The 115,343-nt window shown below is 72.1% G+C and carries 92 protein-coding genes (2 of these 92 running past the window's edge); 56 read left to right on the plus strand and 36 right to left on the minus strand.

Going from position 1 to position 115,343, the window contains the following annotated elements; all coding sequences use genetic code 11:
• Positions 1-69, minus strand: the 5' portion of a protein-coding gene (locus tag ACIOD2_RS03455; RefSeq protein ID WP_400533785.1) for a hypothetical protein. Its footprint begins 351 nt before the window's first position; 69 of the gene's 420 nt are visible here — the first part of the coding sequence; the start codon lies at positions 67-69; its stop codon lies beyond the left edge, outside the window.
• Positions 70-225: 156 nt separating this feature from the next.
• Between ACIOD2_RS03455 and dinB the strand changes: the two genes are divergently transcribed.
• A complete protein-coding gene (gene dinB, locus ACIOD2_RS03460) occupies positions 226-1,416 on the plus strand; it encodes a DNA polymerase IV (RefSeq protein WP_400533788.1) in 1,191 nt (396 codons plus the stop codon).
• A 31-nt stretch (positions 1,417-1,447) separates the two neighbouring features.
• On the opposite strand, the gene ACIOD2_RS03465 is transcribed toward dinB, so the two are convergent.
• Positions 1,448-2,347, minus strand: coding sequence for a class I SAM-dependent methyltransferase (locus ACIOD2_RS03465; RefSeq protein ID WP_400533791.1), 900 nt, complete (start codon positions 2,345-2,347; stop codon positions 1,448-1,450).
• 217 nt (positions 2,348-2,564) lie between these two features.
• Between ACIOD2_RS03465 and ACIOD2_RS03470 the strand changes: the two genes are divergently transcribed.
• Together ACIOD2_RS03470 and ACIOD2_RS03475 are read left to right on the plus strand one after the other, a co-directional pair.
• Positions 2,565-2,975, plus strand: a complete 411-nt coding sequence (locus ACIOD2_RS03470; RefSeq protein WP_400533793.1) for an Lsr2 family protein — start codon at positions 2,565-2,567, stop codon at positions 2,973-2,975.
• 1,230 nt (positions 2,976-4,205) lie between these two features.
• Positions 4,206-5,501 carry an MFS transporter gene (locus ACIOD2_RS03475; protein WP_400533796.1) on the plus strand — a complete coding sequence of 432 codons (1,296 nt, stop codon included), beginning with the start codon at positions 4,206-4,208 and terminating at the stop codon, positions 5,499-5,501.
• 40 nt (positions 5,502-5,541) lie between these two features.
• Here ACIOD2_RS03475 and ACIOD2_RS03480 read toward each other — a convergent pair whose 3' ends face one another.
• The 6 genes from ACIOD2_RS03480 to sucC form a co-directional block, all read right to left on the minus strand.
• Positions 5,542-6,699 carry an NAD-dependent formate dehydrogenase gene (locus ACIOD2_RS03480; protein ID WP_400533799.1) on the minus strand — a complete coding sequence of 386 codons (1,158 nt, stop codon included), beginning with the start codon at positions 6,697-6,699 and terminating at the stop codon, positions 5,542-5,544.
• 117 nt (positions 6,700-6,816) lie between these two features.
• On the minus strand, positions 6,817-7,749 hold the full coding sequence (locus tag ACIOD2_RS03485) for a LysR family transcriptional regulator (protein ID WP_400533802.1): 933 nt from the start codon (positions 7,747-7,749) through the stop codon (positions 6,817-6,819).
• 4 nt (positions 7,750-7,753) lie between these two features.
• On the minus strand, positions 7,754-9,109 hold the full coding sequence (locus tag ACIOD2_RS03490; RefSeq protein WP_400533805.1) for a LysR family transcriptional regulator: 1,356 nt from the start codon (positions 9,107-9,109) through the stop codon (positions 7,754-7,756).
• The gene (locus ACIOD2_RS03495; protein WP_400533808.1) at positions 9,109-9,534 is read right to left on the minus strand and encodes a beta-class carbonic anhydrase; all 426 of its coding nucleotides are present in this window, start codon (positions 9,532-9,534) and stop codon (positions 9,109-9,111) included. Before ACIOD2_RS03495 ends, ACIOD2_RS03490 begins: the two co-directional genes overlap by 1 nt.
• Positions 9,534-10,415 (minus strand): succinate--CoA ligase subunit alpha, encoded by an 882-nt coding sequence (gene sucD, locus ACIOD2_RS03500; protein ID WP_400533810.1) that lies wholly within the window; start codon positions 10,413-10,415, stop codon positions 9,534-9,536. Before sucD ends, ACIOD2_RS03495 begins: the two co-directional genes overlap by 1 nt.
• Positions 10,416-10,418: 3 nt before the next feature.
• Positions 10,419-11,564, minus strand: coding sequence for an ADP-forming succinate--CoA ligase subunit beta (sucC, locus tag ACIOD2_RS03505; protein WP_400533813.1), 1,146 nt, complete (start codon positions 11,562-11,564; stop codon positions 10,419-10,421).
• A 261-nt stretch (positions 11,565-11,825) separates the two neighbouring features.
• Here sucC and ACIOD2_RS03510 point away from each other — a divergent pair, with 261 nt between their 5' ends.
• The 4 genes from ACIOD2_RS03510 (at position 11,826) to ACIOD2_RS03525 (ending at position 18,406) form a co-directional block, all read left to right on the plus strand.
• The gene (locus ACIOD2_RS03510) at positions 11,826-13,556 is read left to right on the plus strand and encodes a thiamine pyrophosphate-binding protein (RefSeq protein ID WP_400533816.1); all 1,731 of its coding nucleotides are present in this window, start codon (positions 11,826-11,828) and stop codon (positions 13,554-13,556) included.
• Positions 13,557-13,567: 11 nt separating this feature from the next.
• On the plus strand, positions 13,568-14,797 hold the full coding sequence (frc, locus tag ACIOD2_RS03515) for a formyl-CoA transferase (RefSeq protein WP_400533819.1): 1,230 nt from the start codon (positions 13,568-13,570) through the stop codon (positions 14,795-14,797).
• Complete coding sequence (locus ACIOD2_RS03520; RefSeq protein ID WP_400533822.1) at positions 14,798-16,924, plus strand: acetate--CoA ligase family protein; 2,127 nt, start codon at positions 14,798-14,800, stop codon at positions 16,922-16,924.
• A gap of 102 nt (positions 16,925-17,026) precedes the next feature.
• Positions 17,027-18,406 (plus strand): OFA family MFS transporter, encoded by a 1,380-nt coding sequence (locus tag ACIOD2_RS03525; RefSeq protein ID WP_400533825.1) that lies wholly within the window; start codon positions 17,027-17,029, stop codon positions 18,404-18,406.
• Positions 18,407-18,438: 32 nt separating this feature from the next.
• On the opposite strand, the gene ACIOD2_RS03530 is transcribed toward ACIOD2_RS03525, so the two are convergent.
• On the minus strand, positions 18,439-19,176 hold the full coding sequence (locus tag ACIOD2_RS03530; protein WP_400533828.1) for a GntR family transcriptional regulator: 738 nt from the start codon (positions 19,174-19,176) through the stop codon (positions 18,439-18,441).
• A 260-nt stretch (positions 19,177-19,436) separates the two neighbouring features.
• Between ACIOD2_RS03530 and ACIOD2_RS03535 the strand changes: the two genes are divergently transcribed.
• From ACIOD2_RS03535 to ACIOD2_RS03600, 14 genes are all read left to right on the plus strand, one after another.
• Entirely contained in the window at positions 19,437-20,426 is a 990-nt protein-coding gene (locus tag ACIOD2_RS03535) for a 2-dehydropantoate 2-reductase (protein WP_400533831.1), read from the plus strand.
• On the plus strand, positions 20,423-20,941 hold the full coding sequence (locus ACIOD2_RS03540; RefSeq protein ID WP_400533833.1) for an NAD(P)H-dependent oxidoreductase subunit E: 519 nt from the start codon (positions 20,423-20,425) through the stop codon (positions 20,939-20,941). Before ACIOD2_RS03535 ends, ACIOD2_RS03540 begins: the two co-directional genes overlap by 4 nt.
• Before the next feature lie 108 nt (positions 20,942-21,049).
• A complete protein-coding gene (locus ACIOD2_RS03545) occupies positions 21,050-21,868 on the plus strand; it encodes a hydroxypyruvate isomerase family protein (protein ID WP_400533836.1) in 819 nt (272 codons plus the stop codon).
• Complete coding sequence (locus tag ACIOD2_RS03550; protein WP_400533839.1) at positions 21,865-22,752, plus strand: 2-hydroxy-3-oxopropionate reductase; 888 nt, start codon at positions 21,865-21,867, stop codon at positions 22,750-22,752. The genes ACIOD2_RS03545 and ACIOD2_RS03550 overlap by 4 nt, the downstream gene beginning before the upstream one ends.
• Position 22,753: 1 nt before the next feature.
• Positions 22,754-24,445, plus strand: a complete 1,692-nt coding sequence (gcl, locus tag ACIOD2_RS03555; RefSeq protein WP_400533842.1) for a glyoxylate carboligase — start codon at positions 22,754-22,756, stop codon at positions 24,443-24,445.
• A gap of 205 nt (positions 24,446-24,650) precedes the next feature.
• Positions 24,651-25,520, plus strand: a complete 870-nt coding sequence (locus ACIOD2_RS03560) for an FAD binding domain-containing protein (RefSeq protein WP_400533845.1) — start codon at positions 24,651-24,653, stop codon at positions 25,518-25,520.
• Positions 25,511-25,981, plus strand: a complete 471-nt coding sequence (locus ACIOD2_RS03565) for a (2Fe-2S)-binding protein (RefSeq protein WP_323327814.1) — start codon at positions 25,511-25,513, stop codon at positions 25,979-25,981. Before ACIOD2_RS03560 ends, ACIOD2_RS03565 begins: the two co-directional genes overlap by 10 nt.
• Positions 25,978-28,281, plus strand: a complete 2,304-nt coding sequence (pucD, locus tag ACIOD2_RS03570) for a xanthine dehydrogenase subunit D (protein WP_400533848.1) — start codon at positions 25,978-25,980, stop codon at positions 28,279-28,281. The genes ACIOD2_RS03565 and pucD overlap by 4 nt, the downstream gene beginning before the upstream one ends.
• A gap of 1 nt (position 28,282) precedes the next feature.
• Entirely contained in the window at positions 28,283-28,765 is a 483-nt protein-coding gene (locus ACIOD2_RS03575; RefSeq protein ID WP_400533851.1) for a nucleoside deaminase, read from the plus strand.
• A 125-nt stretch (positions 28,766-28,890) separates the two neighbouring features.
• Positions 28,891-30,342, plus strand: coding sequence for an NCS2 family permease (locus ACIOD2_RS03580; RefSeq protein WP_400533853.1), 1,452 nt, complete (start codon positions 28,891-28,893; stop codon positions 30,340-30,342).
• Between the two features lie 9 nt (positions 30,343-30,351).
• Complete coding sequence (locus ACIOD2_RS03585) at positions 30,352-30,729, plus strand: gamma-glutamylcyclotransferase (RefSeq protein ID WP_400533856.1); 378 nt, start codon at positions 30,352-30,354, stop codon at positions 30,727-30,729.
• Complete coding sequence (locus ACIOD2_RS03590; protein WP_400533859.1) at positions 30,726-31,826, plus strand: glycerate kinase; 1,101 nt, start codon at positions 30,726-30,728, stop codon at positions 31,824-31,826. The genes ACIOD2_RS03585 and ACIOD2_RS03590 overlap by 4 nt, the downstream gene beginning before the upstream one ends.
• Before the next feature lie 35 nt (positions 31,827-31,861).
• On the plus strand, positions 31,862-32,560 hold the full coding sequence (locus ACIOD2_RS03595) for a TetR/AcrR family transcriptional regulator (protein WP_400533861.1): 699 nt from the start codon (positions 31,862-31,864) through the stop codon (positions 32,558-32,560).
• Between the two features lie 278 nt (positions 32,561-32,838).
• Positions 32,839-35,061 carry a glycoside hydrolase family 15 protein gene (locus ACIOD2_RS03600; RefSeq protein ID WP_400533864.1) on the plus strand — a complete coding sequence of 741 codons (2,223 nt, stop codon included), beginning with the start codon at positions 32,839-32,841 and terminating at the stop codon, positions 35,059-35,061.
• On the opposite strand, the gene ACIOD2_RS03605 is transcribed toward ACIOD2_RS03600, so the two are convergent.
• From ACIOD2_RS03605 to ACIOD2_RS03625, 5 genes are all read right to left on the minus strand, one after another.
• Entirely contained in the window at positions 35,049-35,918 is an 870-nt protein-coding gene (locus ACIOD2_RS03605; protein ID WP_400533867.1) for a hypothetical protein, read from the minus strand. The genes ACIOD2_RS03600 and ACIOD2_RS03605 overlap by 13 nt on opposite strands.
• A complete protein-coding gene (locus ACIOD2_RS03610; protein ID WP_400533869.1) occupies positions 35,915-37,240 on the minus strand; it encodes a hypothetical protein in 1,326 nt (441 codons plus the stop codon). Before ACIOD2_RS03610 ends, ACIOD2_RS03605 begins: the two co-directional genes overlap by 4 nt.
• A complete protein-coding gene (locus ACIOD2_RS03615; RefSeq protein WP_400533871.1) occupies positions 37,233-37,538 on the minus strand; it encodes a DUF6403 family protein in 306 nt (101 codons plus the stop codon). The genes ACIOD2_RS03610 and ACIOD2_RS03615 overlap by 8 nt, the downstream gene beginning before the upstream one ends.
• Positions 37,539-37,926: 388 nt before the next feature.
• Complete coding sequence (locus ACIOD2_RS03620; protein WP_400533874.1) at positions 37,927-38,796, minus strand: hypothetical protein; 870 nt, start codon at positions 38,794-38,796, stop codon at positions 37,927-37,929.
• Complete coding sequence (locus ACIOD2_RS03625; RefSeq protein ID WP_400533877.1) at positions 38,793-39,794, minus strand: SPFH domain-containing protein; 1,002 nt, start codon at positions 39,792-39,794, stop codon at positions 38,793-38,795. The genes ACIOD2_RS03620 and ACIOD2_RS03625 overlap by 4 nt, the downstream gene beginning before the upstream one ends.
• 84 nt (positions 39,795-39,878) lie before the next feature.
• Here ACIOD2_RS03625 and ACIOD2_RS03630 point away from each other — a divergent pair, with 84 nt between their 5' ends.
• Both ACIOD2_RS03630 and ACIOD2_RS03635 read left to right on the plus strand, forming a co-directional pair.
• Entirely contained in the window at positions 39,879-40,556 is a 678-nt protein-coding gene (locus tag ACIOD2_RS03630; RefSeq protein WP_400533879.1) for an NUDIX hydrolase, read from the plus strand.
• A 28-nt stretch (positions 40,557-40,584) separates the two neighbouring features.
• A complete protein-coding gene (locus ACIOD2_RS03635) occupies positions 40,585-41,370 on the plus strand; it encodes a class I SAM-dependent methyltransferase (protein ID WP_400533882.1) in 786 nt (261 codons plus the stop codon).
• Between the two features lie 121 nt (positions 41,371-41,491).
• Here ACIOD2_RS03635 and ACIOD2_RS03640 read toward each other — a convergent pair whose 3' ends face one another.
• Complete coding sequence (locus ACIOD2_RS03640) at positions 41,492-42,637, minus strand: FAD-dependent monooxygenase (RefSeq protein ID WP_400533885.1); 1,146 nt, start codon at positions 42,635-42,637, stop codon at positions 41,492-41,494.
• Positions 42,638-42,727: 90 nt separating this feature from the next.
• On the opposite strand from ACIOD2_RS03640, the gene ACIOD2_RS03645 reads away from it, so the two are divergent.
• On the plus strand, positions 42,728-43,417 hold the full coding sequence (locus tag ACIOD2_RS03645) for a TetR family transcriptional regulator (RefSeq protein ID WP_400533888.1): 690 nt from the start codon (positions 42,728-42,730) through the stop codon (positions 43,415-43,417).
• Positions 43,418-44,026: 609 nt separating this feature from the next.
• Here ACIOD2_RS03645 and ACIOD2_RS03650 read toward each other — a convergent pair.
• From ACIOD2_RS03650 to ACIOD2_RS03680, 7 genes are all read right to left on the minus strand, one after another.
• Complete coding sequence (locus ACIOD2_RS03650) at positions 44,027-44,638, minus strand: hypothetical protein (protein ID WP_400533891.1); 612 nt, start codon at positions 44,636-44,638, stop codon at positions 44,027-44,029.
• Between the two features lie 60 nt (positions 44,639-44,698).
• Entirely contained in the window at positions 44,699-47,497 is a 2,799-nt protein-coding gene (locus tag ACIOD2_RS03655) for a glycoside hydrolase family 2 TIM barrel-domain containing protein (RefSeq protein ID WP_400533894.1), read from the minus strand.
• A gap of 9 nt (positions 47,498-47,506) precedes the next feature.
• Entirely contained in the window at positions 47,507-48,334 is an 828-nt protein-coding gene (locus ACIOD2_RS03660; RefSeq protein ID WP_400533897.1) for a carbohydrate ABC transporter permease, read from the minus strand.
• Entirely contained in the window at positions 48,331-49,269 is a 939-nt protein-coding gene (locus tag ACIOD2_RS03665; protein WP_400533900.1) for a carbohydrate ABC transporter permease, read from the minus strand. The genes ACIOD2_RS03660 and ACIOD2_RS03665 overlap by 4 nt, the downstream gene beginning before the upstream one ends.
• Positions 49,269-50,546, minus strand: coding sequence for an ABC transporter substrate-binding protein (locus ACIOD2_RS03670; RefSeq protein ID WP_400533903.1), 1,278 nt, complete (start codon positions 50,544-50,546; stop codon positions 49,269-49,271). Before ACIOD2_RS03670 ends, ACIOD2_RS03665 begins: the two co-directional genes overlap by 1 nt.
• Positions 50,547-50,635: 89 nt before the next feature.
• Positions 50,636-51,634 (minus strand): LacI family DNA-binding transcriptional regulator, encoded by a 999-nt coding sequence (locus ACIOD2_RS03675; RefSeq protein WP_400533905.1) that lies wholly within the window; start codon positions 51,632-51,634, stop codon positions 50,636-50,638.
• 102 nt (positions 51,635-51,736) lie between these two features.
• On the minus strand, positions 51,737-53,128 hold the full coding sequence (locus ACIOD2_RS03680; protein WP_400533908.1) for an amino acid permease: 1,392 nt from the start codon (positions 53,126-53,128) through the stop codon (positions 51,737-51,739).
• Between the two features lie 169 nt (positions 53,129-53,297).
• Here ACIOD2_RS03680 and ACIOD2_RS03685 point away from each other — a divergent pair, with 169 nt between their 5' ends.
• Positions 53,298-54,200, plus strand: a complete 903-nt coding sequence (locus tag ACIOD2_RS03685; protein WP_400533910.1) for a glutaminase — start codon at positions 53,298-53,300, stop codon at positions 54,198-54,200.
• On the opposite strand, the gene ACIOD2_RS03690 is transcribed toward ACIOD2_RS03685, so the two are convergent.
• Entirely contained in the window at positions 54,197-54,814 is a 618-nt protein-coding gene (locus tag ACIOD2_RS03690) for a transcriptional regulator (RefSeq protein ID WP_400533913.1), read from the minus strand. The two genes, ACIOD2_RS03685 and ACIOD2_RS03690, sit on opposite strands and share 4 nt — an antisense overlap.
• Positions 54,811-55,920 carry a pyridoxal-phosphate dependent enzyme gene (locus ACIOD2_RS03695; RefSeq protein WP_400533916.1) on the minus strand — a complete coding sequence of 370 codons (1,110 nt, stop codon included), beginning with the start codon at positions 55,918-55,920 and terminating at the stop codon, positions 54,811-54,813. Before ACIOD2_RS03695 ends, ACIOD2_RS03690 begins: the two co-directional genes overlap by 4 nt.
• A 790-nt stretch (positions 55,921-56,710) precedes the next feature.
• Here ACIOD2_RS03695 and ACIOD2_RS03700 point away from each other — a divergent pair.
• From ACIOD2_RS03700 to ACIOD2_RS03730, 7 genes are all read left to right on the plus strand, one after another.
• Entirely contained in the window at positions 56,711-63,526 is a 6,816-nt protein-coding gene (locus ACIOD2_RS03700; RefSeq protein ID WP_400533919.1) for an SDR family NAD(P)-dependent oxidoreductase, read from the plus strand.
• Between the two features lie 5 nt (positions 63,527-63,531).
• Positions 63,532-67,809 (plus strand): beta-ketoacyl synthase N-terminal-like domain-containing protein, encoded by a 4,278-nt coding sequence (locus tag ACIOD2_RS03705; RefSeq protein WP_400533921.1) that lies wholly within the window; start codon positions 63,532-63,534, stop codon positions 67,807-67,809.
• A complete protein-coding gene (locus ACIOD2_RS03710; protein WP_400533924.1) occupies positions 67,806-68,111 on the plus strand; it encodes an acyl carrier protein in 306 nt (101 codons plus the stop codon). The genes ACIOD2_RS03705 and ACIOD2_RS03710 overlap by 4 nt, the downstream gene beginning before the upstream one ends.
• Positions 68,108-68,914, plus strand: coding sequence for an alpha/beta fold hydrolase (locus ACIOD2_RS03715; protein WP_400533927.1), 807 nt, complete (start codon positions 68,108-68,110; stop codon positions 68,912-68,914). Before ACIOD2_RS03710 ends, ACIOD2_RS03715 begins: the two co-directional genes overlap by 4 nt.
• The gene (locus ACIOD2_RS03720; protein ID WP_400533930.1) at positions 68,914-70,077 is read left to right on the plus strand and encodes a glycosyltransferase; all 1,164 of its coding nucleotides are present in this window, start codon (positions 68,914-68,916) and stop codon (positions 70,075-70,077) included. The genes ACIOD2_RS03715 and ACIOD2_RS03720 overlap by 1 nt, the downstream gene beginning before the upstream one ends.
• Positions 70,078-70,123: 46 nt before the next feature.
• Complete coding sequence (locus ACIOD2_RS03725) at positions 70,124-70,579, plus strand: GNAT family N-acetyltransferase (protein ID WP_400533933.1); 456 nt, start codon at positions 70,124-70,126, stop codon at positions 70,577-70,579.
• A gap of 398 nt (positions 70,580-70,977) precedes the next feature.
• Positions 70,978-73,014, plus strand: a complete 2,037-nt coding sequence (locus tag ACIOD2_RS03730) for a DHA2 family efflux MFS transporter permease subunit (protein ID WP_400533935.1) — start codon at positions 70,978-70,980, stop codon at positions 73,012-73,014.
• A gap of 167 nt (positions 73,015-73,181) precedes the next feature.
• Here the strand turns inward: ACIOD2_RS03730 and ACIOD2_RS03735 are convergent, their stop codons facing one another.
• Positions 73,182-74,021, minus strand: coding sequence for a PHP domain-containing protein (locus tag ACIOD2_RS03735; protein ID WP_400533937.1), 840 nt, complete (start codon positions 74,019-74,021; stop codon positions 73,182-73,184).
• Positions 74,022-74,062: 41 nt separating this feature from the next.
• On the opposite strand from ACIOD2_RS03735, the gene ligD reads away from it, so the two are divergent.
• Together ligD and ACIOD2_RS03745 are read left to right on the plus strand one after the other, a co-directional pair.
• Positions 74,063-75,004, plus strand: a complete 942-nt coding sequence (ligD, locus tag ACIOD2_RS03740) for a non-homologous end-joining DNA ligase (RefSeq protein ID WP_400533939.1) — start codon at positions 74,063-74,065, stop codon at positions 75,002-75,004.
• A gap of 34 nt (positions 75,005-75,038) precedes the next feature.
• Positions 75,039-75,458, plus strand: coding sequence for a hypothetical protein (locus ACIOD2_RS03745; RefSeq protein WP_400533942.1), 420 nt, complete (start codon positions 75,039-75,041; stop codon positions 75,456-75,458).
• Here the strand turns inward: ACIOD2_RS03745 and ACIOD2_RS03750 are convergent.
• Positions 75,389-76,585 carry a thiolase family protein gene (locus tag ACIOD2_RS03750; protein ID WP_400533945.1) on the minus strand — a complete coding sequence of 399 codons (1,197 nt, stop codon included), beginning with the start codon at positions 76,583-76,585 and terminating at the stop codon, positions 75,389-75,391. The two genes, ACIOD2_RS03745 and ACIOD2_RS03750, sit on opposite strands and share 70 nt — an antisense overlap.
• Before the next feature lie 133 nt (positions 76,586-76,718).
• On the opposite strand from ACIOD2_RS03750, the gene ACIOD2_RS03755 reads away from it, so the two are divergent.
• From ACIOD2_RS03755 to ACIOD2_RS03765, 3 genes are all read left to right on the plus strand, one after another.
• Positions 76,719-77,153, plus strand: coding sequence for a helix-turn-helix domain-containing protein (locus tag ACIOD2_RS03755; RefSeq protein WP_326949498.1), 435 nt, complete (start codon positions 76,719-76,721; stop codon positions 77,151-77,153).
• A 330-nt stretch (positions 77,154-77,483) separates the two neighbouring features.
• The gene (locus tag ACIOD2_RS03760) at positions 77,484-81,086 is read left to right on the plus strand and encodes a discoidin domain-containing protein (protein ID WP_400533948.1); all 3,603 of its coding nucleotides are present in this window, start codon (positions 77,484-77,486) and stop codon (positions 81,084-81,086) included.
• A gap of 83 nt (positions 81,087-81,169) precedes the next feature.
• Positions 81,170-81,931, plus strand: a complete 762-nt coding sequence (locus tag ACIOD2_RS03765; protein WP_400533951.1) for an SDR family oxidoreductase — start codon at positions 81,170-81,172, stop codon at positions 81,929-81,931.
• Here ACIOD2_RS03765 and ACIOD2_RS03770 read toward each other — a convergent pair.
• A complete protein-coding gene (locus tag ACIOD2_RS03770; RefSeq protein WP_400533954.1) occupies positions 81,928-83,361 on the minus strand; it encodes a carotenoid oxygenase family protein in 1,434 nt (477 codons plus the stop codon). The genes ACIOD2_RS03765 and ACIOD2_RS03770 overlap by 4 nt on opposite strands.
• Positions 83,362-83,384: 23 nt before the next feature.
• Entirely contained in the window at positions 83,385-83,981 is a 597-nt protein-coding gene (locus tag ACIOD2_RS03775) for a TetR/AcrR family transcriptional regulator (protein WP_400533957.1), read from the minus strand.
• Between the two features lie 111 nt (positions 83,982-84,092).
• Here ACIOD2_RS03775 and ACIOD2_RS03780 point away from each other — a divergent pair, with 111 nt between their 5' ends.
• The 6 genes from ACIOD2_RS03780 to ACIOD2_RS03805 all read left to right on the plus strand — a co-directional run bounded on the left by ACIOD2_RS03780 (position 84,093) and on the right by ACIOD2_RS03805 (position 90,604).
• Entirely contained in the window at positions 84,093-85,298 is a 1,206-nt protein-coding gene (locus ACIOD2_RS03780; protein ID WP_400533960.1) for a lipase family protein, read from the plus strand.
• 111 nt (positions 85,299-85,409) lie between these two features.
• On the plus strand, positions 85,410-87,761 hold the full coding sequence (locus tag ACIOD2_RS03785) for a glycosyl hydrolase family 95 catalytic domain-containing protein (protein ID WP_400533963.1): 2,352 nt from the start codon (positions 85,410-85,412) through the stop codon (positions 87,759-87,761).
• Positions 87,762-87,832: 71 nt separating this feature from the next.
• Complete coding sequence (locus ACIOD2_RS03790) at positions 87,833-88,201, plus strand: DoxX family protein (protein WP_400533966.1); 369 nt, start codon at positions 87,833-87,835, stop codon at positions 88,199-88,201.
• Positions 88,202-88,220: 19 nt separating this feature from the next.
• A complete protein-coding gene (locus ACIOD2_RS03795; RefSeq protein WP_400533969.1) occupies positions 88,221-88,976 on the plus strand; it encodes an alpha/beta fold hydrolase in 756 nt (251 codons plus the stop codon).
• Between the two features lie 45 nt (positions 88,977-89,021).
• A complete protein-coding gene (locus tag ACIOD2_RS03800) occupies positions 89,022-89,903 on the plus strand; it encodes a LysR family transcriptional regulator (protein ID WP_400533972.1) in 882 nt (293 codons plus the stop codon).
• Positions 89,903-90,604, plus strand: a complete 702-nt coding sequence (locus ACIOD2_RS03805; RefSeq protein WP_400533975.1) for an HAD family hydrolase — start codon at positions 89,903-89,905, stop codon at positions 90,602-90,604. The genes ACIOD2_RS03800 and ACIOD2_RS03805 overlap by 1 nt, the downstream gene beginning before the upstream one ends.
• Before the next feature lie 23 nt (positions 90,605-90,627).
• On the opposite strand, the gene ACIOD2_RS03810 is transcribed toward ACIOD2_RS03805, so the two are convergent.
• The 4 genes from ACIOD2_RS03810 to ACIOD2_RS03825 form a co-directional block, all read right to left on the minus strand.
• Positions 90,628-90,807, minus strand: coding sequence for a hypothetical protein (locus ACIOD2_RS03810; RefSeq protein ID WP_400533978.1), 180 nt, complete (start codon positions 90,805-90,807; stop codon positions 90,628-90,630).
• Positions 90,808-90,894: 87 nt separating this feature from the next.
• The gene (locus tag ACIOD2_RS03815; RefSeq protein WP_400533981.1) at positions 90,895-91,752 is read right to left on the minus strand and encodes an NAD-dependent epimerase/dehydratase family protein; all 858 of its coding nucleotides are present in this window, start codon (positions 91,750-91,752) and stop codon (positions 90,895-90,897) included.
• Between the two features lie 116 nt (positions 91,753-91,868).
• Positions 91,869-92,708, minus strand: coding sequence for a phytanoyl-CoA dioxygenase family protein (locus ACIOD2_RS03820; protein WP_400533984.1), 840 nt, complete (start codon positions 92,706-92,708; stop codon positions 91,869-91,871).
• A 72-nt stretch (positions 92,709-92,780) separates the two neighbouring features.
• Entirely contained in the window at positions 92,781-93,539 is a 759-nt protein-coding gene (locus ACIOD2_RS03825) for a thioesterase II family protein (protein ID WP_400533986.1), read from the minus strand.
• A 107-nt stretch (positions 93,540-93,646) separates the two neighbouring features.
• On the opposite strand from ACIOD2_RS03825, the gene ACIOD2_RS03830 reads away from it, so the two are divergent.
• A complete protein-coding gene (locus ACIOD2_RS03830; RefSeq protein ID WP_400533989.1) occupies positions 93,647-94,105 on the plus strand; it encodes a GNAT family N-acetyltransferase in 459 nt (152 codons plus the stop codon).
• Here the strand turns inward: ACIOD2_RS03830 and ACIOD2_RS03835 are convergent.
• On the minus strand, positions 94,090-95,265 hold the full coding sequence (locus ACIOD2_RS03835; RefSeq protein ID WP_400533991.1) for a CaiB/BaiF CoA transferase family protein: 1,176 nt from the start codon (positions 95,263-95,265) through the stop codon (positions 94,090-94,092). The two genes, ACIOD2_RS03830 and ACIOD2_RS03835, sit on opposite strands and share 16 nt — an antisense overlap.
• 104 nt (positions 95,266-95,369) lie before the next feature.
• Between ACIOD2_RS03835 and ACIOD2_RS03840 the strand changes: the two genes are divergently transcribed.
• The 6 genes from ACIOD2_RS03840 (at position 95,370) to ACIOD2_RS03865 (ending at position 107,750) form a co-directional block, all read left to right on the plus strand.
• Positions 95,370-96,578: a cytochrome P450 gene (locus ACIOD2_RS03840; RefSeq protein ID WP_400533993.1), complete on the plus strand. Its 1,209-nt coding sequence runs from the start codon at positions 95,370-95,372 to the stop codon at positions 96,576-96,578.
• 167 nt (positions 96,579-96,745) lie between these two features.
• Positions 96,746-97,507 (plus strand): DeoR/GlpR family DNA-binding transcription regulator, encoded by a 762-nt coding sequence (locus ACIOD2_RS03845; protein WP_400533996.1) that lies wholly within the window; start codon positions 96,746-96,748, stop codon positions 97,505-97,507.
• A gap of 116 nt (positions 97,508-97,623) precedes the next feature.
• Positions 97,624-100,446: an ATP-binding protein gene (locus ACIOD2_RS03850; protein ID WP_400533998.1), complete on the plus strand. Its 2,823-nt coding sequence runs from the start codon at positions 97,624-97,626 to the stop codon at positions 100,444-100,446.
• 170 nt (positions 100,447-100,616) lie between these two features.
• Positions 100,617-103,772: an AAA family ATPase gene (locus ACIOD2_RS03855; protein WP_400534000.1), complete on the plus strand. Its 3,156-nt coding sequence runs from the start codon at positions 100,617-100,619 to the stop codon at positions 103,770-103,772.
• 4 nt (positions 103,773-103,776) lie between these two features.
• A complete protein-coding gene (locus ACIOD2_RS03860; protein ID WP_400534002.1) occupies positions 103,777-106,575 on the plus strand; it encodes an AAA family ATPase in 2,799 nt (932 codons plus the stop codon).
• 497 nt (positions 106,576-107,072) lie between these two features.
• Positions 107,073-107,750, plus strand: a complete 678-nt coding sequence (locus ACIOD2_RS03865) for a PAS domain-containing protein (RefSeq protein WP_400534005.1) — start codon at positions 107,073-107,075, stop codon at positions 107,748-107,750.
• A gap of 11 nt (positions 107,751-107,761) precedes the next feature.
• On the opposite strand, the gene ACIOD2_RS03870 is transcribed toward ACIOD2_RS03865, so the two are convergent.
• Positions 107,762-108,742 carry a hypothetical protein gene (locus ACIOD2_RS03870; protein WP_400534008.1) on the minus strand — a complete coding sequence of 327 codons (981 nt, stop codon included), beginning with the start codon at positions 108,740-108,742 and terminating at the stop codon, positions 107,762-107,764.
• Positions 108,743-108,952: 210 nt separating this feature from the next.
• On the opposite strand from ACIOD2_RS03870, the gene ACIOD2_RS03875 reads away from it, so the two are divergent.
• On the plus strand, positions 108,953-109,990 hold the full coding sequence (locus ACIOD2_RS03875; RefSeq protein WP_400534011.1) for a LacI family DNA-binding transcriptional regulator: 1,038 nt from the start codon (positions 108,953-108,955) through the stop codon (positions 109,988-109,990).
• Here ACIOD2_RS03875 and ACIOD2_RS03880 read toward each other — a convergent pair.
• Together ACIOD2_RS03880 and ACIOD2_RS03885 are read right to left on the minus strand one after the other, a co-directional pair.
• The gene (locus tag ACIOD2_RS03880) at positions 109,971-110,231 is read right to left on the minus strand and encodes a hypothetical protein (protein WP_400534014.1); all 261 of its coding nucleotides are present in this window, start codon (positions 110,229-110,231) and stop codon (positions 109,971-109,973) included. The genes ACIOD2_RS03875 and ACIOD2_RS03880 overlap by 20 nt on opposite strands.
• Before the next feature lie 233 nt (positions 110,232-110,464).
• Positions 110,465-111,292, minus strand: coding sequence for an SDR family oxidoreductase (locus ACIOD2_RS03885; RefSeq protein WP_400534017.1), 828 nt, complete (start codon positions 111,290-111,292; stop codon positions 110,465-110,467).
• An 81-nt stretch (positions 111,293-111,373) separates the two neighbouring features.
• On the opposite strand from ACIOD2_RS03885, the gene ACIOD2_RS03890 reads away from it, so the two are divergent.
• The 5 genes from ACIOD2_RS03890 to ACIOD2_RS03910 form a co-directional block, all read left to right on the plus strand.
• Complete coding sequence (locus ACIOD2_RS03890; RefSeq protein ID WP_400534019.1) at positions 111,374-112,192, plus strand: helix-turn-helix domain-containing protein; 819 nt, start codon at positions 111,374-111,376, stop codon at positions 112,190-112,192.
• 296 nt (positions 112,193-112,488) lie between these two features.
• Positions 112,489-113,811 carry a M20/M25/M40 family metallo-hydrolase gene (locus tag ACIOD2_RS03895; RefSeq protein ID WP_400534022.1) on the plus strand — a complete coding sequence of 441 codons (1,323 nt, stop codon included), beginning with the start codon at positions 112,489-112,491 and terminating at the stop codon, positions 113,809-113,811.
• Positions 113,811-114,704 carry an alpha/beta fold hydrolase gene (locus ACIOD2_RS03900; RefSeq protein ID WP_400534025.1) on the plus strand — a complete coding sequence of 298 codons (894 nt, stop codon included), beginning with the start codon at positions 113,811-113,813 and terminating at the stop codon, positions 114,702-114,704. Before ACIOD2_RS03895 ends, ACIOD2_RS03900 begins: the two co-directional genes overlap by 1 nt.
• Positions 114,705-114,735: 31 nt before the next feature.
• Positions 114,736-115,323 (plus strand): ArsR/SmtB family transcription factor, encoded by a 588-nt coding sequence (locus tag ACIOD2_RS03905; protein ID WP_400534028.1) that lies wholly within the window; start codon positions 114,736-114,738, stop codon positions 115,321-115,323.
• A gap of 1 nt (position 115,324) precedes the next feature.
• On the plus strand, positions 115,325-115,343 hold the start of the coding sequence (locus ACIOD2_RS03910; RefSeq protein WP_400534031.1) for an SRPBCC domain-containing protein. It continues 728 nt past the right edge of the window; 19 of the gene's 747 nt are visible here — the first part of the coding sequence; it begins with the start codon at positions 115,325-115,327; the stop codon falls past the right edge of the window.

The raw sequence follows: 115,343 nt of genomic DNA on the forward strand, positions 1-115,343 counted from the left end.
GGCGGGCCGGTCTTCCGGGCTCGGGCCCGCCCATGCGTGGTGATCGCCGCATCGGCACTTCTCGGACATTGCGCCCCCAGTGGTCGGGTGGATCGATGGTTTCGAGTGTGGGCGCGGTCACGGACGGCCGACAACCGGTAAAACGCTCAGTTTCGGCCAGCGGCACACCGGTGGCGCCGGGCGGGCGAGCGGATTTCGGCCCGCGGATATGCGAACATATGTTCTATGACCGACGAGGGCCCCATCCTCCACGCCGACCTCGACTCCTTCTACGCGTCGGTCGAACAGCGCGACGACCCGGGCCTGAAGGGGCGGCCCGTGATCGTGGGCGGCGGGGTCGTGCTGGCCGCGAGTTACGAGGCCAAGGCCTACGGCGTGCGCACCGCGATGGGCGGGGCGCAGGCCCGGCGGCTGTGCCCGCACGCGGTCGTCGTGCGCCCGCGGATGTCGGCCTACTCGGCCGCGAGCAAGGCGGTGTTCGAGGTCTTCCGGGACACCACCCCGCTGGTGGAGGGCATTTCCATCGACGAGGCGTTCCTCGACGTCGGCGGGCTGGCGAAGATCGCCGGGCGGCCGAGCGTCATCGCCGAACGGCTGCGCCGGGCGGTCGCCGAGCGGGCCGGGCTGCCGATCACCGTCGGCGTCGCGCGGACGAAGTTCCTCGCGAAGGTCGCCAGCGGGGTGGCGAAGCCGGACGGCCTGCTCGTCGTCCCGCACGACGCGGAACTGGAGTTCCTGCACCCGCTCCCGGTGCGGGCGCTGTGGGGCGTCGGCAAGGTGACCGAGGAGAAGCTGCGGGCGCGCGGTATCACGACGGTCGGCCAGCTGGCCGCGTCCGAGCCGGTGGACCTCGCCGGGATGCTGGGCCGCGGCGCCGGGCGGCACCTCTACGAACTGGCGCACAGCCGGGACCCGCGGCTCGTCGAGACCGGCGTCCGGCGCCGGTCGATCGGCGCCCAGCGCGCGCTCGGCCGCGGCCGGCGGACCCCGGCCGAGCTGGACGTCGTGCTGGTGGCGCTGATCGACCGGATCGCCCGGCGCCTGCGCGGGGCGCACCGCATCTGCCGCACGGTCACCCTCCGCCTCCGCTTCGCCGACTTCACCCGCGTGACGCGCTCGTGCACCCTGAACGAGCCGACCGAGGGCACGGGCGCGATCCTCGCGGCGGCGCGGGAACTCCTGGAAGCCGCGCTCCCGCTCATCTTCGACCGCGGGCTCACGCTGCTGGGCGCGTCGCTGTCCAACCTGACCGGCGACGACCACGTCCAGCTGGCGCTGCCGTTCGAACGCCAGCGCGCGACCCAGCTCGACACGGCGCTGGACTCCGTGCGGGACCGCTTCGGGAAGGCGGCGGTCACCCGCGCGGTCCTGCTGGGCCGTCCGGACGACATGGAGATGCCCCTGCTGCCGGATTGACCGGAAGATCGTCGCCGCGACGGGAAATTGTTCAGCTTTCGTGGCCCGGTTTTCCGGCCGGGTGCGGAATGCGCGCGTGGGTCAGGTGGGAAAGCCGGCTCGGCTTCAGCGCGTCGTCGCGGTTCCAGCCGCCCGGGCCGCCGACGTCCTGCTGACCGGCTTGTTCGACCACTTCGAATCCGGTGTCCCGCAGGAGTGCCGCCATGGCGGCGGGGGAGAGGAACGTGTGCCACGGCTCACCCTCTTCGGCGGCCATCGGCGCGACGGCCTCGGCGTAACCGTTTCCGGCGTCGTCGCGCAGTTCCGGGGGCAGCAGGTGATCCGCCACGATTTCCGAGCCGGGGGCGAAACCGGCGAGATCCGTCAACGTGGCGAGAATCGCCTCCCGCGTCAGGTACATGGTGACGCCGAGCCAGCTGACGAACACGGGCCGGTGCGGGTCGAGTCCACTCTGGACGAGCCGGTCCCGGAGCCGGTCGGTTTCGAAGTCGACGGCGACGAAGGTCACCGACGCCGGCGCGGTGATCCCGGCGGCTTCCAGGAGTTCCCGTTTGGCCGTCTGGGTGGCCGGCCGGTCGACTTCGAACACCCGGAACCGGCCGGGCGGTGTGCGATAGGCGAACGAATCGAGTCCGGCGCCGAGAATCAGATACTGGTCTATACCGGAATTGGCACGCAAGAGGCGCTCTTCGGTGAACCGGCTGCGGCAGACGGCCTCGGCCCGGGCCCCGGCGAGAACCGGGTGGGTACCGTGGAGCCGGTGATATGCCAGCAGTTCTTCGGCGCGGGCGCCGAGCAACGGCGCGGCCAGCGGGTCCGAGAAGATCGGGGGAGCGGCGTCGACCAGCAAATGTGCCGCCCGTGCGGCGGCCGCTGTGAACGCCGTGCGGCTGACGCCGGGCGCATTACCGGGAAAATCGGGTGAGGTCATCCCACAACGGTACCGATCTGATTTCGAGCATATCACGAATACAAAAACTTTACAAGATCACGCGCATTCCGACTCGGTTGCGGTCAGGCTGTAGGGGGCGGCCCCGTCGCCCGGGCGGCCATTGTGGACGCTTCACGGGTGTCGCGCGTGCCGGACGTGATTCGACAGGTTAGGGTCTGTCCGACCGTGTTCTGGAGAAGATGAGGAACGACGAACCATGGCGCAACGGGTGCACGTCGAGATGGTGGACGACCTCGACGGGAGCGAGGCGAACCAGACCGTCCCCTTCGCCCTCGACGGGGTGAGCTTCGAGATCGACCTCTCCGAGGAAAACGCTTCGGCACTGCGGGACGAGCTCGCCCGCTACGTCGGTGCCGCGCGGCGCATCGGCGGCCGCAAGGTCCGGCTCGCGACCGGGCAGTCGCTGACGGGCTCGTCGAGCTCGGGCACCGACCGCGAGCGCAACCGGCAGATCCGCGAATGGGCGCAGGCCAACGGCTACGAGGTCGCCGAGCGAGGCCGGCTGTCCAGCGAGATCATCGCCGGTTTCGAGGCCGACCAGGCCGCGGAGGCCGAGCCGGCGGAGGTCAAGCCGGCCCGCAAGCGCACGGCCCGCAAGAAGTCCTGACGAAGAACAGCCTGCCGCGCAACGGGTCCCGGTCCCCGGGGAGGGGGAACCGGTCACCCGGAGCGCGCCCGTGCCGTCGGCGGCTCGACGGGCCGGGGTTGCACGCCGGCCTTTCCGGTTGCGCCACTCGGCGGATCCCTTTGCCTGGTTGACAAGCCACCTAAGTGCAACTTGCAGTTTCCTGGCCGGCCAGCTGGGCCGGTCGGACGATCGCCTTGCTTGACAAGACGTGCGAGCGACTCGACTCGCGAGTTCTGTCGCACGGCGATCGCGTTGTCCGGTTGGCGACCTCGTGACAGCACCTTGCTGTGTGTCCCGGTTGGCTGCTGCGCCACTCGGCGGATCGCTTTGCCTGAATGGCAAGCCCCTTGAGTGCAACTTGCAATTGCTCGGCCAGCCGGCTGCGCCACACTGCCGAGCGACTCCTTTGCCGGGTAAGCCGTGCGACTCGCGCTGTGTCTCGACCCGCCAGTTGTGTCGCACAGCCGATCGCTGGCGCGTAACAGTACCTTGCCGTGCACGCGGCCCGCTCCCGATCGCCTCGCCTGATTGGTATGGCGCGCGGTTACATCCCGGGCCATTGTTCGATTGCCGGACTCGGTCGCCAGATCGCCTTGTCCGGTAGCGATGCCGTGTATGGGCAACTGGTTGTGCGTCCGGGCTTCCTGGGCGGCTCGCCTTGTCCGGTCGGCAAGTCACGCAAGTTCTCCCGGCTGTGGTTGGTGCGATGTCGCCATGGTGCCGAGCTGAACCGTTGGCCGGTAACCATGTTCGGCCGGCAGTCCGCACGAGCCCGTCGCTTCGGGTCCCTCTGGGTGACCACATCGGACCCCGGAACCGGCCAGGTCGGTCCGGCCTGGGGCGATCGCCGGAAAACGGACACTTCCCGGCTTGCCGAAAGGCTTGTCGGAGGGGGTCTCCGCTGGCCAGACTGTCAGTGCTCCGCGCGGCCGGTACCGCGCCGGAGCACTGGCCCGGTGGCCGCCTCCTCCCTCGATGGCCACCGGGCCGCCTTCCCCGGCCCGCCCCGATCCGTGCGCCGTGACGAACCCGGCGCCGGCATCCGAAGCCGCTGCGCTTTCCGTGGCGCCCTCGCCGATCCGCGCCTCGATCCGCCGGGCCGCCACCCCGTGAATCCTGCCTGTGGACATCCAGGCCACCTGAGCGCACACTCGGACTACTCCATACTGCATACAATCTCCAGCGAACAGCGAAGGGGAGGCGGTCGTGATGCCCGAGGTCCGTGAGCTCCGGGACGTCTACGGACGGCGGTACCGGGTCGGGGAGACCGACCTCGAGCTGCTCGGCCGGCCGCGCGCCCGGATCACCTGGCTCGCCGCGGCCGCCATGCTCGCCGCCGGCGTGCAGCAGTACGGCTTCGGCGCGATCGTGCCCGCGCTGAGCCGGGCGCACGGGTGGACGTTCGGCGGGATCGTCCTGTCCTTCGCCCTCTGGGCGATCTGCCAGGCAGGTACCGCGTTCCCGGCGGCGTGGCTGCGCGAACGCGGTGTGCTGCCCGCCCCCGCCGCGATGGCGCTCGGCGCCGTGCTCTGCGCCGCCGGCCTGGTCACCCTCGGCCACGCGAGCACCCTGCTCACCGTCTACCTCGGCTACTCCGTGCTCGGCGGGCTCGGCACCGGTCTCGTCTACGCCACCTGCGTCGGCGCAGTGCTGGCCTGGTTCCCGGACCGCTCCGGGCCCAGCGCCGGGGTCGTCAGCGGCGCCTTCGCCTGGGGCAGCGTGCCGTTCGTCGTGCTGGCCGCGCTGCTCCCGGACGCGCGGGCGGCGCTGCTCGACGGGACCGCCGCCGTGGTGCTCGCCGTGATCGCCGGAAGCGGCGCCCTGCTGCGCTACCCGCCGCGGCACTGGTGGCCCGCGACGCCGGAGCCGCGCGCCTGGGCGCTGGACAAGACGCACAACCGGCGCCGGGCGATCCGGCACTACCGGCCCGCCGAACTGTTCCGGTGCGGTACGACCCTGGCGCTCTACCTCGTCGTCGTGCTCGCCGCCGCCGTGCTGCTCTTCGATCTCGCGTACCTGGCGACCTACGTGGCCGGGCGCAGCGGGCCGGGGCTCGCCGCCGCCGCGCTGGCCCTGCTCGCCGCGGCCACCGGGAGCGGCCGGGTCCTCATCGGACGGCTCGCCGGCCGGCTCGGCCGCCGCCGGATCCTGCGGCTGGCGCTGCTCGCCGGCGGGATCGCGCAGTTCGTCCTGTACTACTCGGGTGAGCACCGGCACGCCGTCGGCCTGCTGCTGGGTGTCGCGCTGGCCGGGCTCGGCAACGGCTGCTGCTACACGCTGCTGATCGACCTGGTGCGCGAGTACTTCGGGGAAGAGTCGGCCCTGCAGAACTTCGGCGTGCTCTACAGCGCCAAGGCCGTCGGAGCGGTCGTCGGGGTCGGGCTCGCCGCGTTCGGCTTGGTGGGCGCCTTCGCCGCGGCCGGGATCCTGAGCCTCGCCGGGGCCGTGGCCACCGGGTGGCTCAGCCAGCCCGGCCGGCCGAAGTCGTTGCTGCCCACGGCGTAGCGGCCGGTGGGCGGGACGCCTCCCGCCCACCGGAACCCGCTCAGCGCGTCGAGTAGGAGTGCGCGCCGGTGCCGGCGAGCTTGCCGCCGTCGACGATCAGGTACTCGTCGCGGATCGGCGACCCGCCGAAGTAGTCCTCCAGGATCTCGCGCGTCCCGGCCGCGTACCGCGCCTGCGCCGAGAGCGACGACCCGGAGATGTGCGGCGTCATGCCCTGGTAGGGCATCGTCCGCCACGGGTGGTCGGCCGGCGCGGGCTGCGGGTACCAGACGTCGCCCGCGTACCCGGCCAGCTGCCCGCTCTCGAGCGCGCGGACCACGGCGTCACGGTCGGCGATCTTCGCCCGCGCGGTGTTGATCAGGTACGCGCCACGCTTCATCGACGCGATCAGCTCGTCCCCGAACAGTCCCTCGGTCTCCGGGTGCAGCGGCGCGTTGATCGTCACGACGTCGCAGTGCGGCATCATGTCCGCGGCACTCTCGTGGAAGGTCAGGTTCAGCTCCCGCTCCACCTCGGCCGGCAGCCGGTGCCGGTCGGTGTAGTGCAGGTGGACGTCGAACGGGGCCAGCCGCCGCAGCACGGCGGTGCCGATCCGCCCGGCCGCGACCGTGCCGATGTGCATGCCCTCGACGTCGTAGGAGCGCGCGACGCAGTCGGCGATGTTCCAGCCGCCGTCCAGCACGACCTGGTGCGACGGCAGGTAGTTGCGCACCTGCGAGAGGATCATCATCACGACGTGCTCGGCCACGCTGATGCTGTTGCAGTAGGTGACCTCGGCGACCGTGACACCGTGGGCGATGGCCGCGTCGAGGTCGACGTGGTCCGAGCCGATCCCGGCGGTGACGGCCAGTTTCAGCTTCGGCGCCCGCGCGATCCGCTCGGCGGTGAGGTAGGCGGGCCAGAACGGCTGGGAGATCACGATCTCGGCGTCGGCGAGCTCGCGGTCGAACTCCGAGTCGTCGCCGTCCTTGTCGGAGGTGACGACGAGCGTGTGTCCCTGTGCCTCCAGGAACTTCCGCAGCCCGAGCTCACCGGAGACGCTGCCGAGGAGCTGTCCCGGCGTGAAGTCCACAGCCTGCGGGGTGGGCAGCGTCTGGCCGCCGGGGTAGCCGTCCAGGTGCGGCAGGCCGTCACGCGGGTAGGTCTTCGGGTAGCCGTCCACCGGGTCGTCGTAGAGCACGCACAGCACCTTTGCCACAGCGTCACACTCCAGGTTTGTCGCGAGGTTTTTGTTGCGGGGTAAGTACTTTCACCGTCCTCCGCGCGCGCGAGGCGGTCAACGTGAAGGTTTCTATCCCGGGATAGGCACCGGCTATCAGGCCTGTTCGGCGAGGTGCCGGTGCAACAACGCGTCGAGCGTGCCGCGGACGTCGACGCCGCGGACGACTTCCAGCAGCGCGCGGGCGAGGATCGGCTCGGGCGAACCCGCCGTCACCACCAGGCCGATCCGGTGCGACCGCGACGGCGTTTCCAGCGGCACCACGCGCATGCCCGGCGGCACGCCGAACAGGTGCAGCCAGGCGTGGGAGATGACGCTGGACCAGTGGTGCGTGGCGACGTGGGAGTAGAGCGCGGAAACGGTGTCCGTCTCGATCGCCGGCACGACGGTGGCACCGGCCTCGGCGAACAGCGCGTCGAGCACCCGGCGGTTGCGCATGTGCGGCATGAGCAGGCACAGCGGCAGCGTGGCGACCTCGGCCCAGCGCACCAGGCGGCGCCCGGCCAGCACGCCGTCGGACGGGGTCAGCAGCAGGTACCGCTCCTCGTAGAGCGGGACGCACCGCAGCCCGTGCGGGGTCTCGTCGTCCACATAGGTCAGTCCCGCGTCGAGCTCGAACGCGGACAGCCGGCGCGCGATTTCGTCGGAGGACAACGACTCCAGCGTGACGCGGGCGTGCGGGTGCCGTTCGCAGAAGGGCGCCGTGAGCATCGACATCGCGGTGAGCGCGGTGGGGATGGCGCCGACGCGCAGCACTCCCGAGAGGCTGTCGCGCATCGTCGAGAGGTCTTCGTTGAGCGCGTCGCGCTCGGCGAGGATCCGCTGCGCCCACAGCAGGACGCGCTCACCTTCGGGCGTCAGCCCGGCGTACCGCGCGCCGCGCTGGACGACCTGCGTGCCGAGCTCGCGTTCGAGCTTCCGGATCCCGGCCGAGAGCGACGGCTGGGACACGTGGCACGCTTCGGCGGCCCGGGCGAAGTGCTTTTCGCGGGCCAGCGCGACGAGGTATTCGAGCTGGCGCAGGAGCATGGCTTCAGCCTAGGTGAGCGAGCACCGCGGTGACGGCTCCCGACGGATGCGCCCGGTGGATCGCGGCGAGCTGCCAGCGCGGGGAAGCGGCGAACCGCCGCACGGTGACCTCGGGAAACCGCGCCGCGGCGGACGCCGGCAGCACACAGGCGGCCAGCCCGGCCCGCACCAGCGAGGCCGCGGCGGTGAGGTCGTCGGCCTCCAGGCTGACCCGCCGGCCGGCGAACGCGCGGTCGACGACCTCCCGGATCGCCCACCCGGCCGGGAAGTCGACGAGCGAGAGCCCGGAGAGGTCACCGGGTGCGGAACGGGAGCCGCCGGGCGCGGTGGCGAGGACGAGCTCTTCGCACGCCAGGGGAGTGGTGACCAGGCCGCCGGAGTCCGGCACCGGCGCGAAGCCCGAGCCGGTCCCGGTGTGAGGATCCGGGGCTTCGCCGGCCGGGCTGGGATGGCCGCCGGAGTCCGGCGGCGGCGTGGAGCTGACCCGACCCGACCTGGTCTCGGTGCGGGGATCCCCGGCCGGGCTGGGATGGCCGTCGGAGTCCGGCAGCGGCGTGGATCCGAGCCGAGCCGAGCTGGTCTCGGTGCGGGGATCCCCGGCCGGGCTGGGATGGCCGTCGGAGTCCGGCGGCGGCGTGGATCCGAGCCGAGCCGAGCTGGTCTCGGTGCGGGGATCCCCGGCCGGGCTGGGATTGCCGCCGGAGTCCGGCGGCGGCGCGGAGCCGAGCCGAGCCGAGCTGGTCTCGGTGCGGGGATCCCCGGCCGGGCTGGGATTGCCGCCGGAACCCGGCGGCGGCGCGGAGCCGAGCCGAGCCGAGCTGGTCTCGGTGCGGGGATCCCCGGCCGGGCCGGGATTGCCGCCGGAACTCGGCGATCCCGGCCCGGCGCCGGCCGTATCCCGAGGATCGGCCAAGCCGGACCCGGTGTCGGCGAACACCCCCACTGCGATGTCCACAGTGGACTCCGCCAGCGCGTCCCCGAGGCTGTCCGGGGTCAGCTGGCGGACCTCGACGACCAGGCCCGGATGCGCGTCCCGCACCGCGGTGAGCACCCGGTGCAGGTCGAGCAGCAGTCCCGGGACCAGGCCCAGCCGGACCCGGCCGTGCACCGGCGAGATCGCCGCCCGTGCCCGTTCGACCGCTTCGAGGGCCGCCCGCGCGGCGGGCACGAAGGCCTCGCCGGCGGGCGTCAGCGCCACGCGGTGCGTGGTGCGGTGGAACAGCGGCGTGCCGAGGTCGCGTTCCAGAGCCCGGACGACGGTGGAGACCGTCGACTGGACGGTGTGCAGCCGCTGCGCGGCCGCGGTGAAACCGCCTTCCTCGGCGACGGCCACCACGGCCGCGAGCTGGCGCAGGTCCATCACGTCACCTCGTCCAGCGCGCCGGTCCGCTCGTCGAGGACGAACCCGCGCACCGCGCCGGTGTGCGGCAGGAACGGGCTGGCCCGCAGCCTCGCGATGCACTGCCGGACGTCCTGGACCGGGTCGGTGAACGTCTCCGCGGCCCAGCCGGGCCGGATCCCGGTGCGCTCCTCCAGCCGCCGCGCGAACTCGGTGTCGGTGAACGTGCGCATCCCGCAGTCGAGGTGGTGCAGCAGCACGATCTCGCGGGTGCCGAGCAGGTGCTGGCTGACGGTCAGGGAGCGGATCGCGTCGTCGGTGACGGCGCCGCCGGCGTTGCGGATGACGTGCGCGTCCCCTTCCTGGAGCCCGAGCAGGCGGTAGACGTTCATCCGCGCGTCCATGCACGCGAGCACCGCCAGTCCGAGCCGCGGTTTCGCCGGCATCAGCCGAGCAGCTCACGGGCGAGCGCCGCGGTTTCGCTCGGCGTGCGCCCGACCCGGATCCCGGCCGCTTCCAGGGCCGTCTTCTTCGCCTCGGCCGTGCCGGACGAGCCGGAGACGATCGCGCCCGCGTGCCCCATGGTTTTGCCCTCCGGCGCGGTGAACCCGGCGACGTAGCCGACGACCGGCTTCGACACGTTGGCGCGCACGAACTCCGCGGCCCGCTCCTCGGCGTCGCCGCCGATCTCGCCGATCAGCACGATCAGGTCGGTGTCCGGGTCCTTTTCGAACGCCTCGACGGCGTCGATGTGCGTGGTCCCGATGATCGGGTCGCCGCCGATCCCGACGCACGTGGAGAACCCGATGTCGCGCAGCTCGTGCATGAGCTGGTAGGTCAGCGTGCCGGACTTGGAGACGAGGCCGATCCGCCCCGGCCCGGTGATGTCGGCCGGGATGATCCCGGCGTTCGACTTGCCGGGCGAGATGACGCCCGGGCAGTTCGGCCCGATGATCCGCGTCCGCCCGCCCGCGGCGACGGCGTGCGCCCACAGCCGCGCGGTGTCGTGCACCGGGACGCCCTCGGTGATCACCACCACGAGCCCGATCCCGGCGTCGACGGCCTCGACCACGGCGTCCTCGACGAACGGCGGCGGCACGAACAGCACGCAGACGTCGGCGCCGGTCCCGGCCATCGAGTCGGCGACGCTGCCGAAGACCGGCAGCGTCGAAGCGCCGATCTCCACGTGCTGCCCGGCTTTGCGCGGGTTCACCCCGCCGACGACGTTCGTCCCGGCGGCCAGCATCCGCCGCGTGTGCTTCGCGCCTTCGGTGCCGGTGATGCCCGAGACGACGATGCGGCTGTTCTTGTCCAGGAAGATGGCCACGGTTCAGACCTCCGCGATCGCGAGCTTCGCCGCTTCGCGGGCGGCGTCGTCCATGGTGGCCACCACGGTGACCAGCGGGTGGGCGGCTTGTTCGAGGATCCGCCTGCCCTCGGCCACGTTGTTGCCGTCGAGCCGCACGACCAGCGGTTTCGTGGCCCGGTCGCCGAGGACCTCCAGCGAGCGCACGATCCCGGTCGCCACCGCGTCGCAGGCGGTGATGCCGCCGAAGACGTTGACGAACACGCTGCGCACCTGGGGATCGCCGAGGATCACGCTCAGTCCGGCGACCATCACCTCGGCCGAGGCGCCGCCGCCGATGTCGAGGAAGTTCGCCGGGCCGCGCGCGCCGGCCTCGGCGGCGGCCGCCGCGACGACGTCCAATGTGGACATGACGAGCCCGGCGCCGTTGCCGATCACGCCGATGTCACCGTCGAGCTTGACGTAGTTGAGGCCTTTTTCCCGGGCCGCCCGCTCGAGCGGGTCGCCGTCGTGGGGGTCGTCGAACGACGCCGAGCGGCGGAAGTCCGCGTTGTCGTCGAGGGTAATCTTGCCGTCGAGGGCGACGATCCCGGTCGCCGTGCGAGCCAGGGGATTGACCTCGACCAGCGTGGCGTCCTCGGCGACGAAGACGTCCCACAGCTTCCGGACGACTTCCGCGGCTTCGTCCCTTACCTCGGGCGGAAAGGCCGCGGCGACGGCGACGGCGTCCACTCCGTGCAGGGGGTTCACCGGAACCCGTAGCAGCGCCTCGGGTTTCGTCGCGGCCACTTCTTCGATCTCCATGCCGCCTTCGGTCGACGCCATGGCCAGGAACGTGCGGCCGGCGCGGTCGAGCAGGAACGAGACGTAGTACTCCTCGGCGATCTCGCTCGCCTCGGTGACGAGCACCCGGTGCACGGTGTGCCCCTTGATGTCCATGCCGAGGATGTCGTCGGCGGCCTGCTCGGCGTCGTCGGCCGTGCGCACGACGCGGACCCCACCCGCCTTGCCGCGGCCGCCGGTCTTCACCTGGGCCTTGACCACCACCGGCCCGCCGAGCGACACGGCGGCGGCACGGGCGGCGGCGGGATCGGCGGCGACGCGGCCGCGGGGGACCGGCACGCCGTGTTTCTCGAAGAGATCTCGGGCTTCGTGTTCGAAGAGGTCCATGCGGGGGCGTCCTTTCCGCGGCGCTGCAGGGCAAGGAGGTCCGCCGTGTCCGGGCAGGCGATCGCGCCCCTGGGGGCTGGGGAAAAACCCTGCGGATGGGCCTGGACACGGGCTGCTAGAAGGGTGACTATATGCCTACCCCATACGGTATGCAATCTACAGTCTGCCGCGAAGAGGCCGCTGACCTCGACGGACAGGGGAGCGGCGACGAGCGACAGCCCGGGCCAGAGAGACCCGGCGTGGACCAGAGGAGTCGAGCGAATGACAACCACAGGCACCACCGCGGGGGGCAGCACCCAGGCGACGAACGGCGCCGAACCGGCGCCGGCGGAGATCTCGGGCGGGCACCTGGTGGCCAAGGCCCTCAAGGCCGAAGGCGTCGACACCATCTTCACGCTCTGCGGCGGCCACATCATCGATATCTACGACGGCTGCGTCGACGAGGGCATCAAGGTCATCGACGTCCGGCACGAGCAGGTCGCCGCCCACGCGGCCGACGGCTACGCGCGGATCACCGGCAAGCCCGGCTGCGCGGTCGTCACCGCCGGTCCCGGCACGACCGACGCGGTCACCGGTGTCGCCAACGCCCTGCGCGCGGAGAGCCCGATGCTGCTCATCGGCGGCCAGGGCGCGCTCACCCAGCACAAGATGGGGTCCCTGCAGGACCTCCCGCACGTGGACATGATGACGCCGATCACCAAGTTCGCCGCGACCGTGCCGCACACCGCCCGCGTCGCCGACCTGGTGTCGATGGCGTTCCGCGAGGCCTACGCCGGTGCGCCCGGGCCGTCGTTCCTGGAGATCCCGCGCGACGTCCTCGACGCGCGGGTCCCGCTGTCCCAGGCGCGCATCCCGGAATCCGGCCGCTACCGTGCGTCCACGCGCAACGCGGGCGACCCCGCCGACATCGAGAAGCTCGCGGACCTGCTGGTACACGCCAAGAAGCCGGCGATCCTGCTCGGCAGCCAGGTCTGGACGACCCGCGCGACCGAACCGGCCGTGGACCTCGTGCGCACGCTGAACATCCCGGCGTACATGAACGGCGCCGGCCGCGGCACGCTGCCGCCGGGCGACCCGCACCACTTCCAGCTCTCTCGGCGGTACGCCTTCGACAACGCGGACGTCATCGTCATCGTCGGCACCCCGTTCGACTTCCGGATGGGGTACGGCAAGCGGCTGTCGCCGGACGCCACCGTCGTCCAGATCGACCTGGACTACCGGACCGTCGGGAAGAACCGGGACATCGACCTCGGCATCGTCGGCGACGCCGGCCAGGTGCTGGCCGCGGTCGCCGAGGCCGCGTCGGGCCGCAACGACAACGGCTCGGTCGGGCGCAAGGTCTGGCTCGAAGAGCTGCAGGCCGTGGAGGAGAAGGCGAAGCAGAAGCGGTTGCCGCTGCAGCACTCCGACGCGACGCCGATCCACCCGTACCGGCTGGTGCACGAGATCAACGAGTTCCTCACCGAGGACTCGATCTACATCGGCGACGGCGGCGACATCGTCACCTTCTCCGGCCAGGTCGTCCAGCCCAAGTCGCCCGGCCACTGGATGGACCCCGGTCCACTCGGGACACTCGGCGTCGGCATCCCGTTCGTGCTGGCCGCCAAGCACGCCCGGCCCGACAAGGAGGTCGTCGCCCTCTTCGGCGACGGCGCGTTCAGCCTCACCGGCTGGGACTTCGAGACGCTCGTGCGGTTCGACCTGCCGTTCGTCGGGATCGTCGGCAACAACTCGTCGATGAACCAGATCCGCTACGGCCAGGCCGCGAAGTACGGCCTCCCGCGCGAGCGCGTCGGCAACACGCTCGGCGACGTCCGCTACGACGAGTTCGCCCGGATGCTCGGCGGGTACGGCGAGGAGGTCCGCGACCCGGCCGACATCGCGCCGGCGCTGCAGCGGGCCCGCGAGTCGGGCAAGCCGTCGCTGATCAACGTCTGGGTCGACCCGGACGTGTACGCCCCCGGAACCATGAACCAGACCATGTACAAGTGAGCGGAGACAAGATGGGTAAGGCACTGGAGGGCGTCCGTGTCCTCGACATGACGCACGTGCAGTCCGGTCCGTCGTCCACGCAGCTGCTCGCCTGGCTCGGCGCGGACGTGATCAAGCTGGAGACCCCCGGCCGGGGCGACATCACGCGCGGGCAGCTGCGTGATCTGCCCGGAGTGGACAGTCTCTACTTCACGATGCTGAACGCCAACAAGCGCAGCATCACCCTCAACATGAAGAGCGACGAGGGCAAGGAAGTCTTCGAAAGGCTCGTGTCCGGAGTGGACGTCCTGGTCGAGAACTTCGGCCCGGGTGTCGTCGACCGGTTCGGCTACCCGTGGGAGAAGCTGGCCGCGCTCAACCCGCGGCTGATCTACGCCTCCATCAAGGGGTTCGGCCCCGGCCGCTACGCCGACTTCAAGGCCTACGAGGTGATCGCGCAGGCGATGGGCGGCGCGATGAGCACCACCGGCTTCGAGGACGGCCCGCCGACCGCGACCGGCGCGCAGATCGGCGACTCCGGCACCGGCATCCACCTGGTGGCCGCCATCCTCGCCGCGCTGTACCAGCGCACGGGCACCGGCCGCGGCCAGCGCGTCCAGGTCGCCATGCAGGACGCCGTGCTCAACCTGTGCCGGGTCAAGCTGCGCGACCAGCAGCGGCTGGCGCACGGGCCGCTCGGCGAGTACCCGAACGACCACTTCGGCGAGGAGGTGCCGCGCTCGGGCAACGCGTCCGGCGGCGGCCAGCCGGGCTGGGCGGTGAAGTGCGCGCCGGGCGGCCCGAACGACTACATCTACGTCATCATCCAGCCGGTCGGCTGGGCCCCGCTCACGAAGCTGCTCGGCAAACCCGAGCTGGCCGACGACCCGGCCTGGTCCACCCCGGAGGTCCGGCTGTCCAAACTGGACAAGGTGTTCGCGCTGGTCGAGGAGTGGACCGAGACGCACACCAAGTGGGAGGTGATGGAGGCGCTCAACGCCTACAGCATCCCCTGCGGCCCCATCCTGTCGACGCAGGAGCTGATCGAGGACGAGACCCTCGCCGCGCTCGGCTCGGTCGTCGAGGTCGCGCACCCGGAGCGCGGCAGCTTCAAGACCGTCGGCTGCCCGCTCAAGCTGTCCGACTCGCCCGTCGAGATCGAACGCTCGCCGCTGCTGAGCGAGCACACCGACGAGGTGCTCGGCGAGCTGGGCTACGGCGAAGCCGAGCTGGAGAAGCTCCGTTCGGCCGGGGTGATCTGAGTGGCGGATCACGCGGCGGTCGAGAAGATCCTCGCCCAGGCGGCGGCCGAAGGCCGGTCTTCACTGACCGCGCCCGAGGGACGTGCGGTGTGCGAGGCGTACGGCATCCCGACGCCGGCCGAGCGGCTCGCGGCCACGGCCGAGGAAGCCGTGACCCAGGCCCTGGAGATCGGGCTGCCGGTGGTGCTCAAGATCGTCTCGCCGGACATCCTGCACAAGACCGAGGCCGGCGGGGTGCTCGTCGGGCTCACCGATCCCGAGGCGGTGTCGGCGGGCTTCACGAAGATCGTCGAAAACGCCAAGGCGTACAACGCCGACGCCGAGATCCTCGGCGTCCAGGTGCAGCGGATGCTCACCGAGGGCCAGGAGGTGATCATCGGGTCGGTCACCGACCCGACGTTCGGCAAGATCGTCGCGTTCGGCCTCGGCGGCGTGCTCGTCGAAGTCCTCAAGGACGTCACGTTCCGGCTCGCGCCGACGAGCACCGAGGAAGCGCTCTCCATGCTCGACGGCATCCAGGCCGCGGAGATCCTGCGCGGCGTCCGCGGCGCCGAACCGGTCGACCGGGACGCGCTGGCCGGGGTGATCCACGGGCTCGGGGAGCTGGTCACCGACTTCCCGCAGCTGTCCGAAGTGGACCTCAACCCGGTGCTCGCGACGCCGTCCGGCGCCACCGCCGTCGACGTCCGGATCCTGATCGACCCGGACGCGGCGAAGGAGCCGGTGCGGTTCACCCAGGAGGAGATCCTCGCGTCGATGACGCGGATCATGAGGCCGTCGTCGATCGCGGTGATCGGGGCGTCCGCCGAGGCCGGGAAGATCGGCAACTCGGTGATGAAGAACCTGGTCAACGGCGGGTACGCGGGGGAGATCCACCCGATCAACCCCAAGGCCGCCGAGATCCTCGACCGCAAGGCCTACGCGAGCATCACCGACGTCCCGGGCGACGTCGACGTCGCGGTCTTCGCCATCCCGGCGAAGTTCGTCCCCGCGGCACTGGAGGAGGCGGGCGCGAAGGGCGTCGCCGGCGCGATCCTCATCCCGTCCGGCTTCGGCGAGACCGGCAACATCGCGCTGCAGGACGAGGTCGTCGCGATCGCGCGCAAGCACGGCGTGCGCGTCCTCGGGCCGAACATCTACGGCTACTACTACACGCCGGTGAACCTGTCGGCGACCTTCTGCACGCCCTACGACGTCAAAGGAGGCGTGGCGCTCTCGTCGCAGAGCGGCGGCATCGGGATGGCGATCCTCGGGTTCAGCCGCTCGGCGAAGATGGGCGTGTCCTCGATCGTCGGCGTAGGGAACAAGGCCGACATCGACGAGGACGACCTGCTCACCTTCTTCGAGCAGGACGAGCACACCGAGCTCATCGCCATGCACCTCGAAGACCTCAAGGACGGCCGGACGTTCGCGGAGACGGCGAAACGGGTGTCCCGGCGCAAGCCGATCGTCGTGCTCAAGGCGGGCCGGACGTCGCAGGGTGCCAAGGCGGCGAGCTCCCACACCGGCGCGCTGGCCGGGAACGACAAGGTGTACGACGACATCCTGCGCCAGAGCGGCGTGATCCGGGCGCCCGGGCTGAACGACATGCTCGAGTACGCCAGGGGCATCCCGCTGCTGCCGACGCCGAAGGGCGAGAACGTCGTCATCATCACCGGCGCCGGCGGGTCGGGTGTGCTGCTCTCGGACGCCTGCGTCGACAACGGCCTGAGCCTGATGGAGATCCCGCCCGATCTCGACACGGCGTTCCGCAAGTTCATCCCGCCGTTCGGCGCGGCGGGCAACCCGGTGGACATCACCGGCGGCGAGCCGCCCTCGACCTACCGCAACACGATCGCGCTGGGCCTCGAGGACGACCGCATCCACGCCCTGATCCTGGGCTACTGGCACACCATCGTCACCCCGCCCATGGTGTTCGCCGAGCTGGTTTCCGAGGTCGTCGCCGAGTACCGCGCGAAGGGCATCCACAAGCCCGTCGTCGCGTCGCTCTCGGGTGACGTCGAGGTCGAGGAAGCCAGCGACTACCTCTACCAGCACGGGGTCGTGGCCTACCCGTACACGACCGAGAAACCAGTCGCGGTGCTCGGCGCGAAGTACCGCTGGGCGCGGGCGGCCGGACTGCTTTGAAGTACCTCCACAGGGGCTGTTCCACCGACGAGGAAAGGACGAAGATCCACCGCACGACGGCAACAGAGGGACACGAGTCAACGGTGACGAAAGAGAACTCTTATGACCGCAGCGACGTACCAGGAGATCGTTGACGAGAACGGACGGGTATATCGGGTAGGCGAAACGCCGCAGGACATCATGGGGCGTTCGCGAAGCTGGATGGTGTGGCTGCCCTGGATCGCCATGATGGCGGTCAGTGTCTTCGAATACGGCTGGGGCGCCGTCGAAGGCACGCTGGAAGAGAAGTACGGCTGGTCGCTCAGCGACGCGTTCTGGCTGGCCAGCATCTGGGCCGTGTTCCAGGCCGGGGTCGCGTTCCCGGCGGGCCGGCTGCGCGAGAAGAACATCATGTCGGCGAAGACGGCCATGCTGGCCGGGGCGGTGTGCAGCGGCATCGGCTACTTCACCATCTCGCACAGCGGCAACCTGGCCGTGGCCTTCATCGGGTACGCCGTGCTCGGCGGGACCGGGGCCGGGCTGGTGTACGCGACCTGCATCAACATGGTCGGCAAGTGGTACCCCGAGAAACGGGGTGCGAGGACGGGCTTCGTCAACGGCGGGTTCGCCTACGGCGCCGTCCCGTTCATCTACGTGTTCGCCGCGTTCCTGACACCGACGAACTACACGGTGATCCTCGACATCATCGGCGTCTACATGCTGCTGGTCGTCGGGGTCTGCGGGTTCCTGTTCAAGGACCCGCCGAAGAGCTGGTGGCCGAAGGAGGTCGACCCGAAGAACTGGGCCGCGAACCGGCGGACCAAGAGCGGCGGGTTGGCCAAGAACCCGCCCGCGGTGAAGCAGTTCTCCCCGATGGAGGCGATCCGGACCGGCATGCTCCCGCTGATGTGGGTGTGCCTGGTGATCATCGGCGGCGTTTCGCTGTTCGGCATCAACTTCCAGGTGCCCTTCGCCAAGGAAAGCGGTTTCGGGGCGTTCGTCGCGGCGTCGTCGGCCGGCGTGCTGTCGATCGTCAACGGCACCGGGCGCGCGGTCGTCGGCTGGGTCTCGGACCGGATCGGCCGCCGGCAGACGCTCACCATCGTGCTCGTGATCGCGGGTGGCGCGCAGTTCGGCGTGATGTACGCCGGCAACACGCACAACCTGTTCCTGTTCATGGTGTTCGCGTTCCTGACCGGGTTCGGCGGCGGCGCGTTCTACCCGCTGTTCGCGGCGCTCGTGCCGGACTACTTCGGCGAGAACAACAACGCGTCGAACTACGGCCTGGTCTACAGCGCGAAACTGATCGGTGGCGTCGGCGGTGGTGGCCTCGCCGCGGGGGTCATCAGCGCGTGGGGCTACACCGGCGCGTACATCCTCGCCGGGTGCATCGCGCTGCTTTCCGCGGTGCTGACGCTGTTCCTGCGCCAGCCCGGCCGGCCACGCAACCAGCTCGCCGAAACCGAGCTGGTTGCGCGACCTTCCGCCGCTACCGGCGGCTGATCCGGGTATCTCGCGCCCCGGCCCTGGGGAAATCAGTGCCGGGGCGCGTCCGGACGTTCGTGGTAGGCCTGGCGGGTCTTTTCGGTGTGCCGGCTCATGATCTGCTCGGCGGCGTCGGCGTCCTGGTCGGAGATGGCGTGGATCAGCTCGTCGTGCTCGTTCCACGCGTCGTGGCCGCGGGGTCGGGCGATCGGCGTGTAGTACCAGCGCACCCGCCGGTCGACCAGGCCGATCAGCTCCGCCAGGACGGCGTTGCCGGACAGCTGCGTGATGAACGCGTGCAGGGCGGCGTTCGCGGCGACGAGCCCTTCGGTGTCTTCGTCGGCGAGCGCCTTGACGCCGGTGTTCTGCAGTTCCCACAGGCGTTTGACGTCGGCCGCGGTGGCCCGGCCGGCGGCGAGCTTCGCGGAGTGCGTCTCCAGCACGCTGCGGACGCTCAGCAGCTGGTCGGCCTCCTCGTCGGTGGGCAGGTGCACGAACGCGCCCTGCGCGGGCCGGAGGTCGACCCAGCCCTCGCTCTGCAGGCGCTGCAGGGCTTCGCGGACCGGCTGGCGGCTGACGCCCAGGTACTCGGCCAGGTCGGCCTCGACGAGGTGCTGCCCGGGTTCGAGGGTGCGGTTGATGATCAGCTCGGCGAGGGCCTCGTAGACGACCTGGCGCAGCGGCGCCGGCCGCTCGACGCGCTTGCCGGCGGTCGAGCTGAGCGAGCCCTTGGCCGTGCGCCGGCCGGTCGGGCCACGGTCGGGGAGCGGGGAAGCGGGCTGGCTCACGGGACACCTCGAGACGGAGTGGAGCGCGACTGTCGAGCTTCAGGATACAGGTTTTGGTATGCAAAATCCCGGCGGCTCACCCTCGTGTGGGCGGTTGCTCCCGATGCGGATCAACGACTACCAGGCGAAATGGCCCTGAGTGTCGGATTTATCACTCCTCGCTGCGCCGCCTGGGTGGCGTCGCCGGGGGGCGCTGGTCTCGAGTGTGGATTCAGGATACTGTATGCAATCACGTGCTCGACCGAAGTGAGAGGCACATCATGAAGGTGGCTGTTCTCGGGGCCGGGGCGATCGGCGCCTACGTCGGGGCCGCGCTGCACCGCGGCGGGACCGAGGTGCACCTGGTCGCCCGCCGGGCCCACCTGAGCGCGATGCGCGAGCACGGCGTCCGCGTGCTGAGCCCGCGTGGCGACTTCACCGCGCACCCGCACGTCACGGACGACCCCGCCGAGATCGGCGAGGTCGATTTCGTGTTCCTCGGCCTGAAAGCCAACTCCTACGCCACGTCCGGCCCGCTCCTCGCGCCGCTGCTGGGCCCGGAGACGGCGGTCGTCGCCGCTCAGAACGGCATCCCGTGGTGGTACTTCCACGGCCTGGCCGGACATCCGCTGGAGGGCCGCCGCGTCGAGACGGTCGATCCCGGCGGCGCGGTGACCGCCGTGCTGGCGCTGCGCCGTGCGATCGGCTGCGTCGTCTACTGCTCGACGGTGATCGAGGAGCCCGGCGTGATCCGGCACCTGGAAGGAACCCGGTTCTCCCTCGGCGAGCCGGACGGCCGGATTTCCGCGCGCTGCGAGGACTTGAGCGCGGCGATGGTCGCCGGTGGACTGAAAGCGCCGGTGGAACCCGAGCTGCGCAACGACATCTGGGTCAAGCTGATGGGCAACGTCGCCTTCAACCCGCTCTCGGCCCTGACCCGGGCGACGATGGCGCAGATGTGCGAGCACGACGACACCCGCGCGCTCGTCGCCACGATGATGACCGAGGCCCTCGCCATCGCCCGCGCGGCGGGCAGCGACCCGCAGGTCTCGGTCGAGAAGCGCATCGACGGCGCCTGGCGCGTGGGCCACCACAAGACGTCGATGCTGCAGGACCTCGAAGCCGGCAAGCCCCTGGAGATCGACGCGATCATCGGCGCGGTCGTCGAGCTGGCGGAGCTGACCGGCGTCGCGGCCCCCGCACTGCGCCACGTCCACGCCGCCATCGGCCTGCTCGACCGCACGGTGAACACCCCGGTCCCGGTCGGATGACGCTCGAGTTCCCCGACGTCCGGCAGGCGCGCGAGGAACGCGAGGTGATCGGCCGGTTCGCCGGGCGTGACCACCTGCTGCCCGTCCTGCACGCGGTCCACGACCGGATCGGCTGGATCAGCCCGGACGCGCTGGGCCTCATCGCCTCGACGCTGGGCGTGCCGCCGGCCGAGGTGGCGGAGCTCGCCCGCTCGCATCCGCGGTTCTCGCTGGAGGAGCGTCCGGGACGGCAGCTGCGCGTGTGCACCGGCGAGGCCTGCCGGGACGCCGGGGCGGACACCGTGTGCGACGTCCTCACCGAGCACGTCGGCGCCGCGGGGAAGGCGGTCGCCGGGGTCATGTGGCTGCGCGGCCCGTGCCTCGGCGCCTGCGACCGAGCCCCCGCGGCGCTGGCGTTCCAGGCCGGCGACCCGGCCGTGGCCGAACTGCTCGCCCCGGCGACCGGCGCGTCGGCGGTGCTGAGCACCCGGCGCCCGCTGGCTCCCGGATCCGGTGTGGACGGTCTCCAGGCGTAACGCGCGCCGCGATCGAGGGTGGATGGCCACCCGTTGACCTCAGCGCAGGTCGCGGGCTATTCTCGATATGCGAAAGAAAGATTCCGGATAGCGAAATTTGAGGTCGCGATGCCTGAAGAGGCTCACACCCTGCCGTACGTCGCCAACCTGTCGATCCTGTTCAAGGAGGTACCGCTGCTCGAGCGGGCGGGGGCGGCGCGCGCGGCGGGCTTCACCGACGTCGAGTACTGGTGGCCGTTCGACGTGGCGGTCCCGGCGCGCGACGACGTCGACGCCTTCGTCGCCTCCCTCGAGCACGCCGGGGTGGCGCTGCGCGGGCTGAACTTCTACGCCGGGGACATGGCGGCGGGGGAGCGGGGCCTGGTCTCGTGGATCGGCCGCGAGGCCGAGTTCGCCGACAGCCTCGTCGTCGCGCTCGGCATCGCCGAACGCACCGGCTGCCGCAGCTTCAACGCGCTCTACGGCAACCGGCTCGACGGCGAGGAACCCGCCAAGCAGGACGACCTGGCGCTGGTCAACCTCGCGAACGCGGCCGAAGCCGCGGCGAAGATCGGCGCGCAGCTGGTCCTGGAACCGCTCTCCGGCGCGGACCGCTACCCGCTCAAGACCGCCGCGGACGCCGTGGCCGTGCTCGACGACCTCGGGCGCGGCAACGTGCGATTGCTGGCCGACCTGTACCACCTGGCAGTCAACGGCGACGACCTGGACGCCCTGGCGACGACGCACCTTTCCCGGATCGGGCACGTGCAGATCGCCGACGCGCCCGGGCGCCACCAGCCCGGCACCGGGACCGTCGACCTCGACGGGCATCTCGCGAAGCTGCAAAAGGCGGGCTACGACGGGTTCGTCGGGATCGAGTACGTCCCGGAACCCGACACCCTCACCTCGCTGGACTGGCTGCCGATCACCCGAAGGGGACGAGCATGAAACTGGGATTCATCGGACTGGGCGTGATGGGCGCGCCGATGGCCGCGCACCTGGTCGCGGCCGGGCACGACGTCAGCGGCTTCGACGTCCACACCGCGGCCGGCGAGAAGCTGCAGGCCGCCGGTGGGCGCGCCGCCGCCGACGTGGCCGACGCCGTGGCCGGGGCGGAGGTCGTGATCACGATGCTGCCCAACCACCCGCAGGTGGAGGCGGTCGCGCTCGGCGAGGGCGGGGTCCTCGCCAATGCCGCGCCCGGCACGCTGCTGATCGACATGAGCACCATCCGGCCCGAGACGTCGATCGAGGTCGCGAACCTCGCACGGGACAAGAAGATCCGAGTCCTCGACGCGCCGGTGTCCGGTGGGCAGGCCGGCGCCGAACAGGCCGCGCTGTCCATCATGGTCGGTGGCTCAGAAGAAGACTTCGAAGCAGCGAAACCGCTGTTCGAGGTGCTCGGCAAGACCATCGTGCACGTCGGCCCGCACGGCGCCGGCCAGGTCGTGAAGGCCGCCAACCAGCTCGTGGTGGGCGGGATCTACGGCCTCGTCGCCGAGGCGATCGTGCTGCTGGAAGCGTCCGGAGTGGACGCCGCGACGGGTCTCGACGTGCTCGCCGGCGGCCTGGCCGGCAGCCGGATCCTCGAGCTCAAGCGCCGGTCCATGGTGGACCGCCAGTTCGCGCCCGGGTTCCGGATCGACCTGCACCACAAGGACATGGGGATCGCGCTGGCCGCCGCGCGGCAGGCCGACGTCGCGCTCCCGCTGACGGGCCTGGTCGCCCAGCTCGTCGCCGCCGGCCGTGCCATGGGGTACGGCTCCTTGGACCACTCGGCCTTGCTGAAGGTCGCCGAACAGTTGTCGGGCCGCGTCCCGGCGGAGGTGTGACATGCCCCGGATCCCCGTCATGCAGGCGGTCGTCGACGTCCTGGAGAGCGAAGGCGTCGACACCGTCTTCGGCTGCCCCGGCGCCGCGATCCTCCCGCTGTATAACGCCCTGCAAGGCCGCGCGATCGAGCACCTGATCGTCCGCCACGAAGAAGGCGCGACGCACATGGCCGACGGCTGGGCCAGGACGAACGGCAACGTCGGCGTCGCGATCGGCACGTCCGGCCCGGCCGGCACGAACATGATCACCGGTCTCTACACCGCGCAGGCGGACTCGATCCCGATCATCTGCATCACCGGGCAGGCCGCGTCGGACAAGCTGCACACCGAGGCGTTCCAGGCGGTCGACATCGTCGAGATCGCCAAGCCGGTGACGAAGTGGGCGGTGCAGGTCAAGGAAGCCGCGCAGCTGCCGTGGATCTTCCGCGAGGCGTTCCGCATCGCCCGCTCGGGCCGCCCGGGCCCGGTGCTCATCGACCTGCCGATCGACGTCCAGAAGCAGGAGATCGAGTGGGACTCCTCGATCGACTCGGCGCTGCCGGTCCCGACCATCAGCCCGGCGCCCGCGCGCGTCGAGCGGGCCCTCGACCTGCTGCTGGCGGCCGAGCGCCCGCTGATCCTGGCCGGCGGCGGGGTCGTGCTCGGTGAGGCGAGCGAGCAGCTGCGGGCCGCGGCCGAGCGGCTCGACGTCCCGGTGCAGGTGACGCTCATGGGCAAGGGGAGCTTCCCCGAGGACCACGAGCTGTTCGCCGGGATGGCCGGCATCCAGACGTCGCAGCGGTACGCCAACGCCGCCTTCCTCGAGGCCGACCTGGTCCTGGCGCTGGGCGCCCGGTTCGGCGACCGGCACACCGGCGAGCTGTCGGTCTACCGCGGGGACCGGAAGTTCATCCACGTCGACATCGAGCCGACCCAGCTGGGCAAGGTGTTCGGCCCGGACCTCGGGATCGTCTCGGACACCGGCGAGTTCCTCGACGCGCTCTTGAAGGCGCTGGACCACCGCTCGCCGGAGCCGAGGCGCGAATGGGTCGGGCGGATCGCGGAGCTGAAGGAAGCGCTTCCCCGGCGCGAGGACTTCGACACCCTGCCGATCAAGGCGCCCCGGGTGTTCAAGGAGATCAACGAAACCTTCGGCGAGGACACGTACTTCGTCACCGCAATCGGGCTCTACCAGATCTGGTCGGGCCAGTTCCAGAAGGCGCACAAGCCCCGCCACTACCAGGTCTGCGGCCAGGCCGGCCCGCTCGGCTGGGAGATCCCGGCCGCGATCGGCGTCAAGAAGGCGCGGCCGGAGGCCGAGGTCGTCGGCGTGGTCGGTGACTACTCGTTCCAGTTCCTGGTCGAGGAGCTGGCCGTCGCCGCGCAGTACGACGTCGGGTTCGTCCTGATCATGCTCAACAACGAGTACCTCGGCCTGATCCGCCAGGCCGAGACCGGGTACGACATGAACTTCGAGGTCGACATCCACTACGACGCGATCGGCACGGACAACGTGAAGATCATGGAGGCCTACGGCTGCTCGGGCACCCGCGTGCACGAGCCCGGCGAGATCCGGACGTCGCTGGAGTGGGCGCGCAAGGAGGCCGAGCGGACCAGCCGCCCGGTCCTGGTGGAGATCATGATCGAACGCGAGGGCAACGCCGCGATGGGCGCCGCCCTCGACTCGGTCCGCGAGTTCGAACCGGCGGGCTGAGCAGGCAAGACACCCGCGTGACCCCGGCCGCCGTGCGAGGACCCCGACCTCGCACGGCGGCTTTTCCGCGTCCGCGCGAAGGCGCTTGTCGGAAAGTACAAACGCGGGCCCGAAATTCACCCCTCTTTCAGGGGTTTTGCCGTGGTCCCGGCCACAGCCGAGCGTGTGTACTTCTTCACGAAGCACCCCCGAAAGGACGTCCACAGTGGAATTCCTCCGACCCGCCTCGCTGGCCGACGCGCTCGCCGCGAAGGCCGCGAACCCCGGCGCGGTCCCCCTCGCCGGCGGTACGGACGTGATGGTCGAGATCAACTTCGACCACCGCCGTCCCGAAGCGCTGCTCGACCTCGGCCGCGTGGCCGAGCTGCACGAGCACGGCACCGACGGCGGCCGGATCCGGATCGGGGCCGCCGTGCCCTACACCCGGATCATCACCGAACTGGGCGCGAAGCTGCCCGGCCTCGCGATGGCTTCGCGGACCGTCGGGTCCCCGCAGATCCGCAACCGCGGTTCCGTGGGCGGCAATCTGGGCGCGGCTTCGCCGGCGGGCGACTCGCACCCGGCGTTGCTCGCGGCCGACGCGGAGGTCGAAATCGCGTCGGTGCGCGGTACCCGGATCGTCGCGGCGAAGGACTTCTACGTAGGGGTCAAGAAGAACGTCCTGGAGCCGGACGAGCTCATCACGGGCGTGCTGCTGGCCCCGGCCACCGGGCCCCAGCAGTTCAGCAAGATCGGCACCCGCAACGCGATGGTCATCGCGGTCGCCGCCTTCGGGCTGGCGCTGCACCCCGCCGAAAAGCGGGTCGGCACCGGTGTCGGCTCGGCCGCGCCGACACCCCGGCGGGCCCTCGAAGCCGAGGAGTTCCTGGCCGGCGAGCTGGACTGGGACGCTCCGAAGGCCCTCAACGACTCCGTCAAACGCCGCTTCGGCGACCTGGTCGCGTCGGCCGCCGCGCCGATCGACGACGTCCGGGGGAGCGCCGCCTACCGCCGGCACGCGCTGAGCGTGATGGCCCGGCGGACGCTGACCTGGGCCTGGGGCGAATACTGCGAAGGGAGCGCGAAGTGCGCGTGAACGTCACCGTCAACGGCGAACCCCGCCGGGCGGACAACGTCTGGGAAGGCGAAAGCCTGCTCTACGTGCTGCGCGAGCGGCTCGGCCTGCCGGGCTCGAAGAACGCCTGCGAGCAGGGCGAATGCGGCTCGTGCACGGTCTACGTCGACGGCGTCCCCGCCTGCGCCTGCCTGGTCGCGGCCGGGCAGGCCGAGGGCCGCGACGTCGTCACGGTCGAAGGGCTCGCCGAGGGCGACGCGCTCGACCCGGTCCAGGAGTCCTTTGTGGAGCAGGGTGCCGTCCAGTGCGGCTTCTGCACCCCGGGCCTCCTGGTCGCCGCGCACGACCTGATCGAGCGCGTCCCGGACCCCAGCGACGTCGAGATCCGCGAGGCGCTGGCCGGGAACCTCTGCCGCTGCACCGGGTACGAGAAGATCCTGGACGCCGTCCGCGACGCCGCCGCGAAGAAGGCGCTGCGATGAGCGCCCCGGCCCGCTCCCCGCAGGAGCTGCACGACACGATCGCCGGCGGCATCGGCGAAAGCCCGCTGCGCCCGGACGGCACGCTCAAGGTCCGCGGCGAGTTCGCCTACTCCTCGGACCTGTGGCACGAGGACATGCTGTGGGGCGCCACCCTGCGCAGCCCGCACCCGCACGCCCGGATCGTCCGCCTCGACGTCTCCCGCGCGCTGGCCCAGCCGGGCGTGCACGCGGTGCTCACGCACGAGGACGTCCCCGGTGAGAACGTCTACGGCCTCAAGTACCAGGACACCCCGGCCCTGGCCGGTGACCTGGTCCGGTTCCAGGGTGAGCCGGTGGCGATCCTCGCCGCGGACCACCCGGAGATCGCGCGGCAGGCGCTCAAGGAGATCGTCGTCGAGTACGACGTCCTCGAGCCCATCACCGACCCCGAGCGCGCCGCCCACGACGACACGCTCCCGAAGCTGCACCCCGGCGGGAACCTGGTCCGCCACCAGCGGATCGTCAAGGGCGACCCGGCCGCCACCGCCGACGTCGTGGTGTCCGGCGTCTACGAGATCGGCATGCAGGACCAGGCGTTCCTCGGCCCGGAGTCGGGCCTCGCGGTGCCGGCCGAGGACGGCGGTGTCGACCTCTACCTCGCCACCCAGTGGCTGCACGTCGACCAGCGCCAGACGGCCAAGGCCCTCGGCCTGCCCCTGGAGAAGGTCCGGTTGACGCTGTCCGGGGTCGGCGGCGCGTTCGGCGGCCGCGAGGACCTGTCGATGCAGATCCACTCGTGCATGCTCGCGCTGCGCACCGGGCGCCCGGTGAAGATGAGCTACAACCGCCTGGAGTCGTTCTTCGGGCACGTCCACCGCCACCCCGCGAAGATGTACTACGAGCACGGCGCCACTCGCGAGGGGAAGCTCGTCTACGTCAAGGCGAAGATGTACTTCGACGGCGGCGCGTACGCGTCCAAGACCCCGGTCGTGGTCGGCAACGGCACCACGCTGAGCGTCGGCCCGTACGACGTGCCGAACGCGCACGTCGAGGGCTGGGGCGTCTACACCAACAACCCGACCTGCGGCGCGATGCGCGGGCTCGGCGCGGTGCAGCCGACCTACGCCTACGAGTCCCAAATGGACAAACTCGCCGCCGCGCTCGGCCTGGACCCGGCGGAACTGCGGATCCGCAACGCGCTGAGCGAAGGGTCCACTGTGGTCACCGGCCAGGTGGTCGACTTCCCGGCGCCGGTGGCCGAGCTGGTGCAGCGCCTACGGGACCTCCCGCTGCCGCCGGAGCCCACGGGCGAGCGCGACATCCGCGACCTGCCCGGCGGCGCGTCCAACACCACCCACGGCGAAGGTGTCGTCCGGGGCGTCGGCTACGGCGTCACGATCAAGAACATCTCCTACGCCGAGGGCCTCGACGACTACTCGACCGCCCGCGTCCGCCTGGAGGTGATCGGCGGCGAGCCGGTGGCCATGGTGCACACCGCGGCCGCCGAGGTCGGGCAGGGCCTGGTGACGCTGCAGCAGCAGATCGCCCGCACCGAACTGGGCCTGACGCGCGTGAGCGTGCACCCGGCCGACACGAGCGTCGGCGACGCGGGCTCCAGCTCGGCGTCACGCCAGACCTACGTCACCGGCGGCGCGGTCCGCAACGCCTGCCGCGCGGTCGCCGACGCGGTGTACGGCCTGGCCGCGCTGCGCCTCGGCCGCCCGGCCGACGGCCTGACCCTGGCCGGCGGCAAGATCGTCGCCGCCGACGGCGAGGTCCTCACCGACCTCGCCGACCTGCTCGGCGACACCGCCGTCGAGGAGACCCGCGAGTTCCACCACCGCAAGACCTACCCGCTCGACCCGGAGACCGGCCAGGGTGACGCCCACGTGCAGTACGGCTTCTCCGCCCACCGCGCGGTCGTCGACGTCGACCTGGACCTCGGCCTGGTCAAGGTGGTGCAGCTCGACTGCGCCCAGGACGTCGGCAAGGCGATGAACCCCGACGCCGTGATCGCCCAGATCCAGGGCGGCTCGGCCCAGGGACTCGGGCTCGCCGTGATGGAGGAGATCCAGGTCGTCGACGGGAAGGTGCGCAACCCGTCCTTCACCGACTACCTGATCCCGACCATCCTCGACATGCCGCCGATGCGCGTCGACGTCCTCGAACGCCCCGACCCGCACGCGCCCTACGGCGTCCGCGGCGTCGGCGAACCGCCCACGATCTCCGCCACCCCGGCGATCGCCAACGCCATCCGCGCGGCCACCGGCCTCGAGCTGCCGCGCGTCCCCATCCGCCCCGAACACATCACTGGAGTCTGAGATGACCACGTCGATTTCCGCCGAGACCGAATGGCTCGGCGAGGCCATCCGCATCGCGGAGACCAACGTCGCGAACGGCGGCGGCCCCTTCGGCGCGCTGATCGTGAAGGACGGCGAGATCGTCTCCACCGGCGTCAACCGCGTCACCGCGAACCTCGACCCGACCGCGCACGCCGAAGTCGTCGCCATCCGCGAGGCCTGCCAGGCGCTGGGCGTCTTCAAGCTGGACGGCTGCGTGCTCGTCTCGAGCTGCGAGCCGTGCCCGATGTGCCTGTCCTCGGCGCTGTGGGCGCGCGTCGACAAGGTCCTCTTCGCCGCCGACCGCGACGACGCGGCCAAGGCCGGCTTCGACGACCGCGTGTTCTACGAGCTCTTCGACCGTCCCCGCGACACCTGGACGGTTCCCGTCACGCGACTGTCCGCAAAGGACGGTTTCGCGCCGTTCGCGGCCTGGCTCGACAAGAGCGACCGCACCGACTACTGAACCCGCCGCTTACTGACCCACAAGGCCAGCTGACCGGAGCATTCCCCAACAGATCGTCCCGCTCGCCCAGGCACGGTGTTGTGCCTTGGCCTGGCCGAGCACACCCACCGGCAAGGGCAGGACGCATGACTCAGGTAGAAACCCAGGACCCCGTACGCGACGAAGTACCCGAACCCCCGGGCCGCAGGACGCTGCTCGACCGGCTCTTCGAGATCCGGGCCCGGCAGAGCACGATCGGCCGCGAAGTCCGCGGCGGTCTCACGACGTTCGTCGCGATGGCGTACATCGTGCTGCTCAACCCGCTCATCCTCGGCGCCGCCACCGACATCACCGGCGCCCGCCTCTCGGCCTCGCAGGTCACGACGGCGACCGCGCTGGCCGCCGCGGTGATGACCATCCTCATGGGACTGGTCGGCAACGCGCCGCTCGCGCTGGCCGCCGGCCTCGGCATCAACGGCATCGTCGCGTTCCAGATGGCACCGACGATGACCTGGCCGCAGGCGTTCGGGCTGGTCGTGCTCGAAGGCGTGTGCATCGTGCTGATGGCCGTCAGCGGCGTTCGCGAGCGGATCATGAACGCCATCCCGCGGCCGCTCAAGACCGCGATCACCGTCGGCATCGGGCTCTACATCGCGCTGGTCGGCCTGGTCAGCGCCGGATTCGTCACCCGGGTGCCGGACGCGGCGGAAACGACGGTCCCGGTGCGCCTCGGCGCGAGCGGGCACCTGCACGGCTGGCCGATCGTCGTGTTCTGCTTCGGCCTGCTGCTGATGATCGTGCTGATGGCCCGCAAGGTCCCGGGCGCGGTGCTGATCAGCATCGGCGTGGCGACGGTGTTCGCCGTCGTGCTGCACGAGGGGTTCGGGGTCGGCGGCTGGGGCCTCACCTCCCCGGCCCTGCCCGACCACGTCGTCGCCGCGCCGGACTTCGGGCTCTTCGGCCACATCGACCTGTTCGGCGGGTTCGCCTCGGCGGGGGCGCTCGCGGCCACGGTGTTCCTGTTCACGCTCGTGCTGTCCGGGTTCTTCGACGCGATGGGCACGATCACCAGCGTCTCCGACGAGGCCGGGCTGTCGAAGAACGGCAAGGTCCCGCGGATGGGCCGGATCCTGCTGGTCGACGGCGCGGGCGCGATCGCCGGCGGCGTCACCGGTTCGTCGCCGAACACGGTCTTCCTGGAGTCCGCGGCCGGCGTCGGGGAGGGCGCCCGGACCGGCCTCGCGAGTGTCGTCACCGGACTGCTCTTCGCCGGGACCCTGCTGTTCACGCCGCTGGCGGGGGTCGTCCCGGCCCAGGCCGCGGCGCCCGCGCTGGTCGTCATCGGCGGCATGATGGTCGCCCAGTGCCGCAACATCCCCTGGCACGACCCGGACTACACGATCCCGGTGTTCCTGACCGCCGCCCTGATCCCGTTCACCTACTCGATCACCAACGGCGTCGGCGCGGGCCTGATCGCGTTCGTGCTGATCAAGATCGGCCGCGGCAAGTGGCGCGAAGCCGGCTGGCTGCTTTCGCTGCTGGCGCTGGTGTTCGCGGTGTACTTCGCCGTCGACGGCGTCGAAGCCCTCTTCCGTTAGGAGTTCCCGGTGGCCTTGATGTTCTTCAACGGTGGCGCCATGCGTGGCGAGCCCCTGCACCACCTGCTCGAAGGCTCGCCCTTCGTGACGAGCGCGAGGACCGCGCCGAAGTACCGGTTCTACGCCGTCGGCGAGCAGTGCCCGGCGCTGTACCCGGTGTCGCACGGCGGCGCGGAGGTGACCGGCGAGGTGTACGACGTCTCGCTGGACGCGTTGCGGGACAAGGTCCTCCCGTCCGAACCGCACGAGCTGGAGCTGGGCGTGGTGGAGCTGGCCGACGGCAGCTCGGCGTTCGCGATGCTGCTGCGGCGGCCCTACACCTCGCACGTCGCCCTGCGGGACATCACCGAGATCGGCGACTGGCGCGCCTACAAGGCGAGCGCGTGAGGGTGCTCGTCGCGCCGGACAAGTTCAAGGGGTCGCTGACCGCGGCCGAGGTGGCGTCGGCGGTGGCCCAGGGCCTCGCCGACGTCCACCCCGGACTCGCGGTGCAGTGCCTCCCGGTGGCCGACGGCGGTGACGGCACGGTCGACGCGGCCGTCGCCGCCGGGTTCCGCCGGGTGCGGGTGCCGGCACGCGGGCCGACCGGATGGCCGCTGACCGCGTGTTACGCGGTCCGCGGCGACACCGCCGTCGTCGAGCTGGCCGAGGCGTCCGGGCTGCACCGGCTGCCCGGCGCGCCGGCGCCGCTCGACGCCACCAGCGCGGGCACCGGCGACGCCATCGCGGCCGCCCTGCACGCGGGCTGCCGCCGGATCGTGCTCGGCGTGGGCGGCAGCGCCTGCACCGACGGCGGCGCCGGGATGCTCGCGGTGCTGGGCGCCCGGCTCTTGGACGGCGCGGGCCGTGAGCTGCCGCCCGGCGGCGCGGCCCTGGCCCGGCTCGCCGCCCTCGACCTGTCCGATCTGGACCCGCGGCTGTCCGAAGTGGACATCGAGCTGGCGAGTGACGTCGACAACCCGCTGTACGGCCTGAATGGTGCCGCGTTCGTCTACGGCCCCCAGAAAGGGGCTACGGCCGACGACGTCGAAGTGCTCGACGAGGCGTTGCGGCACTGGGCGTCGTTTGCCGGACCCGAGTTCGCCGAACGGCCGGGCGCGGGCGCGGCCGGGGGAGTGGGCTTCGCCGCGATGGCGGTGCTCGGCGCCCGGATGCGGCCCGGCATCGCGCTCCTGCTGGAACTGCTCGGCTTCGACGACGCACTGAGCGGGGTCTCGCTGGTCGTCACCGGCGAGGGGTCACTGGACCGGCAGACGCTGTCGGGCAAGGCCCCGGCGGGCGTCGCCCGTGCGGCGGCGGACAAGGGCATTCCGTGCGCCGCCGTCGCGGGCCGCTCCCAGCTGTCCGCCGAGGAGCTCGCGGGCGCGGGCATTTCGGCCGCGTACGCGCTGACGGACCTCGAACCCGACCCGGCGCGCTGCATGGCCGACGCGGCGCCGCTCCTGCGCCGCCTCGCGCACCGGGTCGCGGTCGACCTGCTCTGAACACTTGTTATCCGGATTTTGTTATCATCGTAACCATGGTGGCGAAGACGGCTGCGGACACCCGCGAGCGGATCCTCGAGGCAGCGGCGGCTCTGCTGGTCGCGGAGGGCCGCGACGGCCTGTCGACCCGCGCGGTGAGCGCCGCGGCGGGCGTCCAGCCCCCGGCGCTGTACCGGCTGTTCGGCGACAAGGACGGGCTTCTCGACGCGGTCGCCGCGTACGGCTTCGACGAGTACCTGACGAGCAAGCGCGAGCTGGGCTCGACCGGCGACGCGGTCGAGGACCTGCGGCGCGGCTGGGACCTCCACATCGAGTTCGGCTTGTCCCGCCCGGAGTTCTACGTCCTGATGTACGGCGACGCCCGCCCGGGCCGCACCTCTCCGGCAGCGCGCGAGGCGGAGGCGATGCTGCACGGCATCGTCGCGCGCGTCGCGGAAGCGGGACGTCTGCGGGTGAGTGTCGAACGTGCGGCGAAGCTGGTCCACGCGACCGGCATGGGTGTGGTGCTGACCCAGATCGCGACGCTTCCCGAAGAGCGCGACGCCGAGCTGTCGGTGACGGCCCGGGAGACGGTCCTGGCCCGGATCCTGACCGAGACGACAGCGCCGTCGGGCGCCGACGACCTCCCGGGCCGGGCCATCGCCCTGCGAGCCGGCCTGGCCGGGGCGACGGCGCTGACCGGCGCCGAGCGGGTGCTGATGGCGGAGTGGCTGGACCGCATCGCCGACGCCTGACGGCCGCTGAATCATCGTGTCGTCCTCCCAATCACACGTGTCGACCCTCCAGACACGCGTGTCGGCGCTCTGATCACGAGTAATCCGGCGAACCTCGTGATGGGAACGCCGACACGCGTGATTGGGAAGCCGACACGCGTGATTGAGGGGACGACACGGCGTTCGGATGGCTTGGGCTGGATCGGTTCAGAACGATCGGACATTGCCTGTCATCCCCCCCGTGCCCCAATATGTTGCGGCCCGCAACATATTGACGACAACGACGTCGGAGGGTCCCGATGAACAGGTGGAAAGCCGTCCTGGCCTGCGCCGGAGCGAGTCTGCTGCTCGCTGGCGCGGTGCCCGGAACGGCGCTGGCGAGCGGCACGGCGACCGACTGCTGCGGCGGTGGTGCGTCCTGGGCCACGGGGAACAAGTCCGCCCTCGGCACCTCGACGACGACGGCGAGCCCGGTGTGGTTCACCGTGGCGAACGGCGTCACGTCGGAGGTGTTCTACCCGCGTGCCGACGTGCCGAACATGCAGGACCGCCAGTTCGTCGTCACCGACGGCGCCACCTTCGTCGACCTGGAACGCGACGCCACGAACCACGTCGTCACGATGCCCGACGAGAAGGCGCTGCAGTACACCGTCACCAACACCGCCAAGAGCGGCAAGTACCGGATCACCACCGACTACGTCACCGACCCGGCCCGCGCCACACTCGTCACGAACACCCGGTTCCAGTCCCTCGACGGCGGCAGCTACCGGCTCTACCTCCTGGCCAACCCGTCGATGGCCGGCGGCGGCGCCAACGACAACGCCTGGTGGGACGGCAGCGGCCTGATGGCGAGCGGCACCGAGACGCTCTTCGGCGGCGCGGCCACCACCGTCGTCTCGGCCATGCGCGTCTCGACCGGTTTCACCGCGCACGACAACGGTTACAGCGGTGCGGGCAGCGACTGCCTGACCGACCTGCGCGCCGACAGGACCCTGAACAACCAGTTCGACAACGTCTCCGGCACCGGCAACGTCGTCCAATGTGGACAGATTCCCGTCGGCACGGACACCACGTTCACCGTCGCCCTCGGCTACGGCGACACCGCGGCCGCCGCGTCTTCGGCGGCCAGCGGGTCGCTGAGCAGCGGGTTCAGCGCGTTGTCAACGTCCTACCGCAGCGGCTGGAATTCCTATGTGGGCGGTCTGAAACCCGCTCCCGCCAGCGTTTCCGGGGACACCCAACGGCGTCGCGCCTACTACGTCGCGGCCATGGCGCTCAAATCCGCCGAGGACAAACAGCATCCGGGCGCGAGCGTCGCCGGCCTGGCGACCCCGTGGGGTGACTACACCAACGGCGACCAGCTCAACGACGGTTACCACCGCGTCTGGGGCCGCGACCTCTACCAGCAGGCGACCGGCCTGCTCGCCGCCGGTGACAGCGCGCAGGCCAAGCGGATGGCCCAGTTCCTCTGGAACTCCCAGTGGATCGGCAGCCCGACCGCCGGTGACGGCGTGACGTACCCGGCGGGCTCGTTCCCGCGCTACAGCCCGGTTTTCGGCGTCGCCGGGGCCAGCGCCCAGCAACTCGGCTGCTGCGAACAGCTCGACCAGGACGCCGACGCGATCCTGCTGGCCTGGCTGACCGGCGTCACCGACGCCTCGACCTACGCCAAGGTCAAGACGACGGCCAACCACATCGTCGCGACCGGCCCGGACACCACCGAGCGGTGGGAGGAGCAGTACGGCAAGTCGCCGTCCTCGATCGCCGCCGAGATCGCCGGGCTCGTCGCCGCGGGCGCGATCGCGCGGGCCAACGGCGACACCGCGAGCGCGACGTCGTGGGAGTCCACAGCGGACTCGTGGCGCAACTCCCTGGCGGGCTGGACGGTCACGACGTCCGGCTACTGGGGCGGCCACACCTACTACGAACGCCTCGACCGCAGCGGCAACCCGAACGACACCGGCACGATCTGCTTCGACGAGGGCTGCTTCTACGAGCACGACGTCACCGACTTCGGGTTCCTCGACCTGGTCCGGCTCGGCATCCGCCCGGCCGGTGACGCCACCATCGCGAACTCGGTCGCCCCGACGGCGGCCGCGTCCGACGGCAACTCGACCGTGCAGGTGACCTTGCCCAACGGCGACATCTACTTCCACCGCTACGCCCACGACAACTACGGCGAGAGCACGGCGAACTGCACGGGCTGGCCCGCGGGCGGCGCGCAGCGGTTCGGGCGGCTGTGGCCGGTGCTTTCGGGGGAGCGCGGCCAGTACGAGCTGGCCAACGGACGCTCGGCGGCGGTCTACCTCAAGTCGATGGCGGACTCGGCCAACGACGGTTATTTCGTCCCCGAGCAGGTCTGGGACCGTGCGGACGCCGGCTGCTTCGGCCTCGGCCGCCCGACCGGCAGCGCGGGCCCGCTGATGTGGGCCGAAGGCCAGTACCTCCGGCTCGCGCAGAGCATGGACGCGGGCCACAACCTCGACACACCGTCGATCGTGAAGGCCCGCTACGGTACCTGAGTGCCCAGCTTCCGGGCCCGGGTCAGCAGTTTCTCGACCCGGTCCCGCAGCTCGGGCGTCTCCCGGCCGAGGTCAGGCAGCAGGTTCGCGTAGTCCGACACGAGACTCCGGTAGCCCCGGGTGAACTTGTTCGCGCCCTTCTGGCGCGCGTACCGCTTGTCCAGGTCGATGATCTCCTGGGCCAGCACCGCGGCGGCCGCCGACAGCTCGGTCCGCTCGTCGGCTTCGGCGTCCCGGCGTTCGCGCCGCGCCGCCGACGTCCGCCCGGCCCGGCGGGCGGCGAGGTAGAGCGCCAACGATCCCAGGACCACCGCCGCCACCGAGGCGGAGGCGACCAGGTAGCGCGGCAGCGACGGGCTGACCGTGCGGCCACCGTCGGGGATCGCGCCGCTCTTCACCAGCAGGTCGTAGTTGACGACCATCACCTTCAGCGCGTCCACCGGCTGCCCGGTGAAGCCGTCGATGCCGTTGCCGATCATCGACTCCGCGACGACGGCCTTGCCGAAGTTCTCGTCCTCGCTCCCGGGCAGCCGCGAGCAGCCGTACTTCTCGTAGTCGTCGCCGTCGCGGCTGAGCATCACGGCGAGGGTGCCGTCGGCCGCGCTGCCCAGGCTGTCGCAGGCGTCGCTCAGGTCCGTGCCCGGCTGGAGGAACGCGACGGCGAGGCGCCGGTTGCCGATCACGCGTTCCGCGGCCGGCTGGTCGAGGGTGACGCCGGGCGCGACGTACACCGACGCCGACCGCAGCTGGCGGGCGACCGGACCGTCGAACACCCCCGCGGACCACACCGCCCAGCCCGCCAGCACGAGGCAGCCGAGCACGGCGATCCCGAACGCGGAACGGAAAAAGCGCTTCACGCGAGCCTCCCCTGCAGGTACTCGGCGGGCCGGTAGTCCGGGCGGCCCAGCAACCCGGCCGTGGTGTCCAAATCGGACTCGGCCGCGTCGAGCAGGCCGTGCACGTGCTTGTCCGGCAGCTTCTTGCCGAAGGCCTCCCGGGCCGCCGTGAGCTGGGTGATCCCGCGGGTCAGCGACGCGGACGACGCGCCGTCGGTGAGCCCCGAGATCTCGACGGCGAGCGCGGTCAGCCCGGCCAGGCGCGCCGGCACACCGGCTCCGGAGGGACGGCCCGGCCGCACCATCCGGCGGGCCGAGAGGGCGAGGAACCCGACCGCGCAGGCGGCGAACAGCCACGGCAGCGCGGGCAGCGCGACCCGCAGCGGGTCGAACGGGGTGTAGGGCAGCGGGCGGTCGAACAACCCGGCGTAGCGGATGGCCGTGACCCGGTCGAGCCAGGCGCCGAGCACGTTGTGCTGCGGGTAGGCGTACGTGCTGAGGCGGTCGCCGAACTGGCCGTAGAAGCTCGCGGTCGCGACGTCGGCGAACGCGGCCGCCGACGGCCCGTCGTACTCGACCCACTGGCCGTACAGCACGACGATCGGACGGCCGGGGAACTCCTTCGCGAGCGCCGGTCCGAAGTGGACAAGCGGCTGACCGGCCGGCTGCTGCGGCAGGGCGACGTACAGCGGCTGTGCCCCGGGGAACGCGGCCGTCGTCGCGGGCGGGTCCTTGAGGTTCGCGCCCGGGGCGATGTACCGGCCGCCGGCGCGGAGTGCCGCGGTGACGTCGGCGAGCTCGCCGGCCGTCGGGTCGCGCCGGGCGAGGGCGGGCTGGTCCGGCGCGTCCGGCTGGTGGTTCAGGTGGGCGGCGAGCGTGGTCAGCGACTCCGTGACGTCACCGGTGGCGAACTCGCGCAGCCACTCGGACGCGCGGTCGGGCGAGGCCTGCAACGCCCCGCCGGTGACCTCGGTGCCGATGACCTGGACGGTCGCGTCCTCGACGTCCTTCACGCGGGTGCGCGCGTCCTCCGGCAGCCCGGGTGGCGCCACGATCACGCGGACCCCGGCGCTGCCGGCCGCGGCCTTCACCGCCTGGTCGTCCCAGGTCGCGATCGCGCCCGGCAGCCGGACGACGGGGGAGTCCTTGACCATCGCCGTCAGCTGCTCGGCCGACGGGACAGTCGCCCCGCTCAGCTCCCCGGCCGAACCCTCGGGGATCGGGTCCTTCGCCGCGGGCGCCTGCCCGTAACTGACGTCGGTGCTCTGCTGCTGCACCAGGAGGAACGTGACGAGCACGGCGCCGGCGACGGCGAGCAGGATCCAGCGAATCCGGTCAGCCACGGGCGGCCGCCTGCCAGAGCGCGTCGGCCCGCGCGGCGTGGTCGCGGGCGGTCTCGGCGGCCCGCGGCCCGCCGTGCGCGGCGGCGATGCTCTCGGCCTGGGCCAGCAGCTGCTCGGCTTCGGGCAGGGGAGCGGTGGCGGCGTCCCGGCTCACGGCGGCGCTGTCGATCGCCGCCCGCGCGGCCGACCACGCGGTCCGCGTACGCAGCTCCCGCTCCCGCCACCGCGGCACGGCGACCACCCCGAACCCGGCGGCGGCGATCACCACCACGCCGAGCACCCACACGAGCCACGTCATCCCGGTCACCTTCGATCCTCCGCGAGGAGATCATTCTGGCGGCCGCACCCCGCGAATGTGACAACGTTGCCGCATCGTGTCCCAGAAGATCACCGGACCAAGTGGACGAACGCCGCAGACCGGCACGCCCCCTCGGCGTGCCGGGCCCGGGTTGCTGCCATCGGACCGAGTGGACAGTCGTCGCGGACTGCTCGGGTCCGGCACGCCCCCTCGACGTGCCGGCCTCGGCCGCTGCCTTCGGACCGAGCGGCTGGTCCGGCACGCCCCCTCGGTGTGCCGGGCCTGACCGCCGTCACCGGTCCGAGTGGTCTGTCCTCACGTCCGGAACGAACGTCGCGGACTGCTCAGGTCCGGCACGCCCCCTCGGCGCGCCGGGCCCCGACCGCCGTCACCGGACCAAGTGGACGGTCTTCGCCGCCGGCACGAACGTCGCCGACTGGCCACGAGTGAGGGTGACGCTGTCCGACTCGAGTCCGTCGCCGAACGCGACCAGGCGGTCCGACTCCACCTCCACCGTCAGCGGCGCCGACGTCAGCTCGCCTTCGGTGTGCGCCGTCCCGGTCCACGGGGATGGCCACGCCTCCCGCACGAACCAGACCAGCCGGGTCTCGCCGGGCGCGGGCAGGCGCAGCGGGCTGCGGCGTTCCTGCCACACCGAGCCGCACCAGCCGGTCGCGCCCGTGCCCGTCCCGACCAGGATCCCCGACGACGCCTGCCGTTCCGGCGGCCCGCCACCGACCCCCAGCCGGTAGCGGGCCGTCTGGTGCCCGGCGTGCCCGAGGTAGATCTCGTTGAGCGCCAGCAGCCGCTGGCCGTCGTCCGAGGTCAGCTCGGCCATCGTCCGGTGTTCGACGTTCCCCGTGGCCCGCACCAGGTCCGCCACCGCGGCGGCCGGGTGGCGCACCAGCACCCCGGGTGCGCCCGGCGTGATCCCGACGACCGGCTGGCCGTCGAGGTACTTGGCGACGTTGGCGATCAGCCCGTCCTGCCCGACGACCACGACCACGTCCTCGGGCGTGAACAGGAACCGCGAGAGGTCGGCGCGTTCGACCTCGCCGCGGCGCCAGTCGAGCGGGATCGCCGCCGACGCCGTCGCCAGAGCCGCGCGCACGGCCGCGTCCGCCTCGGTGACTTCGGCCAGGTCACGGCCCCGCGTGCGCAGGAAGAACTCCGCCTGGCCGCGGGTGCCTTGCCGGGCGAGCAGCTCGTCCAGCTCGGTGCGCCGGTGCACCAGCACGACGCGCGGGGCGAGGCTCACGACCGCACGCCCAGCTTGGTCAGCAGCGGCGTGAGCAGGTCCGGCGTGAGCACCAGGCTGTCGATCCGCGGCAGGTTCCCGGCCAGCTCCTTGAGCGCCAGCCCGGTGAGCACGCCTTCCGGCAGATCGCGGTACGCCGCCAGCCGGGCCGCCTCGCCGGCCGCTTCGGCCTCGCCGAGAGCGCGAGTCCCGTCGGCCTTGACCTGCGTCAGACGTTCTTCCCGCGACGCCTGCGCCTCGGTGTCGATCCGGTTCGCCGCCGCGGCTTCTTCGGCCTGACGCCGGGCGTTGGCCCCGCGCTGCGCGAGCAACTGCTCCTCGCGGCGGGCCAGCTCGATCTTGCTCTGCAGCTCGTTTTCGCTGATCGCCCGCTCGCGTTCGACGGCCAGCGCGCGCCGCTCGAACGTCGCCCGGTCGGCCTCCTGCTGCACCTTCTCCCGCGCGGTCGTCTGCAGCGCCTTCTCGACCTCCGGCTCGGCGCGGATCGAGACGACGCGGACGTCGAGGACCGCCGAGCCGGTCTGGGAGAGGCGCGTGTCCTCGACGGCGAGCCCGGCCCGGATGCGGTCGCGGACCGCGCCGACGCCGTCGACGAGCGCGGTGGCCAGGGGAGTGCGGGTGAGCACCTCGACCGCGTACTGCTGGACGTTCTCGGTGAGCAGCCCGCTGATCTGGGCGAGCGGGTCGCTTCTCCAGCGCCCGGTGTCGGGGTCGATGGAGAAGTCGATCCGCTGCGCGGCCAGCGCCGGGTCCTCGATCCGGAAGGTCAGCGCGAGCTGGACGGTGACGTCCTGGAAGTCGGCCGTGCGGGCGTGGAACAGCAGCGGCAGCTCGCGGTCGTCGACCGGGACCTCCGAGACGACCGCGGTCAGCGGCCGGTACCAGAAGGACAGCCCGAGACCGTCGTGCGCGAGCTTGCCGCGGCGGTAGTGGCGGATGTGCACGGTGGGTGCGCCGCGCAGGTGCCGGAAGCCGAACCGGCGGTTGATGTCGGCCATGAGGTCCTCCTCTTATCGTCGAAGTGACGATATGACGCGAGAGGTCTAATCGTCAAGCTGACGATTAGCCGGTAGGGTAGTGGCATGGGTCACCCGCCGTTCGCCGTCACCGCCGACCTCGTCGTGCTCACCCTGACCGGGGAGGAGCTGTGCGCGCTCGTGGTCCGCAGGGGAGTGGAGCCGTTCCTCGGCGGCTGGGCGCTGCCCGGCGGCTTCGTCCGCGCCGACGAGGACCTCGAGGACGCCGCCCGCCGCGAACTGGCGGAGGAAACCGGTTTGCCGCCGGGCACCGTCCACATCGAACAGCTCGCCGGCTACGGCGCGCCGGACCGCGACCCGCGGATGCGCGTGGTGACGGTGGCCTACCTGGCGCTGGCCCCGGACCTCCCGGTGCCGCGAGCGGGCACCGACGCGGCGGAGGCGCGGTGGGCCCCGGTGCGTTCCCTGGCGGCCGAGCGGCTGGCGTTCGACCACGACCGGATCCTCGCGGACGGCATCGAGCGCGCCCGCGCGAAACTCGAGTACTCGCCGCTGGCGACGGCGTTCTGCCCGCCGGAGTTCACCGTCGCGGAGCTGCGGCGGGTGTACGAGCTGGTCTGGGACACGCGGCTCGACCCCCGCAACTTCCATCGCAAGGTGACCGGCGCCGACGGGCTGCTGGAGCCGACCGGCCGGACGACCACGCGCGACGGCGGCCGCCCGGCACAGCTGTACCGGCGGGGCGAGGCGGCGCTGCTGTACCCGCCGATGCTCCGCTCGTGAAGTTCAGCTCCGGCGTTAACTTGGTGAGGTGAGCGATGACGCCTGGGCCGGTCTGGCCGACAAGTTCGCCGACGAGGCCTACGCCACGGTGAAGGGCCACGTGCGCACCCACGTGCTGCACCAGCAGCTGCTCGAACACCTCCCGGCGCCGCCGGCGACGGTGCTCGACGTCGGCGGCGGCGCGGGTCACCAGTCGTTTCCGCTGGCCGAAGCGGGCTACGACGTGACGCTGCTCGATCCTTCACCCGCGATGCTGGACAAGGCGCGGCAACGCCTCGAACGGCTGCCCGCCGACGTTCAGCGGCGGGTGACGCTGCTGCGCGCCGACGGAGAGGCCGCCGGCGAGGCGGTCGGCGGCCGGCGCTTCGCCGCCGTGCTGTGCCACGGTGTCCTCGGCTACCTCGACGACCCCGGTCCGCTGCTCGACCAGCTGGCCGGGTGCGCCGAGCCCGGCGGCGTGGTCTCGATCATGACGGCCAACGGCCACGCGATGGCGGTCCGCCCGGCCATGGAACAGCGGTGGGCCGACGCCCTGGCGTCGTTCGACGCGACTGGCGAGATCGGGGTGCTGGGCGTGCCGGGCCGGGCCGACACGGTGGAGGAGCTCAGCGAGTCCCTGCGGAACCGGGGCGTCGAGCCGGTGAACTGGTACGGGGTCTGGCTGTTCGTCGACTGGCTCGAGTTCGGCGGGACGAAGCTGAACCTCGGCGACGCGGACCAGGTGGCGGCGGTGGAACTCGAGGCGAGCCGCCGGGACCCGTACCGCGGGCTGAGCCGCGTGTTTCACCTGGTGGGGCTCAGGGAATCGAGCTGACGACGCCGGCCGGACCCTGCACCTAGCGGCCTCTCCCCGCAGGCCGCCGCCACCGACTCCTCACCGCGCGCACGACCGGATTCGCCGCGGGATCCGCACCTCGCTTCGGGCGAGCGTGGCCCTAGGCGGCGCGCGCGGGCACCAGCCGCCGGGCCGCCGACACCAGCGGCAGCAGGCGCGTGCCCAGGTTGCGCGCCACCAGGCCTCGGCGCGTGGCCGGGATCAGCATGGCCGCGGCCGTCGAGACGTTGCGCTGCTTGGGTTCCACCAGCTTCCGGTGCGTGGCCTCGTATCGCCGGAACGCCGCCGCCGGGTCCTCCGGAGTCCGGGCCAGCTCGTTCGCCAGGGTGTAGCCACCCGCCATCGCCAAGGTCGAGCCGTCGCCGAAGAGGGAGACGCACGACGCCGCGTCGCCCGCCAGGACGATCCGGCCGGTCGCCCAGCTGTCCATCCGGACGCGGCTCACCGAGTCGAAGTAGAGGTCGTCCGCCGCGCGCGCCTGCTCCAGCAGCTCGGGGACCCGCCAGCCCGCGCCGGCGTACGCCTCGGTGAGCATTTCCTTGTGCCGTGCGGTGTCCCGGTAGTCGAACCCCGGCTCCTCGGCGCCGCGGAACATGAACGCGGCGATCCCGTGGCCGCGCGACGGGTGGACGGCGACCGCCCGGCCCGGCGAGTTGTACATGACCATCTCGGTGCGGTCGGCCGGCGGCTCGGCCAGCGGCATCGTCGCGATGTAGACGCCCATGTGCTCGACGAACGCGTGCTCCGGCCCGAACGCCAGCCGCCGCACGCCCGAATGCAGGCCGTCGGAGCCGATCACCAGATCGAAGCGCCGCGGGGCCCCTCGCTCGAAGGTGACGTCGACGCCGCCGTCGTCCTGGTGCAGCTCGGTGATCGAGTCGTGGAAGACGAACTCGGCGCGGTCGGCGGCGGCCTCGTACAGGATCGCCGCGAGATCCGTGCGCGACAGCTCGACGTCTTCGCTGCTGCCCAGCGCGTTCGTGGCCACGCGGCCGGTGCGGCGGCCCGCGTCGTCGACGAACTTCAGCGCCGTGACGTCGGTGCTCGCCTCGCGCAGCTTCGCGGTGATGCCCATTTCGGCCGCGACGTGCGCCGCGGGGCCGCGGACGTCGACCGGGCTGCCGCTCGAACGCAGGCCTCGGGCGCGTTCGACGACGGTCGGCCGGTAGCCCGCGCGGGCCAGCCAGTAGGCCAGCGTCGGCCCGGCGACGCCCGCGCCGGAGATCAGTACGGTCTGCTCGTTCATGGTGTACCCCCTGGATGAAGTTCCTGACCATCGGTCAGTCGTGACGGTACGCCACTGTCCAGCGGTCAGGCAAGCGGCTAGGCTCGGCGCATGACGGAGGCCGACACCCGCGCCCGGATCCTGCGCGCCGCGCTCGAGGAGTTCTCGGAGCGCGGCTACCACGCGACGTCGGTGCGTGAGCTGGCCGAACGCGTCGGGGTGACCAAGACCGCGGTGCTCTACCACTTCCCGGGCAAGGCCGACATCGTGACGGCGCTGGCCGAGCCGCTGCTCGCAGACCTCGAGGCGACGATGGAGAAGGCTGCGGCCGCCCCTGACCCGCGCGCCGCGGCGATCTCCGGTCTGCTCGACGTCTGGCTGGGGCACCGATACCTGCTGCGGATGAACCTGCGCGACCTGGGCCTGACGGCGTCGAAAGTGGTGTTCGAGCGGTTCCGCGACGGCATGCTGAAGGCGAACGTGCTGGTCGCGGGCCCGGACGCCGACCTGGCCGGCCAGGTCCGCGCGGCCCAGGCGATCGCGATGCTCAGCGACCCGGTGGTCCTGTTCGCCGACGCGCCCCTGGACGAGCTGAGAGCCGCGGTCCTGGACGGTGTGGCCCGCCTGTTCGGCACGCCGTCGCCGTCACGCGGCCGCCGCGGCCGGCCGAGTGTGATGAGCCCGGAGACGATCGAGGCCGCGCAACGCCTGTACGACGCGGGCCACTCGGCGGCCGACATCGCCACAGCACTGGGCGTCTCCCGTGCGACGATCTACCGCCACCTGCCGGACGCGGAGTAATGAGACGGCCGGGAGTGGGTTTTTGAGACAGCGCCAGGGCGCTGGGGTGCGATGTGGGCTTGGCCGGCGATGCGGCCGGAGACCGAGCCAGCGGTGCAATCCCTGCTCGAGCGCGCGGGCCAGACCTGCAGGTGGCTCTGGTCGGCTGCCGCCGTCGGCTCACCTGCCGGTGGCCGACGTCGCGACCTCGCGGAGCATGACCACCGGCGGGGCGCTCTGGATTCTGGGCGTGACACGCCAGTAAGCGGCCGCGGTCGATTCGGCCAGTGGCGGCCGACATCGCAGCCGCGTCGAGGGTCAATGCCGCCGAAGCGATGGAGGTGACTTGCCCTTGAGTGGCGGTCGCCGCCGATTCGATAACCCGCGGCCCGACATCGCAGCCGCGCCGAGAGTCACCGCCGCCGAAGCGATGGAGGTGACTTGCCCTTGAGTGGCGACCGCCGCCGACTCGACAACCGGCAGCCTGACATCGCGGCTGCGCCGAGAGTTTCCGCGACCGCCGCCGGAGCGATGGGCGTGACTTGCCCCTTGGGCTGCGGCCGCCGCCGACTCGCTACCCGCGGCCGACATCGTGTCCGCGAGGCGGAGTAATGAGACGACTTATGAGACTTATTGAGACTCAGGCTCCGCGGCAACCTCAATCGCCGGCAACGCGGAGAGCTGCTCAGGCGTCATCCGCTCGGCCGCGGTGAAGACCGTCTGCTGGTGCTCCTTGATCCGCTCGTCGACCAGGCGGCTCAGCTCGAAGGCCAGGCGCCCGGTCTGGCGGACCGTCACGTCGTCGACCAGCGGGCGCACGGCCGAGGTGATCACGATGCCCGCGGCCTGACCGGATTCGGTTTGTGAGACGCCGACCGAATAGTCCTCGCGCGGGTTGACCGGGCCGTCGATCGAGAAGTCGCGGATCCGGCCGAGCAGCTCGTGCCACTCGGCGATCTCGCCCGGCACCTCGGTGGCCTTGACGTCCTCCACGGTCAGGCCCATGCCGCGGTCACCGGTGCGGAAGCAGCGCGCGTAGGAGTTCAGCGCGGACACCCACAGCGATTCGATCAGCACGGCGTCGAGCCGCGCCGGGGGCCGTTCCAGCTCGGCCACCAGCCGTTCGCAGCACTTCAGGGTGAACTGGAGGTCGTCGAAGATCGCGACGAGGTCGGCCAGGCCCAGCGCACCGGGGGTCGCCAGCAGCCGGGCGCTCGAAGGGGCGGTCGTGGGCTGGGTCATCCGGGACGCTCCTGTCGGTCTGAGCCTCCACCACACCGCATCCGGAGCGCCCCGGCGGTCTCAATTTGCGACACCGAACCGCAGGGTGAACTCCGTCTTCTGCGCCACCAGCCGGTACCGCGGCAGCACCCCCGGCCCGCAGGACGCCGAGCCGAGGCCGTGCTGGGCGACGTCCAGGGTCAGGTGGACCAGGTCGCTCGCGTGCAGGTCCGGCGTGTGCCGGGCGGCTTCCAGGTCGGCCGACGTCCAGCGGCGGGCCGTGAAGTCGAACGCCGGGTCGCCGTCGACGCGGATGCCGGTGCCTTCCGCGTCGGTCAGGCGCAGCCAGCGGGCGTCCGCGCGGTTGCCGTTCTCCTGCGGGAAGACGTACGGCGTCTGCAGCCCGTCGACACTGCGGGAGAACCGCCCGATCCGCGCCGCCTGGCGGCTGTCCGGGTACGCCTCACCGGGGCCGGCGCCGAACCACTCGGCCGTGCCGAGCGCCCCCGGGACCGCCATCGCCAGGCCGAGCCGGGGGAGGGTGCCCTCCAGGCCGTCGGGCGTGATCTCGACGCGCAGCTGCAACCCGTCCCCGAGAGCCGTCCACGTGTAGTCCGTGAGCAGCCCGGACGCCAAAGCCGGCGGCGCGACCCGGGTGCGGACGACCAGTTCGTCGCCATCGGCGTCGACGGTGATCACCCGGTGCTGCAGCCGGTGCAGCCCCGCTTCGCGCCACTGAGCGGCCGACTCGGCGCGGTCGTTGTCCGTGGTCGCCCGCCAGACGTCCAGCCGCGGCCCCTGCACCGGGTGGCCGCCGAGTGAGGTCAGGCGGCCGGTCACCGGGTCGAACTCGCCGATGCCGAGCAGCAGGCGGCCGGCGGTGCGGAACACCGGGCCGCGCCGCGCCGGACGCTCGGCCACCCGCGCGGGCGACACCGGCAGCTGACCCCAGCCGACGACGTGCCCGGCTGGTGCCCAGGACGAAGGCGACGTCAGCGACGCCGAAACCGTCAGCCACGACTCGCCTCCGGTCGCGGGCAACCGCGGGAACGGCACCGAAGAACTCTGTCCGGATTGGACGGTCGGGACGTCAAGAACGCCGTCCGCGACGGCGATCCCCTCGTCCTCCAAGACCCAGGTGAACGTCAGGTGCGCGGTGCTCACGACGTCGTAGTGGTTCGACACCCGGATCCCGTCGGCACCGGCCTCGATCCGGACCGGCTCGATGATCTTGGCGTACTCCAGGAGCCCCGGTGACGGCGTCCGGTCCGGGAAGACGAGCCCGTCGATGACGAAGTTGCCGTCGTGGATCGGCTCACCGAAGTCGCCGCCGTAGGCGAAGTGGTCCCCGGCGGCCAGCCCGTGGTCGAGCCACTCCCAGACGAACCCGCCCTGGCAGTTCGGGTACCGCTCGAACAGCTCCCGGTACTCCAGCAGCCCGCCCGGGCCGTTGCCCATCGCGTGCCCGTACTCGCAGAGCAGGAACGGCAGGTCACGCCGCCGCTCGTTCGGATCGGAGCGAAGCCCGATCGACTCGACCTCGGCGTGGGAGGCGTACATCCGGCTGTGGACGTCCACATAGGAGCACTCGTGGTCACCCTCGTAGTGCACCGGCCGGGTCGGGTCGCGGTGGCGCGTCCACTCGGCCATCCGCTCGAGGTTGGGCCCGGTGTGGCTCTCGTTGCCCAGCGACCAGAGGATCACGCTCGGCCGGTTCTTGTCCCGCTCGACCGTGCGCCGCATCCGGTCGAGGTAGGCGTCGGCCCACATCGGCTCGGCGCTCGGGTTGCCCCGCCACTCCAGCGGCCCGAAACCGTGGGTCTCCAGGTCGCACTCGTCGATCACCCACAGGCCGTACTCGTCGCACAGCTCGAGGAACGCCGGGTCCGGCGGGTAGTGGCTGGTGCGGACGGCGTTCACGTTGTGCCGCTTCATGAGCAGGACGTCGGCCAGCGCGACGTCACGAGGCACGGCCCGGCCGGTCCGCGGGTGGTGCTCGTGCCGGTTCACCCCGCGCAGCAGCAGCCGCCGTCCGTTGACCTTGAGCTGACCGCCGTCGATGGTGACGGTCCGGAAGCCGATCCGCACCGGCACCCGTTCGGCCACAGTGGACAGCTCACCGGCGTACAGCCGCGGTGACTCCGCGCTCCACGGTTCGACCGGCAGCTCCAGCGGTACCCCGGCCGGGTGACCCGACACCCCCAACTCGGGGATGCTCAGCACCGCGCCGGGCACGGTCTCGACGCGGACCGTGCCCAGGCCGGTCTGGTGGTCGTAGTCCGCGCGGAGCCAGTAGTCCTCGATCCCGCCCTCCGGCCGCGCGAGCAGGGTGACGTCGCGGAAGATCCCGGACAGCCACCACATGTCCTGGTCCTCGAGGTAGCTGCCCGCCGACCACTGGTGCACGCGCACGGTCAGGACGTTGTCCCGCGGCCGCAGCAGCGGACCGACCTCGAACTCCGAGGGCAGGCGGCTGCCCTTGGTGACGCCGAGTTCGACATCGTTGAGCCAGATCCGCGCGCACGAGTCGATCCCGTCGAAGCGCAGCACCGCGGGCCCGGCGGGCCACGCCGCGGGCAGGTCGAAGTGCCGCCGGTGGTCGCCGGCCGGGTTGTCCGACGGCACGTGCGGCGGGTCGACCGGGAACGGGTAGTGCACGTTCGTGTAGGCGGGTTGGCCGTACCCGTGCAGCTGCCACATCGAGGGCACCGGCAGCTCGTCCCACGCCGAGTCGTCGAAGTCGTCGCTTTCGAAACCGATAGTGGAAGAGAGCCGGAACCGCCAGGTGCCGCTCAGCGAGAGCGACGCGGCGTCGGAGGCGAAGGCCGCGCGCGGGGGCAGCGAACCGTAACCGGGGCCCGGGTCTTCGACGTACGACATGGAGTCCTTTCAGCCCTTCAGGGCGCCGGCGGCGATGTTGCGGATGAAGTGGCGGGCGCCGAACAGGAACACGATGATCAGCGGCACGATCGCCACGAGCGTGCCCGCCATGACGACGCTGTAGTCCTTGACGTACAGGCTGTTCAGCTGCGAGAGCGCGACCTGCAGCGTCACGTGGTTCGAGTCGATCAGCACGACCAGCGGCCAGAGGTAGTCGTTCCAGGCGTTGACGAAGGTGAAGATCCCGAGGAACGCCAGCGCCGGGCGCAGCACCGGCAGCGCGACCGTCAGGTACGTCCGGAAGAAGCCGCAGCCGTCGATCCGCGCCGCTTCCAGCAGCTCGTCCGCGATGGCGGTCTGCGCGTACTGCCGCATCCAGAAGATGCCGAACGCGTTGGCCGCGGCGGGCACGATCAGCGCCTTGAGGTCACCGACCCAGCCCAGGTGCGCCATGATCGTGAACTGCGGGATCGCCGAAAGCTGCGTCGGCACCACGAACGTCGCCAGCACGATGCCGAACAGCAGCGAGCTGCCGGGGAAGCGGTACTTGGCGAAGGTGAACGCGGCGAGGGAGTCGAAGAACAGCACCAGCAGCGTCGTCACGATCGCGACGACCAGGGTGTTGAGCAGCGAGCCGAAGAAGTCGATCTTCGCGAAGACCTGGCCGACGTTGTGGAAGAACTCGCCGCCGAACGCCCAGGTCGGCGGGGACGAGTAGATGTCGGCGGTGGTGTTGGAGGCCATCACCACGAGCCAGTAGTAGGGGAACAGCGTGATGAGCGCGCCCAGCGTGAGGGCGGTGTAGGTGACGATCCGGCCGGCGCGCGTGGTGGTCATCGGCCCGCCTTGAGGAAGCCGGGGCGCTGGATCAGCCGCCAGTTGAGGATCGCGAACAGCACGACCACCACGAAGATGCCCCACGCGATCGCCGCGCCGTACCCGAAGTCGTTGTTCACGAAGGCGTTGTTGTAGAAGTAGAGCACCATGGTCATGCCCGCCTCGTCCGGTCCGCCGCGGTTGCCGAGCAGGATCTGCGACTCGGTGAAGATCTGCAGCCCGCTGATCGCCGACATCACCATGGAGAACAGCAGCACCGGGCGCAGCAACGGCAAGGTGATCCGGAAGAACGTCCGGACCGGCCCGGCGCCGTCGACCTTCGCGGCTTCGTAGACGTCGGACGGGAGGGCCTGCAGCCCGGCCAGGAAGATGATCGCGTTGTACCCCACCCACCGCCAGACGATCATGATCGAGATCGCGACACGGATCGCCCACGGATCGGTCAGCCACGGCACCGGGTTGATGCCGACCAGGCCGAGGAACCAGTTGAGGATGCCGAACTCGCTGCTGAAGATCGAGCCGAAGACCAGCGACATCGCCACGATCGACGTGACGTTCGGCAGGAAGTAGGCGACCCGGAACACCCCCTTGAACCGGATCGAGGAGTGCAGCCCGACGGCGATGAGCAGGGCCAGCGCGGTCATCGGGATGGTCGACATCACCCAGATGACCAGGGTGTTGCCGATCGAGTCCCAGAACGTCGGGTCGCTGACCAGGAACTCGAAGTTGCCGAGTCCTACGAAGGTCATCGGCCCGACGCCGTCCCAGCGTTGCAGCGCCAGGAACAGCGAGTACAGCACCGGGTAGAGCCCGAACACGGCGAACAGCACGAAGAACGGCGCCACGGCCAGGTACTGCGGCAGGTAGCGCCAGCGTTTCCGGCGCGTCGGAACCGGTGTCAGGACCGGTGTGGCGGGCCGGGTGAGCGTCGCCATCAGAGCACCCCCTGCCGGGTCAGCAGCCGTTCGACGGTCCGGCGGGCGTCGTCCCACGCCTGCCCGGGATCCTTTCCGGCCAGTTCGACGTTGGTCAGCTCGTCGGTATACGTGTCGCTGATCGCGATGTCCCACGGGCTGAAGTAGGCGGGCTTCACCTCGCGCGCGGCCTTGCCCAGCACGGACATCGTGGCCTGGCCGCCGAAGAACGGTTCCGGCGCCAGCAGGCGCGGGTCGTCGAAGGCGGCCGGGCTGGTCGGGAACAGCCCGGCTTCGAGGTAGGAACGCGGCTGGTTCTCCGGGGAGAGCAGCCAGCGGACGACCTCGTACGCGCGGTCCGGGCGGGGGCAGTACTTCGTGATCGCCAGGAACGAGCCGCCCTGGTTGCCCGCGCCGCCCGGGCTGCGGCAGACGCGCCACTTCCCGGCCGTGTCCGGCGCGGACTTCTTGAGCTCGCCGACGATCCAGGACGCGTTGACGAAGCTCAGCTCCTTGCCGGAGTTCCACGCGGCGTGCCGCTCGACCGAGCTGCCGGGGTCCTGCGAACCGGCGTACCCCGCGGTGAGCCCGAAGCGGAACGCCGTCAGCGCGCGGTCCCAGGCGCGGCGCACCTGGGGCGCGTCGCCCAGGTAGGTGTTGCCCGGCTTGAAGTACTTCACCGGCTCCTGCGCCATCGAGTACGTGTAGACGGTCTTCGTGTCGGTGATCAGGTGCCGGCCGGGCAGTTTCTCCTGCAGCCGGCGGCCGAAGTCGAAGTAGGCGTCCCAGGTGGGCACCGCGGCGGCGACGTCGTCCGGTTCACTGGGGAAGCCGGCCTGGGCGAACAGGTCGTGCCGGTAGTAGAGCGCGGCCGGGCCGATGTCGATCGGGAAGCCGAGCTGGAACCCGTCGGGCGCCGTCCCGGCCTGCCACTTCCACGGCAGGTACTGGTCCTTGACGGTGTCCGCACCGAAGTTCCGCAGGTCGGCGAAGCGATCGCTGTCGGCGAAGTAGGTCGCGATGTCGTCGCCGAGCATCGTGATGTCCGGCAGGTACGCCTCACCCGAGAGCGCGGCCAGCAGCCGCTGCTTGAGCTGGCCGCTGACCTGGGACGGGTAGAGCTCGCCGAACCGCCCCTGGGCGTCGGCGACGACCTGGTCGGCGAGCCCGCCGCTGGTGTACCAGAGCGTGAGCTTGCCGGGGTTGGCGGTGGTCGGGCTCGTGCAGGAAGCGGCGGACCCGAGCGCCGCCACGCCCAGCCCCGCCGCCGTCAGGAAGCTACGTCGAGTCAGCGTCATCGAGGACCCTTCGGCTGCCCGTGAACGCTCCCGTGAACGTTCACGAATTGCCCGGAAGTGTGCGTCCGGTGGATCTCGCTGTCAAGAGATCAGGCGGATTCGCGCAGGTGAAGGGCGGCGCGGACGACCAGCCGGCCGGGTTCGGCCGCCCCGGTCGCCAGCCGCGCGGCCTCCTCGACGGCCAGTGTGCCGAGCGAGCGCGTGTCGAGCGCGACGCTGGAGAGCTCCGGCTCGACCAGGGTGCCGAGCGCGAGCCCGTCGAAGCCGATGACGGCGAGGTCGGCGGGCACCCGCAGGCCGAACCGGCGGGCCTCGCGCAGGGCGCCGATGGCGATGACGTCGTTGAAGGCGAAGACGGCGGTGACCTCGGGGTGCGCGGCCAGCAGGCCGGCCAGGGCGGCACCACCGCCGTCGACGGTCTGGGCGGCCCGGGTGATCCAGCCGGGCTCCACGGCGAGCCCGTGCTCGGCGACCGCCCGGAGGAACCACTGCTGCCGGACGCTGGGCTCGGGCCGGCGGTCGTGGTCGAGCATGCCGATCCGCCGGTGCCCGCGTGAGACGAGGTGGGCGATCGCCTCCCGGACGCCCTCTTCGCCGTCGATGCCGATCCCGCTGAACCGGGGTGTGCGTGGCTCGCGGCCGACGAGGACGACCGGGATGCCCGGGGTGAGCCGGTCGAGGTCCTCTTCGGACCGGCTGAAGTAGCCGACGACCGCGTCGACCTGGGCGCCGATCACCTGCAGCGTCGCGAGCTCCTGCTCGAGGTCGTCGGCGGTGTCGTAGACGACGACGTGCCAGCCGCGGGAGCGGGCCGCCTCCAGTGCGCCGGAGGCGACCTCGGTGAAGAACGGGTTGAGCAGGTCGGGCACCACCAGGCCGACGGTCGTGGTGTCCTGCCGGACCAGGCCGCGGGCGAAGCGGCTCGGGCGGTAGCCGAGCTCACGGGCGGCGTCGAGGACCCGTTGCTTGGTGGAGCCGTCGATCTCGGCCTTGTCGTTGAGCGCGCGCGAGACGGTCTGCCGCGAGACGCCGGCCGAGCGCGCGACGTCGTGGATCGTCACCCGCCGGGGTTCCGTGCTCGAAGACACCGCGCACCTCCTGTTCGGAGGTCCGAGTATGCCCGCCGGAACGCGTGAAGGCCTCCTCGAGGCTCGGGGTTGCCGTCGAGGAGGCCTTCACTCACCCGGCCGCTATTCGGCCGGGACGCGTTCGCGGCGCTTCGAGATGACCCGCCAGCCCACCGCGAGGACGATCGCCAGCACCGGGATCGAGTAGAACGCGATCTTCTCGGCGCCGTCGGAGAAGCCCATCAGCACCACCACCAGGGCCAGGAACGCGAGTGTCGCCCAGCCGCTGTAGGGCGCCCACGGCATCCGGTACGACGGCCGTTCCACCTCGCCGCGCATCGCTGCCTGGCGCAGCCGCATCTGGCAGAAGATCAGCGTGGCCCAGGTCGTGATCACGCCCAGGGACGCGATCGCGATGGCGATGTCGAACGCCTCCTTCGGCACCAGGTAGTTCAGCACCACGCCGAGCAGGTAGGCGATCGAGGTGAACATGATGCCGCCGTAGGGCACGTGCCGGCTGTTCATCCGGCCGACGAACGCCGGCGCCTCGCCCTTGTCGGCCAGCGAGCGCAGGATGCGGCCGGTGGAGTAGAGCCCGGAGTTGACGCTCGAGAGCGCCGCGGTCAGCACGACGGCGTTCATCACGTCGCCGATGCCCGGGATGCCGAGGCGGCTGAACACCGTGACGAACGGGCTCTCGTCGCCGTTGTAGAACGGCCAGGGCAGCAGCATCGCCAGCATCAGCACGGAACCGACGTAGAAGACGCCGATCCGCCAGACGACGCTGTTGATGGCCTTCGGCAGGATCTTGCGGGCGTCCTTGGTCTCGCCGGCGGCGATGCCGACGACCTCGATGGCCGAGTAGGCGAAGATGACCGCCTGCAGCGTCATCAGCGCGACGCCGATGCCGGCCGGGAAGAATCCACTGTGGTCGGTCAGGTTGTGCACGCCGGCCGGGGTGCCGCCGATGTCGGCGCTGGTGAACACCAGCCCGAGCGCGGTGATCAGGAAGACCACGATGGCCAGCACCTTGACCACCGAGAACCAGAACTCCAGCTCGCCGAACAGCTTCACCGACAGCAGGTTCACGGCCAGCAGCACGCCGAGGGCGACCAGGGCGGTGATCCACTGGGGGACGTCCGGCAGCCACTTGTGGACGTAGATCGCGACCGCGGTGATCTCCGCGATCCCGGTCATCGCCCAGTTGACCCAGTACATCCAGCCGGAGGCGAATCCGGCCCACGGGCCGATGAACTTCCGGGCGTAGGTGACGAAACTGCCGGAGCTCGGCTCGTGCAGCACGAGCTCGCCGAGCGCGCGCATCACGAAGTAGGCGGCCACCCCGCAGATCGCGTAGGAGAAGATCAGCGACGGGCCGACCTGGTGGAGCTTGCCGCCGGCGCCGAGGAACAGCCCGACACCGATCGCGCCGCCGATGGCGATCATCTGCACTTGGCGGTTGCCGAGCGCTTTCGAGTAGCTTTCACCTTTTTCGGTGAGCAGCGAGGAATCCATGGTTGCCAGACGCTAGAGCGTTAGCCGCAAGTGACCAAGCACACTAAGGAAGACTTAAGGTGTGCGAGAGATCACCTTGGTGGTTTTCCCAGTATCTCCCGTTTCGATTTGACAAGATCATCGGCGACCCCGGTGACCGCGCGCGAGGCCGGGCTTCTACGCTACGGCCGTGGATCTCGCGGCGCTGCTGGACCGGATCGCCGACGACGTCGCGCCCGAGGTCGGCCGCGGCGCCGTCGCGGACTACATCCCCGCCCTGGCCCGGGTCCGGCCGGGGTTCGGCATCGCGGTGGCCGATGTGGACGGTGCCGTGCACGGCGCGGGCGACTGGCTGCGGCCGTTCTCGGTGCAGAGCATGTCGAAGGTCTTCACCCTCGCGCTGGTGCTCGCCCGCGGTGACGACGTCTGGACGCGCGTCGGCCGCGAACCGTCCGGCGACCCGTTCAACTCCCTGGTGCAGCTGGAACACGAGGACGGCATCCCGCGCAACCCGTTCATCAACGCGGGCGCCCTGGTGGTGACCGACGAGCTCACCTGCCACGGCGACGCGGTGGGCGCGCTGCTGGCGTTCCTGCGCACGGAAAGCGGCCGCGCGGACATCGACGTCGACGCCGAGGTGGCCGCGTCCGAGGCCGGGCACGCCGACCGCAACCGCGCGCTCGCGTACTTCATGGCCTCCTACGGCAACATGCGGAACCCGGTACCGTCCGTTTTGGACCAGTACGTCCGCCAGTGCTCGATCGCGATGTCCTGCCGGGACGTCGCCCGCTCGGCGCTGTTCCTGGCCCGCCACGGAATCCGCAACGACGGCACCCGGCTGCTCGGGCTCAGCTCGGCGAAGCGGATCAACGCGGTGATGCTGACGTGCGGTACGTACGACGCGGCGGGCGAGTTCGCCTACCGCGTCGGCCTCCCGGGCAAGAGCGGCGTCGGCGGCGGAATCGTCGCGATCGTCCCGGGCCGCTGCGCGGTCTGCGTCTGGAGCCCGGGCTTGGACGCGCGCGGCAACTCGGTGGCGGGTGTCGCGGCCTTGGACCGGTTCACGACGTTGACCGGCTGGTCGGTGTTCTAACGCAGGTAGTTGTAGACGCTCGCCCGGGAGATCCCGAGCAGCTCGGTCAGCGCGGGCACCGCGTTCTTCAGCTCCAGGAACCCGCGGGCCTTCAGCAACCGGACGAGGTCCTTCTTCCCGGTCGCGGGCAGGGTGAGCGGGGTGTGGCCGCGCTCGGCCGCGTAGTCCTCGACCAGCGCACGCAGGTCGTCGGCCGTGCGGGCCTGGAGGGTCTCGGTCAGGGGCGCCGGGTCGTCGGTGCGGGTGAGGCGGGTCAGGGCGTGGGCGGCCGAGCCCAGCAGGGAGACGTCGAGGTTGAGGCACAGCGCCGCGACGTACTCGCCGTCGCGATTGCGGATGCCGATCGACGTGCTCTTCGCCGGGCGGCCGTCGGCGAAGCGGTTCGGGTAGTTCTGCAGCACGTCGGGGAAGCCCGGGTCGGCGATGCGCGCCAGGCCCAGCTCCGTCGCCGGGTCGCCGACGGCCCGCCCGGACAGGCCGCCTTCGATCGCGCGCACCGCGTGGGCCGGGTCGCGCAGGTCGTGCAGCACGACCTCGCACAACCCCGGGAACATCCGCCCGACCGCGTGCGCGATCTTCTCCGCCTCTCGCAACAGCAGCTCGTCCTCGGTCATCCGAGCAGCTCCCGCAGCTTGCCGGGCGCCTTCAGCCCGGAGCCGGTGAGCACGACGACGGTGGTCTCACCCGGCCGGATCGCCCGGCGTTCGCGGAACACGTCGATCGCGGCGGCGGCGCTCGCGCTGGTCGGCTCGGCGTAGAGGCCGAGGGCCGCGAGCCGCCGGGCGGCCGCGGCGATGGCGTCCTCTTCGACGGCGGCCGTGTCACCGCCCGAGCGCCGGATCGCCGCGATGACCTCCGGAAGCCGGATCGGGTGCCGGATCGCGGTGCCCTCGGCGACGGTCGGGGCGAACGGCGGCGGCTGCCGGTCGTGGAACGCCGCGTCGATCGGGGAGCAGTTGCGGGGCTGCGCGACGAGCAGACGCGGCCGTCGCGCGATCGAACCGGCGGCCAGCAGCTCGCCGAACCCGAGGTCGAGGCCCAGCACGATGCTGCCCGCGCCGGCGACCGTGACGACGGCGTCCGGCACGCGGAATCCCAGGTCCTCCCACAGCTCGTAGGCGAGGGTCTTGGTGCCCTGCAGGAAGAACGGGTGCCAGTTGTGGCTGGCGTACGTCGTGGTCGCCGACCGCCGGACCGCCTCGGCGGCGGTGTCGTCGCGGGTGCCGGGCACCAGTTCCACGGTCGCGCCGTACGCGCGGGTCTGCAGGACCTTCGCGGCCGACGTCCCCTCGGGCGCCAGCACGGTCGCCGCGATCCCGGCCGCGGCGCTGTAGGCCGAGACGGACGAGCCGCCGTTGCCCGAGCTGTCCTCCAGTAGCTCCGTGACACCGGCCCCGGCCAGGGCCGCCACCATGACGCTGGACCCGCGGTCCTTGAAGCTGCCGGTCGGGCTGAACCACTCGAGCTTGAACCGGACCTCGGCGTCGCCCCACGGCCGCGGGACCAGGGGAGTGCAGCCCTCGCCGAGCGAGAGCGGGCGCAGGTCGCCGGGCAGGGCGGCGCGGTAGCGCCAGAGCGACCGGACCCCGGTGTCGACGTCGCCGGGGGCCAGGCCGGGCAGCGGCGCGACGGTGAGCGGGGCGCCGTCGTCACCCCGCCAGCGCAGCGGGTCACCCGGGTAGCGCGTCCCCGAGCGCTCGTCGGCGTACCAGTACTCCACGGCACCTCCATGCTTGGACAGTGCGTCCAAGGGTAGACGATGTGTCCACCGTTACCGACGGGTATGCGAAATGTTTTCAGCTTTTTCTCAGGAAAGATCCGTAACGCGCGCGGCGAGAATTTCGATCTAGGCCGCCCGGTGGCCGGTACTCGGAGATACCGAAGGTGCCTGGTCGAATACCGGGAGTCGCCCAGGTCGCCGGGCTGTCCGACGTCGGGCTCGCCGTCCCGGGTCGTGTGAACACGCGGAACCCGGGCGTTCGGGGAATCCACAGTGGACCGGAGCGAAGGTGCCGGACCGGCCCGGCGCATTCCGGGTGATTCTTTCCGGCGTCGGGAAAAATGCCGGGGGAATAGTTGCCGCATCATTCGGTATTCCGCTCCGCGTTAATGCCGTGACGGGCCGGGTTATGTGGTCGATTTTACCGTCACGACACTTGGTGTTGGCGTCCGGGAAACGGCGCACCCGCCGGACGGAGTGGTCCGGTGCGGGCAGTCCCACTGCGTCCACCGGGTGAGATGGCTTGCCCCGTCCGGAGGTGTGGACCACTGCGACCAGGGTGTATGGCCGTCGTGGCGGGCTATTGGCCGCTGTACAACAGATATCCCGTGCCCGATCCCGGCCCGTGGTACGTGACGGCCGCGTTAAATTCTTGCGTCTCCAGCCTGGTCCATCCCGAATTTTCTGCACCGCCGCGACGAATTCGCGGTGGGTTGTTGACGGAACGGGGTGAACGCGCTTAAGTACTCCCCGTTACCCCATCACCCTTTCGGTTGTAGCGGGAGTTCCCATGCGTGTCTCGAAAGACGACCGCGAACCGGCGCTGCCGGTCGTCGCCGTCTCGCCGCTCGCGTGGCCCTCGGCGCGCGGGGTCGCGGCCGCCGCGCGCGGTGGCGGGCTCGGCGTCCTCGACCTGACCGGCCCGGCGAACCCGGCGTCGGAAGAGCTGGCTTTGCTGGCGGAATGGGGGATCCCGGCCTTCGGGGTCCGGCTCGCGCGCCCGCCCGCGGGCGCGGAACTGCCCGAAGCCGCGGGCACCGTCCTGCTGACCGAGGACTCGCCGTGCACCGCGCGCGACTTCCCGGGCCGGCGGGTGCTGGCCGAGGTCACCAGCCGCGCGTCGGCCGCGCGGGCGGTCGCCGGGGGCGCCCACGGCTTGATCGCCCGCGGTCACGAGTGCGGCGGCCGGACGGGTGAGCTGAGCACTTTCGTGTTGCTGCAAGCGTTGCTGGCCGACGACACCGTCCCGGTCTGGGCGGCGGGCGGGATCGGCCCGCACACCGCGGCCGCCGCGATCGCGGGTGGCGCGGCCGGCGTGGTCGTCGACACCCAGCTCGCACTCCTGCCGGAGGCGGAACTGCCCTCGGCGCTCACCACCGCCGTCACCGGCCTCGACGGCTCGGAGACCGTGGTCGTCGACGGCGTCCGCGTACTGTCCCGCCGCGGCACGGCCACGCCGATCGAAGCAGGTCAGGACGTCTTTCTCGCCACCCGCTTCCGCGACCGCTGGGGCACGGTGACCGCGGCCGTGCGCGGCGTGCGCGAAGCGATCGGCGACGCGCTGCGCGCGGACGTCACCGTCCTCGGCCCGGACACCGCGGGCAGCCGCGCGTTCGGCACCACCCTGCCCGTCGCGCAGGGCCCGATGACCCGGGTGAGCGACCAGGCCGCGTTCGCCGCCGAGGTCGCCGCGGGCGGCGCGCTGCCGTTCATCGCGCTCGCGCTGTCCGGTCCGGAGCAGACCCGCGAAGTCCTGGAACGCACCCGCGAAGCGGTCGGCGGTGCGCCGTGGGGCGTCGGCGTGCTCGGCTTCGCCGCCGACGACGTCAAGGCCGCGCAGCTCGAGGTGATCCGCGAGCTGCGGCCCACGCACGCGATCATCGCCGGCGGCCGCCCGGCCCAGGCCACGGCACTGGAAGACGTCGGCATCAGCACCTTCCTGCACGTGCCGGCACCCGGGCTGCTCAAGCAGTTCCTCGACGCCGGCGCCCGCAAGTTCGTCTTCGAAGGCTCGGAGTGCGGCGGCCACGTCGGCCCGCGCACCAGCTTCCCGCTCTGGGAGGCCCAGCTCGGTGTCCTCGGCGACTTCCTCACGACGACCCCGGACGCCGCCGCGGAGCTGCAGATCCTGTTCGCGGGCGGGATCCACGACGAGCGCTCGGCCGCGATGGTCGCCGCCCTCGCCGCGCCGGTCGCGGTCCGCGGCGCCGCGGTCGGTGTCCTCATGGGCACCGCCTACCTCTTCACCCACGAGGCCGTCGACGCCGGGGCCGTCCTCCCGCTGTTCCAGCGGCAGCTGCTCGAAGCCCGGCACACCGACCTCCTCGAAACCGCGCCGGGGCACGCCACCCGGTGCGTCCGCAGCCCGTTCACCGAGGAGTACGCGGCGCTCAAGGCGGAGCTCGCCGAGCGCGGCGTGCCGAGCCGGGACGCCTGGGAGCAGCTGGAAACGCTCAACGTCGGGCGGCTTCGCCTGGCGAGCAAGGGCATCGAGCGCGTCGGCGCCGAGCTGCGCGAGGTCGGCGAGGACCGCCAGCTCACCGAAGGCATGTTCATGGCCGGCGAAGTCGCCGTCCTGCGCTCGGCCGTCACCACGATCGCGGACCTGCACACCGCGGTCGGCGAAGGGGCGAACGCCTTCCTGCGCGAGCGGGCCGCCGCGTTCGGCGTCACGACGACGGAGCCGCCCGCACCCGAACCGCTGGACGTCGCGATCATCGGGATGGCCTGCATGTTCCCGCAGGCGCCGGACCTGGCGTCGTTCTGGGCGAACGTCCTGGCCGGCGCGGACGCCGTCACCGAGGTGCCGCCGCAGCGCTGGGACACCTCCCTCTACTTCGACCCCGAGGGCCAGGGCGAGAAAACGCCGTCACGCTGGGGCGGGTTCCTGCCCGAGATCGGCTTCGACCCGCTGCGCTACGGCATCCCGCCGTCGTCGCTGGCCAGCATCGAGCCGGTGCAGCTGCTGGCCCTGGAAGCCGCGCACCGCGCGCTCGCCGACGCGGGTTACGGCGAGCGCGCCTTCGACCGGGCGCGGACATCGGTCGTGTTCGGCGCCGAGGCGGGCAGTGACCTGTCCAACGCGATGACACTGCGCTCGGTACTCCCGTCCTACCTGGGTGAACTGCCGCCCGCGCTGGACGAACGGCTGCCGACGATCACCGAGGACTCGTTCCCCGGTGTGCTCGCCAACGTCATCGCCGGCCGGATCGCCAACCGCCTCGACCTGGGCGGGGCGAACTACACCGTCGACGCGGCCTGCGCGTCCTCGCTGACCGCCGTCGACGTCGCGTGCAAGGAACTGACCGCCGGCACCAGCGATCTCGTCCTGTGCGGCGGCGCGGACCTGCACAACGGCATCAACGACTACCTCCTCTTCGCCTCGGCCCACGCCCTTTCCCCGACGGGACGCTCGGCGACGTTCGACAGCGCGGCCGACGGCATCGCGCTCGGCGAAGGCGTCGCCTGCGTCGCGCTGAAGCGGCTGGCCGATGCGGAACGCGACGGCGATCGCGTGTACGCCGTGATCAAGGGTGTCGGCGCGGCGTCCGACGGGCGCGCGCTCGGCCTGACGGCGCCGCGGCCCGAAGGCCAGCACACCGCGCTGACCCGCGCGTACCGCAACGCCGGCGTCTCGCCCGCGCAGGTCGGGCTGGTCGAGGCGCACGGCACCGGGACCGTCGTCGGCGACCGGACCGAGCTGGGCACGCTGACCAAGGTGTTCACCGAGGCCGGCGCGGCCCCGGGCGGCTGCACGATCGGCTCGGTGAAGTCCCAGATCGGCCACACCAAGTGCGCCGCGGGCCTCGCCGGCCTGATCAAGACCGCGATGGCGCTGCACACCGGCGTCAAACCGCCGACCCTGCACGTGAAGTCGCCGAACCCGGCGTGGGACCCGTCGACCAGCCCGTTCGTGTTCCAGGCGGCGCCACAGCCGTGGGTCGCGCCGCCCGCCGAGCGGATCGCCGGGGTCAGCGCGTTCGGCTTCGGCGGCACCAACTTTCACGTCGTGCTCGGCGCGCACGACGGTGTCCCGCCCGCCCACGTCGGCGACGAGTGGCCCGCCGAGCTGTTCACCTTCGCCACGGACGCGGCGGTGCGGGACCTGCTCGCGCTGGCCGAGGACGTCCCCGCCGGGAAGCAGCCGTGGCGGCTGCGGGACCTCGCGCTCAGCGCGTCCCGCCGGGCCTCGGGGAAGGTGCGGCTCGCGGTCGTGGCGTCCACTGTGGACGAGCTGACCGGGTTGCTGCGTCAGGCGTTGTCCGGCTCCGACGCGCCTGGGGTGTACCGCTTTGAGGAGTCGGGCGAGGTCGCGGTGCTGTTCCCCGGCCAGGGGAGCCAGCGGCCGGCGATGTTCGCCGACCTGTTCGTCACGTTCCCGGAGCTGCAGCGCTTTCTGCGGCTCGACCCGGCCACCGCGTCGACGGTATTCGGTCCCGCTGTGTTCGGCGAACCGGCGCGGCAGGCTTGTGCGGATCGCGTCACCGACACCCGGGTCGCCCAGCCCGCGCTCGGCCTCGCCGGGCTGGCCGCGTTCCGGCTGCTGACCCGCGCCGGCGTCCGGCCCGCGATGGTCGGTGGCCACAGCTACGGCGAGTTGACGGCCCTGGCCGCGGCCGGCGCCCTCACCCCGGAAGCGCTGCTGCACGCCAGCCACGCCCGGGCCGAAGCCATCCTCGGCGCGATCCCGTCGTCGGACCCGGGCGCGATGGCCGCGGTCTCCGCGCCCGCCGACGAGGTCGGTGCGGTCGTCGCGGAACTGGGCTCTGTGGTCCTGGCCAACCACAACTCGCCCAAGCAGACGGTGATTTCCGGGCCGACGGCCGACGTCGAGAAGGCGGTCGGGCTGCTGCGGGCCGCCGGGCTCGGCGCGAAACGGATCCAGGTCGCGTGCGCGTTCCACAGCCCCCTGGTCGCGGCCGCGGGGGAGACGTTCGGCGAGGCGCTCGACGCGATCGGCGTCGTGCGGCCGTCGATCCCGGTGTACGGCAACCGCACGGCGGCGCCGTACCCGGACGACGTCCGCAGCGAGCTGGCCGCGCAGATCGGGTCGCCGGTCCGGTTCGTCGAGCAGATCGAAGCGATGTACGCGGCGGGCGCGCGCGTCTTCGTCGAGGCGGGTCCTGGCGCGGTGCTGGCGAAGCAGGTCACGGCGATCCTCGGTGACCGTCCGCATCGGACGGTCGGCTTCGAGCAGCCGGGACGCCGTGGACTGCCCGGGTTCCTCGACGCGCTCGCCCAGCTGGCGGCGTCCGGCGTGGCGATCGAGACGGCTTGGCTGTTCCGCGGCCGCGACGCCGTCGACGCGGCCTCCGTGCCACGGCCGAAGCGTCCCGGGTGGACGGTGGACGGCCACCTGCTCCGCACCGCGGACGGCACGATCCCGGCGGGCGCCCTCCAGCCCGCGGAACGGCTCCCGCAGGTCCTGGCGCCCGTCTCTCCGACGGCGGGTACCTCGGACGCGATGGTGGCGGACTTCCTGCGCACGAGCCGCGAGATGATCGCGGCCCAGCGCGACGTCCTGCTCGGTTACTTCGGCACCGACGTCCCAGCCCCCTTGGCCGCCCCGCCGGTGGTCGCGACGGTCGTCGAGGCGCTCCCGGTCGTGGTCCCGGAGGCTCCGGTTCTGTCGGTTTTGGACACGGTGATCGAGGTGATCGGGGAGCGAACGGGATACCCGGTGGACATGATCGAGCCCGGCCTCGATCTGGAAGCCGACCTCAGCGTCGACTCGATCAAACGCGCCGAGATCGCGGGCGAGCTGGCGTCGCGGCTGGGGCTCGACGCCGGTGCGGACGTGGAGACGTTCGCCAAAGCCCGGACGGCCGCGGCGATCGCGGAGCTGATCGGGCCGGGTGCGCCGCAGCCGGTCGTCGTGGCTGCGCGGTCCGTGCTGGACACCGTGATCGAGGTGATCGGGGACCGGACCGGCTATCCGGTGGACATGATCGAGCCTGACCTCGATCTGGAAGCCGACCTCAGCGTCGACTCGATCAAGAGGGCCGAGATCGCCGGGGAACTGGCCACCCGGCTTGGGCTCGACCCGGACGGTGACGTCGAGGAACTCGCCAAGGCCCGGACCGCCGCCGCGATCGCCGGGCTTGTCGGCGGGGCGGCCGAACCGTCGCGAACCGAGTCTGTCGGCAGGACCGCCGAACCGCCGCAGACCGCGCCGCTGCCGGTCGTCGGTGGGCCGGCCGAGCCGCGGCCGGTGATCGTCGCGCCGAAGCGCCTGGTCATGGCCGAGGTCGACCTCGCGCCCGCTGCCGCTCCCGAGGTCACCGGACGGAAGTTCCTGGTCCTCGGCGCCGGGCCGCTGGCCGACGCCGTCCGAACGCGGCTGATCGAGCTGGGCGCGACGGCCGAGATCGCCGACACGGTCCGGCCGGGGTTCGACGGTGTGCTCGACCTCGCGGAAGACGGGTCCGTGCTGCCCGCCGCGTTCCCCCGCTACCGTGACGCCCTCGCCGGGAACCCCGCCTGGCTGCTCACCGCCGGGCCCGGCGAAGGCCTGCGTGGCTTCTACCGCAGCGTCTCCCGCGAGTACCCCGACACGATCGCCCGGGTCGTCGAGCACCCGCGCGGCACCACCGTCGACGAACAAGCCGAAGGACTCGTCGCCGAGCTGTCCGCTGTGGACCGCGAGCCCGTCGTGGTCCGGGACGGCGAGCAGCGCCGCGGGTTCCGGATGACCGAACAGGACCTCGGCCTGCTCGGCAGCAGCGGCGCGGGCCCGGCCGGCGACGGGACCGCCGAAGCCACCGCGGCCGGGCTGGACCGCGACTCGGTCGTCCTGCTCGTCGGTGGCGCCAAGGGCATCACCGCCCGGTTCGCCGCGACGCTCGCCGCCGCGTCCCACTGCCGTCTCGAACTGGTCGGCCGGACGCCGGTGCCGACTGCCGAGGACGAATATCCGCAGGCCCGGGACGCCAAGGCGCTCAGGGCCGCACTGATCGCGAGCGGACTCAAGAGCCCGGCCGAGATCGAACGCGCCGTGCGCCGGATCCTCGGCGAACGTGAGGTCCGCGGGACGCTCGAGCGGCTCGAAGCCCTCGGCAGCCCGGTGCGTTACCAGTCGGTCGACATGCTCGACGCCGAGGCCGTGCACCGCGCGGTCAAGGAGATTCACGCCGAGCACGGCCGCCTCGACGGCATCGTCTACGCGGCCGGTGTCATCGAGGACAAGCTCGTCACCGAGAAGACGCCGGAGTCGTTCACCCGTGTCTACGGGACCAAAGTGGACGGCGCGAAGACCCTGCTGGAAGCGACGGCCGACCTGCCCGACGAGCCGAAGTTCGTCGTGCTCTTCGGCAGCATCGCCGCGGCGCTCGGCAACCGCGGCCAGTCGGACTACGCCGCCGCCAACGACGCCCTCGAATCCCTCGGCCACCGCTGGCCCGCCGGCCGCGCGGTGACCGTCCACTGGGGACCGTGGGCGCCGACCGGCACCAACGACGGCATGGTCACCCCCGAACTGATGCGCGACTACGCCCGCCGCGGCATCGGGCTGATCGACCCGGAGGAAGGCACCCTCGGCCTGCTGCGCGAGCTGGCCTGGGGCCGTCCGGAGACGTCCGCCGTCGTCTGCACCGCGTCGGGCTGGTGACGCGGATGCCGGATCCCGTGGCGATCGTCGGCATGTCGGTGCTGCTGCCCGGCGCGCCCGACCTGGACACCTACTGGAACAACCTCGTCGGCGGGGTCGACGCGATCACCGAGGTGCCGGCGGGGAAGTGGGACGGCGCGCACTACGCCCCGGACGCCGAGCGCCGCGCGGACCGGATCTACTGCCGGCGCGGCGGGTTCGTCGACGAACTGGCCGAAGTGGACGTCACCGGGTTCGGCATCATGCCGAACTCGATCCCCGCCACCGAGCCCGACCAGCTGATCGCGCTGCGCGTCGCCGCCCAGGCTCTCGCGGACGCCGGTGGCCCGGACCGGCTGCCGGCCGACCGCTCCCGGGTCGGCGTCATCCTCGGCCGTGGCGGTTACCTGACACCCGGCCTGGTCCGGCTCGACCAGCGCGTCCGCACCGCGAGCCAGCTCGTGCGCACCCTCGGCGAGCTGCTGCCGGAACTGGACGCCGACCGCCTGGACGCCGTCCGGCAGGCCTTCACCGACCAGCTCGGCCCGGAGGCGCCGGAGTCCGCGATCGGGCTGGTGCCCAACCTGGCCGCGTCCCGGGTGGCCAACCGCCTCGACCTGCGCGGCCCGGCGTACACAGTGGACGCCGCGTGCGCGTCCTCGCTGATCGCCGTCGACCACGCCGTGCGCGAACTCGCCACCGGACGCTGTGACGTCGTGCTCGCGGGCGGCGTCCACCACTGCCACGACATCACGTTCTGGAGCGTGTTCACCCAGCTCGGCGCGCTGTCGCCGACCGAGCGCATCCGGCCGTTCCACCGCGACGCCGACGGCGTGCTGATCGGTGAGGGCACCGGCGTCGTCGTGCTCAAGCGGCTCATCGACGCCCAGCGCGACGGCGACCGGGTTTACGCCGTGGTGACCGGAACCGGCGTCGCCTCCGACGGCCGGACCGCCAGCCTCGCCAACCCGGACTCCGGCGGCCAGGTCCGCGCCGTCCGGCAGGCCTGGGCCGCCGCCGGGCTCGACCCGGCGGAACCCGACTCCCTCGGCCTGCTCGAAGCGCACGGCACCGCGACCCCGGCGGGGGACACCGCCGAGCTGGCCACCCTCGCCGAGGTGTTCGGGGAGGCCGGGAGCGCGGTCATCGGCTCGGTGAAGTCGATGATCGGGCACACGATGCCCGCCGCCGGCGTGGCCGGGCTGGTCAAGGCCGCGCTCGCCGTGCACCACGGCGTGCTGCTGCCGACCCTGCACTGCGACGACCCGAACCCCGCACTCGGCAAGACCCGGTTCTCCACTTTGGACACCGCCCGGCCGTGGGAGTCGGCCGTGCGCCGCGCCGGGGTCAACGCGTTCGGCTTCGGCGGGATCAACGCGCACGTCGTGCTGGAGCAGGCTCCCGACCGCGCCACCCCGGTCGTCGTGCGGGAGGCCGAACGCGTGCTGCGGCTCGCCGCGCCGACCGTCGACGCTCTGCGGAACGTCCTTTCCGGACCGGACCGCGCGGTGCTCACCGCGCCGGAGGGCGCCGGGCCGGTGCGGCTCGGCATCGTCGATCCGACCGAGAAACGCCTGGCGCTGGCCCGCAAGGCGGTCGGCCGTGGACGGCCGTGGCGCGGTCGCAACGACGTCTGGTTCACCGACCAGCCGCTGCTCGGCCCGGGTGGCGGCAAGGTCGCGTTCGTCTTCCCCGGGCTGGAGGCGGAACTGGCCCTGAACTGCGGTGACGTCGCTCGCCACTTCGGGCTGCCCTGGCAGCACTCCGATGCCGAGGTCGGTGACGTCGGCCGCCAGGGCGCCGCCGTGTTCGAACTGGGCCGGCTCCTGGAAGCCGCGCTGCGCCGGATGGGCGTGACGCCGGACGCCGTGGCCGGTCACAGCCTCGGCGAGTGGACGGCGATGGCCGCGGCGGGCGTGTACGCGCCGGACGAGATCGACGCCTTCCTCGCCCGGTTCGACCCGGACACCCTGGTCGTGCCGGGCCTGGCCTTCGCCGCGATCGGCGCGTCCGCGCACCAGGTGCTCGCCGAGCTCGGCCGCCGCGACGACGTTGTGCTCTCCCACGACAACGCCCCCAACCAGGCGATGATCTGCGGACCGGCGGCGGCCGTCGAGGCCCTCGTCCAGATGTTCCGGGCCGCCGGGATCGTCTCCCAGGTCCTGCCGTTCCGCTCCGGCTTCCACACCCCGATGCTGCGGCCCTACCTCGGCCCGATCCGCGCGGCGGCCGAAGGCTTCACCCTGCACCCGCCGCAACTCCCGCTTTGGTCGGCGACGACGGTGTCGGAGTACCCGGCCGCCGAGGCCGGCGTCCGCGAGCTGTTCGTGCGGCACCTGCTCGAGCCGGTCCGGTTCCGGCCGCTGGCCGAGACGCTGCACGCGGCCGGGTTCCGGGCGTTCGTGCAGGTCGGCGCCGGTCAGCTCGGCTCGCTCATCGGCGACACCCTGCACGGCCAGGACCACCTGGTCGTCGCGGCGCACTCGCCGCACCGGCCCGGGCTCGCCCAGCTGCTGCGTGTCGCGACGGCGTTGTGGGCCGACGGCCTGGCCGTCGACGGCACGGCGCTGCCGGGACAGACCCGGGCTACGGCCCGCAAGGCCGTGAAGCTCGACCTCGGCGGGCACGTCATCAGCCTCGACGACCGGACCCGCGCCCAGGTCGGCGCCCGGCTGGGGGCCACGGTGGACGTCCTGGCCGGGAAGGGCCCGCTCGCCGCCGAGTTCGCCGCGCTGCTGCAGGACACCGCGAACCTGGCGTCCACTGTGCTCGGTGGCCGGAAAACGCCGCCGGTCGAGCTGAACACCACGTGGGACGTCTCGATCGATTCGATGCCGTACCTGCTCGACCATTGCTTCTTCAAGCAGCCACCCCGGGCCGACCCGGCGGACCGCTGGCCCGTGGTCCCGGCCACCACCGTGATCGACCGCCTGATGGGATTCGCCGAGCAGGCCGCTCCCGGCCGCCGCGCGGTGGCAGTGCACGACGTCCGGCTCAACCAGTGGATCACCGCGATCCCGGCGGTCACCGTGCCGGTGCGCGTCGTCCCCCAGGGCCAGGACCGGGTACTGGCTGCGCTGGGCAGCTACTCCCAGGCCGTCGTCGAACTGGCCACCGCGTATCCCGCCGGTGCCCCGGCGCCGTGGCGGTTCGCGGCCGAGGAAGTGCCCACGACAAAGGCGGCCGAGCTGTACGACGACCGCTGGATGTTCCACGGCCCGCGCTTCCACGGGGTCACCGAGCTGACGGCCGTCGGCGAACGGCACGTCCGCGCGGTGCTCACCACCCCGGCCGCGCCTGGCGCGCTGCTCGACAACGTCGGCCAGGTGCTCGGCTACTGGATCATGTCCCGGCTGCCGGAACGCACCACCGTCTTCCCGGTCGCGATGCGCGAGATCCGGTTCCACGGCCCGCACCCGGCGCCGGGGGAGCGGCTGGAGTGCCTGGTCAAGATCACGTCCCTGACCGAGGAGTTCCTCGACGCCGACATGCAGCTCGTCTGCAACGGACAGGTGTGGGCCGAATTCACCGGCTGGCGCGACCGCCGGTTCGACAGCACCCCGCACATCCGCCAGGCCGACCGGACGCCCGAGCGCTCGACCCTGTCGAAGGAACAGCCCGGCGGCTGGGCGCTGGTCCACGAGCAGTGGCCGGACCTGGCGACCCGTGAGCTGATCATGCGGAACTACCTCGCCGGGCCGGAACGCGACGCCTACGACCGGCGGCCCCCGCGGGGACGTCGTCAGTGGCTGCTCGGCCGGATCGCGGCGAAGGACGCCGTCCGCCAGTTCCTCTGGGCCGGCGGGGAACCCGAGATGTTCCCGGCCGAGCTGCGCATCGGCAACGACGACGCGGGCCGTCCACACGCGACCGGAGCGTACGGCCGGGAGCTGCCGCCGGTGACGATCTCGATCGCGCACCGGGCTGAGGCCGGGGTCGCGATCGCGAGGTTCGGTCCGTGCGGGATCGACGTCGAAGAGATCGCCCCGCGGGCCGAGTCCACTGTGGACGCGGCCTTCGGCCCGGCTGAACGGGCGCTGTTCGAGGCGCAGGACGGCGATCCGGACGTCTGGTTCGCCCGGTTTTGGACCGCGAAGGAAGCCGTCGCGAAACTGCGCGGCACCGGGCTGCGGGGCGAACCTCGCGACTTCGAAGTCGTCGCTGCGGCTTCGGGGGAACTGACCGTCCGGGTGGCCGGGCACGACCACCACGTCCACTGCACCGAGACCGCGAACCCGCCGGGCGCGCCGCCGCGCCGGTACGTCGTGGCCTGGACCGAGGAGACGAAGGAGACCGCGGAATGAGCATCGAGACGACGGCCACCGGCGAGGCGGCGGTGCTCGCCCAGCTCAGTGGGATGCTGCGTGAGCTGCTTGAGGAATACGGCCTCGACGACGCGGAAATCACGATGGACACGACGTTCCACGACGACCTGGAGCTGGAGAGCGTCGACCTGGTCGCGCTGTCCGGGCAGCTGCGCGAGCACTACGGCGACCGCGTCAACTTCGCGACGTTCATCGCCGAGCGCGACCTGGACGAGATCATCGCGCTGACCGTCGGCGAGCTGGTCCGCTACATCGTCGCCTCGCTGCGGGAACGGCCATGAGCCGGATCCGCGCCGGTGAACTGGACGTCCACGTCCAGCGCCTGACCCCCGACGTCCCGCTGGACGGCGACGCGCCGATCGTCGTGTGCGTCCACGGCCTGCTCACCGACAGCCTCGCCAGCTACTACTTCACCCTCGGGCCTGCCTTCGCCGAGCGCGGTCTCGACGTGCTCATGTACGACCTGCGCGGGCACGGCCGCACGACCCGCCCCGAGAGCGGCTATCGCCTCGAATCGTTCGTCGTCGACCTGGTCGACGTCCTCGACGCGCTCGGGATCACCCGGCCGGTGCACGTCATCGGCAACTCGTTCGGCGGTTCGGTGGCCTTCGGGCTGGCCGCCGCCCGGCCGGACCGCGTCGCCAGCGTCATCGCCATCGAGGCCGAGCCGCCGACGGCCGACTGGACGCGGCACATGGCCGACGGCCTCGCCGACGCGAAGACCCGCCTCGCCATCGACGAGGTGATCGGCTGGATCAAGGACAACCACGGCGCGCACACCGCGCGACTGTCGAAGGCGGCCAACCGGATCCTGCAGACGACCACGATGGCCGAGGACATCCCGCGCAGCGCGACCATCGCCGCGGACCTTTCGGACGTCCACTGCCCGGTGTTCGCCCTGTTCGGCGGTGACTCGGGGCTGGCGGCGCAGGTGCCGCACTTCGAGGAGCACCTTGACCACTGCCGCACCGTCGTGCTGCCCGACCAGGGGCACTCGGTGCTGGTCGAGCGGACCGCCGAGACCATCGAGCTGATCTTCGAGTGGGTCCGCGACGTTTCCCGGCTCCCGGCCCGGGTGCGGTAGTGGCCCGGTTCCTCTTCGTCGTCCCGCCGCTGGTCGGGCACGTCAACCCGGCCGCCGGGGTGGCCGCCGAGCTCACCGCGCGCGGCCACGAGATCGCGTGGGCCGGGCACGACGAACTGCTGTGGCACCTGGCCGGCCCCGACGCGCTCGTGTTCTCCTGCGCCGTGCCGCCGGACGCGCCGGAGCGGCCACCCGAGCTGAAGGGGCCCGCCGCGCTGCGGTTCCTCTGGCAGGACTTCCTGATCCCGCTGGCCGACGCGATGGCACCCGGCGTCGCCGCAGCGATCGACGCGTTCGGACCGCACGTGGTCGTCGCCGACCAGCAGGCCCTCGCGGGCGGCCTGCTCGCCGACGCCCGCGGCCTGCCGTGGGTGACCTCCGCGACGACGTCCGCGGAGCTGGTCGACCCGCTCGCCGGCATGCCGAAGGTGGCGGAGTGGGTGGCGGACCTGCTCGACGGGCTGCGCGCGCGGATCGGCGGCGGCCCGGCGGACCCCCGGTTCTCGCCGCACGGCGTGCTCGCCTTCACCACCCGCGAGCTGCTCGGCGCGGCGGTGCTGCCGCCGAACGTCCGGCTGGTCGGGCCGTCGATCACCGGTCGTCCGTCCACAACGGACTTCCCGTGGGAGTGGCTCGACCCGTTGCGCCCCACGGTGCTCGTCTCGCTCGGCACCGCCAACACGGACGCGGGCACGGGATTCCTCGCCGCGACGGCGGAGGCGTTCGCCGGCCTGGAAGCGCGCGCGGTGGTCGTGGACCCGGGTGGCGTGCTCGGTGCCGTCCCGCCGAACGTCCTGGTGTGCCCGCGGGTCCCGCAGCTCCCGCTGCTGGAGCGGGTCGACGCGGTGCTGTGCCACGCGGGGCACAACACGGTCTGCGAGACGCTGTGGCACGGGCTGCCGCTGGTCGTCGCGCCGATCCGCGACGACCAGCCGATCGTGGCCGCCCAGGTGGTCGCGGCCGGCGCGGGCGTCCGCCTGCGGTTCGGCCGGGCCGACGCCACCCGCATCGCGGCGGCGGTCGAAGAGGTGCTGACCGAAGCGTCGTACCGCCGGGCCGCGGAGAGGCTGTCGGCGTCCTTCCGCGCCGCGGGCGGCAGCCCGGCCGCGGCCGGGCACCTGGAGCAGCTCGCGCTGGAAAGCCTGGCGCATCTGCGGCCTTGAAAGTTGTTATTTACACGAAAAAAATGGCCGGGTTACGGTGTCCGGCATGACTGTTTCCGTATGTACCGCCGAGGAAGTTCCCCAGTTCGTCGTGTCGGTGGCGGGGTTGTTCGCCGAGGACGCCGGCCGCCACGACCCGTTCATGGACACCGGCTGGCCGGCCCGTGAGGGCGAGGCCTACTACGCCGACCTCGTCAAGGATCCGGCCGCCCTCTTGCTGCTGGCGCCGGGTGGCGGTGGCCACCTGGTCGGGCGGCTGCGCCCGCCGAACCCGCTGCGGCCGGGCGCGGTGACGGCGGAGCTGGAGAGCCTGCGGGTCGACGCCGGCCACCGGCGTGCCGGGATCGGCGGCGAGCTGGTGGCCGCGTTCTTCGCCTGGGCGAAGGAAAACGGGGCGAACGAGCTGCGGGTCAAGGCCTTCGCGGCCAACGCGGGCGCGCTGGAGTTCTACCGCGCGCAGGGCTTCGAGCCGTTCGACGTGACGTTGCGGCGCACCCCCTGAGCGGTACTCGGGCCACGGGAATCGCCCGGCACGCGGCGCGTCGGTTCGGTCGCTGACGCGGACTACGGCCGGGCGCCGATCAGGCGGTGCTACAGCCGGTTCGGCGCGGTCGACGGCCTGGTGAACAACGCGGCGGTGGGCTACCACGCGCCGCGGCCGCGAAGGTCATGCACGCGCAGCGGCGGCGTCATCGTGAGGTCCGGGTCCATGGCCGGGCAGCGTGGGGCGGCCGCCTACTCGGCGTCCAAGGGCGCGGTCGCGTCGATGACGTACTCCTGGGCCGCCGCCCCGCGAGCGCTGGACGCTCACCGATCACCGGAACGAGTGACGATCCACAGTGGACCCCGCGCCGGCCGCTCGCGCGCACTAGCTTGGGAGGCCGAGCGAGGGAGGGTGCCATGACGGCCACCGCGGAGGTCGCCCACGAGCCGGCACCCCCACAGCTGAGCAAGGGGCGGGTCAACGCCGTCTTCGGCGCGGTGCTGCTCGGGATGCTGCTGGCCGCGCTGGACCAGACCATCGTCGGGACGGCGCTGCCCACCATCGTCGGCGACCTCGGCGGTGCCGGGCACCTGTCCTGGGTCGTCACGTCCTACCTGCTGGCCGAGACGATCATGACCGTCGTCGTCGGCAAGCTCGGCGACCTCTTCGGCCGCAAGCTGATGTTCCAGCTGTCGGTGATCGTGTTCGGCATCGGCTCGTTCTGCGCCGGGTTCGCCGACAGCATGGTCTGGCTGATCGTCTGGCGCGCGGTGCAGGGTCTCGGCGGCGGCGGGTTGATGGTCACCTCGACCGCGCTGATCGCCGACGTCGTCCCGCTGCGCGAGCGCGGCAAGTACCAGGGTGTGCTCGGGTCGGTGTTCGGCGTGGTGACCGTCGCCGGCCCGATGCTCGGCGGGTTCTTCGTCGACCACCTGTCCTGGCGCTGGGCGTTCTACGTCAACCTCCCGCTGGTCATCGTGGTGCTGATCGTCGCGACCTCGGCGATGCCGAACGCGCGCGCCGCGGTCAAGCCGGTGATCGACTACCTCGGCATCCTGCTCATCGGCCTCGCCGCGACCGGGCTGACGCTCGTCACGAGCTGGGGCGGCACGCAGTACGCGTGGGGCTCGCCGACGATCATCGGGATGGCGGTCGGCTCGCTGATCCTCCTCGCGGCGTTCGTCTTCGTGGAGCTGAGAGCCGAGGAACCGATGCTGCCGATGCGGCTGTTCCGGAACCCGGTGTTCACCGTCGGCGGGATCATGAGCTTCGTCGTCGGCTTCGCGATGCTCGGCGCGCTGTCGTACCTGCCGACGTACATGCAGTACGTCCAGGGCACGTCGGCGACGACGTCGGGGGTCCGGCTGCTGCCGATGGTGCTGGCGCTGCTGGTGGCGTCGATCGCCGCGGGCAACGCCGTCAGCAAGACCGGCCGGTACAAGATCTTCCCGCTGGTCGGCGCCGCGGGCATGACGATCGGGCTGTACCTGCTCTCGCGGCTCGACACCGACACCGGGTTCTGGGAGGCGTCGGCGTACATGGCCGTGCTCGGCCTGGGCATCGGGCTCGGCATGCAGGTGCTGACCATCGCCGTGCAGAACACCGTCGACTACGCGGACCTCGGCGTCGCCACGTCCGGCGTGACGTTCCTGCGCTCGATCGGCAGCTCGTTCGGCGCGGCGATCTTCGGGACGGTGTACGCCAACCAGCTGGCCCCGAACCTGGCTGCTGCGGCCGCCGCCCATCCGCTGCCACCCGGCGTCGATCCACGGGTGACGCAGATCCCGAGCGCGCTGCACGCCCTGCCGGACGCGGTGTCGGCGCCGGTGATCGAGGCCTACAGCGACTCGCTGCACGTGGTGTTCCTCGCCGCCGCCCCGGTCGGGCTGGTCGCGTTCGCGCTGGCATTCTTCCTCAAGGAGGTCCCGCTGCGCGACACCGCCCGCGCCGCGGCGCCCGACCTCGGTGACGGGTTCGCGATGCCGGAGGCCCGCACGGACGACCGTGAGCTGGAACGCGCCGTCGCGACGCTCTTCTTCCGCGAGCGCCGCAAGGTCGCCCCGGCGATCGTCGAACGGGCCGGCAGCGACCTCGACGAGGGTGGCATCTGGTGCCTGCTGCAGGTCCACCTGCGCGAACGCCGGGGCGAGCCGGCGACACTTCGGGCGATCGGCGAGCACTTCGGTGTGCCGGCCTCGGTGCTCGAACCGGCGTTCAACCGGCTGGAGCTGACCGGGCACCTGCGCTACAACGCGGGCTGGGCCCTCACGGACGCAGGCCGCGAGGAGTTCGCCAAGGTCGTCCGGGCGTGGCACGACTGGCTGGCCTCACGGCTGGGCGACTGGGGCACGGGCGACCGCGCCGAACTGGACGCGTCCAGCAGCCGGGTGGCCACCCGCCTGCTGGACCAGAGCACGGAGGTCCGCGCCTACGGCCGCCACGCCCTGGCCTGACGCCCACCCGAGTGACGCTTTGCGCCGCAAAGCCGCACTTTCGCTAGGAAAGATGCGTCCAGGCGGCCTTCAGACGCATCTTTCTCAGCGAAAGTGGCGTCCGGGCGGTCACCGGGGGCGGCGCATTCGGGTGACAGCCCGGACGTCACTTTCACGTGAAAGTGCCGTCAGCGGCGCCAGAAGTCGTGCGGGGTGTGGCCGGGGCGGAAGCCGCAGGACTCTGCCATGGCCGCCGCTGTCGTGAAGCCGTGGCCGACCAGGGCCGGCTCGTGGGCGTCGCTGCCGAACGCGACGGCCTCGCCGCCCAGCTCGAACCACCAGCGGACCACCTCGCCCGGCAGTGGGACCTTCGTGTTGACCTCCAGCGCGCGTCCGCTGCCGGACAGGGCCCGCAGCACGGTGCGGAACTCCTCTTCGAAGTCGGCGACCACGAACGGCGGGCCTTCGGCGGGCCAGGAGCGCAGGGCGTAGTCGATGTGCGCCAGCACGGCGAAGTCGGCCGTCGACTCGGCCAGGCCCAGCACTTCCGTCAGGTACGCGCGCAGGATCTCGCCCGGCGGGCGGTCCGTCACCACGGTCAGCTCGTGGTGGTGTCCGTCGTCGCCCGGCAGGGAGTGCACCGACCCCAGCACGCGGTCGAAGGAGTGGGACGCGAGCAGGGCGTCGGCACGCGAGCGGTGCCAGTGCGGTTCGCTCAGCTCCACTCCGGACAGGATCCGCAGGTCCGGGAACCGGTCGCGGCATTCCTCGACCGCCGCCAGGTAACCCGGGACGTCGAGGTCGGGCGGCTCCAGGACACCGTCCGGGCGCAGGCGCACCCGGAAGTGGTCCGGCAGCAACGACCGGATCGGCTCCGGCATCAGCCACGGCGTGAGGTCGGCGTGCTCGGTGAACGCGACCGACGGCAATCCCAGCTCGAGCGCCCGTTCGCAGGAGCCGGTCATCGACCCGGTGACCGTGTCCCAGGACCATTCGGTGTGGACATGACCGTCCGTCGGCAGGCTCACCGGATCACCGTAACGCCGAATTTGGGCTAGCGTCTGGTGCTATGGCGCAGAAGGCGGTGGAGCTGGAAGTCGGGCCGCACACGGTGCGGATCTCGAACCCGGACCGGGTGTACTTCCCGGCCCGCGGCGAGACCAAGCTCGACCTGGTCAACTACTACCTCTCGGTGGGTGACGGCATCGTCAACGCGCTGCGCGAGCGGCCGTGCATGCTGCACCGCTTCCCGTCCGGCGTGGCGGGGGAGAAGGTGCACCAGAAGCGTGTCCCGAACGGCGCGCCGCCGTGGCTGGAGACCGTGCGGGTGACCTTCCCGCGGTACAACCGGCACGCCGACGAGCTGTGCGTCACCGAACTGGCGCACGTGGCCTGGGCGGTGCAGATGTCCACAGTGGAGTTCCACCCGTGGAACTCCCGCCGCGCCGACACCGAAAAACCCGACGAGTGGCGCATCGACCTCGACCCGATGCCCGAGTGCGGTTACGACCGCGTCCGCCGGGTCGCGCACGTGGCGCACGAGATCCTCGACGAGCTGGGCGCGGTCGGCTGGCCCAAGACGTCCGGCGGGCGCGGGCTGCACGTCTACGTCCGGATCGAGCCGCGCTGGGGGTTCCAGGACGTCCGCCGCGCCGCGCTGGCCTTCGCCCGGGAGGTGGAGAAGCGCGCCCCGGACGAGGTGACCACGACCTGGTGGCGCAAGGACCGCGACCCGCGCACGCTGTTCGTCGACTACAACCAGAACGCGCGCGACCACACGATCGCCAGCGCCTACTCGGTGCGCGGCAACCCGGAGGGCACGGTCTCAACCCCGATCCGATGGGACGAGATCGACGACGCCGAGCCCGGCGACTTCACCATCGCGACCGTCCCGGCCCGCTTCGCCGAGCTGGGCGACCTCCACGCGGGCATGGACGACGCGGTGTTCTCCCTCGAAACGCTGCTGGAGTGGGCCGACCGAGACGGGGTCGAAGAACCACCCGAAGACTGACGTATTTCCGGGCCGGCTCGCGGCTCCGCCCGGTGTGAAGATCGTGCTGTCCGGTGTGGACACCGGCGCGTGGAGCCTGGTCGCGCTGCAGGTGATCCTCGAACGCGAAGGCCACGTCGTGCGCGTGTCGGCCGACCCGCTCGGGGCCTGCCGCCGGGAACGTCCGGACTGCCTGGTGCTGTCGACCGCGCTCGGCGATCCGGGGCTGGACGTGCTTCGCGGCGTGCGCGCCGACTCCGCACTGGCCGGGATGCCCGTGGTGATCGGCGGCCGCTTGCGGACCACCCGCGAGGCACTGCTCGCCCTCGGCTACGACGACGCGTTCCCGGTCGCCGCCACGGATCCCGGGGGAGCCGTGGCGGCGTTGCGGGCCTATCTCGCGTGTCAGTCGAGGCGCTCGATGATGGTCGCGTTGGCGAGGCCGCCCGCCTCGCACATCGTCTGCAGGCCGTAGCGGCCGCCCGTCTCCTCCAGCACCGACAGCAGCGTCGTCATGAGGCGGGCGCCGCTGCCGCCGAGGGGGTGGCCGATCGAGATCGCGCCGCCGTGGACGTTGACCTTCGCCAGGTCGGCGCCGATCTCGGCCTGCCAGGCCAGCACCACACTCGCGAACGCCTCGTTGACCTCGAAGGCGTCGATGTCGGACACGCTGAGCCCGGCCCGGTCCAGGACCTTGCGGGTCGCCGGGATGACGCCGGTGAGCATGTACAGCGGGTCGTCGCCGACGACGGCGAAGTTCCGGATCCGGGCGCGCGGGCGCAAGCCGAGCGCCGCGGCCGTCTCGCTGCTGGTGATCATGAGGGCGGCGGCGCCGTCGTTGATCGGCGAGGAGTTGCCCGCCGTGACGCGCCAGTCCAGCTCCGGGAAGCGCTGCTCCCACACGTCGGCGCGGAACGCGGGCTTCAGCCCGGCGAGGATCTCCGGCGTGGTGCCAGGCCGGACGGTCTCGTCGGTCGTGACGTCGACGAGGACGCCGTCGGGACCGAGTGCCTTGAGCGGCGCGACCTCGCGGGCGAACTTGCCCTCGGCCCACGCCTTCGCGGCGCGCTGGTGGCTTTCGGCGGAGAACGCGTCGAGCTGTTCCCGCGTCAGGCCCCACTTCGCGGCGATCAGCTCCGCGCTGATGCCCTGCGGCACCAGGCCGTCCGGGTAGCGCGCGGCGACCTGCGGGCCGAACGGGTCGCGCCCGGCGACCTGGCTGCCCATCGGCACCCGGCTCATCGACTCGACACCGGAGGCGATCACGAGGTCGTAGGCGCCGGCGAGGACACCCTGCGCGGCGAAGTGGACGGCCTGCTGGCTGCTGCCGCACTGGCGGTCGACGGTCACCGCGGGCACCGACTCCGGCAGGCCGGCGGCGAGCGCGGCCCAGCGGGCGGTGTTCATGCTCTGCTCGCCGATCTGGCCGACGGCGCCGCTGATCACGTCGTCGATCCGGGCCGGGTCGACGCCGGTGCGCTCGACGAGCGAGCGGAGGGCGTGGGCGTGCAGGTCGACCGGGTGCACCCCGGCCAGCTTCCCGTTCGGCTTGCCCTTGCCGATGGGGGTCCGTACCGCGTCGACGATCACCGCGTCCGTCATGGCGTCTGCCTCCTCGCAGATCGGGGGATGTGTCCGGTATACGCGGGGTGAGTTGGATTGCACAACTCGCTTGTCCGGTAGGTCACACACCTTGACGTGCTAGGTTGGATTTTCAACCCCAGGAGGTGACGTCGTGCGGCGTGGTCGTGAGTGCTCGGTGGCGGAGGCCCTCGAGGTCGTCGGCGAGCGGTGGAGCCTGCTCGCCCTGCGCGAGATCATGCTGGGGGAGCGGCGGTTCAACCAGATCGCCGAGAACACCGGCGCGAGCCGCGACATCCTGGCCGCGCGGCTGCGCAAGCTCGTCGACGCCGGCGTGCTCGAGAAGGTCCAGTACGAGGCGCACCCGCCGCGCCACGAGTACTACCCGACCGAGGCCGGCCGCGCGCTGCAGCCGATCCTGCTGGGCCTGATGGCCTGGGGGGACAAGTACGTCCACCAGGGCGAACCGCCCACGCTGTGGCGCCACGCCTGCGGTGCCGAACTGCGCGCGGTGACGGTCTGCGAGCACTGTGGCGAGCCGGTCAACGCCCCGGGCACCCACGCGATCCGGCTGGGCGCCGTGCACTGACGTTCCGACCTCCGGTTCCCGGAAGGCCCCCTCGCGCTCGCGAGGGGGCCTTCCGACGTTTGGGCGTTGACTTGAGACCCTCGTCACTGTAACTCTTGAACGAATCAGTGCAAGAACCTGACAACCGCGCGAGAAATCTCGGCAGGAGTCAGGAAGATCCCGCCCAGCTCCTCAACGCCGAGGTGTCCATGACGGCTGCTTCGTCCTGCCCGCGCGCGCCACCGGCCCCGGCCGCCGCGTCTCCCCGTTCCCTGGTCTCGCACCGTCCCGCCCCCGCGGGCCGGTGCTCGCACGACGCGTCTCCCCTCCTCCCCGGATCCGAGGAACCCCATGAGAACGAAGCGACTCCTGTCGCGCGCGGCGACCTTCGCCGCCCTGTCCCTCCTCCTGGCGGCACCCGCCGTCGCGGCGAGCGCCGTCCCGGCCGCGACCGCCCCCGCCGCCGTCCAGGCGGTCCAGCCCGCGGCTCAGGCCGCCTCCGCGACCTACACCGCCAGCAGCCAGCTGGGTGAGTACCCCGCCGCCAACGTCGGCGACGGCAACCAGGCCACCTACTGGGAGAGCGTCAACAACCAGCTCCCGCAGTGGGTCCAGGCCGACCTCGGCGCGACCACGGACGTCGCGCAGCTCGTGCTCAAGCTGCCGACGGGCTGGGAAGCCCGCACCGAGACGCTCACCGTGCAGGGCAGCACGAACGGCAGCAGCTTCAGCACCCTCGTCGCCTCCGCCGGCTACCGGTTCGACCCGGCGACGGCCAACACGGTGACGATCAACCTCACCGCGAGCACCCGCTACGTCCGGCTGAACGTCACGGCCAACACGGGCTGGCCGGCCGGGCAGCTGTCCGAGTTCGAGGTGCACGGCAGCACCTCCGGCGGGGACACGCAGCCGCCGTCCGCGCCCGGCAACCTCGCCTACACCGCGCCCGCGAGCGGCCAGCTCCGGCTTACCTGGTCGGCCTCGACCGACAACATCGGCGTCACCGGCTACGACGTCTACGCCAACAACGCGCTGCGCGGCAGCGTCGCCGGGAACGTGCTGACCTACACCGACAGCCAGCCCGACGGCACGACCGTGTCGTACTACGTCCGGGCCAAGGACGCCGCGGGCAACGTGTCCGGAAACAGCAACACCGTGACGCGCAACGGCACCCAGGTCGGCACCAACCTCGCGGTGGGCAAGCCGATCACGGCGTCGTCGACGGAGTTCACGTTCGTCGCGACCAACGCGAACGACAACTCGACCAGCACCTACTGGGAGGGCGGCGGCGGGACCTACCCGAACCTGCTGACCGTCGGGCTCGGCTCCAACGCCGACCTCAGCCAGGTCGTCGTCAAGCTGAACCCGGACGCCTCGTGGGGCCCGCGCACGCAGACCATCGCCGTCGAAGGCCGTGAGCAGGCGTCCTCGGCGTTCACCACGCTGGCCGCCGCGCAGTCCTACAGCTTCAACCCCAGCACCGGGAACACCGTCACCATCCCGCTGAGCGGCCGCGTCGCCGACGTCCGCCTGCGTGTCACCGCCAACTCCGGGGCCGGCGGCGGGCAGGCCGCGGAGTTCCAGGTCATCGGCGTCCCCGCGCCGAACCCGGACCTCACCGTCTCGGGCGTGTCCTGGTCGCCGCAGAACCCGGTGGAGACCGACGCCATCACCGCGTCGGCGACCGTCCGCAACGCCGGCACGGTGGCCGCGGGCGCGACGAACGTCAACCTCTACCTCGGCACCACGAAGGTCGGCACCGCCGCGGTCGGCGCGCTGGCCGCCGGGGCGTCGACGACGGTGTCGGCGAACATCGGCACCCGCGACGCGGGCAGCTACCAGCTCACGGCGAAGGTCGACGAGGCCAACACCGTGATCGAGCAGAACGAGAACAACAACTCGTTCACCGGTTCGACGGCCCTGGTCGTCAGCCCGGTGCAGAGCTCCGACCTCGTGTCGGCCACCGGCTGGTCGCCGAACAACCCGTCGGCGGGCAACACGGTGACCTTCAGCGTGACCCTGCGCAACCAGGGCACGATCGCGTCCGCGTCGGGAGCGCACGGCGTGACCGTGACGATCACCGACGCGAACGGCACGGTCGTGAAGACGCTGACCGGCTCGTACTCCGGTGCCATCGCGGCCGGGGCGACAGCGTCGCCGGTGAACGTCGGCACGTGGACCGCGGCCAACGGCAAGTACACCGTGAAGACGGTCGTCGCGAACGACGCCAACGAGCTGCCGGTGAAGCAGGCCAACAACACCACCACGCAGTCGCTGTTCGTCGGCCAGGGCGCGAACATGCCCTACGACATGTACGAGGCCGAGGACGGCGTTCTCGCGGGCGGCGCGGCCGTGGTCGGCCCGAACCGCACCATCGGCGACCTCGCCGGTGAGGCCTCCGGGCGCAAGGCCGTGACGCTGAACTCGACCGGCTCCTCGGTGGAGTTCACCACGCGGGCGGCGACGAACACGCTGGTCACGCGCTTCTCCATCCCGGACTCCGCGGGTGGCGGCGGGATCAACTCGACGATCAACGTCTACGTCAACGGCACGTTCCTCAAGGCGATCGACCTGACCTCGCACTACGCGTGGCTCTACGGCGCCGAAACCGGCCCGGGCAACTCACCGGGCACCGGGCCGCGCCACATCTACGACGAGGCCAGCGCGCTGCTCGGCACCACCGTGCCGGCGGGCAGCAAGATCAAGCTGCAGAAGGACGCGGCGAACAGCACGAACTACGCGATCGACTTCGTGAACTTCGAGCAGGCCACCGCGCAGGCGAACCCGGACCCGGCGCACTTCGCCGTGCCGGCCGGGTTCACGCAGCAGGACGTCCAGGCCGCCCTGGACAAGGTCCGGCAGGACACCACCCTCACCGGCGTCTACCTGCCGGCCGGGAACTACTCGCTGTCCAGCAAGGTGAACGTCTACGGCAAGGCGATCACGCTGACTGGCGCCGGGCCGTGGTTCACGAAGTTCTCCGCGCCGTCCGGGCAGGAGAACACCGACATCGGCTTCGACGTGCAGTCGACCGCCAACGGGTCGACGGTCAGCGGGTTCGCCGTGTTCGGGAACTACACCTCCCGCATCGACGGCCCCGGCAAGGTGTTCAACCTGGCCAACGTCTCGAACCTGACGATCGACAACATCTGGGTGGAGCACCAGGTGGTCATGGTGTGGGGCACCAACGTGGACAACACGACGATCAAGAACTCCCGGATCCGCGACACCTACGCCGACGGGATCAACCTCACGAACGGGAGCACCGGCAACCACGTCGTCAACGACGAAGCCCGGTCCACCGGTGACGACAGCTTCGCGCTGTTCGCCGCCACGGACATCAACCAGGGCAACCAGTACGACAACGTGTTCGAGAACCTGACCGCGCTCACCCCGTGGCGCGCGGCCGGGCTGGCGGTCTACGGCGGGTACAACAACACCTTCCGCAACCTCTACATCGCGGACACGCTGACGTACTCGGCGATCACGATCAGCTCGCTCGACTTCGGCTACCCGTTCCTCGGGTTCGGGCCGCAGCCGACGACGGTCCAGAACGCCTCGCTCGTCCGGGCGGGTGGCCACTTCTGGGGCCAGCAGACCTTCCCGGCGATCTGGATGTTCTCCGCTTCCAAGGAGTTCCGCGGAATCCGGGTGTCCGATGTGGACATCCAGAGCCCGACCTACAGCGGGATCATGTTCCAGACGAACTACGTCGGCGGCCAGCCGCAGAACTCCGTGCAGGACACCGTGTTCACCAACGTGAACATCAGCGGTGCCCAGCGCAGCGGTGATGCCTTCGACGCGAAGTCCGGGATCGGCATCTGGGCCAACGAGCTGCCGGAACCGGGCCAGGGCCCGGCCGTCGGCTCGGCGACGTTCACCGGGCTCACCCTGAGCAACAACGCCCAGGACATCCGGAACACGACGAGCACGTTCACCATCGTCCGCAACTGATCGAACTAGTGCCGTCGAGGCCACCTTACGGGCGACAGACGCCCGTAAGGTGGCCTTGACGGCGTGATGGCGGAGGTGGGCTCGTGCGGATCCTGGTCACCGGCGGCACCGGGCAGCTCGGCAGGGTGGTCACCGAGCGGCTGCGCGCGGCGGGCGAAGAGGTCCGCGTCCTGAGCAGGCGGCCCGGCCCGGACGTGGTGCCCGGCGACCTGCGGACCGGCCGGGGGATCGACAGCGCGCTGGCCGGCGTCGACACCGTCGTCCACTGCGCCACCGACTTCCGGCACGAGACGGCGCTCGCGCGGACCCTGGTGGAGGCCGCGCGCTGGACCGGCGGGCCGCACCTGGTCTACGTCTCGATCGTCGGCGTCGACCGTGTCCCGCTCGGCTATTACCAGAGCAAGTTCGAGGCCGAGAACCTGATCGCCGCGTCCGGTCTGCCGTACACGATCCAGCGGGCGACGCAGTTCCACGCGCTGGTCCGGACCCTGTTCGCGGGCGCGTCCCGGCTGCCGGTGCTGCCCGTGCCGCGGGTCCGGTTCCAGCCGGTGGACGTCCGGGACGTCGCGCCGCGCCTGGCCGAACTGGCCACCGGCGACCCGGCGGGCCGCGTCGACGACTTCGGCGGACCGGAGATCCTCGCGGCGGCCGAGCTGGCCCAGGCGGTCGCCGAAGCGAGCGGGCGGCGCCGGAAGATCGTCTCGGTGAAGGTGCCGGGGGAGACGTTCCGGGCGTACGCCGACGGCGGGCACCTCGCGCCGCACCACCTCGACGGCCGGATCACGTTCGCCCAGTACCTGTCCGAGCAGGCCGACGCCGGGGTGCTGGGCTACCGGAAGCGCTAGCTCGGCAGCCAGTTGCCGTGGAAGCCGACCGGGACCCGGTCCGGCAGGTGGATCGCGGCGACCGTCTCCAGCGTGGCGGCGTCGAGCAGCGTGAGCTCGCTGCGCTCGGTCGCCGCGTCGTGGACAAAACCGGCCAGGACACCGTCGTCCTCGGCGGCGTCTTCGGAACGCGGCACGAAGACGAACTCCGCCGGTGAGCGCCCGGCGCCGAAGGACCGCACCTGCGTCGAGCCGTTCGAGAAGTCGTGTTTGTACAGCGCGTCCGAGGGGTTCGCCCCGGTGGTCACCGACGGCGCGTAGCCGTAGCGGTGCGGGCGGCCGACGAGCCGCTCGTCGACGCGCGGGAACTCCTGGCCGCGGTCGTCGAGGCGCTCCTCGATGACCTTGCCGGCGGAGAGGTCGACCGTCCACCGGTCCAGTGTCGGCACGCCCTCGTCGGGGCCGCGCAGCTGCCGGTCGAACATCCGGGGGTGGCGGACGACGTCGAGCACGACGCTGTCGCCGTCGTCGTAGGCGTTGAGCGGGTGGAAGACGTAGCACGGTTCGACGTCGAACCAGCGGACGTCGCCGTTGCCGCCCTCCCGCGGCATCACGCCGATCCGCGCCGGGTACTTCGGGTTCCAGTGGTAGGGCAGGCTGCCGTTGGCGGAGATCTTCGACGCCATCCGCGCGGTGATCGGGTCGGGGATCCGCACCCGGCCGATGACCGCGGAGAGCACGAGCCGGGTGGTGGCGCGCAGCACCGGGGACGGGATCGAGGCCGTCGCCAGGCCCGCGTCGAACGTCACGGGCAGGTCGTAGAAGACGACGTGCTGTTCGGTCAGGGAGAAGTCGTGCATCATCGGCGCGCCGGTGACCTCGACGGGCACCTCGCGCCGGACCCGCCCGGCCGTGTCGATCACCGAGTAGGTGACCTTGTTGCCGCCGGTCAGCGAGTAGGAGACGGCGTGCAGCTCGCCGGTCCGCGGGTCGCGCTTGGGGTGGGCGGTGTACCCGCCGCTCAGGGTGCCGTCGAAGTCGCAGCGCCCCACCGTGTCCAGCTCGTCGGTCAGCTCCCACAGGTTCGCGCCGGCCTCCATCAGCGCGAGGGTCTTGCCGGCGTGGCCGATGACGTTGGTGTTGGCGCTGAGGTTGTGCGGGGTGGTGCGCGGCAGGCCGCCGTCGAGGATCGCGTCGATCGAGGGGTTGCGGACCCAGCGGTTGCGGTACCACTGCGCCTTGCCGTCACGCAGGCGGACGCCGTGGACCATGCCGTCGCCCATGAACCAGTGGTAGGCCGCCGGGTCCACTTCGGACAGCGGGTTGGGTCCGTTGCGCAGGTAGCGGCCGTCGAGGAAGTCCGGGATCGTCCCGGTCACCTCGAGCTCGGTGAGGGTGTGCTCCCGGCTGATCGGGGCGAAGCCGCCTTCGAGGAAGGGGTTGGTCGGCACCGTGGCAGGCCTTTCGTCGGTGGTCAGCGTGGGGTCACGAGCAGTTTGAGGACGTCGCTGAAGAGCCCCGGCGGCACCGCGTCCGGCTCGACACCGCGTTCGACCGCGAGGCCGTTGGACAGCGCCAGCACGACCACCGCGAGGTGCTCGGGCGCCAGGGGGAGCTCGAGGCCGTGCTGGGCGGCGGCCTTCCGGATGGCCGCGGTGATCGCCTCCCGCAGCCGGGCGCGGCGCTCCGCGAGTCCCTTGTGGACGGCCGGGTTCCGCATGGCCAGGCCCCAGTACTCCAGCAGCAGCCGGTGCCACGTCGCGTCCGAGTCGATGCCGGACAGCAGCCGCGCCCCGGCCTCGGTGGTGGCCTCGTCGAGGTCGGCCAGCTCGGCGAACGCCGTCGTCGCCGCCTCCATGCGCTCGACGACGTGCTCTTCCATGATCGTCAGCACCAGGTCGTCCCGGCCGGCGAAGCTGGAGTAGACCGCGCCCTTGGTCAGGCCAGCCTCGGCCGCGACGTCGTTGAGCGACGTCGCGGCGATGCCCTGGCGCGCGAACACCGCGGTGGCCGCGTCGATGATCCGCCGCCGGGTCTCGGCGCGGGTCGGGCGGCGGCGGGGTGCGGTCATGGAGCGCCACGCTACCGCCTCCCTCACCTGGGCGTCCTTCGTTGACTGTGACGCAGGTCATCTGGTAAATCGGACACACGATACCGGTCGGTATCGAAACTGGGAGGTCCCGTGCCTGTCAACGCCGACATCCGCCGCATCCTCACCGTCGCGGTCCTCGCCGCGGCCGCCCTGGTCGCCACGCCCGCCGCCGACGCGGCCGGCCTGCCGCCGAACCCCGCCGCCGATCCGTTCTACGCCCAGCCGTCGCCGTTCCCCGACGTCGCGCCGGGCACCGTGCTCGACTCTCGCCCGATCACGATCCGGGCGCTCACCCTGCCGGTGCCGATCCGGGCCTGGCAGGTCAAGTACCGCTCCTCGGACACCCGCGGCGGCGCGATCGCCGACGTCGCGACGATCATGCAGCCGGTGTCTTCGCCCGGCCCGAAGACGCTGGTCTCGTACCAGACCGCGCAGGACGGGCTCAGCCTCGACTGCGCGCCGTCGTACGTGCTGGCCACCGGCACGGCGCTGCCCGCCGAGGAGCTGGCGCTCATGGTGCCGCTGCTCGCCGCGGGTCACACCGTCGTGACCGCCGACTACGAGGGCCCGCGCTCGGAGTGGACGGCCGGGCTCAACACCGCGCACGGCGTCATCGACGGCATCCGCGCGGCCCAGTCGTTCGCGCCCGCCGGGCTGTCCGGGACCGCGACGCCGACGGCGCTGATGGGCTACTCGGGCGGCGCGCTGGCCAGCCAGTGGGCCAACGAGGTCCAGCCGTCCTACGCGCCGGAGCTGAAGTTCGCCGGGGTCGCCGCCGGCGGGGTGCCCGCGGACATCGAGTACGTCGCCCGCCGCATCGACGGCGGGGTGTTCGCCGGGATCTACATCGGCGCGGCGGTCGGGCTGAGCCGCGCGTTCCCGGAGATCGACACGGCCACGCTGCTCAACGCGCGAGGCAAGCAGGCGTTCGAGGACGTCGGGAAGCAGTGCATCGCGCAGTTCAGCGTGACCCAGGCGTTCCACCGGATGAGCGACTACACGACCGTGCCGCAGCTGCTCGACGTGCCGGCGGTGCGGAACGTGATCGCCCAGAACGTGATGGGCACCCGGAAACCGGGCTCGCCGACGTACTTCTACCAGGGGATCTTCGACGAGCTGGCGCTCACGCCGCCGGTGGACGCGCTGGTGAAGAAGTACTGCGCCGAGGGCGTGACCATCCAGTACCGGCGGATCCCGGTCGGGGACCACGTCACGGTCGCGGTGCAGGGCGCGCCCGGCGCTCTTGCCTACGTCCACGACCGGCTGGCCGGGAAGCCGGCGCCGTCGAGCTGCTGACTGTTCGTATTATCGGATTAATTACGAAGAATCTTGACCTCGGATCCGGATAGGTCATATGTTTGGCGGGCTTCAAGCCGGTCCCCGCCTTCAACGCCGAACGGATCCGACATGTCGAACCCTTCCCTCCCGCCCTCGCGCCGCACCTTCCTCAAGCTCGGTGGCGCGGTCGGCGCCGGGATCGCCCTGAGTGGCGTTCGTCCTTTTGTCGCAAGCGCAGACGTCGTGCGCCCGGCTGCCGCGGACCTCGTCCCCGACGGCCGGGCGACGACGCTGTGGTACCCGTCGCCCGCGGCCGAGGACAAGATCATCGAACAGGGCCTGCCGATCGGCAATGGTCGGATCGGTGCGCTCGTCGGCGGTGACCCGGCCGCCGACTTCCTGTACCTCGCCGACGCGTCGCTCTGGACCGGCGGCGCCAACGACGTCCTCGAAGACGACGGCCAGTTCCCGTACGAACGCGAGAAGTTCGGCACGCTCGGGCTGCTGGCGAAGGCGCGGATCTCGGTGCCCGCGCACACCGGCGTCACGAACTACCGGCGGACGCTCGACCTGAGCAACGGCCTGGTGACCGTCACCTACACCAGCCAGGGCACGCGGTACCGCCGCGAGGTCTACGCGAGCCACCCCGACGACGTCGTGGTCGTCCGGCTGACCAGCGAAGGCCGGGGGACGCTGACCGGCACGGTCACCTTGGAGCCGACGCGGGACGAGGTGCTGAGCGGGCCCGCCTTCGCGGCGACCTTCGCCAACGGGCTGAAGTACGCGTGCGCGGCGGCGGCGTCGAGCCAGGGCGGGAAGGTGTCGCAGCAGGGGACCACCGTGGTGTTCACCAGCTGCCGCGAAGTCGTCATCGTGCTTTCGGGTGGGACGAACTACGTGCCCGACGCGGCGCGGAAGTTCCTCGACGCTGGTCTGGATCCTTTGGTCCTGTCGAAGCAGAAGGCGTCCCGGGCCCTGCGGGCCGGCGGTGGCGCACTGCTCGCCACGCACGTCGCCGACTACCGGCGGCTCTACGACCGGCTGAGCATCGACCTGGGCTCGTCCCCGGCGTCGAAGCGGTCGCTGGACTCGTGGTCGCGGCTCGTGGCACGGCACGACGACCCGGCCACGCCCGACCCGGAGCTGGAGGCGTCCTACCTCCAGTACGGCCGGTACCTGACGATCACCGGCTCGCGCGACGGCCTGCCGATGGGCCTGCAGGGCCTGTGGCAGAACAACAACACGCCCGACTGGATGAGCGACTACCACACCGACATCAACGTCCAGATGAACTACTGGCTGGCCGACCGCGCGGCCCTGCCGGGCAGCTTCACCGCGCTGGCCGACTACTGCCTCTCGCAGCTTCCCGTGTGGACGGACACCACGAAGAAGCTGTTCAACGACCCGAGAAACCGCTTCCGCAACACCAGCGGCAAGATCGGCGGCTGGGCGATCGCGTTCTCCACCAACATCTACGGCGGCTCCGGCTGGTGGTGGCACCCGGCCGGCAACGCGTGGCTGTGCAACTCGCTGTGGGACCACTACGCGTTCACCCAGGACAAGGCCTACCTCGCGCGGATCTACCCGCTGCTCAAGGGCGCCGCCGAATTCTGGGAGGCCCGGCTGGTCACGACGACCGTCGACGGCCGCGAGGTCCTCGTCGACGACCACGACTGGTCACCCGAGCACGGCCCGCAGGACACCCTCGGCAACACCTACAGCCAGGAGATCGTCTGGGACCTGTTCGAGCACTACCGAGCGGCGGTCACGACCCTGGGCCGCGACCGCGCGTACGGCGACCGGATCGCCGGGCTGCAGCGGAAGCTGTACCTGCCGAAGGTGAGCCCGACGTCCGGCTGGCTCGAGGAGTGGATGTCGCCCGACAACCTGGGCGAGACCACGCACCGGCACCTGTCGCCGCTGATCGGGTTCTTCCCCGGCGACCGGATCGCGACGGACACGTCACCCGCCGAGCTGCTCGGCGGCGTGCGTGCCCTGCTGACCGCGCGGGGGATGGACAGCTTCGGCTGGGCGACCGCGTGGCGGTCGGCGTGCTGGGCGCGGCTGAAGGACGCCGACAAGGCGTACCAGCTGCTGCTCACGGTCATGCGGCCGTCGGTCGGCAACGGCAACGGCACCGCGGCGAACTTCTTCGACATGTACAGCCAGGGCAGCTACACGATCTTCCAGATCGACGCGAACCTCGGCGCGCCGACGGCGATGCTGGAGATGCTGCTGTACTCGCGGCCGGGTGTGCTGGAGCTGCTGCCCGCGCTGCCGTCGGCGTGGGCTCGCTCGGGGAGCGTGAGCGGGATCGGCGCGCGCGGCGGGTTCGAGGTCGACGTCGCCTGGCGCGACGGCAAGGTGACCCGGGCGGTGATCCGCAGCGTCGGCGGCACGCGGACCGAGGTGCGCGCCGGGGCCTGGAAGCGCGTCGTCACCCTGCGGCCCGGCGGGTCGGTCACGGTCAAGCCAAGTTGAGGTCTACTCTCCGGAAAGAGATGTAGTGTTCAATCATCTTTTCTGGCACCTTTCCGGACCTGGGAGTGACCGTGAACATCGCCCTGTGGATCGCCGCCATCGTGCTGGCCGCGCTGTACCTCGGCGCCGGGGGCATGAAGCTCGTGACGCCGCGGGAGAAGCTGCTGGAGAACCCCAACATGGGGTGGACGGCGGACTTTTCCGCGGCGGCGATCAAGGGGATCGGCGCGATCGAGATCGTCGGCGCGATCGGCCTGATCCTGCCGTGGGCGCTCGACATCGCGCGGGTGCTCACCCCGCTGGCCGCGGCCGGACTGGCGATCGTCCAGATCGGTGCGATCATCGTCCACGCGCGCCGCAAGGAGACCAAGGCGCTGCCGATGAACGTCGTGCTGCTGGTGCTGGCGGCGTTCGTCGCCGTGGGCCGGTTCGCCGGCTGAGTTCCCTTCCGGAGGATCGATGACGCTCCCCGCCTTCACCGACGACGGCGGCCCGGGCCCGGCGGTCGTGCTGCTGCACAGCTTCCTGATGGACGGCCGCATGTTCGCCCCGCAGCTGCCCGCGCTGGACGGCTTCCGCCGCATCACGATCGACGAGCGCGGCCACGGCGGCACCCCGGCGGAGGGCCCGTTCGACTACTGGGACGTCGCCCGGGACGTCCTGGCGGTGCTGGATCACCTGGGCGTGTCCAGAGCCGCGGTGGTCGGCACGAGCCAGGGCGGGTTCGTCGCGCTGCGGCTGGCGTTGCTGGCGCCTTCCCGGGTGTCGTGTCTGGCGGTCCTGGGCACGTCGGCCGCGGCGGAGGACCCGGCGGTGGCGGCGGGCTACCGAGCGGTCCTCGACGCCTGGGTCACGGGCGGCGCCCCACCGGAGGTCCTCGACGGCGTGGCGACGATCTGCTTCGGCGCGTTCGAGGTGGGGGAGTGGAAGCAGCGCTGGGCGTCGGTGGCGCCCGACCAGCTGACGTGGACGATGACGGCCCTGGTGGACCGCGACGCGGTGCTGGACCGGGTCCCGGAGATCACGTGCCCGGCCCTGGTCCTGCACGGAACGGCGGACCTCGCGTACCCGGTGGAGCGGGCGGCCGAACTGGCGGCGGCGTTGCCGGGGGCGGCGGAGCCGGTGGTGGTCGAGGGCGGGGCGCACTTCTTGAGCTACACCCACGCGGATGAGGTGAACCCGCACTTGGCGCGGTTCCTGAAGGCTCACGCGTAGGCGGGCCGTAATACCCTGAAGGTCTCAGACCTCGGGAGGCCGCCGGTGGACGTCGATCTGCGGAAGCTGCGGTACTTCGTCGCCGTGGCCGAAGAGCTGCACTTCGGGCGCGCGGCCGCCCGGCTGCACATCGCGCAGCCGGTGCTGTCGCGCCAGATTCGCGCGCTCGAAGGCGAGCTGCGGGCGCAGTTGTTCCTGCGGGACAGGCGATCCACCGAACTCACCGACGCCGGCCGTCAGCTGCTCGAAGACGCCCGGCCGCTGCTGGCCTCGGCCGAAGGCCTGCAGCGGCGCGTCGCCACGGCGGCGCGGGGCAATGCGGCCTTCACCGTCGGGTTCATGCCGGGCATCACGGTCACCGAGGCCGTCCGCGCACTGACCGCGCGGCACCCCGGCCTCGCCGTCGACCTCGTCCGGACCACCTGGGACGACCAGGTCGACGTCCTCCACGACGGCCGCGCCGACGTCAGCGTGGTCCGGCTGCCGATCGACCGGCGCGGGCTGACCGTGCGGCCGCTGTTCCGGGAGCCGCGGGTCGCGGTGCTGCGGGCCGACCACCGGCTGGCCGGGAAGGACGCGGTCCTGGTCGGCGACCTGGCCGACGAGCACCTCCTCAACGACCCGGACGCGGTGCCGGAGTGGCGCGACATCGCGGTCGAGTTCCGTGAGGGCGCCGCTCCGTCACGGCGCGGGTTCGGGAGCGTCGAGGAGAAGCTGGAGCACGTCGCGGCGGGGCGCGGGATCGCGGTCGTCCCCCTGTCCACTTCGGAGTACTACACCCGCGCCGACGTCGCGCACGTGCCGGTCGAGGACCTGCCGCCCAACGAGGTGTGCCTCGCCTGGATCGCCGCCCGGCGCTCCCGTCTCGTCCACGAGTTCGCGGAGATCTTCGCGACGCTCACACCGGCTGACCGAGAGGACGCGTAATGCCGCGCTGGGCGACCTTCGACTGCTTCGGCACGCTCGTGGACTGGCGCCACGGCATCGCCACCGGGATCGAGCTGCTGTACCCGGGCCGCGGCGCCGAGCTGCTGGAGGTCTACAACCGGATCGAACCGCAGGTCCAGGCCGAGGTGCCGGTGCGGCGGTACCGGGAGGTCCTGGCGGAGTCGGTGCGCCGGACGGCGGCCGAGGCGGGACTGGACCTGGTCGCCGACGACGCGTCCGTGCTCGGCACCGGGCTCCCGTACTGGCCGGTCTTCCCGGACACCCGCGCCGCGCTGACGGGCCTGCGCGAGGCGGGCTGGCGGCTGGCCCTGCTGACGAACTGCGACCGTGACCTCATCGGCGAAACCCAGCGACGGCTCGGCGTGCCGATCGACGCCGTGGTGACCGCAGAGGACGTCGGCTCCTACAAGCCCGGCCACGCCCACTTCGAGCGGTTCGCCGCGTCGTTCGGCGCCACCCGCGAGAACTGGGTGCACGTCGCGCAGAGCCACTTCCACGACATGGTCCCGGCGCGGGCGCTCGGCATCCCGCGGGTCTGGATCAACCGGCACGCCGAACCCCACGACCCGGCGGTCGCCGACGCGGTGCTCCCCGGACTCGCCGGCCTGGTCCCGGTCGTCGAACAGGTCCACGCCGCGGCTCAAGAGGATGGCCGGACCCCTGGCCACCTGAGCCGCTAGCGGGCGGGGTCCCCCGCAAAGCCTTAGGACACCGAACTCCCGTGCGGCACCCCGACCGGCCGCTGCCCCGCGAACAACCCCGCCCACAGCGCCCGCCAGTGCCGGGCCGGCTTGCGCTCGGTGCGCCGGGGGGACACCGGCCGTGGGCCGGCGCGGTAGTCCATCTCCACCCGCACCCAGTCGTACATCCAGTCGCCTCGCATGGTCTCCTTCTTTCGTCGGAGTCCACGTTCGGCCTGAGGCCGGGGCTGCCGCATCGGGCGTTCACGCATCCCTCGAAGGACGAGCCCTTACCCCCGCAACTCGGTCAACACGTCCAGGTGCCGGGGCGTCCAGCCGAGTTCGCGGCGTGCGCGGGCCGGGGTCAGCCGCTGGTCCAGGGCAAACGCCTCCGCGATCGGCCCCATCCGCTCGGACGCCTCGGCGTAGGTCAGGCGGGTGACCTGGTCCGGGCAGCCCGCCGCGTGGGTAAGGGCGGTCACGATCTCCGCCAGCGGGACGTTCTGCCCGCTCACCCCCGCGTACACCGACTTCGGCGGCGCCTGCAGGGCGAGCGCGTACAGCTCCGCGATGTCGTCGGCGTGCACCACGGCCCAGTGGTTGGCGCCGTCGCCGATGAGGGGGACCGAACCCTCTTCGCGGCCCGGCGCGACGAAGAACGTCTCGGCGAGACCGCCGCCGTGGCCGTAGACCAGGCCGGGCATCACCAGTACGGGGTTCCCGCCGCGGGACAGGACGCGCTCTTCGTTCGCGCGGCGCCACGCCGTGATCGCCGGCGGGCGCTGCGGGGCGTCCTCGCCGACGACGCCCTCGGTGTCGCCGTACACCCAGACGCCGCCGGTGTGGACGTAGGTTCCGCGGTCGCCGAGGCCGTCCTGCAGCGCGTCGGCCGCGGCGCGGTCGACCTCCGCGGTGTCGGGACCGTAGTGCTGGCCGAGGTGGATGACGCCGTCGGCTTCGGCGGCCGCCGCGCGGAGCACGTCCGTGTCGGTCAGGCCGCCGGGCACCGGACGCGCGCCGAGGCCGGTGAGGACGGACGCCGCCGCGTCGCTGCGGGCCAGGGCGCTCACCTCGTGGCCGTGCCGGACGAGCGCCCGGACCGTCGGGCGGCCGACGTAGCCGGAGCCGCCGGTGAGGAAGACCTTCATCGTGGGACCTTTCGTGGTCGGGGTGGTTCCCCTCCGACTCTCCGCGAGGCCCGGTCCCGCGTCCAAGACCCTTCCCGTCCGCTGTGATGCCCGCGGGGTATCACGCCGCGAGCGGCTCAGACGCGCGGCTGCTCCAGCACCGAACGCGGGTCGTGGTGTTCGTACCAGCCCAGGAAGGGCGGGCAGAGGTCGTAACCCAGCAGGCGCTGGACCTCCTCCGGGTACTCGCGCACGATCTCCGGTGGCACGGCGAGGTACTGGTTCTCCTCCTGCCGCAGGTTCGCGCGGGTCAACCCGATCGTCAGGCCGGTGCGCGCCTCGCCGGTGCGGTTCGCGCCGCCGCCGTGCAGGAGCCCGCCGACCCAGAGCACCGCCGAACCCGGCGTCATCTCCGCCGCCGCCGCTTCGCCCGGCCGCGGGTCGCGCTCCGGCTCCCACCGGTGGCTGCCCGGCCGGAACACCGTGGCGCCGTTGTCCTCGGTGAAGTCGTCCAGCGCCACCATGATCTGCACCCGGCTCGGGTGCCCGGTGCCGCGCAGCAGGTGCGCGACGTCGTCCCGGTGCGCCGGCTGCGCGGTCTCGCCCGGCCGGATCTGGACCACCTGGGTGCTGCTCACCTGGACGCCCGGCGCCACCCCCGCGAGGTTCGTGCCGAACCACTCCGGCGACGGCCGGGAGATCTGCCTGCGGGCCGCGCCGAGGAACAGCGGGTGCAGCAGGACGTCGGCCGTGTGGCGGCTCCGCGCGAACAGCGAGCACAGCCGTTTGGTCCGCTGGCCGGAGAAGATGTTGTCGCCGTAGACGACGTCGTCGAGCGCCGGGCCGAGGTCCGCCCACAGGCCCTCGAGGGTGGTCGCGTCGACCAGGTCCTCGACGACCACCACGCCGTCCCGGTCGAGGACCTCGCTCACGTCCTCCACAGTGGACTTGCTGGTCAGCCGGGTCAGCAGGGCCATGGCGCCTCCTGGTGCCTCGCGGTGTCCGTGACAGCCACCGTCGCACCACGCGGCTCGGGAAAACCCCAGGGTTCAGCGAAGAACGTCGAGGTGCCCGGCGATCTCCGCGGTGACGTCGGCCTGGTGGTCGGCGAGGAAGAAGTGCCCGCCCGCGAACACTCGCAGCGTGAAGGCCCCTTCGGTGTGCTCGCGCCAGGCCTCGGCTTCGGCGAGCGTCGTCTTCGGGTCGCTGTCGCCGGTCAGGACGGCGATCGGGGCCGCGATCCGGCGGCCGGGCTCGCAGCGGTAGGTCTCGATCGCGGTGTAGTCGCCGCGGATCGACGGCAGCGCCAGCTGCAGCAGCTCGTCGTCGCCGAAGACCGCCGAGTCCGTGCCGTTGAGCAGCCGCAGCTCGGCGATCAGGCCCTCGTCGTCCCGCTCGTGGACGCGGTCTTCGCGGCGGGTCGACGGCGCCCGCCTGCCCGACGCGACGACGGTGGCCGGTGCGTTCGTCCCGGCCTGCTCCAGCCGGTACGCGGTCTCGAACGCGAGGACCGCGCCCATGCTGTGCCCGAAGAACACGGTCGGCTTGGCGCTCAAGGTGGCGAGCCGGTCGGCGATCTCGTCGGCGAGCTTGCCGAGGTCGTCGATGCAGGGCTCGCGCCGCCGGTCCTGCCGGCCCGGGTACTGCAGCGCCACGACCTCGGTGCCGGGGGAGAAGCGCGCGGAAACCGGGTGGAAGAAGCTCGCCGACCCGCCGGCGTACGGGAAGCACACCAGGCGGGCGGTGCTGCCGGTGGCGTCGTGGAACCGGCGGACCCAGGCCGCCGTGCCGCCGTCGTCGCTGCGCAAGTCGTCCGTCCTCCGCGGTCGGGATATCGTCGTCGAGACCAGTGAAACACGGCCGGTCCGGTGCTTTCGCCAGTTTCGCCGGACTGCGCCCGACAGGAGAGGCGCCGGTGGCCCGGAAGACGCGGCAGGTCGGCCTGCGCCAGCCCCGATCGGGTGACGACGAGTTCTGCTTCCAGCTGCACCGCGCCGCTCTCGGCGAGTACGTCGAGGCGGTCTGGGGCTGGGACGAGCCGACGCAACGCGCGTATCACGAGGAGCACTTCGACGCGGCGCGCACGCAGATCATCACCGTCGACGGCCACGACGCCGGCGCGCTGGTCGTCGACGACACCGGGGCCGACGTCGTCCTGGGCCGGATCGAGCTGGAGCCGCACCACCAGGGCCGCGGCATCGGCGGGCACGTCGTCCAGGCGCTGACCGCCGAAGCCGCTTCGCGTGGCCAGGACGTCGTCCTCGAGGTCCTCGACGTCAACACGCGCGCGAAGGCGTTCTACGAACGGCTCGGCTTCCGCGAGACCGGCCGGCCGCGGCCGCACAAGATCGCGATGCGCTACACCGCACCCTGACGCCGCAACGCTTCCGCGTCGAACCCGAACTCCGTCAGCACGGCGTCGGTGTGCTCGCCGAGGCCCGGGACGGCGTCCATCCGCGGTGCCCGGCCCGGCACGGTGATCGGCGGGAGGGTCGCGCGGATCGGCCCGGCGGGCGTGCCGACCTCGGCGAACCGGTCCCGGGCGGTGAGCTGCGGGTGTGTCAGCACGTCCGGCAGCTCGCGGCGGCGCGCGTGGGCGATCCGGCCGGCCGTCAGGCGCTCTTCCAGCTGCGGGCCGGTCAGGGCGGCGAAGATCGCGGCGATCTCCTCCTCCAGCTCGGCGCGGTGCGCGACCCGCGCGCTGCCGGTGGCGAACCGCTCGTCGGTCACCCAGGCGGGCCGTGCGACGGCGTGCTCGCAGAACGCCGCCCACTCGCGGTCGTTCTGCACGGCCAGCACGAGTTCCGTGCCGTCGCCCGCGGTGAAGGTGCCGTAGGGCGCGATGGCCGGGTGGCTCGTGCCGGTCCGCGGTGGCGGGGTGCCGCCGTATCCCGCGTAGTACAGCGGGAAGCCCATCCACTCGACCAGCGAGTCGAACAGGCTCACCTCGAGCTCGGTGCCCACACCGGTGCGTTCACGGTCGTAGAGCGCGGAAAGGATGCCGGAGAAGGCGTACATCCCGGCGCCGATGTCCGCGGCCGGGATGCCGCTCTTGGCCGGCTCGGCCTCGGTGCCGGTCACCGACACCAGCCCGGCCTCCGACTGGATGAGCAGGTCGTACGCCTTGGCGTCGCGATACGGGCCGCTGGAGCCGTAGCCCGACACCGAGCAGGTGATCAGCCGTGGCCGCGTCGCGCGGATCCCGGACGCGCCGAGGCCGAGCCGTTCGGCCACGCCGGGCGCGAAGTTCTGCACGAACACGTCGGCCTCGTCGAGCAGCCGGGCCATGATCGCGGGCGCGGCGTCGCTCTTCAGGTCGAGCGTGACGCTTTCCTTGGACCGGTTCAGCCAGACGAAGTGGCTGGAGAGGCCGTGCACGGTTTCGTCGTAGGCGCGGGCGAAATCGCCACCGCCGGGCCGTTCGATCTTCAGCACCCGCGCCCCGAGGTCGGCGAGGTGCCGGGTGGCCAGCGGCGCGGCGACCGCCTGTTCGCAGGACACGACGGTGACGCCGTCGAGGGGCAGCTGAGGCATTTCCGCATCCTGCCATCCGGGTGAAGCCGGGGCCCGGACCCTGCCCCGGCCCCGGCGCGGGGGAGAACACTGCGGGCACCGAACCGCGACTGGAGGGAACCCCCGTGTCCGCAGCTGCCGACGAAGCCCTGCTGTCCCTGGCCACCCCGGCCGGGCTCGCCGATCCGTACCCCGTCTACGCGAAGCTGCGCGAAGAGGCGCCGGTCTTCCGCAGTGAGGTCTACGACAGCTGGGTGCTCAGCCGGTTCGCCGACTGCCAGCCGATCCTCGCCGACGGCGCGAACTTCCTGGTGCTGGACGCGCAGTGGCGCGACGAGCACCGGCCGGGCTGGCGTGACAACCCGGCGATGGTGCTGCTGGCCGAGCTGCTGCCGTGGAAGAACCCGCCGGAGCACACCCGCGAACGACTGCTGCTGATGCGCGACTTCACCGTCCGGCGCGTGCAGGCGCTGGAACCCGCGGTCCGCCGGGCCGTCGACCGCGTGCTCGACCGGTTCGCCGACACGACGGCGGACGGGAGCGCGGCCGAGTTCGTCGACACCGTCCTGTACCCGCTCGGCATGGCGGTGATCGGCGACCTGGTCGGGGTGCCCGAAGCCGACCACGACGAGCTCCGCCGGGTCACCGACCTGATCGGCAGGCAGGTGAACCCGGCGATGTCGGCGGATCTGCGCGCCGAGGTCGACGCGGCCGCCGTCGAGTACCGCGCCTACTTCGGCGGCCTGATCGAGCAGCGGCGCGCTGAGCCGCGTGACGACCTGACGTCCGCGTTGCTCGCCGGGCCCGATGCCGACACCGAGGACGTGCTCAGGTCGCTGGTCGTGCTGTTCGGCGGCGGTTACGAGACCACGGCCGGCGCGCTGGGCATCGGGATTCACGCCCTGTTGACCCACCCCGAGCAGTTCGCCCTGCTCGCCGGGGATCCCGGGCTGGCCGCCGGGGCGGCCGAGGAGATGCTGCGCTGGGACGGTTCCGCGCAGATGAGCCAGCGCGCGGCTGTCCGGCCGGCGGTGGTCGGCGGTGTCGAACTGCCGGCGGGCGAGGCGATCGTGGTGCTCATCGGAGCGGCCAACCGCGACCCCGCGCGGTTCGCCGACCCGGACCGCTTCGACATCACCCGCGACGGCGGCCGGGGCCTGTTCTTCGGCCACGGCCTGCACCTCTGCCTGGGCGCGGCGCTGGCCCGCCTGGAGATGACCGTCCTCTTGGAACAGATCGGCAAGCGGTTCCCGTCACTGGCGATCGGCGGTGAGGTGCGGCGCCGCCCGAACCCGGCGCTGCGCGGGATGGCCGCGCTGCCCCTGACGCGGTGACCCGGGCCAGGGCAGCGCCGCCGGATGATCTCGCACGTGGGGCGTCCACAGCAGCGTGAGCACGGGAATACCGGGAAGTCCCGGGTAACCGTGTGAAACCGTTGTGGACGAGCGCGGGCGGTGGGTAGCGTGCGGACCTCGGGAAACCGCGAGGGAGACGTGCGACGATGTACGCCGAGGAGCGCCATCAGGCCATCCTGGACATGGCCCGCACGAACGGCCGGGTGGACGTCGCGACCCTGGCGACGCGGTTCGAGATCACCACGGAAACCGTCCGGCGCGACCTGACCGCGCTCGAACGGCGCGGGGTGCTGCGCCGCGTGCACGGCGGGGCCATCCCGGTCGACGCCGGGGTGCCGGACTTCGCACTGCCCCACCGGGATCCCGCGATGGCCGTCGAGAAGCGCCGGATCGCCCGCGCCGCCCTCGACCTGGTGCCCGACGAAGGGGCGATCCTGCTGGACGCCGGCAGCACGGTCGGCGAGCTGGCCGACATCCTCCCGGTGGACCGCGAGCTGACGGTCGTGACCAACGCCGTGACGATCGCGCTGGCCCTGTCCGGGCGCGGCAAGGTGACCGTGATGCTCGTCGGCGGCCGGGTGAAGGGCCGCACCCTCGCCGCGGTGGACAACTGGGCGCTGCGGGCACTGGGCGACACCTACGTCGACGTCGCGTTCATGGCGACCGACGGCATCTCCGTGGCGCGGGGCCTCACGACCCCGGACTCGTCGGAGGCGATGGTCAAGCGCGCGGCGATCGCGGCCGCGCGGCGCACGGTCGTGCTGGCCGACCACAGTAAGGTGGGAAACGACCATTTCGCCCGATTCGGGGACGTCGAGGACGTCGACACCCTGATCACCGACGACCGCGTCGACCTCGTGGCCGCCGACGAGATCCGTCGCGCCGGCACCCGGGTGCTCGCGGTCTGACGTCGCGGTTCCCGCTCCCCGGGACTCCGCCGGGCCAGGTCGCCGCCGCCCTGGCAGGGTGGGCGCCGACCGGACCACGCGCTGGGGCCGGTCCGGGAGCGAGGACGGGAGACACGGTGGCTCTGCGGAGTGGCCTGCGGGCGGTGCCCGCGATGGAACTGGCCGGCCGGGACTGGGAGCTGCAACTGCTCGTCGACCGGGCCCGCGCCGCGGCGCTCGGCGAGGGGCAGGCGGTGCTGCTGCGCGGCCCGGCCGGGATCGGGAAGACCAAGCTCCTGGCCGCCGCGCTCGACGAGCTCGACGGCGTCGCCCCGACCGTGCTCACGGTCGGCTGCCCGGAAAGCGGTTCCGCCGCCTACGAAGCCGTCCGCGCGCTGTTCGAACCGCTGAGGCTCGACGGCGACGACCCGGAGGGGCTGCTCGCGGGCAGCGCCCGGCTCGCATTGCCGGCGCTCGTTCCCGAGCACGGCGCCGCCGACAGCGCCGACACCTACTCCGTCATGTACGGCCTGCACTGGCTCACCGCGGGCCTGGCCGCGCGGGGTCTCGTCGTGCTGGCCGTCGACGACGTCCACTGGTGCGACGAGACGTCCTTGCGCTGGCTGGGTTTCCTGTTGCGCCGCGCGGAGAACCTGCCGCTGCTGGTGCTGATGACCCAGCGCACCGGGCCCGACGAACCCAGCCCCGAGGTGCTCGGCGAGATCGGCGCGACGCTGAACTGCCTGACCGTCGACCTCTCGCCGCTGCCCGCCGAAGCCGTCGCGGACGTCCTGCGCGAGCGCTTCGGCGTGCCGCCGGACCCGGGGTTCGTCGCCAAGTGCGCCGAGGTCACCGGCGGCAACCCGTTCCTGCTCGACCGCGTGGTGGCGCGGCTGCGCGGCCAGGTGGTGCCGGACGCCGCGCACGTGGGGACGCTCGAGGAGCTGGGGCGCGAGGTGGTCGCGCGCTCGCTGCTGGACCGGCTGCCGGCCGACGCGTTCGCGGTGGCGCGCGCGATCGCCGTGCTGGGCGGGGAAAAGCTCGAGACGATCGCCGCGCTCGCGGGCACCCAGCCCGGCCCCGCCGGTGGCGCCGTGCGGGCGCTGCGGGCGAACGAGCTGCTGCAGCCGGACCGGCTCGACTACGCCCACGACCTGATCCGCTCGGCGGTGCTGGCGGCCGTGCCGCCCGCCGAACTGGCGGCGGTGCGGGAACGCGCGGCCACCCTGCTGAACGACAGCGGCCGTCCCACCGAGGACGTCGCGATCCTGCTCCTGCAGCTCGAATCGGTGCCGCAGCCGTGGATGGTCAACGTGCTGCGCGACGCGGCGGTCGCGGCGGAGAGCCGGGGCGCGCCGGCGGCGGCCGCGCGGTACCTGGCGCGGGCGCTGCAGGCCGACGAAGACAGCGTCCAGGTGCTGGTGCAGCTGGCCCGGGTGCAGGGGCAGGTCGACCCGAAGTCGTCGCTGCGGCACCTCGAGCACGCCCTCGACCTGGTCGCCGACCCGCGCCGCCGGGTGCCGATCGTGGTGCTCTACGCCTTCATTTCGCTGACGTCGCAGAACTCCTTGCGCGCCTTCGCACTCGCCAGTGAGGTGCTCGACGCCCTGGAGGCGGAGCTGGGGCCGGACCCGTCACCGGCGGACCGGTCCCTGCGCACGCTCGCCGAGTCGGTGCTGCTGATCTCCGGCATGGACGAGAAGTCCACGGTCGGGCAGGTCGGCGCGCGCTTCCGCGACGTCGTCCCGCCGGACGGCGACACCGCGGAGGAACGGCAGCTGCTGGGCATGCTCGCGTCGCTGGGCACCCTGCAGGGCCGTCCCGCCGCCGAGGTCGCCGCCCAGGCTGGGCAGGTGCTGCGGATCGGGGACGTCGCGCCCGGGGGCTGGGCCGTGCTCGGCGCGGTGCTCGCGCTGTACCTCGCCGACCACGTCGGTCCGGCACTGGGCGCGATCGACGAGCTGCTGGCCCACGCCCAGCGCCGCGGCGAGGCCTGGACGTACACGCTGGGGGCCAGCACCCGCGCGCTCATCCACCAGTTCACCGGAAACCTGCCCGAGGCGCTGGCGGACGCGCAGTTCTCCTTCGACGTCGTGACGCAGGAACGCTGGGCGCCCGGGGTGACCATGCCGCAGGCCGCGCTCGGCGCGATGCTCGTGCGCCAGGGCGACCCGGTCCGCGCGGAGGAGGTGCTGGACACGGTCGTCCGGCCGCGGCTGGAGAACTTCACGCTGGAGTACCACTGGTTCCTGATGGCCAGGGCCCGCGCGCGGGCGGCGCTCGGCGACCCGGAGGGCGCGCTGGGGTACCTGCGCCGGTGCGGCGACAGCCTCGCCGACGCCGGGATCGAGAACCCGGTGATGGCGCCGTGGTGGTACGACACGACCGAGCTGCTCGCCGGTCTCGGCCGGGTGAGCGAGGGCGTGGCCACGATCGAGGCCGTCGAAGAGGCGGCCGCCCGGTGGGGTACCGCGCGGGCGGCCGGCATGGCCCGGACCGCGCGTGCCCTCGTGACCGACGGCGACGCGGGCGTCGAGCTGCTCGAAGAGGCCGTGGAGCTGCTGGCGGGCTCTCCGGCGAAACTGGAGCACGCCAAGGCCGAGTACCTGCTCGGCCGGCGGCTGCTGCGGCGTGGTGACGCCGAGGGCGCGCGGGAACGGCTGCGGCGGTCGATCGACCTGTCCGTGCTCAGCCGGGACAAGCAGCTGCTCGGCCTGGCGCTGCCCGCGCTCGCCGAGGCGGGCGGGCGGATGCGCAGCGGCACGGCGTCGCCGGCCGACGCGCTGAGCGGCAGCGAACGGCGGGTCGCCGAACGAGCGGTGGAGGGCGTGACCAACCGCGAGATCGCGGAGTCGCTGTTCCTGACCCAGCGGACGGTCGAGCTGCACCTCACGAGCGTCTACCGGAAGCTGGGCATCAAGGGGCGCGGGGAGCTGGCGCAGGCGCTGCGCGCGTGGTGAGCGGTCACGAATGGTGAGGTCTTGCCCGCGTTTGCATACGGGACTGGTCGTGCGGGCAGAGATTCACCGGCCGGGTGCTTGCCCGACGGCGGTGTTCGGGTACGAGTTGTAACCTTCGGTGCAGAATCGCTCGTCTGAGCGTCACCGATCGAGACGGTGGGAGGTCGCCGATGCCCGACCTCCAGACACGCCGGGTAATCGGGCGCGATCGTGAACTGAGGGTCATCACCGCACTGGTCGACGACGTCGCTGCGGGGCGCTCGTCCCGGCTGGCGTTGTCCGGGGTGTCCGGCGTCGGCCGCAGCACCCTCCTCCACCGCGTGGTGGCCGCGGCGCACGCTCGTGGGGTGGCCGCCGCCGTCGCGTCCTGCTCGCCGGTCGAGGCGGAGGTCCCGTACGGCGCGGTGTCCCAGCTGATCGCCGGGCTCTACCCGCCGGCCCGGTTCGCGGAGCTGGCGACGGCGTGTTTCGGCGGCGACTGCGCGACCCCGGTGGCGCTGCTCTGCGACGCGTTCACCGAGCTGGCCCGGGAGCGCCCGGTGGTCCTCGCGATCGACGACCTGCAGTGGGCGGACTCCTGGTCACTCGCCTGGTTCGACGCGATGGCCCGCTGCGCCCACGAGGCGCCGGTCCTGCTCGTCTCGGCCGCCCACGACCGGCTTTCCCGGTACCTGGACCAGCCCTCCTCGGTGCGCGAACTGACCTTGGACCCGCTCGGCGCCGCGGAAACCACCGAGCTGCTCGAAGGAGCGCTGGGTGTGCCGGCCGGCGAGGCGTTCGCCGCCGCGGTGCTGGGGGTCACCCGCGGCCGCCCGGCCGTGCTGCGCGAGCTCGCCGACCGGTTCACCGAGCGCGGACTGCCGCCGGGGCCCGAGCAGATCCCGGAACTGGTGACGCTCGCCAGGGCGGTCACCACCGAGCGGGCCGCGCGGCTGGTCCGCGGCCTGCCCGCCGACTCGCTCGAACTGCTGCGCATGCTCGCCGTCTGCGGGACGGAGCTGGGCTTCGAGGTCGCCGGTTCGCTGGCCCGCCTCCGTGCGGAAAGCCTGCCGGACGCGCTGGCCCACCTGGTCGCGAGCGGCCTGGTGACGGCGTCCGACTCGCCGCGGCTGGCCGACCCGCACCTCGGCGCGGACGTCCTGGCCGCGATGGACCCGGACGCGCGCGCCGAGCTGTACCTGCGGGCGGCGGAGCTGGGCCGGCGCGCGGGAGCCGGCGCACCGGCCGTCGCCGACCTGCTGTGCGCGGCGCCGCCGGTCGGCCGCTCTTGGGCAGCGGCGGTGCTGACCGAGGCTTCGGCGCAGCGATTCCGGCAGGGCCGTCCCGGCCCGGCGGCGGAAGCCTTGCGGAGGGCGCTGGCCGAGCCGATGGAACCGGGCGACCGCGGCGCGGTACTGACCCGCCTGGCGGCGATCGAGGTCGCGACGGCCCCGGACGCGAGCGACGGCCGGTTGCGGCAGATCCTCACGTCGCCGGAGCTGCGTTCGCTGCCTTCGGTGGTCACCGCGGCGGACCTGCTGCTGGCCCGGGGCGACGCGGAGACGACCCGGCAGGCGGCTTCGGAACTTTGCACGGCGCCGGAGGCCGACCTGCGGCCTGGCCGAGGTGACGCTGAGGCCGGGCAGGCGGTTTCGGGACTTCGCTCGTTGCCGGAGGTGGGTTCGCTGCTGCCCGCGGCGGACTTTCCGCCCGGGCGGGGTGCCTTGGAGACGACCCACCCGGCCACTTCGGAGCCCCGTACGTCACCGGAGCTGAGCACCGCGGTTGCGCGAGGCGAGGTCGAGGCGGCTCGCTACGCGCCTTCCGAACTCGAGTCCTCGCGGGAGGTGGGTTCGCTGTCCATCGCGGCGCATCTGCCGCTTGCCCCAGGCGAGGTCGAGGCGACTCGCGAGGCGGCTTCGGGCTTGGAGTCGTCGCCGGAGGTGGGTTCGCTTTCCGCCGCGGCGCGTCTGCCGCTTGCCCCGGGTGAGGTTGAGGCGGCTCGCGAGGCGGCTTCAGGTCTGGGGTCCTCGCGGGAGGTGGGCGCGTTGCCCATCGCGGCGGATCTGCCGCTTGCCCCAGGCGAGGTCGAGGCGACTCGCGAGGCGGTTTCAGGCGTTAGCTCGTCGTCAGGGATGAGCTCACACAAGTTTGCGGCGGACCTGCCGCTTGCCCGTGGTGATGCCGAGACAACTCGTCCGGTCGCGTCGGAACCCCGGGCCCCGGTGCCGGCCCTGCCGCGCTCGGCTGCGGCGGCCCTGAGCGCCCTCGGCTGGCTGGCCCAGGAAGAGGCGTCGGCCGAACCCGAACTCCCGGTCACCCCCCTTCCCGAGCCCGCGCCAGGACCGGCGCAAGCTGGGGTCGCCGCCTGGCGGCTGGCCACTCGCGCCGAACACCGGGACCGCGTCCGGGAACTGGCGCGGACCGCGCTGGCCGCTCGCGACGACGCGCCGATGATGCCGCGGGTTGCCGCGTGCCGGGCGCTGATGTGCTGTCACGACCTCGACGAGGCGACCGCCGGGCTGACCGAGCTGGTCACCGATGCCCGCCGCCGGGAGGCGCGTCCCGTTGCCGCTCAGGCGTTGCTCTACCGGGCCGTGGCGGCGGTCCACGGGGACCGGCCGGAGGAGACCGTGCTCGATCTCGCCGCGGCCGAGCGGGAACTGCCGCCGGGCAGCTGGCATCCGTCGCTCGTCTCGCGCCGGATCGCGGGGGAGCTGACCGCGCTGGTCCGGCTCGGGCGGCTCGACGAGGCCCGGCATCTCGCCGCCGCGCCGGTGCCGCACGGGGCGGAAAACGGCGTGGGCTGGGCGTTCCTGCTTTACGCGCGCGCCGAGCTGGCACGCGCCACCGGCGAACCGGAAAGCGCTCTCTCCGCGTTGCGCGAGTGCGGCCGGATGCTGCGGTCCCGGCACTGGGTCAACCCGATGCTCGTGCCGTGGCGCACGATGGCCGGGATCGCGCTGTGGCAGCTGCGCGAGCCGGACGCCGCCGAGACGCTCTTCGCCGAAGAACTGGCGATCGCCCGGCGCTGGGGGACCGGGGACGTGCTCGAAGCCGTCCGGGAACGGGCGCTGGCCGACGCCGGGCTCGGCGTCCCGGCCCAGGCGAGCCGTCCTGTCGAGCCGGTGCGGAACCCCGGCAGTAGCGTCGACGGGCTTTCCCCGGGCGAGCGGGACGTCGCCGCCTTGGCCGCGGACGGGCTGGCCAACCGCGAGATCGCGGAGCGGCTGTCGATCGCCCTCCGCACGGTCGAACTGCGGCTGACGAAGGTCTATCGCAAGCTCGGCGTCAAGGGCCGGTCCGGGCTCGCCCAGCGATGGGCCGCCACGCGGCGGGAGGGGTGATCGCGTGCTCCTGGAACGCGAAGCCGAACTCGCCGTGCTGGAGACGGCCGTGTCCGAAGTGGACGCGGGGACCGGCGCGCTGCTGCTGATCGACGGCGCCGCCGGCGCGGGCGGCACGGCCTTGCTGCGGCACCTCGCGATCGTCGGCGGCCGGCACGGGGCCCGCGTGCTGCGGGCCGGCGGCGCGCAGCTCGAACGCGGATTTCCGCTGGGGGTGGTCCGGCAGCTGACCCTGCCGCTGCTCGCCGCGCCCGACGACGGTGACATCCCGGTCGTCGCCCGCAAGATGCTCGGCGCGCTGCTGGGCGGGTCCGCGCAGGACCCGCCGCCGGAGATGCCGGCCATCGCGACCGTGCTCCACGGCCTGCACACGCTGCTGGTGGGGCTCGGCGAGGCCCGGACCGTGGTCCTGCTGGTCGACGACCTGCACTGGGCCGACGAACTTTCGCTGCGCGCGCTGGCGTTCCTCACCGCCCGGCTGCGCGGGATGCGCGTGCTGATCGGCGTGGTGCTGCAGGACGGCGCCGGCACCCGCGACCCGCTGGTCCAGGAGATCGTGCGCGCCGCCCGGTACCGCGTGCGCGCCGAGCCGCTTTCCGTTGCGGCGACCGGGAAACTGGTCGGCGCCCAGTTCGGCTCCGGGTACGACCCGGAGTTCGCCGAGGCGTGCCACGAGATCACCGGCGGCAGCCCGAAGGAACTGCGCACCCTGCTCGGCCGGGCGTTCTCTCACCGCCTCGGCGGCCGGGCGGGGGAGTGCGAGCGGGTGCACGCCCTCGGCGGCTCGTTCCGGCAGGAACGGCTGCGGTTCCTGTTCCGGCGCGACCCCGCGGTCGAGGCGTTCGGCCGGGCCGTCGTGGTGCTCGGCGCCCACGCGCGGCTGAACCTGGCCGGGCGGCTGAGCGGGATCGACCCCGGCGGGTGCGCCGCGGCGCGCGCGGCCCTCGAAGGCACCTGGGTGACGGTGACCCCGGAACGCACGGTCGTGCCCGAACCCGGGCTCGTGCGCGTCGTCGAGGAGTCGATGACCGCGGCCGAGGCGGCGGCCGCGCACCGGGCCGCGGCCGAACTGCTGACCGAGTGCGGCTTCCCGCCCGAGGACGTCGCCGTGCAGCTGCTGCAGGTCGACACCCTGCGCGACGGCCGCGAGATCGAGCAGCTGCGTTCGGCCGCCGTCGCCGCACGTCGCCGCGGCGCCCCGGACGCTGCCGCCCGGTATCTCCGGCGGGCCCTGCTGGACCTGCCGCCGGGCAGCGCCGGGCGCGCCCGGCTGCTCGTCGAGCTGGCCGCGGCGGAGCTGGACCTCGACCCGGGCTCGGCCGTCCGGCACCTGGCCCAGGCCGCCCCGCTGCTGCCGACGGTGCGCGACCGCGCCGCGGCGGTGTCGTGGATCCCCCTCGCCGTCGCGGCGAGCGGGCCCCTGGTGTCGGAGCTCGTCCGCGACGTCGCCGAGCACCTCGGCCCGGCCGGCTCCCTCGACGGTTACGACCGCGAGCTGGCGCTGCGGCTCGAAGCCCGGACCTGGTACGCGGGCCTGGACGATCCCGGCCGGCTCGCGGATGCCCACCGCCGTCTCGCGGAGCTGCGCAACGGGCCGTTCGGGCCGGACGCGGCGGAGCGGGAGCTGCGGTCGGTGCTGCTGCTGGCGGGCATGCTGACCGGCCGGGCGGACGCCACCGAGACGGTCCGGCACGCCACCGAGATCCTCGACCACGAACCCGCGCATTCGGGCCGGGCGTGGTCGGTGCTGCGGATCGTGCCGTTGCTGCTGGCCGTGGCCGAGCGGAGTGACGTCGCCCGCCCGTGGCTGGCGGCCGCTCGCGAGCACGCCGGACGCGCCGGGTCCCCGGCGGCCCTGGCGCAGGTCGACGCGCAGCAGGCGCTGGGCCTGCTTTCCCGCGGCGACCTGACGGCCGCTCGGGACTACGCCGTGCGGGCGTTCGAAGCGGCCGACCCGGGCCGGCCGGACACGCTCGTGCTGCCCGCGATGGCGCTCGGTTCGGTGGCTTTCTCGGCGCGGGACAAGGTCTTGGCGGTGCGCGTCCTGGAGGCCACGGCCGGGGCGGGCGACCTGTCGCTGTTCGCCGTCCGCCGGTCTCTGCGCGGCATGCTGGCGGCCGGGCGCGGTGACGTCGAGGCCGCGCTCGCGCAGTTCCTCGACTGCGGCCGGCGGCTCGACCGGGCCGGCTGGCAGAACCCGGTGCTCTACCCGTGGCGGCCCGCGGCGGCGGTCCTGTCGGCCCGGCTCGGTCGCCTCGACGAGGCCGCGCGGCTGGCCGAGGAGTACCACCAGCGGGCCGCGGCGTGGGGATCACCCGTGTTGCTGGGTCGCGCACTGCGCATTCAGGCTTTCGTGACGGAAGGCGAGCACGGAATCCGCCGGCTGCGAGAATCCGTCGAACTGCTGGACACCGCGGAAAACGGTTTCGAACTGGCCAAGTCGTGTCTCGAACTGGGGGAGCGGCTCCGGGAAACGGACCCCGGCGAAGCGGAACGGCTCCTCGCGCGGGGGCACCGGCTGGCCGAACAATGCGGCGCGGCCTGGCTCGCCGACCACGGGGACGGGCTGTTCCTGCCCGCCGAACGGACTCGCGTGCCGGCCCGGCGCCCCGAACTGACCCGCGGCGAAGCCACCGTGGCCGAGCTCGCGGCCCAGGGCCGCACCAACTCGCAGATCGCCGTCGAACTGCGGATCAGCCGTCGTGCGGTCGAGAAACACCTCACGAGTTCTTACCGTAAGTTGCGGATCGAAGGCCGTCCCGACCTCGCGGGCGCGCTGGGTGTCGGGTCCGGCACGCGCTGATCCCGGCCGCCGCGGCGAGCCACCTCGATGCGCAGCCCGGCCGACGGGCTCCCTAAATGTTTCTTAAGTCCGCAGGTTACCCGCTCGCATTGTCTTGCGACACCCTTCTTGTGAACCTATTTCAGGTTTGCGGTGGCGTTTGGTACGGACCTTTCACGAGGATTTCCGATGGAGAATGAAGGTGCTCGCGGCCCGATGTTGGTATGTGTGGGTTCGCGTGGGAACTCACGCAGAGTGGTCCTGTCGGACAGGTCCGGCCGTCGTCCGCCGTCGTGACCGGTTCCGAGGGTGTTTTCCCAGCTCAGCGGGTACCGCACCACAACGGACCGCACCGTACCGTACCGGTCCGTGCGGGTACCGCAGGCTTAAGGCGCACGCCGCCGCACTGTTGACTTGGTTGTTTTTCGCTCCATAGACTGCAGATAACAAAGCATCACCGGTTTCAGATCCCGGGCGGAATTCCGCTTCGTGTGACCTGAGAGGAATGGTCGACAGCCATGAATTCGAGCACCGTCATCGACGAGAAAGCACCGCCCGGCCGCGTTTCGAGCGAATACCGCGACATCTATTGGTCGCTCTTCGAACAGTCCGGGATGTGCATGGCGAACCTCGATCTCGGACTGCGGGTGGTCGAGGCCAACCAGTACTTCACGCGCCAGTTCGGCTGCAGCACCCAGCACGTGCGCGGCAAGAGCTTCTGCGAGTTCCTCCACCCGAGCGTGCAGGGCCGCGTCCAGCACCAGCTGACCCGTCTCGCCGAAGGACGGCACCCGCGCTTCGCCGAGCAGATGGTCGCGGTCGGCGCGAAGGAGGCCGCCTTCGCCGGCGAGCTGACCGGCATCGGCGTCCGCGGCCGCGCCGGCCGCGTCGACACCCTGCTCGTGCTGGTGCAGCCGGACCGCGCCGAGGCCGCGCCGAAGTTGGCCGCCGGCAACCAGAAGCTGCTCTCGCCGGTGGACGCGCGCATCCTCGAGGGCGTGGCGGCGGGGGAGTCGACCGTCCAGCTGGCCGCGAAGCTGTTCCTGTCCCGCGGCGGGGTCGAGTACCACGTCACGACGTTGCTCCGGAAGCTCAAGGTGACCAACCGGCCGGCCCTGGTGTCCAAGGGCTACTCGATGGGCATCCTCGGCATCGGCCAGTGGCCGCCGCGGGTGCGTCCCGAGTACATCCGCTGAGCCGTCCCGGGTCAGATCGCGCGGGCGATGGCGATGTTGCCCGCCAGCCGTTCACCCGCCTCGTAGATCATGTACTCGTGCCCCTGGTAGGTGCCGAAGCTCGGCGCCGCGCTCCGGCCGTTGTCCGGGGCGCCGCTGAGCGAGTCGTGGAACACCCCGAGGTGGTTGCGCTTGGAGAAGTCGTTGCCCACCTCGGTGATCATCAGGTTGCCGCCGTGCGCGATGTCGGTGTTGTAGACGACGTAGGTGCTGTTGTTGCGGGACAGCAGGTGCGGCCCGCCGATGTCGTTCGCGCCGACGTCGGTGTGCTTGACGAGCGGGGTCTGCGAGAACGTCCAGTTGAGCGCGTCGGGTGACCAGCCCCAGCCGATGTCGCGGTGGTTGGTGGTGTTGTTGATCATGAAGACCATGACGTACCGCGCGTTCTTCGACGGCAGGTCCTGGCGGAACACTCGCGCATACGACGTCTCGGTTGTACCGGCGGGCTGCAGCCGGGTGGACAGGACCTCCTTCTCGTAGCTGAAGTGGATGCCGTCGGCCGAGCTCGCGAGCCGGGTCACCGTGTTCTCGCCGTGGAAGTACAGGTAGATCCGCTTGACGTCGTCGTTCCACAGCGCGTGCGGCGACGAAACGTGGCTGACCGAGTACTCGCCGGGCCACGAGTTCTTGATGATCGGGTTGCCGCTGTACTCGGTGAACTCCTCGTCGAGGGTGTTCGCGTAGGCCAGGCAGATCCCGCCCGGCGCGTCGTGCGGGGCGTAGTAGAGGTAGTACGCGCCGAGGGCGTTCGGGATCCGGCCCGCCGTGCCGCGGATGCAGGGGAAGATCAGCTCGCCCGTCGGGTTGTACTTGAGCTTGCTTTTCACCAGTGCGAGCCGCTGGTAGCGGTAGTCGGGGAAACCGGCCGGTGCGGCGCTCGCCGTCATCGGCAGGAAGGCGCCCGCGCCGAGCGCGGCGGCCCCGGCCAGCAGGCCGCGTCGGGTGAGGGACATGAGCCGCTCCTTCGTCTTCGAAGTCTTCGCGTTCCGGCGACGGTGGCACGCGCTGAACAACGAAGTCAATGGAGTAATACGTATTAGTACGGTCGGGACAGAATGGCTGGAGTTTCGGGCAAAACGGTTGACGGGTCCTGAGGCGGGCTTCACCCTGACGACTGAACCGAGTCAGATGACCGAAGGTGGGCGACCCGAGCGAGGTACCCGATGAGCAGGGCGCGGCGGACGCCGAGGCAGGCCGACATCGCGCGCGTCGCCGGGGTTTCGCAGGCGACGGTCTCGGTGGTGCTGGGCGGGAACCGCACCGGCGTCCGGCTCTCGGAACGGACACGCCTGCGGGTGCTGGAGGCCGCCGAACGGCTCGGGTACGTGCCCGACCCGGTGGCGACGCGGCTGGCCTCGGCCCGCAACAACCTGCTCGGCGTCTACACCTTCACCCCGGCGTTCCCCATCGACGTCGCCGACTCCTACTACCCGATCCTGGCCGGGATCGAGGCGGAGGCGGCCGCGCTCGGCCAGGACCTGATCATGTTCACCGGGTCCAGCGGCGTCCCCGACCACACGCGGATCCGCCGGACGCGCCTCGCCGACGGCTGCCTGTTCCTCGGCCGGCACGTCCCGGTGGACGCGGTCGGCGAGCTGCTCGCGAGCGGCTTCCCGATCGTCTACATCGGACGCCGCACCGAGCTCGACGGCACGATCCCCTACGTGGGCGGGGATTACGTGTCGGCGTCGGCCGAGGTGGTGGCCAGGCTGGTCGGCGCGGGCCACCGGCACCTGCGCTACCTGCGCGAGCCGGACGAGGCCCCGTCGTCGGACGACCGCGAGCGTGGCGTCCGCACCGCGGCGGCCGACGCGGGCCTGCCGGTGGCCGATCTGGTGGTGCGCACGGACGGCACCGACCTCACCGCGGCGACGCTGGCGGCGTGGCGCGCGGAAGGCGTGACGGCGCTGGTGGTCGAGGAGACGGACACGGGCGCGGTGTTCCACGCGACGCAACAAGCGTTGCGCGCGGCGGGAATCTCGGTCCCGGACGACGTCTCCCTGGCAGTCCTCGGCCGCCCGCCCGGCGACCCGCCGGGTCCGGAGATCAGCGGCTTCGAGGTGCCCCGCCGCGAGATGGGCCAGGCGGCCGTCCGGCTGCTGGCGTCCCTGCTCGACCCGGGCCTGGGCGACCCCGCGGCGCACCGGCTGCTGACGTGCCCGCCGGTGGCCGGCGCGACGATCAGCGGGGTACGACGGTGAACCGCCGCAGTGCCGAGGCCGGGTTCTTCGCCCGCACCTCGCTGATCCGCTCCGGCGACACCTCACCGACGGCCACGCCCGTCTGCTCCCCGAGCGACGTCACCACCACACCCATCGGGCCGACGAGCAGGCTCGTCCCGAGTTGGGCGGCGCTGAGGTGGAACTCCCGCATCATCTCCGGCCCGGCGATGGAGAGGTTGACGCGGTCGACGTAGGTGACGAACGACCCGACGCCGAGCACCCCGGCGATCGTCCGATCGTGCGCGTCTTGGTGCGCTCCGCCCGCGCACGGGCCTCGGTGTCGCCCGCTGCGCGATGAAGCTGGGCGGCATTGCTACGGAGGACTTCGTGGGCGCCGGGATGCGCCTGTACTTCGGCCGCTCGCAGAACCCGAAGGTCCCGTACCCGAAGGGCGCGGTCGCCGACTTCGGCTTAGGCCGGGCGTTGAGCGACGCGGAGGCGCGAGAGCTGAACTCAGAAGTCGGTCTCGGCCGCGCTCGCCTCCTGGGGCTCGATCTGGGCGAGACGGTCGCGCAGCGCGGCCGTGACCGCCCGGTACGAGTCGCTGCCCAGCACCAAGCGCAGCGGGGCCGGCTCCTGCGCCGCGCTCGCGATGACGCGCGCGGCGATCTTCGCCGGGTCGCCGGCGAGCGGGAGGTCGGCGTCCTTGAGGCCGTGCACCATCGCGGCGGGCGTTCCGGCGTAGGCGTCCAGCGGCGTCCCGAGCCGCAGGCTGCCGCGGGCGAACGCGGTGCGCGCGCCGCCCGGCTCGACGAGCGTCACGCCGATGCCGAACGGCGCGACCTCACCCGCGAGCGCCTCGATGAAGCCCTCGATGCCCCACTTGCTCGCGTGGTAGAGCGAGGCGCCCGGGTGGGCGGCGAGCCCGGCGACCGAGGAGAGCTGGATGACCCGGCCGCCGCCCTGAGCGCGCAGGTGCGGCAGCGCGGCCCGGACGGTCTGGATCGAGCCGAGCAGGTTGGTGGCGATCTGGTGCCGGACCTGCTCGTCGGAGAGCTCCTCGGCGGCGCCGAACAGGCCGTAGCCGGCGTTGACGACCACGACGTCGACGCGTCCGAGATCGGCGAACGCCGTGTTGACGACTTCGCGGACCTTCGGCAGGTCGGTGACGTCGAGGTGGCCCACCCAGAACCGGTCGCCGTACTTCGCCCGGAGGTCGTCGACCGAGCCTTCGCGCCGGACCGTCCCGGCGACCCGGTCGCCGCGGCCGAGCAGCTGCTCGGCCAGCTCGCGGCCGAAACCGCTGTTGACGCCGGTGATGAACCACGTGGTCACTGTCATGCTGTCGATCTTCACCGGGTCGGGCGAGGGGTGGCAGTCCCGGTCGTTCCTGGTAGCGGGAGGGACACCTACGCTGGGTCCATGGACAACGCGCTCGGGGAGTTCCTCCGCGCGCGGCGCGAGCTGGTCACGCCGGCGGAGGCGGGCCTGCCGGCCGGCAACGGCCTGCGCCGCGTGCGCGGACTGCGCCGCGAAGAGGTGGCCACGCTGGCCGGGATCAGCGTCGAGTACTACCTGCGGCTCGAGCAGGGGCGGGACCGCAGCCCGTCGGCCCAGGTGGTCGACGCGATCGCCGGGGTCCTCCGGCTCGACGCCGAGGGCACGGCGTACCTGACGGCGCTGGCCGGTCCCAAGCCGCGCCGCCGCGTGGCCCGGCGGGAGCCGAGCGTGTCCCCGGGCCTGGCCATGCTGCTGGCCACGATCAACGTGCCGGCGATCGTCTTCGACAAGTACGGCGACGTGCTGGCGGCCAACCCACTGGCCCGGGAGCTGGCCCCGGACCTGGCCCCGGGCGTCAACCGGCTGAGGATGCTGTTCACCGACCCGGGCGCCCGGCGCTACCACCCGGACTGGGAGCAGTACACGGCCGCGGTCGTGGCCCACCTGCGCGCCCAGATCGGCGCGGACGTCGAGGACGAGCGCCTGCAAGCGCTGATCGACGAGCTGTCCCGTGCCAGCGAACGCTTCCGCGAGCTGTGGGCCCGCCACGACGTCCGCACCGCCCGCCCGGGCCCGTTCCTGGTGCGCCACCCACGGGTGGGCGACGTGGAGCTGCGGGTGGAGAAGTTCGCGGTGACGGGCGCGGACGGCTTGGAGACGCTGCTGCTGCACGCCGAACCCGGCAGCCGGTCGGCCGAGGCCTTGGCGGAGCTGGCTTCGCTGGTCGAGGCCCACGGCTGACGGTCACAACCGCCCGCGGGGCGCGTCTTAGGGCGGCAAGACCAAGATCCGGAAGGACGTCACCTCGCCGGGCGACTGTCCCGCACCGACGGCGCCGAGCCTCCAGCGCCCTGGATGTCGCGCGAGCGAGTCCTCCACGGCAGGTGATCACCCGGCTCGCCCGGGGCTTGCCACGGAGAGGAGCGTGGTGCGGTCGTTGCGCGCCGTCGTGGGTCGACGTCTCCGCCGAGGCCCGCGACCGTCTCAGCAGACGCGCGGCCAGCGCACCCGGCCATCCGGGTGATAGGAATGGCCGGGTGACCGAACCGAACACCATCGAAGCCGCCGCGGCCGAGGCCGTCACGCTGACCAGCGAGCTCCTCCGCATCGACACGACCAACACCGGCGACCCCGACACGCTGGTCGGCGAGCGGGTGGCGGCCGAGTACGTCGCGGAGAAGCTGACCGACGCCGGCTACGAGATCACCTACGTCGAGTCGGGCGGCAAGAACCGGCACAACGTGATCGTCCGGCTCGAAGGCGCCGACCGGTCGCGGGGCGGCCTGCTGATCCACGGCCACCTCGACGTCGTGCCCGCGGATCCGTCCGAGTGGTCGGTCCACCCGTTCTCCGGTGCGGTCCAGGACGACTACGTCTGGGGCCGCGGCGCGGTCGACATGAAGGACATGTGCGGGATGGCGCTCGCGCTGGCCCGCCACTACAAGATGAACAACATCGTCCCGCCGCGCGACCTGGTGTTCGCCTTCCTGGCCGACGAAGAGGCCGGCGGCAAGTACGGCGCGCAGTGGCTGGTGGAGAACCGGCCGGAGCTGTTCGAGGGCGTCACCGAGGCGATCAGCGAGGTCGGCGGCTTCTCGATCACGCTGAAGGACGACGTCCGCGCCTACCTGATCGAGACGGCGGAGAAGGGCATCCGCTGGATGAAGCTGCGCGTGCGCGGCACCGCCGGGCACGGCTCGATGATCCACCGCGACAACGCCGTGACGAAGCTGGCCGAGGCCGTCGCGAAGCTCGGCAACCACCGCTTCCCGCTGGTGCTCACCGACTCCGTCAAGGAGTTCCTCGCCGGGGTCACCGAGATCACCGGATGGGACTTCCCGGAGGACGACATCGAGGGCTCGGTCGCCAAGCTGGGCAACATCTCCCGGATGATCGGCGCGACCCTGCGCGACACCGCGAACCCGACGATGCTCACGGCCGGCTACAAGTCGAACGTCATCCCGTCGGTCGCCGAGGCGTCGGTGGACTGCCGGATCCTGCCGGGCCGGCTGGAGGCGTTCGACCGCGAGCTCGACGAGCTGCTCGGCCCGGACATCGAGAAGGAGTGGATGGAGCTCCCGCCGGTCGAGACGACCTTCGACGGCGCGCTCGTCGACGCGATGACCGCGGCGGTGCTGGCCGAGGACCCGGGCGCGAAGACGTTGCCGTACATGCTTTCCGGCGGCACCGACGCGAAGTCCTTCCAGGACCTCGGCATCCGCAACTTCGGCTTCGCGCCGCTCAAGCTGCCCGCGGACCTCGACTTCTCGGCGCTGTTCCACGGCGTCGACGAGCGCGTCCCGGTCGAGGCGCTCAAGTTCGGCACCCGCGTGCTGGACCGGTTCCTGCGCACGTCCTGATGCCCGGCTTCGCGCTCGCCGACGGCACGCCCCTGCAGGTGATCCGCAGGGGCGACCCGGCCGCGCCGGTGACGGTGGTGTTCGTCCACGGCTACGCGCTCGACCAGCGCAGCTGGGGCCGGATCGCGCCGCTGGTCCCGGACGCGGCCGAGGGCCCGGTGGCCGTGCTGACCTACGACCAGCGCGGCCACGGCGGCTCGGGGCGGGCGCGGCGCGGGACGGCGTCCATGGCCCAGCTCGGCGACGACCTCGCCGAGCTGCTGGAGCGCGAGGTCCCGGACGGCCGGGTGGTGCTGGTCGGGCACGACATGGGCGGGCTGGCGATCATGTCGCTGTCCCAGCGGCACCCGGAGCTGTTCCGCGCCCGCGTGTCCGGGCTGGCGCTGCTGGCGACGTCGTCGGGCACGCTGGCGACGGAGGTCTCGGCGACCTGGCCGAACGCCCTGGGCCGGCTCGCCCGCGACCTCGAGGCGGTGCTGGGCTCGAAGCTGTTCGGCGTGGTCCGTGAGCGCACGAGCCGGGCGGTGAGCGCGGGCCTGCGGTGGTGGCTCTTCGGCGACGACCCCGAGCCGGACCTGGTCGAGCTGACCGTCAAGATGATCCGCGGCAACTGGCCGCACGCGGTCGCACTGTTCCGCCCGGCGCTGGACGCCTACGCTCGCGAGGCAGCGTTGACGCAGGTCAGCGGCCTGCCGGTGACGGCGATCGTGGGGGAGCGGGATCGGATCGTCCGGGCCGGCGACGTCGAGCAGTGGGTCGGCGGACTCGAAGAGGGGACGGCCGTGGTGCTGCCCGGAGTCGGGCACGTCGTGCCGCTGGAGGCCGCGCCGCAGGTGCTGCCGCGGGTGGTCGCGCTCGTGAACCGAAGCTTCCGACAAGACGAGAGTTCTTGACAACTTCTCTGTTCGGAAGCATCCTGGGCGCATGTTCTCCGTGGCGGTGATCGAAGACCCGGCGGCGGCCGAGGTGTCGCTGGACCCCATCCGGGCCCGGCTCCTGGCCGAGCTGGCCGAACCCGCGTCCGCGACCATGCTGGCCGGGCGGGTCGACCTGCCGCGCCAGAAGGTCAACTACCACCTGCGGGCGCTGGAGGCGCACGGCCTGGTGGAGCTGGTCGAGGAGCGGCGGAAGGGCAATGTCACCGAGCGGATGATGCGGGCGACGGCCTCGTCGTACGTCATCTCGCCGACGGCGCTCGCGGCCGTGCAGCCGGACCCGGCGCAGTCGCCCGACCGGCTCTCGGCCCGCTGGCTGCTCGCCGTCGCCGGACGGCTCGTGCGGGACGTCGGCCTGTTGATCACCGGCGCCGCCAAGGCCAACCAGCGGGTCGCGACCTTCGCCCTCGACGGCGAGGTGCGGTTCGCCTCGCCGGCCGACCGGGCCGCGTTCGCCGAGGAGCTGGCGACCGCCGTCACCACGCTGGTGGGGAAGTACCACGACGAGACGGCCGAGAAGGGCCGCAAGCACCGGGTGGTCGTCGCCGTGCACCCGAGCGTTCCGGAGGGATCCTGACATGGGGCACGAGTTCGAGC

Origin of the sequence: Amycolatopsis sp. NPDC088138 (assembly GCF_044741685.1) — a bacterium.
Classification (GTDB): Bacteria; Actinomycetota; Actinomycetes; order Mycobacteriales; family Pseudonocardiaceae; genus Amycolatopsis.

Bases quoted from the DNA above. Each gene is read 5' to 3' on its own strand.
- ACIOD2_RS03650 (WP_400533891.1), bottom strand. From the start codon at position 44,638: ATGACCCAGCCCACGACCGCCCCTTCGAGCGCCCGGCTGCTGGCGACC.
- ACIOD2_RS03465 (WP_400533791.1), bottom strand. From the start codon at position 2,347: ATGACCTCACCCGATTTTCCCGGTAATGCGCCCGGCGTCAGCCGCACG.
- ACIOD2_RS03690 (WP_400533913.1), bottom strand. From the start codon at position 54,814: ATGACCGAGGACGAGCTGCTGTTGCGAGAGGCGGAGAAGATCGCGCAC.
- ACIOD2_RS03670 (WP_400533903.1), bottom strand. From the start codon at position 50,546: ATGACGCTGACTCGACGTAGCTTCCTGACGGCGGCGGGGCTGGGCGTG.
- ACIOD2_RS03510 (WP_400533816.1), top strand. From the start codon at position 11,826: ATGACAACCACAGGCACCACCGCGGGGGGCAGCACCCAGGCGACGAAC.
- ACIOD2_RS03625 (WP_400533877.1), bottom strand. From the start codon at position 39,794: ATGGCCGACATCAACCGCCGGTTCGGCTTCCGGCACCTGCGCGGCGCA.
- ACIOD2_RS03665 (WP_400533900.1), bottom strand. From the start codon at position 49,269: ATGGCGACGCTCACCCGGCCCGCCACACCGGTCCTGACACCGGTTCCG.
- ACIOD2_RS03655 (WP_400533894.1), bottom strand. From the start codon at position 47,497: ATGTCGTACGTCGAAGACCCGGGCCCCGGTTACGGTTCGCTGCCCCCG.
- ACIOD2_RS03775 (WP_400533957.1), bottom strand. From the start codon at position 83,981: ATGACCGCACCCCGCCGCCGCCCGACCCGCGCCGAGACCCGGCGGCGG.
- ACIOD2_RS03750 (WP_400533945.1), bottom strand. From the start codon at position 76,585: ATGACGGACGCGGTGATCGTCGACGCGGTACGGACCCCCATCGGCAAG.
- ACIOD2_RS03845 (WP_400533996.1), top strand. From the start codon at position 96,746: ATGTACGCCGAGGAGCGCCATCAGGCCATCCTGGACATGGCCCGCACG.
- ACIOD2_RS03535 (WP_400533831.1), top strand. From the start codon at position 19,437: ATGAAGGTGGCTGTTCTCGGGGCCGGGGCGATCGGCGCCTACGTCGGG.
- ACIOD2_RS03700 (WP_400533919.1), top strand. From the start codon at position 56,711: ATGCGTGTCTCGAAAGACGACCGCGAACCGGCGCTGCCGGTCGTCGCC.
- ACIOD2_RS03900 (WP_400534025.1), top strand. From the start codon at position 113,811: ATGCCCGGCTTCGCGCTCGCCGACGGCACGCCCCTGCAGGTGATCCGC.
- ACIOD2_RS03810 (WP_400533978.1), bottom strand. From the start codon at position 90,807: ATGCGAGGCGACTGGATGTACGACTGGGTGCGGGTGGAGATGGACTAC.
- dinB (WP_400533788.1), top strand. From the start codon at position 226: ATGACCGACGAGGGCCCCATCCTCCACGCCGACCTCGACTCCTTCTAC.
- ACIOD2_RS03525 (WP_400533825.1), top strand. From the start codon at position 17,027: ATGACCGCAGCGACGTACCAGGAGATCGTTGACGAGAACGGACGGGTA.
- ACIOD2_RS03875 (WP_400534011.1), top strand. From the start codon at position 108,953: ATGAGCAGGGCGCGGCGGACGCCGAGGCAGGCCGACATCGCGCGCGTC.
- ACIOD2_RS03475 (WP_400533796.1), top strand. From the start codon at position 4,206: ATGCCCGAGGTCCGTGAGCTCCGGGACGTCTACGGACGGCGGTACCGG.
- ACIOD2_RS03805 (WP_400533975.1), top strand. From the start codon at position 89,903: ATGCCGCGCTGGGCGACCTTCGACTGCTTCGGCACGCTCGTGGACTGG.
- ACIOD2_RS03715 (WP_400533927.1), top strand. From the start codon at position 68,108: ATGAGCCGGATCCGCGCCGGTGAACTGGACGTCCACGTCCAGCGCCTG.
- ACIOD2_RS03595 (WP_400533861.1), top strand. From the start codon at position 31,862: ATGGTGGCGAAGACGGCTGCGGACACCCGCGAGCGGATCCTCGAGGCA.
- pucD (WP_400533848.1), top strand. From the start codon at position 25,978: ATGAGCGCCCCGGCCCGCTCCCCGCAGGAGCTGCACGACACGATCGCC.
- ACIOD2_RS03785 (WP_400533963.1), top strand. From the start codon at position 85,410: ATGTCGAACCCTTCCCTCCCGCCCTCGCGCCGCACCTTCCTCAAGCTC.
- ACIOD2_RS03870 (WP_400534008.1), bottom strand. From the start codon at position 108,742: ATGTCCCTCACCCGACGCGGCCTGCTGGCCGGGGCCGCCGCGCTCGGC.
- ACIOD2_RS03680 (WP_400533908.1), bottom strand. From the start codon at position 53,128: ATGGATTCCTCGCTGCTCACCGAAAAAGGTGAAAGCTACTCGAAAGCG.
- ACIOD2_RS03540 (WP_400533833.1), top strand. From the start codon at position 20,423: ATGACGCTCGAGTTCCCCGACGTCCGGCAGGCGCGCGAGGAACGCGAG.
- ACIOD2_RS03575 (WP_400533851.1), top strand. From the start codon at position 28,283: ATGACCACGTCGATTTCCGCCGAGACCGAATGGCTCGGCGAGGCCATC.
- gcl (WP_400533842.1), top strand. From the start codon at position 22,754: ATGCCCCGGATCCCCGTCATGCAGGCGGTCGTCGACGTCCTGGAGAGC.
- ACIOD2_RS03855 (WP_400534000.1), top strand. From the start codon at position 100,617: ATGCCCGACCTCCAGACACGCCGGGTAATCGGGCGCGATCGTGAACTG.
- ACIOD2_RS03730 (WP_400533935.1), top strand. From the start codon at position 70,978: ATGACGGCCACCGCGGAGGTCGCCCACGAGCCGGCACCCCCACAGCTG.
- sucC (WP_400533813.1), bottom strand. From the start codon at position 11,564: ATGGACCTCTTCGAACACGAAGCCCGAGATCTCTTCGAGAAACACGGC.
- ACIOD2_RS03640 (WP_400533885.1), bottom strand. From the start codon at position 42,637: ATGAACGAGCAGACCGTACTGATCTCCGGCGCGGGCGTCGCCGGGCCG.
- ACIOD2_RS03600 (WP_400533864.1), top strand. From the start codon at position 32,839: ATGAACAGGTGGAAAGCCGTCCTGGCCTGCGCCGGAGCGAGTCTGCTG.
- frc (WP_400533819.1), top strand. From the start codon at position 13,568: ATGGGTAAGGCACTGGAGGGCGTCCGTGTCCTCGACATGACGCACGTG.
- ACIOD2_RS03630 (WP_400533879.1), top strand. From the start codon at position 39,879: ATGGGTCACCCGCCGTTCGCCGTCACCGCCGACCTCGTCGTGCTCACC.
- ACIOD2_RS03705 (WP_400533921.1), top strand. From the start codon at position 63,532: ATGCCGGATCCCGTGGCGATCGTCGGCATGTCGGTGCTGCTGCCCGGC.
- ACIOD2_RS03485 (WP_400533802.1), bottom strand. From the start codon at position 7,749: ATGCTCCTGCGCCAGCTCGAATACCTCGTCGCGCTGGCCCGCGAAAAG.
- ACIOD2_RS03490 (WP_400533805.1), bottom strand. From the start codon at position 9,109: ATGGACCTGCGCCAGCTCGCGGCCGTGGTGGCCGTCGCCGAGGAAGGC.
- ACIOD2_RS03885 (WP_400534017.1), bottom strand. From the start codon at position 111,292: ATGACAGTGACCACGTGGTTCATCACCGGCGTCAACAGCGGTTTCGGC.
- ACIOD2_RS03820 (WP_400533984.1), bottom strand. From the start codon at position 92,708: ATGGCCCTGCTGACCCGGCTGACCAGCAAGTCCACTGTGGAGGACGTG.
- ACIOD2_RS03615 (WP_400533871.1), bottom strand. From the start codon at position 37,538: ATGACGTGGCTCGTGTGGGTGCTCGGCGTGGTGGTGATCGCCGCCGCC.
- ACIOD2_RS03760 (WP_400533948.1), top strand. From the start codon at position 77,484: ATGAGAACGAAGCGACTCCTGTCGCGCGCGGCGACCTTCGCCGCCCTG.
- ACIOD2_RS03710 (WP_400533924.1), top strand. From the start codon at position 67,806: ATGAGCATCGAGACGACGGCCACCGGCGAGGCGGCGGTGCTCGCCCAG.
- ACIOD2_RS03835 (WP_400533991.1), bottom strand. From the start codon at position 95,265: ATGCCTCAGCTGCCCCTCGACGGCGTCACCGTCGTGTCCTGCGAACAG.
- ACIOD2_RS03890 (WP_400534019.1), top strand. From the start codon at position 111,374: ATGGACAACGCGCTCGGGGAGTTCCTCCGCGCGCGGCGCGAGCTGGTC.
- ACIOD2_RS03470 (WP_400533793.1), top strand. From the start codon at position 2,565: ATGGCGCAACGGGTGCACGTCGAGATGGTGGACGACCTCGACGGGAGC.
- ACIOD2_RS03815 (WP_400533981.1), bottom strand. From the start codon at position 91,752: ATGAAGGTCTTCCTCACCGGCGGCTCCGGCTACGTCGGCCGCCCGACG.
- ACIOD2_RS03905 (WP_400534028.1), top strand. From the start codon at position 114,736: ATGTTCTCCGTGGCGGTGATCGAAGACCCGGCGGCGGCCGAGGTGTCG.
- ligD (WP_400533939.1), top strand. From the start codon at position 74,063: ATGGCGCAGAAGGCGGTGGAGCTGGAAGTCGGGCCGCACACGGTGCGG.
- ACIOD2_RS03545 (WP_400533836.1), top strand. From the start codon at position 21,050: ATGCCTGAAGAGGCTCACACCCTGCCGTACGTCGCCAACCTGTCGATC.
- ACIOD2_RS03725 (WP_400533933.1), top strand. From the start codon at position 70,124: ATGACTGTTTCCGTATGTACCGCCGAGGAAGTTCCCCAGTTCGTCGTG.
- ACIOD2_RS03550 (WP_400533839.1), top strand. From the start codon at position 21,865: ATGAAACTGGGATTCATCGGACTGGGCGTGATGGGCGCGCCGATGGCC.
- ACIOD2_RS03580 (WP_400533853.1), top strand. From the start codon at position 28,891: ATGACTCAGGTAGAAACCCAGGACCCCGTACGCGACGAAGTACCCGAA.
- ACIOD2_RS03795 (WP_400533969.1), top strand. From the start codon at position 88,221: ATGACGCTCCCCGCCTTCACCGACGACGGCGGCCCGGGCCCGGCGGTC.
- ACIOD2_RS03865 (WP_400534005.1), top strand. From the start codon at position 107,073: ATGAATTCGAGCACCGTCATCGACGAGAAAGCACCGCCCGGCCGCGTT.
- ACIOD2_RS03495 (WP_400533808.1), bottom strand. From the start codon at position 9,534: ATGCCGGCGAAACCGCGGCTCGGACTGGCGGTGCTCGCGTGCATGGAC.
- ACIOD2_RS03660 (WP_400533897.1), bottom strand. From the start codon at position 48,334: ATGACCACCACGCGCGCCGGCCGGATCGTCACCTACACCGCCCTCACG.
- ACIOD2_RS03645 (WP_400533888.1), top strand. From the start codon at position 42,728: ATGACGGAGGCCGACACCCGCGCCCGGATCCTGCGCGCCGCGCTCGAG.